Source organism: Granulicella sp. dw_53, from assembly GCF_018449545.1.
Taxonomy (GTDB): Bacteria; Acidobacteriota; Terriglobia; order Terriglobales; family Acidobacteriaceae; genus Edaphobacter.
The window spans coordinates 1-115343 of sequence record NZ_JAAVUR010000017.1 but is presented as its reverse complement, the minus strand read 5'-3'; the positions used below and the strand labels follow the sequence as shown (position 1 = coordinate 115343).

The window sequence follows — 115343 nt, the reverse complement described above, 5'->3', positions numbered from 1 at the left end:
CTACGAAGGCCGAGGACCAGCGTGTGGTTGTATTTCCATCGACCGCATTGAGCGCCCCAAGGCCGGCATTCTCGTTACCACTTGAAGTTGCCGGCTGATTCAGTGCAAGGTTGGTGCCCGTAGGCGCACTGGAGTTGACCGTCAACGTCGCATTGGCTGAGTTTGTAGTGCCGTTCTTATTCGTAACGGCGAGGATGAAGGAGCTGCCGCTGTCTGCTGATGTAACTGGAGGCGTGGTGTAGCTGGTCGTGGTGGCGTTCGGTATAGCGACACCATTTCGCTTCCACTGATATTGGAAGGAGCCATCTCCAGTAGCCACGGCATTGAACGTCGCAGTGCTGCCGCTATTCACCGCCTGACTGACTGGTTGTGTGACGATCGCCGGGACATTCGCGCCGTAGACCTGGAACTCGAAGAGCGAGTAGCCATACGCCGTAGCCCTGGTGATGCCCAACAGACGGATATAGCGATGGACAACGCTAGCGAAGGGAAGGGTCTCCACTCCTCCCTTGCCTGCGGTCTGCGAGGCAACCGTCGTCCAGGTCTGTTCATCATCAGAGACCTGGATCTGGTAGGACTTGCCGTACGCAGCTTGCCAGTAGATCACCACCTTGTTCATGATCATCGGAGAGCCGAGATCCACCTCGAGCCACTGGTTGTCTGTAAAGGCGGACGACCAACGCGAGGTAAGATCCCCGTCCACGGCATTGAACGGACCAACGCCGTCGTTCTCGTTGCCACTGGAGGTTACTGGCTTGCCCAACGCCAGGTTTGCGATACCGACCGTGGGATCAGGAGCAGGTTGCGTAACCGTCAGCAAAGCATTCGAAGAAGTCACCGAAGCCGAACTGTTGGCGAAGCTCACCATGACGCTGAACAAGCTGCCGCTATCCGCCACCGAGAGCACCGGCGTCGTATAGGTGGCACTCGTCGCGCCGGAGATATTAAATCCATTGCGAAGCCACTGGTAAGCGAACGGCCCAGTGCCACTAGCCACGACCGTGAACTGCGCGGTGGCGCCGGCAAGTACGCTCTGGTCGACAGGTTGAGTTACGATCGTCGGCGCAACCGGCCCGTACACCTCAAACTCCCAGAACGAATAACCGTACTGTGTCGAGCGTGTTTGACCCTGCATGCGCACATAACGTGCATTCACAGTCGGGAAGGTGAGGTTATCGACACCTCCCAGTCCATTAGTTTGCGTGGACGTCGTGGCCCACGCCTTTCCATCGTTGGAGGTCTGGATCAGGTAAGTACGTCCGTACGAGCTCTGCCACCGGATGAGGATCTGTCCGATGGATTGAACCGAGCCGAGATCCACCTGGAACCACTCGTCGTTCTCGAAGGCCGAGGACCAGCGTGTGTTGAGATCTCCATCCACACCACTCTTCGGCGGGAAGGAGAGGCTCTCGTCCAAGCTGGACGTCGCCGTCTTGCCAAGCGCCAGGTTAGGACCAGCCGGAGCCGGGCCGCTGCCATTGCCGGTACAAGCTGTGGCATTGCCGCAGGCAGGAGGAGGAGGATTCGTACCTCCGCCGCCCGTACCACCGCCACCGCCCGTGCCTCCACCTCCAGTGGGATTATTGGTCACGGTAAGGACAACAGGTCCGCCGGTGATATTACCGCTGGGATTCGAGATCAATACGCTGAAAGACGTACCGTCGTCGGTAGAAACAGTCGGCGGCGTAATGTAGGTATCTGCCGTCGCACCGTCGATTGGGGCTGTGCCCTTGAACCACTGATAGCTTGGCGCAGGCTTGCCGGTAGCAACCACACTGAATGTCGCTGCTTGTCCAACGTTCACCGTCGCGGGCTGTGGCGGCGTTTGGATGACAGGAGCCTGAGCCTCGGATGCGCCCGAAACGCACAGCGTCGCGCCGGGGAAGTTATTCGTTACGTTCCAGGACGTCGTGCCATCGAAGTTCACGATCGCAGTCTCGTTCGGATCGTTCGGATCGATGGTTGACGTCCATGTGCTCCAGGCTCCCGGGAAGGCACAGGTTGCATTGTTGTTTCCACTGATGCCAAGCGCCTCGACCTCAGTAGGAATTCGCATATTGAGGCTCTGGCAATATTTCACGGCATCCACCCCAGTGAACTGCGAACCTGGGGTCGTGTCAGTCGCGATGGTGTGAGTCCAGGCCAGGCCAAGCAGATTGTCAGCTACCAGCGTCGGATTGGACGGATCGAAGCTAAAGCGCTCCCCCGCACCGCCGCATTGCGGAATGTTGTAGACCTGGAACTCATAGATCGAATACCCATACTGAGTGCTACGCAGTGTGCCGAGCATCCGGACATAGCGGCCTTGAACGGTGTCAAAGTTGAGGGTCTCCGTACCGCCCGCGCCATTGTTCTTGGCGATCGCCAGCTTCCAGGTTGGGTTAGTCGCAGGATCATCGTTCGTGTACTGAATTTGATACTGCGCGGCAGATGCATTCTCCCAATTGATGACTACCGTATTGAAGGACTGCACCGAACCCAGATCCACCTGCAGCCACGAAGGATCGACACCTGCGACTGCGGGCGTAGGTGGCGCACCCGCCGTCTTCGATCCCCAACGAGTACCGCTGACGTTGCCATCAACAGCATTCTCCGGCCCAAGGCAGCCCGTACCCGTGAAAGGCGGGCTCGTAGTTCCATCGTTGCAATTGCTCTGGTTGCTGCTGGAAGTCGCGACCTTATCCAGAGCCAGATTCACCCCTGGAGGCGCAAGCGTCAGTTGTGCGGCAGCACTCGTGACGGGAGCTTGTGCAGCATTGTTGACCATCACCGTGTACGCGCCGACATTGGCAGCACTCATGGCCGGAATCGTGTAGGTGATGGTGTTGGAGGTCTGCGTGTTACTCACCAGGACAGTCGTAGAGCCGCCCGCCGGAGTAAATTGCCACTGGTAAGTGTAAGGCGAGGAACCGGCCACCACGGCGGTAAACTGCACGGGCTGGTTGACCGCAACGATCTCTCCCGCAGGCGGAGTGGTGATACTCACCGGCACAGGAGCATTGATAGTGAGCGTTGCCGTTGATGATTGCAGCGGACCAAGCGGATTGCTCACGATCACATAGAAAGTGGCAGTTCCAGAGGCCGTAAGAACCGGCGTGGTGTAGCTCGGCAGAGGGCCGGATGCCACCTGCGCGCCATTCTCAAACCACTGGTAGTTGAGTTGGGGCGAACCAGTTGCAGCCACCGTCAAGGTCGCCGTCTGTCCGACAACAACAGTCTGCGAGACAGGTTGCGCGGTGATGGCCACCTTGGCCGGCGCGTCCACGGTAAGCGTAACGGGCGTTGACGTCACTTCGCCAAATTCGCTCTTGACGGTAACTTTGACACTCTCGCCGCTCTCCGCAAGAGTAGTTGCCGGCGTCGTGAAGGTAGTGCCCGTCGCTCCATTGACTTCGCTTCCAGCCACACTCCATTGGTAGGTGAGCGTTCCCGATCCACTGGCCGCAACAGTAAACGTTGCAGGGAAACCAGCCGTTACCGCCGTGTCCACCGGTGGCACGATGATCGCTGGTGGCTGCGATTGAGGTGGAGCCGGAGGCACCACAGAAGTAAGCTGAACGCTTCCGCCTACAAGCCCCGGCGCCGTTGCAGTCACCGTCACAGTTCCGGGAATGAACGTACTGCGCAGGGCGATCTGGGTCAATCCACCCTCGAAGTTCAGCTCCGGATCCAGTGGTCCGTGGAAGAAGGCAAAGGGCACGCCTTGAATATCGGTGCTGTGTGCCTTGGAGAACGCATCCTCGTAGTAGTTCGTCCAGGAGGGGTCGGCCACCAGTTGCTCACTGCCGCCCACATAGCTGGCCGGGCCACTCACAGAGAAGGTAACGTTGTCCGCCGCAGTAGGCACGAGATTACCCTGCGCGTCCTGCACCTGAGCGATGACAAAAGCCGCGTCGGAGCCATTCGAAGTCCATTGGAAGCTGCTGCCATCCGGCTTCGTCAGCTCCGGAACGACGCTAAGAACGATCTTGTTCTCGGCCCCAGCCGTCGTCTTGCTATCGCTCACACCCGAAACCACATTGCCGTTGGTATCCAGACAAGCCGCAGTTACAGTCCCTGGAGCCCAGTTCACCATCCAGTGAACCTGGCCAGGGATAACCGTGCTGTTCTGGGTCAAATCCGTACTGGAGTTGACGTCCCATGGATTGGGGATCTGGTCCGCAAGCGCCGCTCCCGTAACCGGATCTTTGGCAACGCCATTGATCAACAGGCGAACCCCAGGACAGTTGCTGAAGGCATTCTCCTGAATCGGAGTGCCAGGGGTGTACTCGTAAGCACGATTCCAGTGATGTCCTAAGTGAACCACCGGCTGGACAGCATAGGGCAGCCAGTTCGCCTGATAGATGTAATAGATCAGCCTGGGGAACCGGTTCATATCCGCCAGCGAGTAACCCAGCGAGCGGACAAAGTTCACCATCGCAGGATTATTCTGATACTCCGAGTAGAGACTGACCTCACCCGGCGAATCGTCGGCATACCACTGCGCCATGCCAAAGGTGTTCGCCACTCTTCCCTTGCGCCAATCGTTCAAGTAAGGAGCCGCGAAAGCGAGTTCGTTGTCCCACGCCAACCCGCGTCCTGTTCCTACATTGTCCCAATACTCAGCTCCAAACGCCGGATTATTAGGATTTTGCTGCTTGTTTCCGACCTCGCAGCCAGCTCCATCGCATTCGTCGATGAAGGCAAACTCCGGCTTATACGCACGAGAGGCCTGCTTCCGCGGGTTGATATTATCCCACGAAGTTCCTATATTTGCGAGGTCCGTTGCGAGATTCAGATTGTTCCCGCCGTTATCCTCTTCCCAATAAACAATCGAAGGATGGCTGCGATCGCGGATAATCATGTCGCGATGCAGCTCCTCCTTCAACGTACTATCGTCCACCGAAGGATTGGTGAAGGAGCCCTCTCCGTCCCCACTTGGCTGGATGATCATGACGCCGTAGGCATCTCCCGCCTCGACAAGCTCTTCGCTACTCGTCGAGTGGCCTGGCCGCAGGACATTGCCACCCGCGGCGGCTAACTGAGCGATATCGCGCCACTGCGGTTCATCGGGAACAGCAGATCCCAGCCCCGGACGATCGTAGCGCTGCCCGGCGCCCCATAGATACGTTGCATGACCATTGAAGTAAGGAAAATTAGCATCCCAGGTAATCGTGCGGATCCCAAGCGGGGTCTGTGCCGAGTCCACCACCACGCCATCCACACTGACGATATGGTAGACCTTGTACATATACGGCTTCCCATAGATCGAGCCAGCCGGGTACCACAACGTCGGATTCGGAACTGTAATCTGTTGCTGGAACATCGGCGCCGGTGTTGAAGGAAAGGTGTCCGGCGTCATGGGCGGCACCGATTGAGTAATCGGTGGAGCAGTTACCACTACTTTTCCGCTCGCATCCACAATCTGCGTCGTCAAGGTAACTTGCTGTGCCGTCTTGGTCTCGTTGAGAACGTTGGTCTGCACCTCAACCACCGCCGAGGCCGCGGTCGCGGTCCCTTCAGCAGCGGCAACTTCCGATACTGTTCCGGCGTAAGTGCCCCAGGTCTTCTGGTTGGAGTACACGTTGACCGGGATATGAACCGGATTGGTTACATATAAAAAGACGTTGCGGAACAATCCAGCCATCGCCTGGCCGAAACGAAAGGCCCCGCCGAAGCCAGGCTGCTCGAACCACGAATCCCCTCTGGAGACATCAACCGCAATCACATTGTCCGTGACGCCGTCGGCATGCACATACGGCGTCAGGTCGAGAACCACGGGTACGAAACCCATCACATGGGTCGCCTGCTTATTCGCAGGAACGGCGCTGATGCCGACCAATAAATTGCCGTTGATAAAGACCTGAACGGCCGTGTGCGAACCTTCGAGATTGAGCAGGAACTTCTGCCCCGCATACTTCGAATCCACCTTGAAGTGCAGACGGTACCAGTTATTCTGTCCGTTCAAAGACCCCTGGCCACCACCGGAGGTCTGATTGATGAAGGTGCGCGACATGTTCGCTTCATAAGGAAGCCCGACCTGGTGCCACGCGGGATCGGAGCTCTCCGAGAAACCTTGGCTCGAATACGTGGGCGAGTTCTTCGTATTCTCGAACCACCATTGGCTCTGCGGCGCGTTGGAGTTTGAGGCCGCGTTGGCGACATACTCCGGAACGCCCGCCGCCAGATTGATCGTAAATCGTTGCGAGAGCGGCAGCGACGTCTCCACCTGCTGCGCTCGCACGCCGCTCGTGCAAAGCGCCGCAAACAGCAACAAGAGCATCGCGATACGCGTCTGCATCCTGCCACCCGTCAAGAGTCGTGCGGCTAAATCAATTGGGCCGAATCTTGATCGAAACTTACGAATAGCTTGAGCGAAACAGGAAGACAGCAGCGTGATGAGGAAAGTATCGAGAAAAAGTACCAGCGTTGCTGCCTTCGTGCGAGGGAATTTCATCAATTTCCTTTCAATTGACTCTGCAAAATAGATAAATAGTTCAAGGGGCTACTTCCACACTGATGCGCGAGTCGCCGGATTTATGACAGCATCCAGCGAACGGCATTCGTAGCAATGCGGCGACTACATGGTGAGGAAGAAAATGTAGTTCAGAAAGACTTGTTTGGTGTTCCGATCAATAGACACCGTGAGACACCGTGCTCTGTTGTTTATTCCGATCTTTTTTGCAGATCACATCCGCAAATCTCGGAGTCAGCGTCTGTCATTCAAACATATCTACTGAACGGTGGGTATGAATGTGGAGTCAAAGAGAGTCAAGATATCGAATCTTCCCAAAAAGGAAATCGTGACACTCACGCGCGTACTCGTCGGCCGATGCTGACGGTAGTGGATTATCTTTATCAATTTCTTACGTACTTAGGAACTACTGATGAATCCCACGGGAGAATGAGGTGGCGGGCAGGGAGCGTACTCGAACACAGTGGTAGCTTTGTCGCTAGGCGTGGTGCCTTCGATCTTCTATCGTTCTCTACATCGGCACGACTTCAATCTTCTTTAGTGCGGCGACGTATTTTTTCCGCCGCCGCCTTGGGAAAATCGTCTCGAGACAATCTACCCATAGCATGAACCATCGGCCCATAAGCCGTGGACAAAAACAATGCTGGGCTCTGCTGGATAGACATAAAGATGCTCCTTAGTTCTTGAAATAGGACAGGGGTTCGGATTTGTCCGGGGATCATTATTGCAAATTCGCATGTAGGCTTTTGCCCGTTTCGTTACCTGAGAGAAGGAATGCTGGCGGCAGCCGGAATATGTAACCCATAATGAAACGTATTAGAATAGGCAATCATGGGCGTCAGAAGATCTTTAAGCTAGCTTCTATCCCTTGTCATGAGTTCAGTTCCTACACCGACCGCGTCCGCAAGCATATAAGCTCGCCACATCTTCGCGGACAACCTGGCTATGGGAATCTGCATATTTTCATTGGCCTGAACGTTCTTATTAGGACAACGAGTCATCTTCCCGAACGAAAACAGAAAGAGCGAACCCTCTCTACATTCGTGGGCGACGATCAGCCAAACTCCAATCTGACCAAGCCCTTACATTCCCTACCCCTAAAATCTCCAGCAAAACACCTTGTCAAGGGCCAAATCAACCTAACCTTCTTCTACTCATCGAGATACAAGTGGCACTTTAGTTTTGGTCCACTCCGTAAAATAGAAGTAGAAGTAAGTTCATCGAGAGTCCGCTCAGTGCGGCAGCACCACAGGTCTTTTTAAATTTCATTCGTCCGGCATACAAGCGGAGGAAAAGACCAGCAAGGCAGGTCTCGCCAACTGAATCAAGCTGGCTTCACCGAACTCCCAAGCTAAGCCATCTCCAACCAAGAATTTGCCTCAATTTACCGGGGGGGGGGTCACTACGCCGTCTCTATATACAGACGGGCTACCGTCACCGCCCGGAGCCTAACTCCGCCACCATGGAACCAATCTCCACCACCGCCCCCGGATGAGCCAACGCCAACGCCCTCTGCCCCATCTCCATCCGCCTGGCATCGTCCCCCAGCAGATCCACCAGGGCAGCCAGCAACCGCTCCTCGTTCAACTCCGCCTCGACAATCATCTCCGCAGCACCAGCCGCCACAAACACATCCGCATTCTTCCTCTGGTGATCGTCCGCAGCCTGCGGAAACGGCACCAGCACCGCCGCCCTTCCCGCAGCCGCCAACTCCGCCATCGTGCTCGCACCGCTCCGGCAGAGGATCAGATCCGCCGCACCGAACTGCTCCGGCATATCGTCCAGATACGGCGTAACCCGTATCCTCTCCGAGACCACACCCAGCCGCTCATACGTCGCCCGAGTCGACTCCCCATGCCGCCCTCCCGTCTGGTGCACGATCTGAAGTCCTGGAAACCTCTCCAGCACCCGCTCCGCAATCCTCGGAATCAGTTCATTGAAGACCCGAGCCCCTTGGCTGGCCCCAAACACCAGCAGCCGCTTCGCCTCCCCCGCCCCCCGCGGAGCAATCGAAAAAAACTCCGCCCGCACAGGAGTCCCTGTCACCCGAGCCCCACGAAAGTACCGCCTCGTCTCATCGAAGTTCACCGCCGCGGCATCAACCCACCGCCCAACCAGCCGATTTGCCAGCCCAGGCACAGCATTCGGCTCAAACGCCAGCGTCGGAACCCGCAACAAAATCGCAGCCATCATCGCCGGCCCCGAAGCATACCCTCCCACTCCCACGACCACATCCGGCCGGAAGCCTCTGAGCAGCCCCACACACCGCCCCACCCCCAACGGCAGATCGAACAAGGTCCTGACCCGCGTCATCAAAGAAACATTCTTCAACTGCCCCACGCGGATCAACTCCAGCGGAAACCCCGCCTCCGGCACCAGCCGCGTCTCCAGCCCCCGAGCGGTCCCCACAAACCGCACCTCGGCCCCATACGCATCCCGCAACTCCCGCGCAATCGCCAGCGCCGGAATCACATGCCCACCAGTCCCGCCACCAGCAATCAAAACCCGCAACCCGAAACTCCCCCGCCCACTCTCTGGACCTTGGACCTTAATCGATCTCACGCGTCACATTCAACAACACACCCATTCCCGCTAGCGTAATAAACACGCTCGTCCCGCCGGAGGAGATCAACGGCAGCGGAATTCCCTTCGTCGGCAGCAGCGCCAAGACAACACTCATGTTGAAGAACGCCTGGACCAGAATCGCCGTAGTGAGACCGAATGCCAGAAACCGCGCAAACGGATCGGTCGAAAGCACCGCAGCCCGTAAGCCTCTGTAACCCAGCGCCACAAAGAGCGCCACAACGCATATCGCCCCGAGCAATCCCAACTCCTCGCACACATTCGCGAAGATGAAATCCGTGTGCGGCTCCGGCAGATAGAACAGCTTTTGCCTGCCTTCCATCAACCCCAGTCCTCGCAGTCCACCTGTTCCCACTGCAATCAGCGACTGTAGGATGTGGAATCCCGCTCCCCGCGGATCGGCCTCAGGGTTCAGGAACACACGTATCCTGGCCAATCGCCACGGGACCATCAGAAGCATATAAGCCAGCGCCGGCGTCGCTGCCATCAGTGGAATCGATAGATGCCACACCTTCGCCCCCGCCAGGTAAAGCATCAACACAGTAACCGCGACACATACGATCGCAGTTCCTAAATCCGGCTCAGCCGCGATCAGAACAGTCAGTACAGCCGGCAGCGCTACGGCCTTCAACACAGTACCTGTCAGATCGTCCATCAGATGAATTCTGCTCTGCAGGAAGTACGCGAGATACAAGATAAGGACTGGCTTAGCAATCTCCGACGGTTGAAAGGTGAACAGCCCCCCAAACCGGATCCACCGGTGCGTGTGATGCGAACCCGGCATTGCAAATACAGCTAGAAGCAGCAGAAGCTCAACCACCATGGCTGAAGAGACGAACTTCTGATTGTTGTATTTGCGATAGTCCACCTGCATCAAAATTGCCATCGCGATGAGTCCGAGCAACACCCACAATGCTTGCTTCGCGACATAACTATACGGAGAGCCAAGTGTCGCCTTCGCCATCACCGCCGAAGCCGAAAACACCATGACCAGCCCAAACAGCACCAGCAGTAACACGATGCCGAAGAGCCACTTGTCCACCCCGACTCTCTTCGCCATTCCTTACCTCATCCTTGTCTCTTTGCCATTCGTAGCTTACTTTTTGCCGTTCCTTAGCGTGCCTTTGTCATCCATAGCTTGCTTTGCCACTCCGTAGCGAAGCGAGGAATCAGCTTCACTTACAGAGCCGCAACGATCTCGCGGAACACACGTCCGCGATGCTCATAGTTCTCAAACTGGTCGAAGCTCGAACACGCTGGAGCCAACAGGACCACATCGCCTGGAACCGCAGACTCAGCCGCATCCTGCACAGCCACCTGCATCGTTCCCGCTGACTTCATCTTCACGACTCCCCGCAGTTGGTGCTCAATCTTTTCAGCCGCTGAACCAATGGTGTAAACAGCCTTGACTCGCTCCCGCAGCAGCTCTGCCATCTGCCCATAGTCCGAGTCCTTGTCCTTCCCACCCAGAATCAGGTGAATTCCCCCATCGAACGACGCCACAGCCTTCATCGTCGCGTCCACATTGGTCGCCTTCGAGTCGTTGTAGTAATCCACTCCCGCAACACTCGCTACAAACTCCAGCCGATGTTCCACTGCCTTGAACTGCGCCACAGCCTTCCGTATCACCTCGGCAGAAACTCCCGCGAGCCGCGCAACACACACCGCAGCCAGCACATTCTCCACATTGTGCGCGCCCTTCAGGGGAATCTCACTCACCGGCATAATCGGCTCCGCCTTCCCACCCTCCTTTGGCAGGAACAGCACGCTCTCCCCATGTACGAACGCCCCTTGCTTGATCGGTCTCCGCGCACTGAACCAGAACACCTGAGCGTTCGTCTTTCCCGCGACCATCTGCGTGGCCTTATCCTCCGCATTCAGCACCAGAAAGTCTCCCGACCCTTGCCGCTCCGTAATCCGCGCCTTCGCTGCCGCATAGTTCTCGAAGCTTCCATGCCGATCCAAATGATCCGGAGTAATGTTCAGCACTACCGATATCCATGGATGAAACTTCTCAACCGTCTCCAACTGGAAGCTCGAGACCTCCAATACGCTCACCGACTCATCCGAGCTCTTCTCCACCAGGTCGATCACCGGCAACCCGATGTTCCCACCCACCAGCGTCGGCAGACCTGCTGCCTTCAGAATCTCTCCCACCAGAGTCGTCGTGGTCGTCTTCCCATTCGACCCCGTAATCGCAACGATCTTGCCCTTCAGATACCGCGAGGCCAACTCCAACTCCCCAATCACTGGCAGCCCAAACGCGATCACCTGCTTCAACTCCGGCGTATCCATCGGCACACCAGGAGACACCACGATCAGATCCGACCGCCGAAACGTCAGCAGCCCATGTCCTCCCGTCTCCACCATGATGCCGGCCTCCAACAGCGCCGGAATCTCCCCTGCGAGCGCCACAGCATCCCGCGAATCGCTCACCGTCACCCGAGCCCCCTGCTCCCGCAAAAAATGCGCAGCCGAGATCCCACTCTTCCCCAACCCCACTACCAACACCCGCTTATTCTTCAAATCCATCGGCTACCTCGATCCGGTCATGATTGGTAAAGCGTCTTAACGCAGCTTCAAAGTAGTCAGCGCAAACAAGGCAAACACGAGCGCCAGAATCCAGAACCGCGCGATCACCTTGCTCTCGCTCCACCCCATCAATTCAAAATGGTGATGCAGCGGAGCCATCTTGAAGATCCTCTTCCCGTTCCGCAGCTTATAACTCCCCACCTGCAACATCACGCTCAACGCCTCAAGAATAAACACGCCACCGATAAACGGCAGCAGCAACTCCTGCTTGATCACGACCGCGACCGTCCCAATCGCACCTCCTAGCGCTAGCGACCCCACATCTCCCATAAACACTTCGGCCGGATGCGCGTTGTACCAAAGGAAGCCGATACTCGCCCCCACCATCGCCCCGCAGTACACCGTCAGTTCGCTCACCATCGGCATGCGCTGCAATTCAAGATAGTCGCTGAACACCACATGACCACTCACATACGTCAGTACCGTCAGCGCGCCGGCAGCAATAATCGTGCAGCCAATCGCCAGCCCATCCAGGCCGTCCGTAAGATTCACCGCATTGCTGGAACCCGCAATCACGATCATCACGAATACCACGAAGGGAAGGTACTCCAGCCAGTGCATGTGCGGAATATGCCCCATCCACTCCCACACCAAATCTGGCCGGAAGCGCTTTGCAAAAGGCACCATCAGCCGCGTCGAGTACCCACCCCGCACCTCCATCTTTAGCAGAGCCACCGCAACCCCGGCACTGGCAATGAACTGCAACGCAAGCTTCTGCCGGCCTGTAAGTCCCTTATTTCTCCGATGCACCACCTTGATATAGTCGTCTGCGAACCCGATCGCACCGAACGCCAGCGTCGACAACATCACCACCCACACAAACGGATTCGAAAGATCCGCCCACAACAACGTCGGAATCAGGATGGAGATGCAGATCAGCACCCCGCCCATGGTCGGCGTTCCGCTCTTCTTCTGATGGCTCTGCGGCCCTTCCTCGCGGATGTACTGGCCGATCTGGAACTCCCGCAGCTTATCGATCACATACGGCCCGATCAACAAACCGATCAGCAGCGCCGTCAGGCTCGCAAATACCGTGCGAAACGTCAGGTAGCGGAAGATACGAAAGAGGCGAAAGTAGGGGAACAGCTTCTGGTACAGCAACCAATAGAGCAAGACGTCTCCGCCCTCGACTTAGAGTCGATCACGTCATATGAGGGATAGGCCTGCGAACCGCTAACCCCCGGTCACAAGCTACCCGCTATCTTAACAGGGACGTCTGCCGTATCCACCCAACATTTTCCACCGCGAACCAAGCCGCATTCGCCTAAATGGGCAAGGCCGCCAGCGCCCGCTCCAAACGCACCCCACGCGAGGCCTTAAGCAGCACCGCATCGCCCTCCCGCAGATTCTCCACGAGCCACGCCCCGGCAGCCTCCGGCCCCTCCACAAATACCGCTGTAACCCCACCCTGCCTCGCCGCCTCCACCAACCGCTCCGCGGCTCCCCGCACCCCTACCACCACGGAGACCCCCCGTTCGGCCATCCGCCGCCCGCACTCCGCATGCAACTCCGCAGCAGCATCCCCCAGCTCCAACATCTCCCCGGCAACCACGACATGACGCTTCGCCGGCACCGCCATCAACGCATCCATCATCGCGTCCAACGCCCGCGGGTTCGAATTGTAACAATCGTTGATCAGTGTGGCCCCCCGCCACTCCAAAATCTCGCCCCGCTTGTCCCCTGCGTGCAACTCCCCAACCGCCGCTGCACACTCACTCAAGTCCATCCCACTCCGCACCCCCACTGCAATCGCCGCCAGAGCGTTGAGCACATTGTGACGCCCCAGCAGACGCAACTTCACAGGAGCCCGCTCCCCCTTCACCACGACATCAAACTCCATCCCGGCAACTCCCACCTCCATTACATTCTCCGCGCGCACCTCGGCTCCTGGCCCCGTCCCATACAGCACCGCACGGTCCCCCATGTCCCGCCCAAACCCCTTCACCCATTCATCATCGCCATTCAGTATGGCAATACCGTCGTTCGGCAGCGACGCGATCAACTCATACTTCGCAGCTGCAATCCCTTCCACTCCATTCGCAAAGAACTCCACATGCACCGGCGCCACGTTCGACACCACGCCCCAGTCCGGCTCCGCGATCTTCGCCAGCGCCGCGATTTCGCCCGCATGATTCATCCCCATCTCGATCACGGCGACCTCATGCTCCGCCTCCAAACGCAGCAGTTGCAGCGGCAACCCAAACCCATTGTTCAGGTTCCCCGCCGACTTCAACACCTTGAACCGCGCCCCCAGGACCTGCGCCACGGCATCCTTCGTGGTGGTCTTGCCTGCCGATCCCGTAACCCCAATCACTCTCTTCCCCCAGCTCCGACGGACCGCATGTGCCAACGTCTGCAACGCGCACAGGACACAATCCGGGCCCTCGGCGACCTTGAGCAGCTTGGTCTCATCCACCTCCGACGGAACCACCCATTGATTGCCTACCACCGCCGCTACCGCGCCATTCGCGAGCGCGGCTGCAACATACTCGTGACCATCCAGCCGCTCTCCCGTCACCGCGAAGAACAGCTCGCCAGCCCCGATCGTCCTCGAATCGATCGAATACCCGACTGCCTCGGCAGTCGTATCGAACTCCCCATCCGCGTGAATCCAATCCGCAACCAAACCCAATGTCAATTTCACCGAATCTCATCTCCAAAGAGCGCTCGCTCTTATCAGCCTTGAATCTCTTGAATCACCGCTACGCCGTGTCTTACCTTTCAAGCTCCGCCAAGACCCCAGCCGCCACCGCCACGTCATCGAACGGTACCGTCCCGCCCTTCAAGATCTGCACCTTCTCATGTCCCTTGCCTGCAATCAAAACGATATCCCCCGCCTTCGCCGCCCGAATCGCGGTCGCAATCGCGGTTGCCCGATCCTCCTCTACGATGCACTCCGTCCCGGTCTCCTTCACCCCGACCAAGGCTTCGTCGAGGATTGCAGCGGGCTCCTCGCTCCGCGGATTGTCGCTGGTCAGCACCACCAGATCGCTGCCCTCGCCTGCAGCCCGTCCCATCCGCGGCCTCTTCGTCCGGTCCCGGTCCCCGCCACACCCAAAGAGCGTGATCACCCTTCCACGCTGCTCCTTCACCAACTCCCGCGCCAGCGTAATCAGATTCCGCAACGCATCGTCGGTATGCGCATAGTCCACCACCACCGTCACACCGTTCCTCGATGGCACAACCTGAAACCGGCCAGGCACCTGCCTCAAACCCTCTGTTGCAGCCGCAACCTGCTCTAACGCCAATCCCCTGGCCAGCGCAGCACAAGAGGCGGCCAACAAGTTGTACACGTTCACCCGTCCCGTCAAAGGAGAATGTATCGCCAGATCTCCCTTGGGCGTCTTGAACAAAAACCTCGTCTCCCCGGCTGCCAGCACAACATCTTCTGCCCGATAGTCTCCACCGGCCAACCCGTACGTCATCACATTCGACCGCCCCGCGATTCGAATCACAGCCTCACCAACAGCGTCATCGGCATTCACCACCGCCACCCGAGGAGCCGGCGCTCCCTCCCCCTCAAACAACCTCAACTTCGCGGCAAGATAAGCCTCCATCGTCCCGTGATAGTCCAGATGATCCTGCGTGAGGTTCGTAAATATCGCAACATCCACCGGCAAACCCCACACCCTCTCCTGCTCCAGCGCGTGGCTGGACATCTCCATCACCGCCTCCGTCGCTCCTACTTTCACACCGTCCGCAAACACCCGCAACGTGTCCGAAGCCTCCGGAGTCGTATGCTCCGAGTCCCTCACCTCATCCCCCACATGCGTCTCGATCGTCCCAATCAGCACGCACTGCCGCCCGACGCTCCGCAACATCTGTTCCAACAGCAAAGCCGTCGTCGTCTTGCCATTCGTCCCCGTAACCGCACTCAGAGCCAGCTTCCTCTCCGGATGGCCCAGTATCGCTGCACTCACCTCCGCGAGCGCTCGCCTTCCCCGCTCCACCAGAGCCGCTCCCACCTCAGGATGCATCAGCCGCAGTACGTCATACGCCTCACGCGAATCCGTCACGATTGCAGCCGCACCCTGCGCAATCGCCGACTCTATATATCGATTCCCGTCCGCAACGCCACCCCTCATCGCGACAAATACATCGCCGCGCTTTACGCGCCTGGAGTCATACTCCACCCCACCAACCTCGACCAACCCCCCAGCCGAAGCGAACTCCGCCACCGACACCCGCGCCATTGCATCCATCCACCGCATAGCTCGATTCTAAGCCCCCAAAACTGCACTAGCCCGATGGACCTTGAGCCTGCTTATCGAGCGAACCGCACCACAACCTCGGTTCCCATGGGCACCATGGTCCCCGCCGCAGGAAACTGCTCCCGCGCCAACCCACTTCCCACAGGCTGGACCCGCAGTCCCGCTCCACCCGCCCGTTCCACAACTGTCCGCAGTGCTGCACCACCAAACACCGGCACTGCAACCTTCTGCGTAGCATCTACCATTACCGCGCCGGAGCCCTGCGCCTTCGAAGAAACCTTCGAGGCCGGAACCGAAGCCACCGTATCCTCCGGCATCCCCAACCCGCTCTCGCTCCTCGTCCTGAAGGCGGCCAGCACCTTAGCCGGAATCAGATTCGCCATCGTCGAACTCTTACTTCCACTGACCCTACTTACAGCGGGCGCGCTGGGAGGCGGCGCTACGCTCGTGACACTCTGCGTGGCTGCGGCAGCAGCGTTCGCCGGAGCCCGTAGCGGGTCGTCTGCCGGCAAGTTATTGATCTCGGAGAAGAGCGAGTCCAGATCCGCCACCTGCTCCGAAGGAGCTCCATCTACCGGTTCATTCTTCACCGAAGCCAGCAACTCCTTCTTTGTCTTCAACGGCTGATCATGTGGGACGCCCAGATATTCGAGAACCTGTTGCGCCACATCCGCGAAGACCGGTGCACTTACAGCGCCGCCATAGTGCGCCAAGTCGCCACCTGCGGTCGGAGTGTCGATCACAACCGCCACCGCAATCGCCGGATTACTGACCGGTGCAAATCCCGCAAAGCTCGCCACCAGCTTCGTGTGCGAGTATGTGTGCGTCGCTACATCGATCTTCTGCGCCGTCCCGGTCTTGCCGCCCGCGCTATATCCATTCAGCCGCGCCTTGGAACCAGTGCCCTCGTTGACGGTGCCCTGCATCATCATCCGCATCTTCGCTGAAGTCAGCTCCGAGATCACCCGGTGCGCCCCATCGGGCAGCGTCGCAGGCAACTGGTTCACCGGATGGAACGCCACTGGCTTCAACCGCGGATCGCCTTTTAACTGGTCCGTCGAACCCAGCAAAACATGCGGAGGCATATAGACTCCACCATTTGCAAGCGTGCTCACCATCGTTACCAGTTGCACCGGCGTAACGCCGATCTCTTGCCCGATCGCCAGTGACAGAATGCTGGTCGCCCCCCACTTCTTCGGATTCCGCAGCAGACCGCGTGTCTCGCTCGGCAGCTCGATTCCACTTCGATCACCGAAGCCGAAAGCTCTCATATAGTCGTAGAACTTTTGATTGCCGACCTTCAACGCCATCTTCGCCGCGCCGACGTCGCTTGAGTGCTCCAGCGCATACTGCACCGTTACCACACCGAAGTGGTCGCTCCGGTCGTCGTGCAAGGTGCGGCCATACATGGTCATCGCGCCACCCTGGCAGTCCACCATGTCTGTCGGCTGGACTCCGGCAGAATCCAGTGCCGCCGAATACGTCACCAGCTTGAAGGTCGACCCGGGCTCATAGATATCGCTCACCGCCAGGTTCTGCAGCACACTCGAATCCATGTGCCGCTGATCGTTCGGGTTGAAACGAGGCGAGACCGCCAGCGCCAGGATATGACCGGTATGTGGATCCTGTACCACCACCGTGCCATGCAGAGCCTTCACCTTCTCCATCTGCGCATCCAGCGCCCGCTCTGCCATGTACTGAATATTCGCGTCGATCGTCAGCACCAGGTTCTCACCCGGCATCGGCTGGCTCTCTTCACTGGTCAGCGCCTGACGCTTGGCGTCCACGCCAATCACCATGTGCCCGGCGACGCCATGCATGTCGTCGTCGAACTGCTGCTCCAGACCGCCCAATCCATTGTCGTCCGCGCCGACATAGCCTAGCACCTGCGCCGCCAGATCGTTGTTCGGATAGAACCGCTTGAACTCCTTCTGCAGATACACGCCCTTCAGATTCAACTCACGCACCCGGGTCGCCGTATCCGCGTCCAGCCGTCGCGCCACCCATGCAAAGTTGCGCGATGCAGTGAACCGCGCCAGCATCTGCTGCTTCGAGGTAAAGTTGTCCCGCGCATCCGAGTGCACGATCCCCGCCAGCAACTCCGCTGCATTTGCCCGATTCGCACCCAGCTCCGAAGGCACCGCATACACGCTGTCTACCGACACCGTCATCGCCAGCTCACGCAGATTGCGGTCATACAGCAGACCGCGCCGCGGAGCCACCTCGAAGGTCCTCTGCTGTTGCTTCGCCGCGGTCTCGACGTAGTGTCCATGACGAATGAGTTGCAGCCATCCCAGCCGCAACCCAATGATCATCGTCCAGCTAAAAAAGAAGAGCGCCACCCAGACGAATCGCATCCGCCGGATTGGAGCGGTCATCGTCTGCCGTGGCGGCTTATGCATATAGAAAGATCCTTACGACAAAATCGTTTGCTTTTGAAGGTTATTGCTTAGATCTCAAACCTCGGCTTTGCTGATGAGTCCTACTGAATAGCCAGCGTCGGAGTTACAGCCTGTGCCACCACAGGAGCGTTCGCATCGCCACCCTCAGGCCGTACAACCTGTCCCGGCTGTGGTGCTGCGAGTCCAAGATCCTTGGCCATCCGGTCGATCCGCTCAGGGTCCGTCAACTGAGCCTCGCTCAGCCGCAACTGCCGGTTCTGCTCGCGCATCTGCTCGACCTGCAGCTTCTGGGCCTCCACCTGATATCCAACCTCGATCGCCGTGAAGTGCTGCCACACATAGACCATCACCAGCAGAAACAGCAGACCCATCACCGAGGTGAACGAACGCATCTCGCGACGCCGTTCCGGATCATCCGCCTTTACGATGCGGCTGTTATCAATATGTTTTGCGAAGAAGACCTCAGGCGTCGGTCCGCGACGCGCCTTCTTCTGCGACTCGAACAACAAACGGTTCCGCTCGGCCAGAGACTCCCCACGACCCCGCGACCCAGTTCGCGAACCCATCATCTCCATCTGTTGTCCTGCCATCGCCGTCGTCGCCATCACTACACCTCAAGAAACTTACTTTGTGCTCTCCAAACTTACGAAACCGGACCAGGGTCGCTATGGAGGAAGGGACTGTTTGGAACGGTTGTCTTTCGCCTGAAAGAAGGTGGGACAACCCTGGCCCGATCACTTGTTTGCCTCTTCTTGCTCCCTGTACCGCTCAACTCTAAGGAGAGGCTGAAATCTAAACTTGGTTTCCTACTCCGAGCCCTTGGCCCTAACCCCTGCGCCCTGGCTTCTCCGCCGCTCGCATCTTCGCGCTTCGACTGCGCGGATTCCTCATCTGCTCTTGCTCTGCCGCAACCACCGGCTTCTTCGTCAAAACCTCTAAAACCTTGTTCCGTCCTGCTTCGCGGAACGCATCTTTTACCAGCCGGTCTTCCAGCGAGTGGAAGCTGATCAACACCAGCCTTCCGCCCGGCTTCAGTAGAGATACCGCGCTCTCCAGCAGCGATTGAATCTCTCCCAGCTCGTTATTCACTCGAATCCGAAGTGCTTGAAAGGTCCGCGTCGCCGGATGAATCTTCTCGCCTTTCATTGATGGGGCCTCGGCCGATATGATTCGAGCTAACTCCACTGTCGTCGATATCGGCCGGGCCCGCACAATGGCTCTGGCGATTCTCCGCGACCTCCTTTCCTCTCCGAATTCGTAAATCAGGTCGGCGAGCTCGTTTTCGTCCTCCTGATTTACCACTTGCTCGGCCGTCTCACCGCTGCGCGTATCCATCCGCATATCGAGCGGTCCATCGGTCCGAAAACTAAATCCTCTGTGCCCCTCGTCCAGTTGCAGGCTGCTGACTCCAAAGTCAGCGAGCAGGCCATCCAGGCTCCCCGGTTTAATCCGGCTCTTCGCCTCGGAGAACGCCATCGGCTCAAACACCACCGTTGGCATCTCCTTCCCTTCAGCCTCCAACTCGGCCTTCACTTCTTCCAGCCGAATCTTCGCCGCTGCCATCGCCTCCGGGTCGCGGTCAAAGCAGATCAGCTTGCCCTTGCCGCCCAGCCTCTTCGCAATCTCCGAAGAGTGCCCCGCCAGACCCAGCGTCGCATCTACGATCACGCCGCCCGGCCGCACATTCAAGTACTCCATTGCTTCTTCTAAAAGAACCGGCACATGTTGCGGTTTAGCCATCTCGTCCCGCCTTCTGTGCTCCCCCTGGGGGGCAAAATCAAAATCCGTCTTACAAACTCTTCGGCATCGTCTTCTCGGCAAACGCCGCCAGATCGCTCGCCGTCAACTCGATCGTGCTGCCTGCGCCCATTACCTCGGCCTTGAACAGCTCTGCGTTCACGACCTCCAGGTGATCCTGCGAACCCAGTACATTTACTTCGCCCTTCACCGTCGCCGAATCCCGAATCAACTGCGGAATCAACAACCGGCCCTGCCCATCCATCTCCGCCATCTGTCCGTAGTAGTTCGTTACGTCCAGGAACTTCTTCCTCACCGGGTCCATCGGGGAGAGCTTCTGCAGCGAGGACTCGATCGCCTCCCATGCCTTCAGCGGATAGAGCTTCGCCCGCTTCCCATCCAGACTCGTGATGTAGAACTGCGCCCCGTAGATCTCATCCACCTCACGTTTGAAGTCCGCCGGCAACTTCAGTCGGCCCTTCTCGTCCACGCGCGTTGGGTGATTTCCCCGGAACATTAACAACCTCAATCCCTAACAACACTCAAAAGCCCTTCATCTTGACGTCCAGCAGTACAATTCTTTCAAGATGTACCAAGTTTGGTCCCAAATGATCCATTTTTGACCACTTGACTCCACTATCCTGACCCGACGCTTCCCCCCTGTAAAGTCCTAAATTCCGCAATTCTCTGCATAACTGGGAGCTAAATGTGGAAAACTCCGCCCCTTGTACTAGATAGGGTCGACCACACTACCTGAAGTGTTGTACTGTTTGGTTCGCGTCATACCTGATACTTGCGGCCCCACCCGGGCATCTGATAGGCGAATCAAAAGCGAAAGTCCACCCTTTAGATTAAATCCAACCCACCCAAAGAACGCGCACCGACAAAAAGCTGCGCTATAACAAAGTTTCAAATAAGGACATTAACGCAGAGTTCACGCTTCAGCTCTTATCAACACTTATCCCTTAGATCACCGTTACGCCTTACCTCTAACTACCCGCTGCTTCTTCCTCTGCAGCAGCCACACCAGGTAAGCCAACACCAACAGATTGATCACCAGCAGACCCAGCCGGAACCAATTAGGCCGTCGCGCCAGTTCATAGAGCTCCCAGGGCAAGAACGAGATCGTCAGCACCAGCGTCAGATACTCCGCCCACACCTTCTCCATCAGCAGCCCTACACCCTCCGTCAGGGCCAGCGCCGAGTAGGCAAATGTGGCAAAGCCAATCTCCCGCAACCGGTGTGCATCGATCAGATCGACCTTCTCCAACAGGATCGATACGATCCGGCTCTCCGGATCGAACCGCAGCGCTGTCGCCAACTTCAACAACTCGTCGCCCAGATCTTTGTGCAGCAGATGAAGCGCACCCACTCCGATGCAGAAGAACAGCAGCGCCTTGCCCAGCTTGAAGAGCCCGATCAGCAACAGCCCACGATCACGCGTGCCGCTTGAGCCCTTCTCTCCTCGCGCGTCCGCAGGCTTGTCCTGCGGACGGGAAGTACGTCCGGGCGCCTCTGCGATCTCGATACTGGACGGTTGTTTAGCCATGACCCTATGACCTTCAGTTGACGGGGAGCCGCACGAAATGTCAACGCCCCTTCGGTTGCAGTCTATCCAAGCTTCCTTGCATCATGCGCCGAAGGCTCTTACAACGTCTATCGTCGGAAGGTGAAAGCTGGCCGCCCGACTAAAGCTCGACACCTGCCTCCGATCCATCCCAAAAATCGCTCCTGTACTCTGATACCAGGCTGACCGGCCCCGAGACCTGACTCCTGCCCTATGCCCCACATCTTTCACTCCGAGCAGTGGCTTCCCTACCCCGTTGAGCTCGTCTTCGCCTTTTTTGCCAACCCTGAGAATCTTCCCCGCCTCATGCCCCCATGGCAGAGAGCCCGCATCGAAGAAGCAGCCTTCGCGCCCCCGCCTCCCCGTCCCCTCGCGCCAGACCCAGCTCTCCGCCTCAAAACCATCGCCGCCGGGGCCGGCACCCGCATGACCATCAGCTTCCGCCCCTTTCCCTACTCTCCTATACGCGTCCCCTGGGAGGCTGAGATCTCCGAGTTCGTCTGGAACGATCACTTCTGCGACCTACAGCTCCGCGGCCCCTTCGCATATTGGCACCACTGCCATCGCCTCCTGCCCAAGGCTCACACCAATGCCTCCGGCGTCACCGTGCAAGGCACTCTGGTCCGGGACGAGATCGAGTATGCCCTCCCCTTCGGCCCTCTAGGTGTCCTGGCGCAGCGTCTCTTCATCGTGCGGCAACTCCACAGCACCTTCAGCTACCGTCACCACCGCACCGCGGAACTCCTGCCCCTCATGTTTCCCCGTTAAAGAGAAAAGGGCCACCGAAGCGGCCCTAATATCAAAACCCACCAAATTCTACCGAATCGCCATCCGCCGGCTCTCCATCGCCACCAGGAAAGACCGCGCCTTCTCCAGCGCGCCCTCTGCAGTCAACCCATACTTCTCCCGCAGAGCCTCCACCTTACCGTGCTCGATGAACGAATCAGGCCATCCCACCCGCACCGTCGGAACCTGCAGCTCCAGGGCATTCATCGTCTCCAGCACCGCCGATCCGAATCCTCCCGCCAGGACGTGGTCCTCCATCGTAATCACCAACTCGCTGCGGCTCCCATACTCCGCGACGCATTGCCGGTCGATTGGCTTTGTAAATCTCGGGTTGATCACCGCCGCCCCAAATCCCTCTGCCTTCAACATCTCCGCCAGCCGCATCGCCTCGGGCAGCATCGCGCCCAGCCCGAAGATCGCGACGTCCACCTCGCCTTGCGGCTCGTAAATCACCTCGGCCTTGCCAATCTCGATGGCAACCGGCTTCGCCTTTACAGGCGTACCCGGTCCCGTACCCCGTGGATATCGAATGGCGCTCGGTCCCTCGTGCAGCAGAGCCGTATACATCATGTCCGCCAGCTCGTCCTCATCCTTCGGGACCATGTGGACGATGTTCGGAATCCCGCGCAGATAGCTGATGTCGAAGAGCCCATGGTGCGTCGGCCCGTCATCTCCGCTCAAGCCGCCGCGATCCATGCAGAAGACCACCGGCAGATTTTGCAGGCACACGTCATGCACGATCTGGTCGAACGCCCTCTGCAAAAACGTAGAGTAGATCGCACAGAAAGGCCGATACCCCTTCGTCGCCATGCCCGCGGCGAAGATCACCGCATGCTCCTCTGCGATCCCCACATCAAAGTACCGCTTCGGATGATATGGCCGGAAGAGATCCAGCGCCGTGCCGTTGGGCATCGCCGCCGTAATCGCCACGACCTTGTCGTTCGCGGTCGCCAGCCCCGTCAGAGCCTCGGCAAAGATCTCCGAATAGGTCTTCTGCCCCGTCGGCTTCGTCTCGCCCGTCTCTGCGTCGTACGGCCCCAGACCATGGAACTTCTTCTGCTTTTCAATCGCTGGCTGGAACCCGCGTCCCTTCTGGGTAATCGCATGCAGCACCACTGGCTTGTTCTGCTGCTTAAGGAACCGGAAGGTGTCGATCAGCAACGGCAGATTATGTCCGTCAATCGGTCCGAAGTAGCTCAGCCCGAACTCCTCGAACAACATTCCGGGCCCAATCAAGCCCTTCGCGGCCTCTTCGGCCTTCCGGGCCACATGCCGCACCGTCTTGCCGCCGAACCGCTCCAGCAATCCCGCCGCCCGGTCATGCAGGCTCGAGACCGTCGGATTTGTCACAATCTTATGGAAGTACTCCGCAATCGCGCCGACATTCTTATCGATCGACCACGCATTGTCGTTCAGCACCACAATCAGCCGCTTGGTCTGCGCTGCGATGTTGTTGAGTGCCTCAAACGAGATGCCGTTGGTAAACGCCGCATCTCCGGCCAGGGCGACCACATGCTCGTCCCCACCCGACATATCTCTCGCCACCGCCATCCCCAACGCCGCAGAGAGTGCCGTACCGGCATGGCCCGCGCCGAAGCTGTCGTGCTCGCTCTCCGTCCGCAGCATAAAGCCGTTCAAGCCGCCCGGCTGGCGAATCGTGTGAAACAGCTTCTCCCGTCCCGTAAGCAGCTTGTGGACATAAGCCTGATGGCTCACATCGAACACAAAGTGATCTTTCGGGGTATCGAAGACATAGTGCATCGCAATCGTCAGTTCCACAACCCCAAGGTTGGGTCCGATGTGTCCACCTGTCTTCGCTACCCCGACGATCAGACGTTCACGTATCTCCTCCGCCAGCAACTCCAGCTGCGTTATCGATAATTGTTTTACGTCTGCAGGGGAAGTAATCTGCTCGAGAATCGAACTCATCCGGAATCCTGTTTCTGCCGCCCGGAGCACAGAAGCCCCGGCGCCGCACGCCGCTCGTCAACCGAGCCGGCGCAGTGCCACAGCCAACTAGTATATCAATCTCTTGCGCTCTTTACCGCACGTTTTCTAAGGCAACCCCGGCGAATCGTCTTTCAATCTAAGCCTCAATGATTAGGTCGATCTGGATCGTGGCGGCAATCATCTGCGGAATTAGCGTCCTCGCAATTTGCATCGCCCCTTTGGTCGATCTACCCGCAACCAGCCTTCGCACAGACTATCTCGCCTACCTGGCGATCCTCTTAGAAGGCTGCTTCCTCATGGCCATATCCGCTAGAAACGCCAACCTGCGCAAGGCCGCCACCTCCTTTTATCCGGAACCCACTCTCTTTCACGAACGGCGGACAGCTTATCTTCCTGCTCCGCTGGACGTCAATAACGTTCTTCGTCGCTAACTTCTTCCCCTGCTCCTTCGTCCTGAGACATTAACTACAATTACGCGAGAGCGTTCAGGGAGAGCAATGAAGTCTTCGGAAGTTATGCAGGCCTGGAAGTCCATTCTTACGGGAAGGCGTCCTTCCCTGTCCATCGAAATTACGCGCGAGTGCCCATTGCGCTGCCCAGGATGCTACGCCTACGATCCGGCTCACCTGGGAGGCGATGGCAACGTAACCCTCCGGCAACTATCCGACTACAAGAACGACGAGCTCGTCAGAAACGTCCTTCATCTCGTCGATATCCATCAACCGCTCCATGTCTCGATCGTCGGCGGCGACCCTTTGGTCCGCTTCCGCGAGCTCGAAGCCATCCTCCCCGAGCTCGACCGCCGCGGCATCTACGTCCAGATCGTCACCAGCGCCTTCCGCCCCATCCCTGCTCATTGGGCAGACTTCAAGCGCCTGAGCGTCGTCGTCTCCATCGACGGTCTACAACCCGAGCACGACGTCCGCCGCGCCCCTGCCACCTACGAGCGCATCCTCAAGAACCTCGCCCAGGCCAAAGTCACCGTCCACTGCACCATCACCGGCCAGATCGCCAGCCGCCCCGGCTACCTCGAAGAGTTTCTTCGTTTTTGGACGGAGAGGCCCGAAGTCAATAAAGTCTGGATGAGCCTCTTCACCCCGCAGATAGGCGCCGAAGGCCCCGAGCTGCTGACGCCCGCCGTGCGCGCCGCCGTCATCGAGGAGCTTCTCCGCCTCCGTCCCCTCTATCCCATCCTCGACATGCACGAGCTGGCCATCCGCGAGTACATGGACCCGCCTAAATCCCCCGCCGACTGCATCTTCGCCCGCACCACCCACAGCGTCTCAGCCGATCTCAAAACCGTCATCACACCCTGCCAATTTGGCGGTCAGCCGGACTGCTCCCAATGCGGCTGCTTCGCCTCCATGGGCCTCGCCGCTGTCGGACACTACAAGGTAGCGGGCGGTCTCACTGCCGGTCATTTATTTAAAGCCTCCGATATCGTTGGACAAAACGTCAGCAGACTCCTACATTCCAAAAAGCAGAGGTCTTTACATTGATAACTTCCTATCTGACTCATCAGACAATTCAAATTGAAAGCGAAGATCTCGCATCGCCCCTCTGCCCAGAGGAAACAGACCTTCGTCGACAGCTCGTCCACTTCGGTAGATGGGTTCACCGTCTCGGCTATACGCCGGGCACCGCCGGCAATCTTTCGGTCCGGCTTGATTCAAAGCTCATCCTCGCTACCCCAACAGGTTGTAGTAAAGCGCTCCTGTGCTCCGACGACATGGTCATCCTCGACAACGAAGGCCATAAGCTCTCCGGCGCGCGCAACGTCACCAGTGAGATCGGGATGCACCTCGCCGTCTACCGCCTTCGTCCGGACGTTCAGGCTATCGTCCACACCCACCCACCCATCGCAACGGCCTTCGCGGCCTGTCGCAAGGCCCTCGACCAACCCATCTGTTCAGAGATCCTGATGACCACCGGCCTGGTTCCCCTGGCCTCCTACGCGACCACCGGGACCGAAGAGGTCAGCGCCAGCCTCGAACCCTTCATCCCCCACCACGACGCAATTCTCCTGGCCAACCACGGCCTGCTAACCTACGGCACATCCTTGCCCGACGCCTTCATGAAGACCGAGACGGTAGAGCACTTCGCCCAGGTCAGCCTGGCGGCCCACCAACTCGGCGGAGGCACATCCCTCCAGGAACGCGACATCGAGAAGCTAAAACAGGCACGGGCGCGTTATAAGCAAAACGCTGCCCAAAACCCACCCTGTAACTAGCATCTCCGAAGACGCTGAAACGCCATGCTCTGAGCGATATGAGCAATCCGCAAAACTGCGTGTACTAAACCCGCTCTAAAACCACCGCAAAGAAACCATCGCACGGATGCACCCCTGGCATCGTCCGCAGTACTCCGTCCCGCATCGCCGACCCCAGCTCCACCCCATCCTTTAGAATCCCAACCGCAGCAAGCCGCCCCACAAGACCCTCCACCGGCACCCGCCGCAGCCCCGCCTCTTCGACGACAGCCTCCACCACCCGTTCACACTCCTCCGGCTCCAGCGAGCACGTCGAGTACACCAGCCGCCCCCCTGGAGCCAGCCGGTCCAAAGCCCCCCGCAAGATCCTCTCCTGCCGAGCCGCCTGCCGAGCCAGCTCCTCCACCTTCAGAATGTGTCGAATCTCAGGATTTCCAGCCAGCGTCCCAGTCCCGCTGCAAGGCACATCGCAGAGAACCAGGTCGAACTCCCCCTTCAGCCTCTTCGCCTCAGCGGCATCCGCCACCCCACACTTCACCCGCTCGGCGTACGCAAACCGCCGGAGCCGAGCCGCCGTCTGCGCCAGCCGCTTGGCACTCACATCGGTCGCCAGCAACTCCGCCTCCCCCAGCCTCATCGCCAAAATCAGCGTCTTCCCACCCGGAGCCGCACAGCAATCCCAAACCCGCGCCGGATGATCCAGCCCCGACGGCATAGCCGCAGCCGCAATCTCCGCCACCAGCCGCGACCCATCGTCCATCGTAGGCAGAGTCGCAGAGGGCGACTCGCCTTCAGCCAACTCAGCCTCCGCAAACATCCCACCCTCGCCATGCTCGTGCTGATCCGCCTCGCAGATCGCCAGAGCCGCATCTCTCCCGTACGCCGCCACCCAGCGCTCCACCATCCACAGCGGATGCCCCAACCGCTCCGCAAACGCCGCCGCCGATTCGAAGATCCTCGTCCCCGGCCTCTGTGCGGACGCGACCTTCCGCAGCACCGCATTCACCATCCCCGTTGCATGCGGCTCCCCTGCGGCTCTACACAACTCCACGCTCTCGCTCAAAGCCGCATGCGCCGGAATCCGGTCCATATGCAGCAACTGAAAGACCCCCATCCGCAGTGCGATCGCCACCGGCTCCGCCAGCCTCTGATCCGGCCTCTGCAACAGACCCCGCACCCGGGCATCCAACGCAATCTGCCAGCGCAGCACCCCCATCACCAGCGCGGTCGCAAGATTTCGATCCTCCGGAGACAGACCGTCCGTCCGCTCCGAGTGCAGCAGCTCATCGCTGTGTCCCTTGCCCTGCCCCACCAGCAGCAGTATCTCGAACGCAGCCAAACGTGCTGGAGACACCTTGGCCCGCGCCTCCCCCGCCGACAGCGTCGGTCCAGCAGCCGCCGGACGCTTCCTCACCCTCGCACCCTTACCTTGAGTCGAACCTTGCCCTGCGCTCACAGCCCCAACCGTTCGCCACTCCGGACCTGATACCCCCGAAGAAACTCCGCTGCACTCATCTTCTTCTTGCCTTCCATCTGCACCTCGATCAACTCCAGCACCGTACCCTCTCCACACCCCACCCGCATCGCATCGCCCTCCACTACCAACACTCCAGCCTCACCGCCGGACTCATGCGGTACCAGCTTCATCCGCTGCACGATCAGCTTCTTCCCCCGCAGAATCGTATGCGCTCCCGGCCACGGCTGAAACCCTCGCCAACGGTCATAGATCTGCTTCGCCGTGCACGAGAAGTCCATCCACCCATCCTCCCGCGTCAAAATCGGAGCCAGCGTAGCCAGTGAGTGATCCTGCGCCTGCGCATACAGTCTTCCCGCCTCAAGTCCCGCGAGCGTCTCCACCATCAACTCCGCTCCTACCGCCGCCAGCGTCTCATACACCTGCACCGCCGTCTCCTCCACTCCAACCGGCACCGCCCGGGCCAGCAGCATATCCCCTGTATCCAGACCCGCATCGATCCGCATGGTCGTCACGCCCGTCGTCGTCTCGCCGTTCGCCACCGCCCACTGGATCGGAGCCGCCCCCCGATACTTCGGCAACAGACTTCCATGCAGGTTGATATTCCCCAGCCGCGGCAGATCCAGCATCCACTGCGGAATGATTCGCCCGTACGCCACCACCAGAATCGCATCCGGGGCAATCCCATCCAACCGCTCCCGGAACTCGAAGTTGTTCTTGATCTTCTCCGGCTGCGCCACCGAGATCCTATGCGCGAGCGCGGCCCGCTTCACCGGCGGAACCTGTATCTCCATCCCTCGCCCCGCCGCTCGGTCCGGCTGCGTCACCGCCAGCGCAACCTCATGTCCGGCTGCAATCACTGCCTCCAGCGTTGGCACAGCGAACTCCGGTGTTCCACAAAAAACCAGCTTCACAACTCACCTCAGTCCCTCTGGAACCTCTACCGCACGAAGCAGAGCCACCTCTACGAATCCAGCCTCAAGCAGCACGAAGCGCTCCAATACGGCACGAAGTGCCTACCACTCGCCGTTCTTGATCAGCTTCTTCATCTTCCGAATCACCAGGTCCCGCTTCAACCGGCTCAACCGGTCGATAAACAAGACCCCGTCCAGGTGATCGATCTCATGCTGAATCGCCCGCGCCAGTAGCTCCTCGCCCTCCATCTCGAACCACTCGCCGTTCTCATCCTGCGCCCGCACCTTCACCCACTCCGCGCGCGTCACCTTCTCCCGAATCTCCGGCAGGCTCAGGCATCCCTCCTCCTCCACCTGCCTTCCCCTGCTCTCGATAATCTCTGGATTGATCAGTATGATCTTCTCCTTCGGATTCTTCTTGAAGCTCACATCGATCACGCACAGCCGCTGCGACAACGAGATCTGCGGAGCCGCCAGCCCAATCCCCTGCGCCGCGTACATGCTGTCGAACATCTCCTCCACCAGTTGCTTCAGCTTGTCGTCGAACACCGTCACCGGCGCTCCAACCTTCGCCAACACTGGCTCCGGCCACTTCACGACCTCGTGGATCTTACCCGTCTTCTTTGTCGCCGTCGCCATCAATAAGCCTTTATCTGCTCGCAGTATCCCTTGAAGTTCCGCTCCATCTCGCGTAACGAATCCCCGCCAAACTTCTCGATCACCAGCCGGGCAACCGTCAAAGCAACCATCGCCTCCGCTGCCACGCCCGCCGCTGGAACCACACACACATCGCTGCGTTCGTACGCAGCCTTCACCGGCTCCCGGGTCTCGAAGCTTACCGAAGCCAACGGCCGCCGCAGGGTCGAAATCGGCTTCAGATACCCTCGCACCACCACATCCTCGCCGTTCGAGATCCCGCCCTCAATCCCCCCGGCATTATTCTTCTCCCGCGAGAACTTCGTGAACGCCTCATCAGCGCCCTCGTATCCAATCGCGTCATGCACGGTCGAGCCCAGGGACTCCGCCGCCGTCACTCCGCGCCCAATCTCCACCGCCTTCACCGCCTGCAGACTCATCACCGCCTGCGCCAGCAGCCCATCCAGACGCTCATCCCAATTCGCATGCGTCCCCACACCCGGAGGCAGACCATGCACCACCACCTCAAACACCCCGCCAATCGTGTCGCCGGTCCTCAACACGGCGTCGACTTCGGCCTTCATCGCCGCCTCGCTCTCCGGATCGACGCAGTTCAGCAGCACCGTCTCCTTCGACGCCAAGGCCGCAATCTCCTCCCAGGACGCGGGTCGCTGCAGCTCTGCCTTCCCTACCCGGATCACATGGCTCGCCACCTCAATCCCCAGGGCCCGCAGCAGCATCTTCGCCAAAGCACCCGCGGCCACCCGAGCCGCACTCTCCCGCGCACTCGCCCGCTCCAGAACATATCGTGCATCCGGGAAGTCGTACTTCAACGCGCCCGCCAGATCCGCATGCCCCGGCCGCGGCGAAGCGACCGCCTTATGCTTACTCGGATCGCCCGTCTCCACCGGCAGAATCTCTCCCCAGTTCTTCCAGTCGTTGTTCGCCAGCGTCATCGCAATCGGCGCACCGATCGTCTTCCCGTGCCGCACGCCGCTCAGGATATGCGCCGTATCCCGTTCAATCCGCATACGGCCGCCGCGGCCATAGCCCTGCTGCCGCCGCCAAAGCTCACGGTCCAGAAACTCCTGCTCCACGGAGACACCCGCGGGCATCCCGCTCACCATCGCCACCAGGCTCTCGCCGTGACTCTCTCCCGCTGTCGAAAAACGCAACATTTCTCTCTCGTAGACCCGGCGCAGCCAGCTCAGTTCAAACCTAGATTGTAACAACTTCACTCTCATCCACCGAAACCCGCTATGGGATCAACTTCGACCGTGCATCGCGCCCCATCCAGCATTCATCCAAATAAGGTCGGGCTAATCACCCACAGGAGAATCGCCATCGCAACCCAAAGCACCAAAGGCAATGCACTCGTCGTCGGCTCCACCGGAATCACTGGGGGCAATCTCGCGACCCACCTCGTTAAAAACGGCTGGCGCGTCTTCGGCCTCGCCCGCAATCCCAGGAACACCCCCGGCATAGAACCCGTAGCGGCTGACCTCCTCGACCCAACCGGCCTCCGCACCGCCCTCGCCGGACTCGGCATCACCCACACCTTCATCAGCGCCTGGCTCCGTCAGGACACCGAGAAAGAAAACATCCGCGTCAACGGCGCGATGGTTGAAAACCTCTTCGCCGCCCTCGAATCCCACCCCCTCAAGCACGCCGCCCTCGTCACCGGCACAAAACACTACCTCGGGCCCTTCGAGGCTTACGGCAAAATCCACGTCGAAACCCCCTTCCGCGAAGACACCCCCCGCCTCCCCGTTGAAAACTTCTACTACAACCAGGAAGACATCCTCTTCGCCGCCGCCCAGCGCAAAAACTTTACCTGGAGCGTCCACCGCTCGCACACCGAAATTGGCTTCGCCGTCGGCAACGCCATGAACATGGGCGTCACCCTAGCCGTCTACGCCACCATCTGCCGCGAGACCGGTCAGCCCTTCATCTACCCCGGCTCCCACTTCCAATGGAACTCCCTCACCGACGTCACCGACGCGCGTCTCCTCGCCCAGCAACTCGAGTGGGCAGCCCTCACCCCTGCCGCACACAACCAGGCCTTCAACACCGTCAACGGAGACGTCTTCCGCTGGCGCTGGCTCTGGCCCCAGCTCGCCGCCTACTTCGGCATAGAGTCCGCGCCGCCTCCCGAGCCCGTAGCACCGCTGGAACCAAGGATGAAAGACGCCGCTGCGATCTGGGAGAAGATCGCAGCCAAATACAACCTCGCCGAACCCAACGTCAACCGCCTCGCCTCCTGGTGGCACTCTGACGGAGATCTAAGCGTCCCCCTGGAAGCCATCAACGACATGACCAAGAGCCGGCTCCTCGGCTTCAACAACTACCAACCCACCCCCAACTCCTTCTTCGACCTCTTCAACCAACTCCGCGAACTCCGCCTCATCCCCTAGCACAAACGAAGCAGCACAATCCGGGTGCCCCATCTTCGCGACAGTTTCATCGTCGCTAAGGTGGGCATCGGGCAAAGCCCGACCGTCTTCCTTCCACAAACACAACAGCCGGGGTGCCCCATCCTGAGGGCGCCTGATCGCCCGATGGTTGGGGAACCCAAACCTTCTACCAACCATAACCGCTCGCATCCACCACAACCCTCTTTTCCAGACCATTTACCGCTACGATAAACAAAGCAAACATGGCCGACGCAAAGACCCTCTCCCCCGAAATCCTCCTTCACATCGCGAAATCCCTCAACATCTCCCTGCAGTCGCTCCTGGCCGTCATCGGCCTGTTCGACGAGGGCGGCACAGTCCCCTTCATCGCCCGCTACCGCAAGGAAGCCACCGGTAACCTCGACGAGGTGCAGATCCGCGACATCGAGGAAAAGCTCGCCTACTTCCGCGACCTTGTCAGCCGCCGCGAGACCATCCTCGCCTCCATCCTCGAGCAGGGCAAGCTCACCGACGACCTCAAGGCCCGCATCGAAGCTACCTTCGACCGCTCCGAGCTCGAAGACCTCTACCTCCCCTACCGCCCCAAGCGCCGCACCAAGGCCACCATCGCCCGCGACCGCGGCCTCGAGCCCCTCGCCGACTATCTCTGGGCCCAGCTCCCCACCGCCCAGCCCCTGGCCGAGTTCGCCGCCACCTTCGTCGACGCGGAAAAAGAGGTCCCCACCGTCGAAGACGCCCTCGAAGGCGCCCGCCACATCGTGGCCGAGACCATCAGCGAAAACGCCGACCTCCGCAAAGCCACTCGCGCCCTCACGTACGACGAAGGCATTATCTCCTGCAAGAAGTCGATGGACGCAGTCGACGAGCAGGAAAAGTTCAAGATGTACTACGACTACCGCGAGCCGGTGAAGACCATCCCCTCCCACCGCATGCTCGCCATGCGCCGCGGCGAGACCGACTCCGTCCTCTACTTCCTCATCGAGCTCGAACCCCTCCGCGCCACCTCCCTGCTGCGCTCTCGCATCCTCCGCGCCACCGGCGACTGGACCCCGCACCTCGAGCTCGCCATCGACGACTCCTGGAAGCGCCTCCTCAACCCCTCCATCCAGGGCGAGCTTCGCCTTGAGCTCAAGAAGCGCTCCGACACCGACGCCATCCAGGTCTTCCGCGACAACCTCCACAACCTCCTTCTCGCCGCACCCGCCGGGCCCATCTCGGTCCTCGGCATCGACCCCGGACTCCGCACCGGCTGCAAGGTCGCCGTCGTCGACGAGACCGGCAAGTTCCTCGCCCACGACGTCCTCTACCTCCACACCTCCAAGAACGCCGCCTCCGGCGCAGCCGACACCCTCGCCGCGCTCATCGCGAAACACAACGTCCGCGCCATCGCCATCGGCAACGGCACCGCCTCCCGCGAGACCGACGCCTTCGTCCGCGACTTCCTCCGCGACCGCCACCTCACCAGCCTCTTCTCCGTCACCGTCTCCGAGGCCGGAGCCAGCATCTACTCCGCCTCCGACGTGGCCCGCCAGGAGTTCCCCGACCTCGACCTCACCGTTCGCGGAGCCATCTCCATCGCCCGCCGCCTCCAGGACCCCCTCTCCGAGCTCGTCAAGGTCGATCCCAAGTCCATCGGCGTCGGCCAGTACCAGCACGACGTCGACCAGCGCCAGCTCCAGCAGTCCCTAGAAACCGTCATTGAGTCCTGCGTCAACCGCGTTGGCGTCGACCTCAACACCTCCTCCTGGACCCTCCTCCGCTACGTCGCCGGAGTCACCGAGCGCACCGCCCTCAACATCGTCGCCTACCGCGACGAGCACGGAAAATTCCGCTCCCGCACCCAGCTCAACAAGGTCCCCGGCATCGGCGCCAAGACCTTCGAGCAGGCCGCCGGCTTCCTCCGCATCCGCGACGGCGAGAACCCCCTCGACTGCACCGCCGTCCATCCCGAGTCCTACCCCGTCGTCGAGCAGATTGCCCAGTCCCTCAACACCCCCATCGCCGACCTCATCCAAAGCCCCCAGCTCCTCACCAGGGTCGACGCCAAGCAGCTCTCCGCCGGCTCCTTCACCGTCTCCGACATCCTCGAAGAGCTCCGCAAACCCGGACGCGACCCCCGCGATAAGTTCATCGCCCCCAGCTTCTCCGAGTCCGTCCGCGAGTTCGCCGACGTCCAGCCCGATATGATCCTCGAAGGCGTCGTAACCAACGTCACCAAGTTCGGAGCCTTCGTCGACATCGGCGTCCACCAGGACGGCCTCGTCCACATCAGCGAGCTCTCCAACCGCTTCATCAAAGAGCCCTCCGAAGCCGTCAAAGCCGGTCAGATCGTCAAGGTCAAAGTCCTCAGCGCCGACCTCAAGACCAAACGCATCGCCCTTTCCATGAAAGCCCTCATGGGACCCGCCCAAAACACCCCACGCACCAAACCGCAAGCCCCCAAACCACCCGCACCACCTACTATGAACGAAAAGCTGGCCCTCCTCTCCACCAAGTGGAAGGTCTCCTAACCGCCACAAAAGCGGGTGCCCCACCCTATTTGCGGTCTCATCGCAAATAGGGTGGGGTATCGTGCGTAAGCACGACCGCCTTCCTCCCCCAGTTCAGCAACTCCGAGCTGAACCCCAATCCTACCCAAGCCCAAACTCCGTTGCATGTCTTCAACCCCACCACAACCGCCCGGGCGCCCCATCCTTCGCGCCTTTGTCTCTAGCGAAGGGTGGGAGACACAAATCACCCCCCGGTCTCTCCCGAATCCTCCGTCCTCTTCTGAACGATCAACTCCCCAATCGTCAGCCTATCAATCGTAAGTTCCTCCAACCGGCCCTCCACCAATCGCAACCTCCGTATCGCCAAAGCCCCAATAGCCAGCGCACCAATAGCGGCACTCCCTATCGCCAGAGCTCCAAGCGCGGTTGCCCCGATCGCCATCGAACCGACCGCCGACGCACCGACCGCCGACGCACGACGTTGCGTCAGACCAAGTCCGGCCAGCTTCCGCATCAAAAAAAATCCCATAAAGCCCCCTCTCCAAACTGCAAAAATGACTACCCATAATCTAGCCCCCTTCAACCATCTCTGCAGAATATGGACGCCCTGTTCCGCCCATAGACCGAGCGGAACAGGGCGAGCCGATAGTCTACGACTGCCGCAGTACGAAACCCTACTGCACCTCGATCCCGCTAAGCTCCGGTTGATCCACCGCACCTCGCGTCAGGCTGAGCACAATCTGTCCTGAGCTGTTGGCAGTAGTGTTGAACTGCTGAACATTCGCAGTATAGCGAGCGCCCGCAGTGGCGATGATGTCGAAGTTACTCAACACCGGAACGCCATTAATCGCCACATTGAAGACCCGCTGTCCCGCCGTGCTGAAGTAAATCTCCGCGAAGTGCAGACGCACCGTATGCGTGCTGCCCGCCGTGAAGCCGGGAATCGTATAAGTGATCACACCCGCACGATTGCTCTGGTACACCGCCTGCGGAGCAGGATTGGTAACGCCGCTGGTTACGATTGCATGGGTCGTAGAAGCACTACCCCCACCCGTGAAGTATTGATCGGCTATAAAAGGCGGTACCGCTGCGCCGCCGACATTGATATCCACGTTGGTGGTACTCGTCGAACATGCACCGTTGCCCACATAAGAGCCAAGATTATTAGCCGACGCACCAGCAGGAGTCGGCCCGCCAGTGCCGTTGATGATGTTGTTGATGCCGCCCGAACCATTCAACTTAACCGTGACCATATCGGTCATGTTGATGCCCGTTGTATTCGGCACATGGATCGCGTTGTCCTGGAAGATCGCCACCCCTTGATTGAAGAAGGAGTAGACCCCCAGGCCATAAGCAGTATGGGCACAGACCGCAGACGTAACTTCGTAAGACGGATAGCCATTCATAGCACCGTCCATCCAGGATCCCTGGCTGGGCACATCGTAAGGATCTTCGCTCTGGTAGAAGATCGTCTCGCCGCCATTACCGTTCCACTGCACCTGGCTCTGTTGATAGTGTTCCACTGCCAGGCCAAGCGCAGTGACATTATCGCCATTGACGACCAAGCCGTGCGCCGCGGTATTGTTGGCCCATCCGACACCGGCGCCGTGGTCCGCGCGCCAGGCCCAGATGTTATCCAGGATCACGTTGTTGCTGTCGATCTGCAGGCTGGTGGTCGCGCTGCCTGCGGTCGCGCCGCCGATGCGAAAAAACACATCGCTAAGCGAAGTAGGGTTGGCCGCATGGGTAACACGCGCCGCACCTGAAACTCCGACCTGCAACAGGACAGAAGAATTAGTGATACCAGCATCGATCAGAAGACCCGCCAGTTGCACTCCATCGACATCCGCGACCGTCATAGCCGGCGTGCCGCTCTGCGGTACCAGCGTCGGATAGCCAAGCCCGAGGACAACTGTATTGGGATGGGTAATCGCAATCGGCGCGGTCAGGCTATAGATGCCTGGCGTCAAAATCAAATTCTTGCCCGTGGCAAGGGCCGAATTAATCTGCGCCGCAGTATTGGCCGGAGTAGCGATGAAGAAGGTGCTAATGGCAAGCGAGGAGCCAGTACCCAGTCCACCACCCGCCCAGCTCGTGCCGCTTGAGCTCGTCTTCAACGCAGGAACGAAGACGTTATAGTTCCCCGCGCTATCAACGTAAAGATAAGGCTTCTCGCGAACCACCGGAGTGGTCGCAAGGGTCGTAACGTTCGGAAAGTTCTGTGCAGGCGCGCCCGTCACACCGGAGAAGACAAAGTTCCAGACGAATCCGGCAAAGCTCCCAATGGTGCTGTTGCGCGTGTACCACTGCTGCTGAGAGCACTCATTCAGTTGTCCATCGATCGTGCTATCCGCGATAAAACCACCGCTCGCAAACCCGCAGCTTGCATTGGTCAACTCCAGATTACCCGCGACGTGCATGCGCCGAAAAGCCGCCCCCTGCGCGACTGCCCAGCGATCCGTCCCGCCTGTAGGCACGTTGATCCGAAGATTTTCGAGCGACCTCCAGAAGTTCGTAGTGACGTTGCCACTGCCATCAGTCACGTCGAGATAAAGCCCGCCCCCATTCAGAACCGTGGCGTCAGGCGTAGTGCCCAGGCCCGCGACCGAGAGATAGAAGCCGACCTGATGGCTAACGCCAGAGTAAGTACCAGGCTTGAAGAGAACAGCATAACGATTCGTACTGAACTGCGCACTGGCAACGGAAGCATTCGAGATCACATCGAGCTGCGAGTTGATCGTCGCTCCAGCCACACTCGGATCGAAGACATAGACGTTCGGCCCGAAGATGGTGGAGTTGAACTGTGCGAAGGAAGGAACGGCTGCGGAGAGCAGCAGCGCGAGGGCCGCCCCGAAGAAGCGGAAGCTCCTTAGGGATGAAACACATTGACTCAAAATGGACATGGTTTCCTCATGACATGGATCGTTCTTGGAACGGTGAGCGATGCGTTTGGGTTCAGGGAGGAGAAACCAGAGATTCAGTCGTATACAACCGTCGTTCATTCAATCTCAACGTCGCGGATCTTGGATCCTCTCATCAGTTCGCAGGCGTGCGTAGATGAGTCTTGCCCAAGCTGGGAACCTTGTGAGATGGAGAGCCGCGCGAATTAAGCGTCAGAAGGAGTGCACCGCACTACAAACATGCGGCGCGTTACAAAATCCCTATCTGCGTCCATCACGGCTGGCCATAAGGACAAGATTGGTTCGGCAACACTTAGAAAAAAAGATGACAGGGAGGAGATGGAGATCGTTCTCGTCGGGAATCGCAGAATTCAAGCTCAGCCACAAAGGTTTCTGTAGACTGAACCGGCGAAGGAAAGACATACAGGAGTGGGCTCAAGGTAGAACTCCATGGAGCGAATTATTGGAGACGAGTTAGATCTCTGGATCCAACTCGCGACGAAGCCTACCCTCGCCGGAAGGAGTCTGTCAACCTCAGGATGCGTCGGGGAGGATTAGTTTGAACTTCCAGTTTCACTCCCTTGCCGACGTTCCTCAATCCCCAATCGAACGAATGACCCTCGCCGGATTTCCTCCGGCAAGAGTATTCGGGGGAACGTCCTTGGTGACGACCGAACCTGCCGCAACGACCGAATTCTCTCCGACTGTTACGCCCCCTAGGATGGTCGCGCCTGCTGCAATCCACACGTTTCTGTCAATCACGATGGGCTCTCCGATTGTGGCCTTGCGTCGCTGCGAGGGCGCAAGCGGATGACCAGTCGTGATGAGGCTCACGTTCGGCCCAATCATCACATCGTCGCCGATATCAAGACCGCCAAGATCATAGAAAGTGCAGTTCTGATTTACGAAGACATTACGCCCAATGCGGATCTCGTCCCCACCCGCGGTAAAAAAGGGAGGAATCAGTAAAAAGCTCTCGTCAACTTTTTTACCGATGAGTTCGCTGAACAAAGCCCGAACTTCGTCCGCATCATCGAACGTCAAACGATTAAGTCTGGCGGTGATCGCCATCGCTCGTCTGACGTTTACCAGCATGGCCGCTGACTCCGGCGTCCTGTTGTAAATGATCTTGGTCCGATCGTCGTTCGGCATTCGTTATCTTCCTCGGCTTGGGGCTAAGCGTACGTTCGGCGCACGAAAGCCGCGCCAAGCTTCGCTGAGTATAACCACAAGGCGGAAGGCTCAAAAACCCGGCCAGAGCGGCAAATTTTAAATAACCCACTACCATGCGTCGCAGCAGAGACACCCGCACTTAAGAAAGATAGGCTTCCATCCCTCAATTACTTTGCGAGAGCACTGCGCACCGGAGAAACCTCAAGGGGCGGATTCAACTCGCCATCTCCTCTACGCACAGGAAGCCGAAGCGCCGCAAGCACACCCAACGCATGGATCGCACAAAGCACCGTGAAGGTAGCTGCAAAGGCATGCGGCGTCTCCGCCGCCCCACCCCGCATCCTGCTATGCAGAAAGATAGCCAGCAACATAGTCGCAACCGGCCCACCCAGTCTCTGCAAAATATTGATGGCGGTCGTCGCAACAGGAATCATCTGCTTCGGGATCGAAGCATAAGCAGCCGCGATAGAAGGAATGTTGATCGCCCCCATCCCCAGCCCCCGTACAAAAAGAGCGACGCAGATAACCGGCAGCGGAATCGTCCGCACCCCGAAAAAAGCAAACGGAAGCGTACCCAGCAGCGCCAGCGTAGCTCCGCTGGCCGAGACCGCTCGCGGTCCAAACCTCTCCGTCAGCGTCCCCATCATCGGATACGAAAAGAGCGCCCCAAACCCCGCCGGCGCAAGCACCCAACCCACAGCGCTGGGCGTAATCCCCCGCACCGTCAACAGGTACAGCGGCAACATCATCTGGCCACCAAAGATCGCTGCATTCGATAGAAACTGCGTAGCCGCAGCCGCCGAAAAACTTCGCCGCCGAAATAGATAAACATCGATCAGCGCCGAGCTGCCACGCTCAAGCCCATGCCGAACAAAAGCAGCCAAAAGACAAAGCGCGGCCAGCAGCTCCACCACACTAAATCGCATCGTAGCTGGATTCGAACTAAGCCGCTCCGTACTATGCAGCAGAAACACCAACCCAGGCGACAGCAGCAGAAACCCCTTCAGATCGAACGTTCTCCGCTGAGTCTCATGAGCATCCGTAGGCAGAATCCACCACGCCAACCAGGTAGCCAGCACCCCAATCGGTAGATTGATAAAGAAGATCCATCGCCAGCTCGCATGTTGCAGAATCGCACCCGCCACCACCGGACCAAGAATCGGTCCGATCAAGATAGGCATGACCATAAATCCCATCACCCGCGCCACATGCCGCCCCGCAGTACGCGCAATCATCATCTGCGCCATCGGAGCGATCAAGCCACCCGTCATCCCCTGCAACACCCGAAACCCGATCAGCCCCGTCGCAGAGGTAGCCACGCCACACAGCAACGAAGAGATCGTGAAAGCCACGAAGCAGCCAAGATAAACCCGCTTCACTCCAATGCGATCCACCAGCCAGCCGCTCAACGGAAGCATCAACGCAAGCGCCAGCAGATATCCGCTCGTCACCCATTGAATCGTCGTAAGCGAGGCATGAAGCTCGCTGCCCAGCGTGGACAGCGAGACATTCACGACCGTCGAATCGAGGCTGGTCATCAAAGGCCCCAGCAGCACGACTCCCGCGATCTTCCACACCATCGGATCCAGACGTTCTCCAACATCCGGACCGTTGGCCTCACGCCTCATTACGACAGCGCTTCCAACACATCGCTCACCTTGCGAACCCGCCCCATGCGCGGAAAGATACTCTGCACCACGAAGCCGTGCGCCTCCGCGCTGATACTCGTCATCGCGTCTTCAACGAAAACCAGCTCATAGCCCCGGTCGAACGCCGCCCGCGCCGTGGACTCCACCCCCATATTCGTCGCAATGCCACCCAACACAATGGTGCGAACCCCTCGTCGGCGAAGCAACTGATCGAGCTGCGTTCCATAGAAGGCTCCCCACTGCCGCTTCACAATCAGCAGATCCTCCGACTGATATCCACTCTCCGGCACGAGCTGCGATGCAGCCGGCGGAGGTGGCGGAGCATTCGGATCACGCGACGGCGCATCCACCGGCAGATTGAGAAGCTCAGCCAACTCCACCCGAACATAAACTACCGTGCCGCCCGCCTGCCGAAACGCCGCAGCCAGCTTCGCGCCCTGTGCGGCGACATCCTTACCCGAGTACGGAGAGAGTTGCGCCCCCACAATGCCATGTTGCAGATCGATCAGTACAAGCGCGCTCGTCTTCGGATCCAGATTCAAATTTGCCATGAAAAATATCTCCCAATATGAGGATTCCCTCACATTTACTTCTCCTATAATATGAGGATGCCCTCAGATCTGTCAAAGCCTCCGCGTCGTATCCCGCAGCAGCAGAGAGGAGAACGTCGCGTCGTCGATCTACTCGAAGCCTCTTCGGCAGTCATCGCCGAAGTCGGCTACGACGCCGCCACCATGACCCAGATCGCCGAGCGCGCCGGCGCATCCATCGGAGCCCTGTACCAGTACTTCCCCAATAAAGAAGCCATCGTCATCGCTCTCCGCACCCAGTACGGAGACGAGATGGAGACCCACCTAACTCCCTTGACTCAGCAAGCCCACACCCTCAGCATCCCCCAATGGGTCGACCGCATCTTCGAAGTCCTGGTCGCCTTCATGGACAGCCGCCCAGCCTACATGGCTCTGCTTAGCGTCCCCACAAAGTTCAAGCGCGACCCCGTCGCAAGAAACCGCCTCCGCGAACACTTCTCCACCCACTACCGCAAGAAGCAGCCAAAACTAACCCCCGAAGACGCATTCCGCATCGCCAACGTAACGCTGCAGATCGTCAAAGGAATGAACCCCCTCTACGCCGAAGCCAAACCAAAAGAACGCCAAAAACTAGTCCAGGAGTTCAAGCAAGCCCTAACCGCCTACCTGGAATCAAGACTAGCCTAAGCCAACCCGCAGTCCCGCCTACTCCCCCTTCAAATAAGCCCGCGAATCCAGCACCGGCCGCTCCAGACTCCTCACCCAATCCGTCATCTCTCCCGGTCCTTTGCCATTCGCCTCAGCCTTGGCGAACTCGTTTCGCATCGCCTGCATCTTGGCCTCAAGATCGTCCAGCACATTCAGCAACAGCGCCTCCGGAGTCATCGGCAGCTTCGGCGATCCAAACTCATACTTCCCATGGTGGCTCAGAATCATATGCTCCACCAGCACCCGCAACCTCTGCGGAAACGGCTGCAGCTCCCGCACCTTCTCCACCAGCATCCCCTGCGCGATGCTGATGTGCCCAATCATCTGCCCCTCCAACGTGTACGAGAAGGAGTTCTTCCAGCTCAGCTCCCTCACCTTCCCGATGTCATGAAGAATCGCCCCCGTCACCAGCAGATCCGCATCCACCTCCGGATAAAACGGAGCCGTCGCCCTGCACACCCGCACTAGCGTTAACACATGCTCCAGCAGTCCCCCCAGCCACGCATGATGCAGCACCTTCGCCGCCGGAGCCTCTCGATACGCGGCCCCCAGCTCCGGATCATCCAGAAACGAAAACACGAGCCGCTTCAAATCCTCATTGGCAAACTCGCTGACATACCCGCGTAGCTCCGCCCACATTTCGTTCACATCAAACTTCGTCGCCGGCATATAGTCTGCCGGATCGATCTCGCTCTCCGCCGCATTCCTCATCTTCGTCAGCGTGATCTGGAACTTCCCCTGGTACTTCGAGATCTGTCCTTGCACCTTCACATAGCAGCCCTCCGCGCAGTTCGCGACCGCCTCCGCGATGTCGTCCCACATCCGCGCCTCGATCGCCCCCGTCTTATCCGTCAAGGTCAGCGCCAGAAACTGCCCACCCTGCTTCTTCTCCCGCACCTGGAGCCCCGACAACGCAAAGTACGTCGTCACCACCGCGTTATCGAACCGCGCCGCATCCGCTATAAAAAAGTCTTTCATCGCATCCAGAATACCCCCACACCTCTCCCCGCCAAAGCCGCCGCCACCCGGCACGGTTCTGGACCACGCACACAAGCCGCTTTGCTAAAGGAACCAAGAGATGGAGAATTCTCCGCCTCGCGAGACCACTCAGTCGCGAAAGATTAAAAAGAAGCACCCCTTCAGTACATTTCGGAAGCGCATCAGCAGGGATTCGAATTTTAGTTTGATCTTTTGCAAAGTCTGGAAAGGCTAAGGGTAGAAACACCCAAAAGAAACTTATATTTCCTCTTACTTTGTGAAAAGAAAATCGGTAGTCCGGAAATAAGAAGATAGTTTCAGTGTTTCTCCAGAAGAAAGTTCCATCACCGATCCTGGCGTCTTCTGCTGTGTGCTTCGCGAAGGCCGTGATAACAACTTACGTTTCTATAGTGAGGGTTGAATGTCCTTTAAGAAGGTGGTTGTCCTGGGTGCCGGTCCGCTTGGACTCATGGCGGCGATCGACGCACGGCAGCACTTTGTACGCAACGTCACTTTGGTCGAAAAACGAGGTGCCTATACACGGCCCAACGTCCCTGTTCTCGATAAGAGCACAATCACGCATCTCCAGAGCATCAAGGCAACCCCATCGAGTTGGCGCTCTGGAAAGGCGGGCGACCCGATTGCCTTCTCCAAAATTGAAGACGCTCTTCTCACGCGGGCGAAGGCACTAGGGATCAAGCTGGAACGAGGCTGGATCGCCGAAAGGATCAGTGGTCGGGATAAGAATGACCATGGCCGCTATAAATCGATGACGCTGACTCTTCGCGCGTGTGATGAAAAGGGCCGCAAGATGACTATAGGAGGCGCGCTCAAAGTAATCGAAGCGGACTTTCTCGTCGTCTCCGTTGGAGGAGGTGCTGCTGCCGATCCTCTCATTACGAATATATTAGGTTTCGCTTTCCAGAAGCTTGCACCGAAAGACTATGGAGCCTATGGCATCTTCAATCCAGAAAAGGCATCCCTTACCTCTGATGCTAATCAGCTTCAGAGAAAAAATGAGGCCCAGAAGCTAGCGAACGGGGTCATCGGGAAAAAAACACCCATTCCAACAGAAGATCACAACTATCTGCTCGCTACCTTGCGAAACTGCTCCGCCGCTGACTTCCAGAGGCTACAGGCGGCTCCGGCCGACCTGAGAAAAATTCTTCTAACCGTAGGTCAAACTACAAGTATTTTGAGCTCTCTCAAACAGGTTGAGAAAAACGTGGCTGTCTTCGAGATCTCGGTCCAGCGTGCAACCCAGTTCTACAGCCAGCAGTACCCGGCTGTTCTCCTCGGCGACGCCGCGGTGACTCCTCATCCTGAGCAAGGCAGTGGCGTTGCCGCCGGTTATGTAGGTTTAGAAAAACTGCGGCAACTCTTTCAGGAACTCAAAAAGCTCGACCGCTCCGATGATACTGAATCATCTTTCAGCAACTTCAATTCGCAGATGGATATCGTCACGTCAAAGAAGGCCTTGGAAGGGACCTTGGCGATTCTAACCAACAATATCCAAAATTTAAGGAATTACATCGCTCGCGTCAGACAGCAACAAAACACACTCTCATATCCTCAGGCAAAGCGGTATCTTGGCGAGTTCGCCGAGCGCCTTCAGACGCTCCAAAGCAATATGGAGAGCCATAAAGTAGAAACCGAAAAACTGCTGGGTTCATTCAATGAACCTGATCTCTCCAAAATAGGAGCAGCATTAGGAAAATTGTGGAGCAGCATCAAGAACTCGCACGATGAAATCCAAGGCCTGATTGGGCAAACCGATCTGATGTCCGAGAATATTGAAAATATACGAAGGAGCAGATTCGGAACGTAGCGTAATGGCGGGAAGTTTCTTTCCCATCCGGTGTTCTATCGGAGGACAAAGAAGCAGCGCGCGTACGGCGTCCACCGGTCTTCTCCGTCGAAGACTATCTAGAAAAGCAGAGTTTCACAGGCCTTCCACGTCGAAGGCTACCTAGGAGTTCTTAGTGAAAATTGCTTTTGTCTCCGTTCCAGTCCCTGGGCATCTAAATCCGACCTCCACTCTCGCACGGCGACTAAAAGCTCGGGGAAACGACGTTGTATTGATCAGCGCTCCCTCGACCGAGCCCTTTGCTCACGCAGCCCAACTGTCCTTTGTTCCATATGGCGAGAGCGTGTCAACGTCCTCCACCGTTCAGGAATTCCGCCAGCAAATAGGCAGCTTACACGGGCTGGAGGCTCTTGCACTCGTCTGGAAAATCCTCGCCTGGACGCACAAAGGTCTGGCCGACGACCTCTTCCGCGTACTTCGAGAGGAGCGGATCGATGCTGTAGTCCTCGATGAGGGGCAGGCTGGGTTGGCTCTTGTACCCATGTACCTGGGCATGCCATACGCCACCATCTCAAACTCCTTTCACCTGGACTTCACCGGAGGCACGCCCCTATGCATCTTCGATTGGCCGCATGATTCCTCTCCCCAATCGCTGGCCAGAAATCGTGAGGGGCTACGCAAGACCAACCACATCTTCGAGCCCAGCAGGATCGCCGCGCGCTCCTACGCCGAAGGAATCGGCCTGGATCAACGCATCGATTGGAACGATCCCTTTGCCCTGATCTCGAAACTTGCCTGGATCACGCAATCGCTAAAAGAGTTCGACTTTGCAGGGACGGAATGGCCCTCCCAGTTTCACCATACCGGCCCGTTCCACGATGGCGCCGGTCGGATCGACGTGGACTTTCCCTGGGATCGACTCACCGGCGAACCTTTAATCTATGCATCCATGGGAACAGGCCACAACGGAATCCAGGAAATCTTCAATACCATCGCAAAGGCAGCGGGCACACAGCCGGGCACACAGCTTGTCCTCTCCATTGGCCAAACTGTGGATCCGAAGATGATCCAATCCTTGCCGCCCAACTCCATTGTCGTGCGCAGTGCGCCGCAACAGGAGCTTCTCGCGCGATCGTCACTTTGCATTACGCACGCTGGCCTGAACACAACGCTCGAATCCTTGATGCACGGAGTGCCCATGGTCGCAATCCCCGTCACCAACGATCAACCCGGAAACGCCGCAAAGATCGCCCACACGAAGACCGGAGCCTTTGTTCCCATCGAAGAGCTATCGGTCCCACGGCTCTCCTCTCTCATCGATCAGGTCATGGGGAATCCGAAGTACAGACAGAATGCCATGCGAATGAAAGAGACCATCGCCGAGACCAATGGCTTGGAACGGGCCGTCGACCTCCTCGAAGAGGCCTTTCATCTCTCCTCTCAAAGAACTCCAGTTCCGTCCCATGGCTCCGAACATCAGGCCCCATCTACCCGAGCCTCCAACGGCTAAAACGGAACCCCTCCGCGTCGCTCGTCCTGGGAGAGTTCCCTTCGGTTCGTAACCCGCAACCATCTCCTCTGTTCGTGCTCCTATAGTTTGTTTTCGCAAATTCCTCAGCAAAATCGCATGTCAAGCCCCAAAACCACCCAAACGGTTGATTCCAAAAGAAATAAAAGTGACACGTTAGTTTTGGCCGATCCCATAAAATAGAACTAGAGATCAAAAAAAAGCCCCCAATCCATCGGGGGCTTTTCCAGTTTTGTAGGAAGAGAGGAGAAAAATCGCCGTAACTCAAGCTGGCCGTCGTATTTGCGCACAACCCATTTAGAATGAGCCGCTTACAAGCAGTAGTGTCCCGTAAGCCGCAGAAAAGAAAGCGCTTATACCCAAATACCCCCAGGGGGGTACCCCCACCCTCTGAGGCAAAGAAACGGGAGCAGCCGAAGCCACTCCCGTTCGTAGAACCATGAAGCATGGAACCTGCGGCTAGTTTGGAGGAGGCGTTGGAATCGGCGCACCCGGAGTAGCGGGAGTGGTATTCCCTTGCGGAGGGGCGCCCGGAGCAGACGAATTGGCCGGAGGAAGCGTCGTACCGTCCGACGCGGGCGCCGTCTTCGTGGCAGGCGTCGTGATACCCGGATTAATCGGGTTCCGGTACGGAGTCGCCTCGGGAGCAGGTGCCGACGGATCCTTCGGCTTCTGCTGCAGCCTCTCCTTCGGAGCGCCCTTCTCCCGCTTCTTCTTCTTCTTCTTCACGGTGTCGCCGTTCAGGCCCAGCGGAGCAGCCTGGGTCTTCTGCGTCGCCAGCTCCTGAGTATCGGCTGGAGCAGGAGTCGCGACGGCCTTCTCCTTGGCTTTGGAAACCTTCACCGCCTTCTTGGTCGCTGCAACCTCCTTCGCCCGGGCACTATAGCGAACCTTGCCCGTCACCGGAGCCTTCGGCGCCAGTGGATCGGGATCGGACGTGGACGAGAACTGAGATACGGTCTCCGCCGGAGCGATCGCCGCACCTGGAGCCGCTGAACCACCCGGCCCGGTTGCAGCATCGTCCCGGTCTGGCCGGCCCAACCCGGCGTCGCTAGCTAGATCCTGCGGTGCAGGCGGCAGCGAGTTCCGGGGAGCCTGTCCGAACCGGACCTTCTCCTTCTTGATCTTCTTCTGCTTGCCCGGCGCAGGAGCCTTACTATTGCTGGCAGTAGTCGTCGGAGTGGTCGGAGTTGCAGCAGCGGCAGCGGGAGTTCCAGCAGCCGTCGTGGCGGTCGAAGCAGCACTAGCTCCTTCAGCCCCAGGTGCCGGAAGCGCAGGCACAGCCGTAGCTGGACCAGCCGCGGCAGCGGCCTTCTCTGCCGGAGTCTCTCTGTTCGCCGTGGAGAACCTTCCGCCTCGGTCGAACCGCTGCTTCTCCTGCGTCTTCTTCTTCTTCACCACGGGAGGCGTGTAGGCCGTAAACACCGGCTTGGTCTGCTTGGAACTTGCCCCAGCGTCGACAAAGCCTGGCTTGATGTCGATGTAAGCCTCTTCCCGCAGTTTGGTCAGATAGGCACGCAGCGCGGGCTGCATCTGTTGCATGTACAGCGCCTCTTGAATCTGAGGTTCGACGTCTTTCATGGGCGGAATGCCGCTGGCCTGGTGTTCCGTCACCTTCAGAATCACGAATCCCTGACGGGTTCGGATCGGAGCGGTCGCGTCGCCTGCCTTAAGTACAAAGGTCTGATCTTCAAGGACTTTAGCCAGCGCGCCGCGCTTGAACAGTCCCAGATCGCCGCCCTGGGAGGCCGTTGGGCCGCCGGAATAGCTCTTCGCCAGATCCTCGAACTTGCCGCCCGCCTTGACCTTGGCGGAGATATCCTCCGCCTTGGCCTTCGCTTGGGCAACAGCATCGTCCTTGGCGTCCGGGGAAGTCGGAATCAGGATCTCGCTCAGCCGAACCTGCTCCGGCTGCTCGAACTCCTGCTTATGAGCCTCGTAGAACGCCTGCTCTTGTCCCTGCGTCGGCTGCAGCCGGCGCCCGACCTCGTCCCGCACCACCTGCTGCGTCAGGATGCCGTTCTTGATGTTGCTCTTGAAGTCCTCATACGAGACGCCCTGCGAACGGGCCGCCTTCTCGAGGTCTTCCATGGTGTCCAGCTTGTTCTGCTTGCGGATCTCGTCCAGCCTGCGGGTCATCTCCGCATCGGCATTGAGCCCGAGCTCCTTCGCCCGCGAGAGCAGCAATTGCTGGTCGATCATGTCGCGCAACAGCGTCTTCTGACGATCGGCGGCGTCCGCAGAACTGACGTTGCTGCCCTGCTGCTGGATCTCCTGGTTTAACTGCTGCTGGCTTCGCTCCAGGTCGCTTCGGCTGATGATCTGGTCGTTAACCCGGACGACGACGTCCTCCACCACCGTGCCATTCGGCGTGATCGCCGCCGGAGCCGGCAACGGAGCTGTGGGCTGTTGTGGAGCACTCGCAGGCGTGCTGTAGGGGCTTTGGTACCGTGGTGCCTGCGCTGACACCACTCTCGGCAAAGTCAGCAGGACCAGCCCGCACACCGCTGCAAACTGCGAAATTCTCAAGGTCATCGTCACTCGTATTCTTCAGATCGGCATCAGGCCACATCTGTCTCGCAGCCAAATCCCTGCGAGTCTCAGCCCCTGCCGTTGGACGCCACATACAACCCGACGGTATCCACCTGTATTCTAACCGCCAGAACACCATCCTGCGAATCCCACCTCCGTATCCAGTCTTTCCCTCCTCTTCGCTTACCTCCCGGTGCTATACTCCGTCCAAAGTAGGACTGTATTCGCACGGGCTGCTCCGCCCTCTACCGCACCACGACTGCCGTCACACGAGGTCATAATCCCGCCCATGGCACCCCGCTCCCGTCGCGCACTTTTTTCCGTAACTCTCTTCCTCGGTACTTGCGCCGTCTTTGGCACGCTCGTCAACCAGAAGGTCGCGGCTCAATCCGCCACCGATGAGTCCACTCTCCGAGATAGTCTTCGCTCCTTCACCAGCGTCTACTCCCTCGTCGAGCAGAACTACGCGGATAAACTGGACTCCGATAAGACCGATAAAGCCATCTACGATGGCGCGATTCCGGGAATGCTTCACACCCTCGATCCTCACTCCAACTTCTACGATCCCAAGGCCTTCGCCCAGATGCGCGAGGACCAGCACGGGAAGTATTACGGAGTAGGAATGCAGATCCGCCCGCAGCCGGATAAGAACGGTACAACCAAGATCGTCGTTCTCAACCCCTTCGAGGACACACCCTCTTATAAGGCTGGCATTCGTCCCGGCGATGTCATCGTCTCCATCGACGGCAAATCCACCACAGGCATGGATTCCACCGCTGTCGCTTCCCTCCTCAAAGGACCCAAGGGAACGCATGTCTCGGTCACCATGGAACGCGAAGGCGCTCCCAAACCCCTCGTCTTCGACCTCGTCCGCGACGAGATTCCCCGCTACTCCGTAGATCTGGCCTTCCAGCTCAAGCCTGGCGTCGGATACATCCACGTAACCAACTTCATGGAGACCACCAGCCGGGAAGTCGGCGATGCCCTCGATAAGTTCCAAGCGGCTGGCGAACTCAAGGGCCTCGTCCTTGACCTTCGCGGCAATCCTGGCGGACTTCTCAACGAAGCCGTAAATATGTCCGACAAGTTCCTACAGAAGGGCCAAATCGTAGTCTCGCAACGCGGCCGCGCCTTCCCGGACCAGGTCTACCGAGCCGCCCACGGCGAACAGGGCTCGAATAAATACCCCATCGTCGTCCTCGTCAACCGCAACACCGCCTCAGCCGCTGAGATCGTCTCCGGAGCTCTTCAGGACCACGACCGCGCCCTCATCGTAGGTGAGACCACCTTTGGGAAGGGCCTCGTCCAGACGGTATTTCAGATTACTGAGAACACCGGTCTCGCCCTTACCACCTACCACTACTACACCCCCTCCGGACGCCTGATCCAACGCAACTACGACCATGTCTCGCTCTACGACTACTACTACGTCCGCGACGCAGGCAAGGAGCCGAAGGACAAATCCAATCTCGAAGTCAAACTCACTGACGCTGGACGCACCGTCTATGGTGGAGGGGGAATCAGTCCCGACGAGAAGATCGATAACGTGAAGTCGAATCAATTCCAGGATTCACTTCTCCAGCACTACGCCTTCTTCGACTTCAGCAAACACTACCTCGCCACTCACACCGTCCAGAAGGACTTCGCGGTTGACGACACAGTTTTACAGGAGTTCAAGGCCTTCCTCAAAAACAACAACATCACCTACACCGATAACGACATCGCCGGCGTAAGTGATTGGGTCAAAGAGAGCATCAAGAGCGATATCTTCACCTCGCAGTTCGGACAGCTCGAAGGCCTCAAAGTTCGAGCCCAGTGGGATCCTCAAATCGCCAAGGCAATCACCTTCCTGCCCCAGGCGGAGGCCTTGGAAGAACACCTGAAACTGGCACAGAAGACCACCACGACCGCCAGCCGCTAGACCCGTTGTTCGCTGCTCATTGCACAATGCCGCCATCTCGCGGCATTGTGCATTTAACGCAGACACCGTCACTTTTCCGGGTCGAAATCACCGACATCTCATTGAACCGGACTGAAAGTAGCTTATCTGCACCGCCACCGCTCAGGAATGAACATCATTGAAGAACCTCGTTTGGGCGTCGTATCATAGATCCAAATGGCTTTTCCCATCAAAGTTTGCGTCAACTGCTCGGAAGAGTTTCAACTGAAGCCCGATAAACCTGGCTTCGCCAACCGTTGCCCCGAGTGTAGCGCTCCAGAATCAGCCGATCCTACGACGAAGCACCGCATGGACGCCGATGAGCGTAAGACTGTCACCGAAGCAAATGAAGCTCGGAGACAAGCGATGCGGGAACTTCTCTACCGCAAAGACAGCTAATGCCCTCCAAGGGACATCCTTGGCTGGAACTCAAGCCTAAGGTCCATAGAAATTCAGCTATTGCTAGAGGGATGTAAGGTGGGTTCAAAATCTGGAGCGGGAGACGGGGATCGAACCCGCAACCAACGGCTTGGGAAGCCGCTACTCTACCATTGAGCTACTCCCGCTTCGGAGCTAATTATACTCTGGCGTACCAGGAGGATGCGACCGTCCCTTTTGCTCGTGGCATCCGCAAAAGGCGCTGCCGGCTCTCTCCGAAGACGGTGTAATCCGCCCATGCCTTTCCTGAAACGCTCCTCATCGTTCGTAGGCGACACTCGCAGACCTCGTCTACCGTAGTTGTGCCCACTGCACACGAAAGCCTCACGAATTCGGTTATTCTTTCTTCGACTCCTTCTAGTGCTTCAAGATGCAGACCGGAACTCATGGCTACCCGAAAACAGCCCATCAAGAGCGTTACATTGGCAGACGTCGCGCGCGCCGCTGGCGTCGCCCCTATGACGGTCTCACGCTTTCTCAACCAGCACCCCAATATTTCGGAGAAGACAGCACGCAAGGTCAGCGCGGCTATCGAACGTCTCGGCTACTCGCCCAACGTGGCCGCCCGCATGCTGATGGGCCAGCCCTCTAATGCGATTGGTCTGATTGTTCCCAATCTTGGCGATCCTTTCTTTGCAGAAGTAGCGCATAACATTCAGGAGATCGCTCGCGAGCATGGTCTGCTGGTTTGGGTCGCCGCTTCAAACTCGAATCAAGAGACCGAGTTCGCTATTCTTCGCCAGATGAGGCAGCATTGCGTGGACGGCATGCTGCTGATTGCCACCCCAGGAAAACTCAAGTTTGAGCACGGCAATGGTACCCCCATCGTCTTGCTCGACCGCCCGGTCGAGAACAGTGGCTGCGATGTCGTGCTGGTCGAGAATCGACGCGGTTCCATGGAAGCCGTCACACATCTTCTCTCTCACGGATACAAGCGCATTCTCTGTATCAGCTCGGACTGCGAAAAGATCTACACAACTCAGGAGCGCATCGCAGGCTACGAAGACGCCATGCGCAGCCATGGGCTAAAGTTCGAGGCTATCCTCCAGGCCGAGACGGCCGAATCCATCCGTATCTATCTCGAACAGGCCCTCGCAGGTGCCGCACCGCCAGAGGCGATCTTCACCACCAACAACGTCACCACGAGTCATGTAATGGAAGCTATCCAGGAGCTCAATCTCTCCATCCCGGACGATATGGCTCTAATAGGCTTTGACGACTTCGAATTGGCCTCTCTCCTCCGTCCCAGTCTGACCGTCGTTCGCCAACCTGCGGCGGACCTTGGCAGACAAGCAGCGCGTCTCCTCTTCAAACGAATCTGCTCGGATGAGACGTTGACGTCCATCTCTCTCTTGCTGCCGGCCACGCTAATCCTCCGCGCCTCCTGTGGCTGCCCGGATTCTAGGTTTTTATCATCCTCTGTACAAAAAACTCGCATACGAGGGATCGCTACAACGATTCCACTGCCTGCACTGCGCTAGACATACTGCTCCTCCGTAGGTGAGCGCGTAAACCCCGAGCTTGCAGGGATCTCAGAAGCGTCCTCTCCACTCCTCAATGGAAGACCGATGATATAGCTGATGGGCAGCATCCCTCCACGCTCCTCGCCAACCTTCCACAGATAGTGCTCTTTTGGGGACGCTCCCTTCAATTCCGCGACCATCTCTTCCAGCTCCTCGGGTGCATAGGCGCGAAGACAGGAGATCAGCCCATCGAATCCGATTGCCAACGGAATTACAGGGACAACGTAGGTCCAGAACAGACGCGACCAACAAAAGGGCCGAATACGCGGAGTCAACCACAACACCATGAGCGGTGTCATGCAGACCAATAGTACGGTCTTCACGTTGCGTCCCGGTACCTCGAAGATCCCAATACCCCGGCCGTCTTCCATCGCATCGTGGAGCACGCGCCGCGCGTTCGCTGGGCCGAAGTGGTGGAACGAAGAAAACATAGTCCTGAAGCCCGACAGTGTCGCGGGCACATGTAATGCATCGACGGGTTGCGAGATTGAACCGATCTTCGAGTTTGATCGGAGACGAGCCCGCTTGAACGCCTCAAGATTCGGATACCTGTCACTTAACCTTACGCGGACGGGCAACCGGAATGCCTGTTCCAACTTTTCGGCCAGACGCTGCCAGGGTCCACCACCACCGGAGCAAAGATCCAGCACCTCCACCGTTCCGGCGCTCGCCAAAGCATCGTGGAGCAGAGACGTGATTGGACCATAGGAGTTGCCGAGCTCCCACAGCGCCTGTAGTGCATCCGTGAACAGATTACGTAAGTGATCAGGAAAGCGAGGATGGTCATGGATCTCAATCAACTCAATACGCCGCAAGGTATCTCCCAATCGTTGTATCTATGTCAGCACTTACCGTTTACAGCCATAGCTCCGTGAAACCTGTGAGTTAGACGTGTGCGAGAAGGCTTGCTGTAGCCTCTCACATCCGAGAATTGATTAGGAGAACAATTTCTTCAGGGGGACACAAACGTCGCTAATTGTAAGCAGGAATGAAGCAACCGGGCAAGAAGGGGAAAGACTGGTTATCGAGGTAATCCAGGCACCGACCAGGGATACAGAGCCAGACAGCGCCTCACTCAAGTACTCACCGGAACAACAATCCTTGAATCCAAGAATTAGGCGAAATCAATTTTTGAATGGCTCTCTCCTGCCTGGGTTGAAGTTTCCCATCCATGGTTCTCGTAGATTCCAGTAAGGCAGCATCAAACCTTCATGCATCGCATTGGCACTGCCGGCTGGTCCATTCCCCCAAGCGAAGAGCAAGAAAGAACTCGCCTCTATCGCTACTCGCGCACTCTTTCCTGCGTTGAGATTAATTCATCTTTTTATCGTCCACATCGTACCGCTACATGGGCTAAGTGGGCCAAAGAGACTCCGTCGAACTTTCGCTTCTCCATAAAAGCTCCTAAGACAGTGACTCACGAAGAAAAACTACACAATACAGCTCCTTTGCTCAAAACATTCTTCGAACAGATTGAACCCATGCGCGAGAAGATGGGTCCCATTCTTTTTCAGCTTCCCCCATCGCTCTCCTTCGATTTCGCACTTGCTGAAGACTTCTTTTCTTTGGTGCGGGAACTCTATCAAGGGGAGGTCGTCCTTGAGCCACGCAATACAAACTGGTTTACCACCGCGGCGAATACACTTTTCAAAAGATTTGCGATCGCCAGAGTGGCCGCCGATCCTCCCAAAGGCGATCCAATAGCTGCTACACCCGGCGGGGACACTAAGCTCGCTTATTACCGCCTTCACGGTTCGCCACGTACTTACTATTCAAATTACGAGGACAAGTTTCTGACTGCGTTGGCTGCCGAAGTCAAATCTCACGATAACGTCTGGATTGTCTTCGATAACACCGCACTCTCACACGCGTATGCAAATGCCCTCAGACTTCAGACGTTGATTGAGATCTGATGTCTCTCTTCTGGATCTCGATGGATCTATATGGTGGTGCCCATAGAACTATTGCAGTAAAGAGCACCCTGCCCTTACTTCTTCGCCATCCCCCTGTTCCACAAGCGCAGGTCTGCCGCACGAAGTTATCAAACGTGCGCTTCTTGTGCTGCTCTTGATCCATCATCGATAAAAGAGGTCAGCATTTACGGGACGTTTATGTTCGCAGCAGATACTGGCAATAAAATTGCCGCTCAGTTACAAACCAAGGAGGAACTACCATCGTGAAAAGTTCATCGAGTTTGCTTCTCCGGGCCCTCATACTCATTACCGTGGCTTCAGCCGATCGAGCCGAGTCGCAGGTAAACCTGCTTGCAAAAGGTACACTGACCGCCAGCAGCGCCGGAAGCTATGCTGACCTTTCGGGTCTGACAGGAACACTGGAGAATGGAGTTTCCGCCAATCTGCTAGGGGGACTCGGCTCAGGGATTGCCTATGTCTCTTCCGATCGTTTCCTCGCCGTGCCAGACCGCGGGCCTAACGCCGTCTCCTACAACGCGGCAATCGACGATACAGCCAGCTATATTGACCGCTTCCAAACCATCAAGATGAACCTGCAGCCCAATACAACGGGCTCTGGTCTCCCCTTTACCATCGCGCCTACGCTTGAAAAAACGACTCTGCTCTCGAATCCAAGTGCCCTGGTATACGGTTCGGGGGCCGGGTTGGGAGTGGGTTCGGGCGCGCCTTCGGTTAACTATGTGGGCCAATACTTCTTCACTGGACGGTCGGATAACTTCGATCCGAATCAGAACTCGGGCGATCCAACCGATGCTCGTCTGGATCCGGAGAGCATCCGCCTTGCAAACGATGGGATGAGCGTCTTCATCTCTGACGAATACGGTCCATATGTCTATCAATTCGACCGGTTCAAGGGAACCCGAATAAGAACCTTTGCACTGCCGAGCAAGTATTACGTCAGCAACCTTAGCCCTGTTGGAGCGACTGAGATCGCCAACAACACCAGCGGACGGACCGCAAACAAGGGCCTTGAAGGTCTGGCTATCACCCCGGATGGAAAGACTCTGGCGACGATCATTCAGGCTCCCTACATTCAGGACGCGAATCAGGGCGGCGCAGCGGCAAATCTACTGCGCATTCTCACCATCGATATCACCTCTGGAGTCATGCACGAGTACGCCTACAGTCTCACAACCGGATCTGGCGTTAGTGAGTTACTAGCCCTGAACAACCATGAGTTCATCGTGGATGAGCGCGATGGCAAAGGTCTGGGCGATGGCTCCAAGGCAAAGATCAAGCAACTCTTCAAGATCGATCTCACAGGGGCTACCGACGTCAGCAACATGGATGGACTCACGGCAGCCAATCACGAGGTGTCCAAGACGCTGTTCCTCGACATCGTCAACGTCCTGACGGCCAGCGGATTCACGACCGGTACCATTCCTGCAAAGATCGAAGGCATGGCCTTCGGTCCTGACGTTACCGTAGGCGGTGTCACAACCCATACGATATGGGTTGCGAATGACAACGACTTTCTGCAGGACTACGGTGGAGTGACCAACTCTAATCCGAACCAGTTCTTTGTGTTCGGCTTTAAGGACTCCGATCTGGGCGGTTCGGTGTTCGTACCACAAGCTCGAAATGGGTATCTAAATTAGCCCAAGTAGTTCTCGGCTGATGTGGAGTCCGTTTGCGGACTCCACATCAGTAGCCATCCGCAGACGACAATAAGGCCTTGTATCGCCGGTTTATCGCTTGTGCCCCGACGACCGAGCTTATGAGTGAAACATGATCATCCATCCAGCCATTACAAAGCGATCTCCGGCCATCCTGAGAAGCCAGCCTGAAAGCTGATTCAGACGTTCAAACGCCGGCGTATCTGGGTAGCAGCAGCAGCCAAGATGCCGGAGCCGAGCAAGAACAGACTGGAGGGCTCGGGAGCAACCGCAGAAGTGTTTGTCAGGGTGAAGGTGACTGGCGCGTCCTCGAAGTCCCCGTCGGAGCCCAGGCTGATGGCTTCGTATCCGGCTACCGTAGAGAAGATATTGACCGAATACGTGACTCCAGCTAGAACCTGAGTAAAAGCAAAGCCATTGACATCCAACAATCTCGAAGCGGTGGGAAAGAGCAGATTATCGTTTCCGAAAAAACCATCGGCCGCGATAAGGCCAGTTATACCGCTTCCACTCATTGCGTTGATGGTATAAGAACCATCTCCATTGTTCGATGCTGTGAGCACGCCAGATCCACTGAATCCACCACCAGAGCCGATAGCGTTGAAGTTGAAGGTATCAGCCTGCGCAGCAGCAGGCAGTAGAAGGAGACCGGACAATGCAAGGGACAAGAATGAAAGACGCAAGAGACCTCCAGATGATGACTCACCGAGAGTACCGTCCCGAATAAGAATGAAATGTTAAACGCAAGATAATTCTAATTCTGAGGGTATCGCCCCTTACGGGTTTCAATATCGGGATCAAGCCGTCCTGGTTGGCGGACCAGTCTTCCATATCTCGGCGCAATATTCCCGTATCGTACGGTCGGAGGAGAACTTCCCGGAGCGAGCTGAGTTGAGCATCGACATGCGTGTCCATCGATCGTGATCCTGGTAAGCCTCGCTAACGCGTTGCTGTGTGTCCACGTAGGACTGGTAATCGGCAAGAAGCATGTAGGCATCCTGCTCCAATAAAGACTGAACCAAGGGCCGAAAGACGTCGGCGTCGCCTTTAGAGAATCTGCCTGAGGAAAGGCCGTCCAACACCTCTCGCAAGAGATCGTTCTGTTGATAGAGATCGTAGGGTCGATAGCCGTTCTGCTGCTCCCGCGTAGCCTCTTCCGAGGTCAACCCGAATAGAAAGAAGTTTTCTTCCCCAACCTCATTTCGGATCTCGATGTTGGCACCATCTAGTGTCCCAATAGTGACTGCCCCGTTCATTGCAAATTTCATGCATCCTGTCCCAGAGGCCTCCTTCCCTGCTGTAGAGATCTGTTCGGCCAGGTCAGCCGCCGGGTAGATGCGCTGACCGAGGGTGACATTGAAGTTCGGGAGAAATACGACCTTTAGTCTGCCTCTTACGTCAGGGTCATTGTTGACCAAATCTGCGACCGAGTTGATCAGCTTGATGATGAGTTTCGCCATCACATAGCCGGGCGCCGACTTGCCACCAAAAAGAAATACTCGAGGAGCCATCTCAACGTCTTTATTCCGCTTGATCTGCAGATAGAGCGTCAGGATATGGAGTACGTTAAGATGCTGCCGTTTGTACTCGTGTATCCGTTTTACCTGAACACTGAAGATCGCATGAGGGTCAGTGACGATTCCGGTCGTCTGTTGAATGTAGCCAGCGAGATCTGCTTTGGTATCGCGCTGCATATCGCGCCAGCCCTTCACAAAGGATGCATCTTCGACAAACGGCTCGAGCTTCCGAAGTTGGTCCAGATCGGTGATCCACCCATCTCCAATGGCCTGCGTGACCAAAGCAGCCATGCGCGGGTTGCAGAGCGCAATCCAACGCCGCGGCGTTACCCCATTCGTTTGGTTACTAAACCGTTTGGGATAGAGCCGATAGAAACTATGGAGCAGATCTTCTTCGAGCAATCTCGTATGCAGTTCCGCTACGCCATTTATCGAATGGCTCCCCACCGTAGCAAGGTTTGCCATGCGCACCGAACGATCCCCGGATTCCTCGATCAGAGAGACATCTCTGATCAGATCGAGATCGCCAGGATAATCATGTTCCACCTCCTCTAAGAATCGGCGATTGATCTCGTACACGATCTCCATGTGACGCGGCAAGAGATGGCTGAAGAGCGGGATCGGCCAGCGTTCGAGCGCCTCAGGCAATAACGTATGGTTCGTATAGCCAAAGGTCTGCTGCGTCGTATTCCAAGCGCTATCCCAGTCCAGATCGTGCTCATCTATCAACAGCCGCATCAACTCGGCGATACCGATCGAAGGATGCGTGTCATTCAATTGCACTGCCCACTTCTGATGAAACTCTTTCAGGTCTCGGCCCTGCTGCAGATGTATGCGGATCATGTCCTGCAGCGAGCATGAAGTAAAGAAGAACTGCTGCATCAATCTCAGCTCTTTGCCTGCAATCTTCTCATCGTTTGGGTAGAGCACCTCGGAGATTGTCTCCGACATCATCTTCTGTTGCACTGCTCCCAGATAATCCCCAGTGTTGAAGCGTTCGAAGTCAAAGGATTCTGTCGCCTGAGCCTCCCACAACCGCAAGCGATTGGCGACACCATTGCGATAACCAGTCATAGCGGTATCGAATGGCACCCCCATGACCGCGTGCTCGGGCACCCAACGAACCCGGTATTTCCCCTGCTCGTCCACCCAAGCTTCCGTATAGCCACCAAACTTCACCTCAACGATCGAGTTGCTGTCACGGATGTCCCACGGATTACCGAACTGAAGCCACTTGTCCGTTAGCTCCTTCTGCCAGCCGTCTTCAATCGTTTGTTTAAACATGCCGTACTCGTATCGGATACCGTAGCCGATTGCAGGAACGGACAGTGTCGCGAGCGAGTCCATGAAGCAAGCAGCGAGCCTTCCAAGACCGCCATTTCCCAGGCCAGGCTCAGGTTCCTCTGCGATCAAGTCGTCCAGATTAATGTCGAGATCGACTAGCGCCGACCGCAATTCTTCGGTGATGCCAAGATTCAACAGGTTGTTGCCGAGTTGAGGACCTAGCAGAAACTCCGCCGAAAGATAGCCAACCACCCGAACATCCTTAGCGATATAAAGTTCAGAGGTATCTGTCCAAGCCTTCATCATCCGATCGCGCACTACTGCCGCAGCAGCCAGATACCTGTCCCGAACAGACGATCTCTCCAACAACCTGCCGACCGTGCAATTCAGATGGTGGATAAAAGCTTGCTTGAGATCGGCATTGGAACTCATATCGTGACTTTCGATATTTTCAGACTTCGAAGATCCACCCACCATGTTCGCTCCCATTTTGATCGAGATAGTTCATTCTCTTACTTATGCTATCTATATAGTCCGCCATCTAAATGAACAGCATTTGAATGCTTTTGAGATGCAAAGTCCAGCAATGTGCGTTCGCCCCTATTGCCCGGGAACCACGGCAGCCTCACCGCAATGATCGCACGAAGCCATTCTCCCAAAGCACGAACCATTCCTGCCTAACAACGGCTAGTGTCGAGGAAAGACTGTCAGTAAGATTGTCTATCAAGACAAGACTCGGCAAATCGCCATTCGCCTACTTTCAGAATTTAGGTGTGGAGCACGCGCAATTCTCTTCTACACGGTAACAACCTCAAAGCGAACAAAGCCGAAGTCAGTTACACGACGCAGCGTACGAACACTCTTGCGTGAACGATTGGGACGGAGAGTGCGTGAGCTTCGCGCAGACCTGCGCCGTTGACTCGTTTACTAGAGATAAAGTCTGCTACACATTTAGTTTAATGCGACGATTCGTTAGTTCCGCGCTTCGTCAACCCTGCCCCAAAACACGTTCATTGCGGCTTTGAATACTAGCTTTCGTCTTCGCGGTCGCTCCAGGTCCAGGCTCAAAGCGCACCTCACGAAATGACAGTGAGCGACCTCCTTTAGCACGTAGTTGAACAGGTTCGATCGGCTTCCCGTAGAATTTTCGACTATCAGAATCGGAACTTTCCCGTTGGGCGCGAGCCATCGATCTCCCCATTGCATGAGGGAAAGCATCACTGGCGTCAGCTCCTCTCCTTTTTGGGTCAATCGATATCCATCCGTGTTTGCCCGGTCCTCTAACGGAAACCGCTGGATGGCGACGAACGACGAACGATCTCATCATCACCGTTCGAGTTTAACAGAGAGGTCAAAAATCTTCTTGTCGATGGCATTCGAAAGTACCCTTCCTGCAGGATAAGCGACTAGCGGATTTGTCAGCCCGGAATGCTCAGGGCGAACGTCATTGGCGCTCTTGTTTCTGGTTCAGACCACACGAGCCGGCAAAGTTGTGCATGGATAACGTTTTCAATACCTCTGATCCTCTATCTTTGCTGTTTGATCGCCGTGATCTTTGCAAGATGATACTCGTCGTGCTCCGCGATGAAATAAACGAGATCGATTACTCGCATTTGCCGGTTGAGGCGTGGATGAAATGCTGTCCGTTCGACTAGCGAATCATCAAGAGCGTCGAAGCGTTCTACAAGTCTCGACCTCGCGTCGCGAAATCTAGCCAATAACTCTCGAATGGATTTGGCGTTGTGATCTGCTTGCCAGGTGGCTCTGTTGGTCTCTTCCCATGCCCTGAGTTGCAAAAGGCCGTTTGTAAAGTCATCCAATCGCCCTGACATGAGGGGCTCAATGTCTAACAAGTGTCCGATATTTTCCTGAATAGACCAAGAGGTCCCCAGCCGTTTGGCCAGCAGGGAGACAGGCACATCCCTTACGGCCTCTTCCGCTCGTGCCGGCCCTCCACGGATTCTTTCAACGAGATTTGGGTACATCCATCTCGGGCAATCGAAGTTAAAGCTTCGTTCAATCCAGGGGAAAACCGCTAGCATTGGCAACGCTCCTCTTCCACATTTTATCGGCCGTAACATTCACGGACAGGGTCATAGGCTCCCGACAGCCGTTGCCGACTCAAGGCTGCACCTCGAAACGTCAATTTTACGATGCCTTATAGACTGCTATCTCCCTTCTGCGTCAGTTGGGAACATGCACTCCACGCGCAGTTCCTGCGCGGTGATGCACTGGGGCATCCCGACTGTTGTGATCAGAGAAAAGTAGGAGAAACGCTGATTGTCTCGTCGAAACGTGATGGGCAGTACAGGACTTTGGTATGTGAGCAACGGCTTCAACCCTGCAACCCCGGGATATTGCTTCAACCGCTTCAGCAGTTCTAGGAGTTCCGAATCGAGCACCTGTCCTACCGCTTCCCGCCGCACCCTTTGCAGCAGGCCGGCCGCGACCCTTTCCCACTCTTCGATAAAGGGCCGCATCCCCCCAGGGTCGAACATCAGGTCAAGGAGATTCCGCGGCTTTGGTCTATTGTCCAGATCGACGAATGAACCGAAGAAGCGCGGTGCAGCCTCATTAGTTCGCACCACGTTCCAATGGCGATCCAGCACGAGCGCAGGATGCGGCTCATGTTGCTGCAGCATCCGATCGATTGCCCGGATCACGATCGCCATTTGCTCGCCATCCATGCTCGGCTCGCTGTACTGTGCGGCGTATCCCGACGCAAGCAGTAGAACATTTTGTTCGCGTAGAGGAATGTTCAAAGCTTCGCCAACGGTCGAAAGGAACTCCCGACTGGGAGCACTCCGCCCTCTTTCCACAAAGCTCAAATGACGCTGCGAGATGCCGGTATCCATAGAGAGATCGAGCTGACTCTTGCCACGCTCCTGTCTCCAATAGCGCAGCAAGTCGCCGAGCTGAGGAATTGCGTGGCTAGAATGCGTTCCCATTACGATCTCCTCTTGTCAAAGTTAACCGGACGACGGGGTCGACCAATAGCTGACTTGTGGCGATTTCATCTATACCTTTTAAGCTCGCCAAGTATACTGCTGAAAGGGGGCATCCAGTGGCGGATTGGCGATAGTTGCAAAGTAGTTTGTGATCGTCGAAGCTGCCACGATAGCGATAACCTCCAGAATCTGTTCCTTCGTGAAGCCGGCAGCAATGAACGTATCGAGTTCCGAGTCGCTCAAGTGCCCACGTTTCTCAATGAGCCCCTTTGCCAGAGTGGAAAGTGCAGCAAACCGCTTGTCCGTGGGCATGCCCCGCTCTCGAATCTCATCAGTCTCTTCCAAGCTCACTCCCTGCTGGTGCGCCAGCGCCGTATGAAACGCTACGGCATAGGCACAAGAGTTCGCCACTGCATCTGTAAGAAGAACAATTTGAATCTCCTGCTCAGTGAGGCTGCTGCTGTGGACCTGCTGAAATACGCCAACGAGAGAGTTGATGAGTTTCGGCGAATTTGCAATGGCGGCCGCGATATTTGGTATAGCACCAAACTTCTGCTGAAGAAGTTCAAGCCCATACTTCGAGTTCTCGGGCGCCGAAGCAAGCGTGTGAGTCGGATAGTTTGGCATGTAATTCTCCTCTGTGATCTGTAGCGTCGCAGAAGATTCTGTACGACTACTGACTTAGTATCGAAGAGAAGCAGAGGCACAGCAATTACCTCTTAGGTAATATTTTGCGAAGCACTTGTATGGACACATCGGCACCACATGCTGACTCGACAATCACTTCTTGCTCTTATCAAGAACCGGGTTACACAGGATGAAGAATCATATGGACGTTCGGAAGACACAATGCAGTCGAAAAACTCACGACCTTTTGGGGAGAGGCTATTTCGATCCCTACCGTTTTTAGCAGGGCGTTACAAGACGTGTTGAGTATTCTTTTCGGCGCACCCTGTCCGATCTGTACGCTCAACGGCGAAAAGGCCAACATCTCTGCTAATAAAGTCATTTCTTCAGATGGCGTGCCACCACGTTTCTTTGGGGAGGGCCTCTAACCGCTCATTGTGGGTCTTCGCCTTTACTGAAGCAACGGATAACATAGCTTCCACTTCCGTCTGTTCTCGCGCATTTCCGAAGGTCGCCAACGCTTTCTCGAAGTTCGCTCTACACTGATCGTGTCTTCAAAATATTGGTTTATCCGATTTGGATCGCGTCAGTCATATGCCCATCCCTGAAATCTGCATATAAACGCCATTCGTTGGGCTCGTGAAGACGTCCTATCTAGAAAATCAGAAGCTTAAGTGCTTAGATCGATTGCTGCCTTCGTCCCACCACGACACGCTAGCAGTGGACTTGCCCGATCGATCAGGTTCGGAGAACCAAGTAACACTTATGGCTGGCCTCCGCCCCCACCTGCACCATAGATGTTGCCGGTGGTGTAGCTGGCGTCGTTCGCGGCGAGTTGGACGTATATGCTTGCGAGCTCAGCTGGCTGCCCTGCCCGGCGCAACGGATAGGTTTCGCCGAAGTGAATCAAGTGGTCCTGGGTAGCTCCGCCTGAGACTTGCAGTGGCGTCCATATCGGACCGGGCGCAACGCCATTGACACGAATGCCCTTAGGACCGAATTGCTTCGAAAGGGACTTCACGTAGTTCATAGTCGCAGCCTTCGTCTGAGCATAGTCATAGAGGTTTCCCGCGGGATCATAGGCCTGTTCGGAGGTGGTGGCAATGATGCATGAGCCTGGGCGCAGATGCGGAAGTGCAGCCTTGATGATCCAAAACGGAGCATAGATATTGGTCTTCATCGTCGCGTCGAAAGCCTCCGTAGTGAGTTGGAGGAGGTCTTCACATTGCTGCTGACGCCCAGCGTTGGACACGATGATATCCAGCCCTCCCAGTGCCGCCAACGCCTTCGCGACAAGATCCTTACAGTAGCTCTCCTCGCGTAGGTCGCCGGGGATGGGGATAGCTTTGCGACCTTCGGCTCTGATTAACTGAATGACTTCGGTTGCATCGGGCTCCTCGGTGGGGTAATAGCTGATGACAACATCGGCACCTTCCCGTGCATAGGCGATGGCAGCTGCACGTCCCATGCCGGAATCGCCACCCGTGATGAGCGCTTTGCGACCAGTGAGGCGCCCCGAGCCCTTGTAACTAGTTTCGCCGTGATCGGGGCGAGGATTCATCTTACTGGCGAGTCCGGGCCACGGCTGCGATTGTCCCGGATACGGCGGTTTTGGATACTTTGCCGTCGGGTCGGCAAATGGTGCAGCCGTAGCGCCGCTAGCCGTCTGGGCGTGCGCTGAAGGAGCCGCAGCCGTAAGCGCCGCGCCAGCGATGCCTACTCCCAGATGGGTGACAAGATCACGGCGCGAAATCGGGTTCTCGGAACTCATTCTGTTATCTCCTATTGGTGAAGGTTGCGCCCCATTGCATATAGACGCGTGTCCTATCGCATCGCAGTCGTTGGGTTCGTCTTGCTATTCCTACAGACGTACTGACATAGACGCACAAATCCCCGGTCGCGTGGTCTGACCCTAAACCGGCCGAGTCCAGTCACATCGCTCCCCCCGTGCCACGTCCAGAAGAGATAAAAGACAATCTGAGGCCAAACCTAGGAACTGCCACAAACCGTCCAGGTTTAGCTCATTCTGTGTTTTGTGAGCGCGTATCAGAACACGGGACGTGAGGCGCGATGGAGTCAACTGCGTGAAGTGGAACTTGCGTCACGGATCAGTGACGCTGAGCTGTATATGCTGCGGATGCTGCCGCTCTTGCCGACGGGCGTTTGCGCCACGGTGACGTCACCTTTTATTCGTTGGATTGGCTGGTGCAACGACGCAAACATAGGGACCGTCCAGCTTCAACGTGAGATCTTTTCCAGCGCAAGATCGCGTGTGCGTGGCCCCATAAGCCCGATCACCGCCATCACGATCAGCATTGCCGCCGCAATGAATAGAAACACACCGGTGGTCCCGAATTCTTTTAAAATGCCCGCAATGAAAAACGATGTGAAAATGGCAGAGAAGCGGCTCCATGAGTAAACGAAGCCCACCGCACTCGTTCGAATGCTTGTAGGAAAAAGCTCGCTCTGATAGGCATGAAAGCTATAGGACATGATGTTGCTCGCGAGTGTAAGTCCCACGCCCAAGGCGATAAGTACCAATCCAACCGAAATCTGGCTAAACAACAGGCCGCACACTACGATGGCTGCGGCAGTCACCACAATCACCGTCTTGCGTTCGAACTTATCACCGATAAACAGTCCGATCATCGGCCCGACGGGTGCAGAGATAGCGATGATCGATGAATACAGCAAGCTACTTGTGACCGTGATGCCCTGCTTGATAAGCAGCGTTGGCACCCAGTTGGCGAATCCATAGAAACCGATCGTCTGGAAGATGTTAAAGATGCTCATCATTAGGGCGCGCTTCCTGTAGGGTGTCACCCACATGTCGCGAAAGGTGCGGTCCAGGACCACGAGTTCGGGCGCCGCTGGAGCTGGAAGCGGACCTCCATACTCTTTTGCTATGACGAATTCCAGCTTGGACACCAGCTGATCCGCTTCCAAGAGCCGACCCTGCTGCGCGAGCCAACGTGGGCTTTCGGGCAAAGCGCGCCGAATGAACCAGACAAAGATTGCACCGTGCGCACCGATGATGACAACCCAGCGCCATCCGTCCAGGCCGAACGGCTTGTGGGGCACAAGTAGATACGACAGAAAAGCCACGACCGGCAAGGACATAAACCCCACTGCCTGCTCGCAGGCAAAAGCCCGTCCACGAATCTGCTTGGGGACAAGTTCGGAGATATAAGTTCCGATCGTCACGAGTTCTACGCCAATGCCGATACCTGCCACAAAGCGCCAGAAGTTCAGACCATTAGCCGTGGTCTGGAACGCCATGATCAAGTTTGCGCCCGTATATAGAAGCAACGAATACGTAAAGATCGCGCGACGGCCAAAGCGGTCCGCAAGGGATCCGCAGCCAAGCGTGCCGATGAAAAGTCCAGAAAACATGGAGGCAATAAAAGCCGCCACACCCTTCAAGCCAAACAAGCCAACCGTGGTGGGCGTCAGGATACCGCTCCTAATGAGTCCCGGCGCAACATAGCCGGAATACAGCAAGTCATAAAGCTCGAAGAAAAATCCGCAGCTGAGCAAGATGACAAACTTCCACATCGTCCGCGTGGCGGGCAGCCGATCTAGGCGCGCGGAAATCATGCCGGCGGACAGCGAAAGCGCTTCAGTAGGAACGTATGTGGACTTCGATATTGCCATAGATCTTGACTCCTCAGTAAGGATTGTCGATGCCCACGCACGAATCTGTCTACTACCGCATTGGAAGAAGATTGTTTTGTAAAACACCACGGATTGCTCGTGCGCAGAAGAAACTTCGGCTGTTGCGCATAACCTGCTGAACTCTTGAGGCTGCGCGCTATGGTACAAGTGGACGTTCATACGAAGGAAACATACCCCGTTCGCTTTAGGCTATTCGCGCTGGCAACACTTCGCGTCGCTAAAATGGACTAGAAGTATTTCGATATGGCCAATCCTCGTCATCTTCAACGCGCGATTGATCGATCCTCAACGGAGATTTTTTTCTGGAAGGCCAAGAATCGAGAACGCTGTCTGATAGAGCCTCATGTGCAGCGCCGCCACAACGGAAGCCAGCTACGTTTACTTCCCTCGGCCTCCAAAGCGCAGTCCGCCGCAGAAGTCATCGCATTGAGGGTTGATCGGACAATTATTCGCGCAGACTTAGAGCACCATGCTTCCATCTTGGGAGCAAATCGCCCGCCTCAGGACAGCGCGTGGTTTCTCTCCTCTGCGAGCGCAGAGGAGAGAAACAGCCCAGGTTGTCGTTCGAGTATTCTCGACTTAGGCCTGGAATGTCACCGTAAGAGTTGCTTTTCCCAGCGTATGCTTGCCCATTAGGAAACCCACCATCGCCCCACTGGACTCGGCGTCAACACCTAGCTTGTCGATGCTGAGAGCGTGCACAGTGAATATGTACCGGTGTGGAGCGCCAGGCGGTGGCGCTGCTCCTCCGTATCCAGCAATTCCGAAATCCGTTCGCGTCTGTAAAGCACCTCTCGGGACAGAGCCGTTTCCGGAGCCTGCGCCAGCAGCTAATTCATGAACTTCATTTGGAATGTCGACGACAATCCAGTGCCACCAGCCCGAACCAGTCGGAGCATCCGGATCATAAACCGTGACCACGAAGCTCTTCGTGCCAGAAGGTTCGCCCTCCCAAGCAAGATGGGGGGAAATATTCTTACCGTTGAACCCGAATTGGTTAAGAACATGGGCGTCAGCTAAGATCCCGCCGTCCCGCAAATCGTTACTAAATATACGAAAGCTCATACATCTCCAGGCGCCATCAGCGCATTGTATTTTTAGTTAAAATGGGCCGTTTGAACCTCGGATCATTCGGCTTGTCATATCGTATGATCGGCGCTAGATTCCGTATTGGATTGCGCTTGCGTCATTAGGGCTTCTAATAGCGGTTTATAGGGGCGAAACGATCGCTTGTCTATTTCTCAACATTGAAAGCGCCGATAGCTGTACGTGCGGAAATCGCGATAGGTGATAAATGAGCACTCGATCCTTCTGAAGCAACTGCTCGCATTGCTAGGGTAGGTGCAAACAGTGGATGGAGTTCGATCAAAACGGCCATAGAGTCTCTCAAAGACGCCAAACCTTCTCGAGAATCTGAATGATCAGCCGCACCCAGAAACGCACCGTCAGTTCTGGTGCGTCAGGACGGAACCTAGTTGTTTGGAAGGTCTAGTTACAAAACCAGTTGCCGCCATCAATGATCGTCATCTTGGCCAGGATAATTCGCCTGGCCTTGAACATTGGCGCGTTCGGACTACTTAATGGCCAGATCTATTGGTTCGCATTCGAGAATGCCGGGATGAGACTAATTCGCCAAGTTTCACTTTGATCGGCGAGATGAACGCCGCCTGTAGTTCCTCATTGAAAGACCACTCCTTAATCCACTGTCATTCAAGCATGTGGCTGAGATGTGCAAGAGATTCCCGTCAAAATGAAATAAAATTGTAAGATGGCAATGATTAGCAGCGTCCTGCATGCCGAGGTGGAGAAATCGAAAGAGGAAGTTACGTTTTGGAATTTCGATTCCCCTGGAGTATGGAATACTGAGCAGCATTCTCACACAAAGGGACAACTTTTCTCGCTCCAATCCGGACTGACTATCGTTGAAACTGTGATGGGTAATTGGATGCTGCCGCCGCATCGTTGTTGTTGGATACCGCCGTCCAACCGTCATTCGATGCGCTCTTGCGGCGACATCGCAGGGTGGTCGATTTATCTAACTTCCGATCTTTGTGATCTTCTCCCCAGTCGTCCGGTCGTGCTGGCACTATCCCCTCTGCTCGATCAAATTGTGCGTCGCATCGGCGACTGGAAGCAAAACGCGCCCACATCGTCCTTTAGGCGCCATCTTCTCGCTGTACTCTGCGAGGAGATACGAAGTGCGAAGATACAGCCCTTGGCTTTGCCAATGCCAAGCGACCCTCGGCTAAAACATTTCGTGAAAAACATGGCACATCGGCCGGAGAATGAGCGCACGCTCGATTCCTGGGCAAAAGTAACGGGTATGTCGAAGCGATCTTTACTTCGGAATTTTCGGATGGAGACTGGAATCACGATCGGTCAATGGCGACAGCATCTGCGCGTCCTGACCGCCGCTGAGAAGTTGTCCAGCGGCAGCTCCGTTACTCAGACATCCCTCGCGGTCGGTTACCTTAGCGTCAGTGCCTTCATCAAAACATTCAAACGTGTCATGGGCATTACTCCTCTTGCTTACAGCCGCGTCAAAGATAAGCCTCCTAGCAATAGTGCCACCTTAAGGGCAGGTAGGAGCTGATCCACGAATCTGGTGATATCTATTCGCAGCGTTCCTCTCGGGCACTAGTCATCACGCGGTCGGCGAGCGGGCGTGTCAATGACATTTGGCGTGAGGGTCCGTACGCTCGAACCAGGGCAATTCGGATCAATTGGGCATAACGTGCAGAGCTCGACATGCCGGACTGTTGCCCGAATATGAGGCATCTCTTGGACCGTTATTCGGTCTTCGGAAACAGACGATCGGACACGAGGAGAGCGACCCTAAGAAGATCGCGCAGGCGATTCTCAAGCTTGTTAGCAGTGGCAAGGAATCGCGTCGGTTAGCGTTCGGCACAGATGCTGCGGGCCAGCTGAAATAGTGGATGAAACGCAGGCGCAGTAAGCCGAAGAATGGCAGCAGCTGACGGAATCAACCGTCAGGGACTAAACCGCAATTTGTTTCCAAAGCAGAACCAAAGAGGAGCTATGAAAGCAATCGTGATTCATGAAGTCGGCGGACCCGAAGTTCTCCAGTTGCGGGAGACACCCGTACCGAACCCCCTAGCCAACGAAGTCTTAGTCCGTGTTGAAGCCACCGGGGTCAACTTTATTGACCAGTATGTCCGCGAAGGGCGTTATAGCAATCGGCCGCCGTTTATTCCTGGCCAGGAAGCTGCTGGAACCATCGTTTCACTCGGCAGCGAAGTTACAGGACTGAGTGAAGGGGAGCGAGTCGCTTGGTGCAGTATCGTAGGCACGTACGCTGAATATGCAGTGGCCCCCGCGGACCGTATTGTGCCGATTCCTTCGGGAGTAACTTCTATGCAGGCCGCCGCAGTCCTGCTTCAAGGCATGACTGCACACTATCTTTCGCATTCTTCGTATCCAATTCAGATTGGAGATGAGATTTTGGTGCATGCTGGGGCAGGCGGAACTGGGCTTTTGCTCACACAGATGGCGAAGGCTCGCGGGGCGCGTGTTCTAACAACGGTCTCTGGTGGAGAGAAAGCGGACCTATCTCGTAAGGCGGGCGCCGATGAAACCATTCTTTATAACCAGTTGGATTTCGCTGAAGAAGTGAAGAGGCTTACCGACGGACGCGGATTGGCAGTCTTCTATGACTCAATTGGAATGAGCACTTTCGACCAATCACTAGCCTGCCTCAAAGCCCGGGGGACACTTGTGCTCTATGGATCGGCAGGCGGAGACGTGCCACCGCTCGAACTGATGAGACTCGCCTCTCTCGGATCGCTCTACGTCACTCGTCCGGTTTTGAGGGACTACACGCGCACACATGAAGAGCTGATGACGCGGGCCGCCGAAGTTTTCGCAGCTGTCGCTTCCGGCACCTTAAGACTTCGAATCGAGAAGACGCTTCCGCTCAAAGATGCAGCTCGTGCCCACATCGAACTCGCCAGTCGTTCGACCACAGGGAAAGTGCTTCTCATTCCGTAATCTTCTATCACCAGGGCGAGGATGCTTGTTACTCATCCGGATGTAAGAACCCATTTCGAGGAATCTCGAAAACGTTTTTTGTAAATTCGCAGCCACAGTCTTGTTGGCACTTTACCAGCTGCACTGTATTTACTTCCAACCACGAAGCTCCTCAGCGATGTAGCTCGGTTTTAAGGCTCAAACGGAGGCTTACGGATCACGATACTAGACGCCAAAGACTTGGCCGCTCTTGGAACTCTCACTGATGACGTTTCCCGCCCTTTCAGCGATACCCGCTGCTCCCAAGCCATCGGTATGTGTAAGAGAGGGGATCTAGGTTCCGCTTTGCTAACGTCTATAAGGTCTGAACCCTGGCCATTGCCTCTCTATCCAGTCATTGAACAATGAAGGCCATACATCTTCATCGGGGATACCGACGGAGAGGCCGGAGCCGTGTTCCCCGTGACGGAAGAGATGAACTTCGGCGGTGACATGTTCTCGGCGGAGTGCATCCGCGAATAAGATACTGTTTTGTGGGCTGATTTTTTGATCGTCCATGCTCTCGAAAAGAAATACCGGCGGAATAATCGGCGTGACGTTCTCTTCTCCAGACAGGTAGTGCTGCAACTCTTTCAGTTTATTGCCATGAAAACCCATCAAGAGATGCTTGTACGAGCCCGAAGGTGGCACCGCCTCGGGATTCATCGAGATGACAGGATATCCAAGGCCTAAGAGATTCACTTGGGCGGAGCCCGTGTCGATCGCATCTGTTGCCGTCGCGCCAAAGGATGCGGACGGATGGAGTGCAAGCGTACTCGCCAGATGGCCACCGGCAGAGAAGCCCAACAGCGCGATGTGCGAAGGATCGATACCCAGGTCGTGGGACCGAGCACGCAACAAGCGAACTGCACGTTGACCATCCCATAGCGGGATTGGATAACGGTAAGTACCATCTGATTGCACGAGTCGATACCGCAAAACGAAAGCAGTGACATGCAATTGGGTTACGAAGTATTCCGCCACCGAGGCCTGCTCTCGCTTATCTGCCAAATTGTCGTATCCCCCTCCGGGAATCACCAGGATTGCAGGATGGACCTTGCGGGAGGGGTCTACGGGCTGGAAAACTTGGACGTAGGGCACATCGCGACAAGAGTCATCCCCGACGGCTCCGGGCGCTGGCGATTGCCATAAACGGATCTCAGTAGCATCACTGGCATCGAAGCAAGGATTGGTCTTTGGCTTGGAAATGCTTTCCCGTTCACGGCGGTGCCGCTGTGCCTGCATCGAGAGTTGTGCGCATGAGAACAGAAATAGAATGAGGACGAATCGAAGTCTATACATGGAGGAGGCTCCTTATCGGGAATCGTTTTAGCCACTAATGCCATCGCGCATCACTATAGACGCGAATTTAGATGACGTTTCATGGAGATAGTCCCTAACCGAGAACGAGTGGAGTCCTCACGGGCCGAGCATCTAGTCCTGTGAAGCTCGACGGGGCCTCCCGGTCCGTTCCGGTTGAGGCGGTAGCCATAGAAATCTGTTCAACAGATTTCAAATGAGTCTTCATATCCCCGGACCTAACGGACAAATATCGTTCAAATGGTCAGTCCTATCATGTGAATTCGCCCGCTGTCCCGCCTTGCCAAAACGCCAGAGGCTCGTCGCGTATGACGGGTAGGAGATATACCCCGCCGCGCCGCCTTGGTAGTAGGTATCACGGTCGCCTTCTGCGATGGGAACATTCCTTGAAAAACGCTCAGGCAGATCCGGATTGGCGATGAAGTGTTTTGCGAAGGACACCAGATCAGCATTACCACTTCGCACGACCTCATTCGCCGATTCCAATTCAAAGCCGGAGTTCGCGATGAGCGTTCTTTGGAAAATTGGCCGGTAGCGTTTGTACGTACCTTCTTGCAGCACGGCAACTACAGAACGACTGACATCATTAATGGGACGCATCAGATGCAGGTAACCTAATGCAAATTGATCCAACTGTTGAATCAGATAATCGTAGGTGGGAAGCGTGTCGTCGTTTGCAACTAAAACGCCTACTCCGTTCTGTCCGGGACTCAACTTGATGCCGACCTGACTTCTCAGCCAATGACCGGCAATGGCACCTAGAATTTCGATAATCAGACGCGCTCGCCGCTCAGGCGATCCACCATACTCGTCATCTCGAAGATTAGTCGCAGAATTGAGAAACTGCGGAAGCAGATAGATATTCGCGGAATGCAATTCAACGCCGTCAAAACCTGCGACCTTTGCATTCTTCGCTGCCTTACCGAAGTCATCCACGATGGATTGGATATCATCAACACTAAGGCTTCGCGGAGTCACCGTATCCTTGAATCCGGAATGCGTAAACACTTTGTGTTGGGGATTGATAGCTGAAGGTGCCACAGGAACCTCCCCAGCGAGCAAGTCGGGATGAGAAATTGATCCTGAATGCGCGAGTTGAACAAAGATTCTTCCATCACGCGCATGTACGGCGCCAGTAAGCCTTTTCCATGCTTCAACCTGTGAATCGCTATAGATGCCGGGAACTCGGATCCCACCAACGGCTTGAGGACTAACATATGTCCCACCCGTGATGATAAGACCAGCAGATGCACGCTGGGTGTAATATTCGGCTTCCACATCCCCAGGAGCACGATCGGATGAATCTGTTCTTCCGCGTGTCATTGGCGACATCACAATCCTGTTCGGCAGTACAAGCGAACCGAAGGTGTAAGGCCCGAGAAGCGGCTGAGCTTCTACGATTTCACTGGCACGTTTGGCGCTTGTCTCATTTTCAAGGTTCACTTTCTCTCTCCTTTTCAGTGCGCGAATTCCCGTGTGTTTTGGATGTGAGAAATATCGCGACGATACTTTAAAGTATCGTTTAAATACTATCGTGTATCATAGCGGTATGGAGAGAACCAAATCGCCGAGGGACCGGATTCTTGAAGCGGCAGCCAAACTGTTCCACAGAGAGGCGACCCATACCGTCACTTTAGATCGAATTGTGGCAAAGGCCGGCACGACTAAAATGGCCTTTTATCGGCATTTCGAAGGTCGAGAAGCTTTGGTCGCAGAGTGGCTCACCGCGATTTCGACACAGAGTGAAGCACGTTGGGAATGGTTGGCTGCTGAGCATCCATACGATCCGATCGCCCAGATCGTTGGCTGGGCTCGATTTATTTCGAGCCGATTGCCATCAGAAAACCATCGAGGCTGCCCGTTCATGAATACGGCTGCAGAGCTTTCAGACCCAAACCATCCGGCATGGGGTGTTATTCGGGAGCATCGCGACCGAGTGAGGCAACATCTGGAATCGCTTTGCAGAAAAGCCCATCTTTCTAACCCGGAGCGACTGTCGCGAGGGATTCTCTATGTAGTCGACGGCGCACAAAGCAATGCCTCGAATCTCGGTGCAGATCTCGTGGGAGAAGACATGGTGGAGATGGTTAGTTCCCTCATCGGCCAACGGACGTCCTTGAGAAGTACATATGGTCGGGCGGTTCTGCCTGCTAAGCGGCCTCGAAAAGATAGCATTCGAACAGTTGGCTAGCCACTTGAGGCAAGCACACATTGATCCCTTGAACGTTGGTGACTCCTTCAGTGACTCATCCTTGCGAGCCCAGCTATCAGTGTCCACCGCCTGTCGAGCCTGATTGCCTTCTCGAGCCAAGAGCGGTGCCATACTCGGGCGCATGTGGATCGTGGTCACCGAAGCTTAGATTAGCAATTGCCATCTTATCCGGCCTCTGAGCAAGCACTGGTTGAGCGACAGGGCTTTGTAGAGGGACGCTTATCAAGGAAGATCATGTCCTCCGGCTTGGTGCATGGTCGCCATTGCGGCAGAGTTCTGTGCTCGATTCGGAAAGCATGAGTTCGCGGACACTCCTTGGGATAAGGGATCTAGAAGATAGCCAAGCGACGAATAGACCCTCCGCCGTTTCACTCTGGCGCTTTCAAGCAAATCTTTGTCCAGATTGATGAAGAGTGGCCAGTAGCCAACTGCTACCTTATGAGCTGGATCGGACAACTGCGTTACTGATTCGGTTTTAAAGAAAAGGAGTTCTTGTCATGAGTGATGTTTTGCAGACCATCCCGGCCGTCGAAGGCGTTCGTAAAGTTAGTCGAGGAGAAGGTGAAAAATTCGATATCGCGGGTGCTCATCTCACCTGGAAAGTAAAAGCGGAAGACAGTGCATACTCATTCTCTGTCAACGAAATGACACTTGCCCCGGGTGAAGGTGTTCCAGTGCACAGTCATACCTCGGCGGAATCGTTCTACGTACTGTCAGGCATCGCCGACTTTTTCCGCGTGAGTGGCGGAAAAGAGGACTGGGTTCGCTGTGAGGCCGGTGACATCGTGATCCTTCCTCCAAACTCGCTGCACGGCTTCTATAACCATGGGTCTTCCGATTGTCGTGTGCTTGGGATATCGACAGCGGTTCATCAGACTTTCTTTGATGCCGTCGCCGACGCAGACCGAACCTCTAGCTTCGCGTCCATCCCTCCAGCGGAGGCTATGGGCAAGATTGCTCAGATCGCACGCGAGAACCACATGTATTTCGCCCCAATCGATGTCGGGTCAAGCTAAACGAAAGATACAGCTCGTAAGTCCACCACAGGAGGAAAGGCATGGGGGGTAAGTTAGATGACAAGGTAGCGCTAGTTACAGACGGGAGCTCAGGCATTGGCTTCGCTACGGCCAAACAATTCGTCAAGGAAGGCGCTTTCGTTTACGTCACGGGTCGGCGACAGGCGGAACTCGATGTCGCAGCGAAGTTTTTGGGAAACCACGCGAAGGCTGTGCACGCCGAGGTCTCCAACCTTGCCGATCTGGATGCGCTCTACGCCCAGATTGGGCGAGAGCAGGGTCGATTAGATGTGCTAATCGCCGATGCGGGTGAGGCCTTGTACGCCCCTCTCGGGCAGATAACAGAACAGAGTTTTGACCACATCTTCAACACCACGGTGAAAAGCGTTCTGTTCACAGTGCAGAAAGCGCTTCCCCTCATTCCAAACGGGGGAGCAATCGTACTGAAGGCCTCGACGATTTCAATTAAGCCCGTTCCCGCTTTCGGCATATATTCGGCGGTCAAGGCAGCCGTACGTTCTTTTGTTCGCGGTTGGACAAAAGATCTGAAGGACCGCAAGATTCGGGTGAATGCCGTCAGCCCCGACCTAACCAATACTGAGGGACTGAAAGATCTTGCTGAGACGTGCGATAAAAGATACCGCTTCGAAAACCCGGCGGCCATTTTTCCACTTGGCCGGTTGGGATTACCTGAAGAGATTGCGAAGGCAGTTGTATTTTTGGCCTCCAATGACGCAAGCTACATCACCGGCGTCGAACTTTTCGTCGGCAGCGGGAGAATCTGGATCTAGTTTCCACTGATAGGCGTTCACGCGAGATAACCTCTATTTGCCTAAGAAATCCATCATGCTTCATCGCAAGTTGTCAGCGGTGACCGCCGGACTGTCACTTTCAGGATTATTTGGCGTAGTCGAGGTCCTAGTCATACCTTGATTACTAGAAACGCGAAGAGCGTCTCTAAGAGGATTGGCGCGTCATCATGTTTTCACACCTCTCGTACCGCAGTGTAATGGCGCCATAGAAATCTGCTCATAATTAAGTCGGATTGCACCTATTACGAACTGCCTAACTTGTTTACCGAACTTCGGTACCGGTGCCCTCCGCGCAGGGCGCTACATAAAGGATTTGGCCTGCCATGATACTTGCTAATTCATTGCCTGGATTTCGTATTGAGATTAATCCACCTAAGGTTGATCTTGCGGATCTAAACAGTCTTTTCGAGATTGTGGGAATGGGGACGCGGTCGGTGGATGCAATGAGAGAGGCGATCAAATCTTCTACAGAGATCGTCGTTGTGTATAACGATCGAGATATTCTCGTAGGATTCGGTCGATTGATTAGCGATGGAGCGTACTATGGCACGTTGTGGGATATCGCGGTCCATCCAAACTTTCAAAAACTCGGAATCGGCAAAATGATTGTTGCGCGTCTCTTGGCCAAGTGCAGATGCCTTCAGTTAAGGATGGTAGGGCTTTTCACAGCGTTACACAATCGGCGGTTCTACGAGAGTTTAGGTTTTACGATGCTTGATTATATTCACGCTATGACACTGGATTTAGACCAATTTGAACATTGAAAGAGGAATAGTATGGACCCAAATTTGATTGGAATCGTAGTCGCGGAATTTAGTCCGGATATTAGCGAGGCAATGCTAATGGCAGCTCGGGATGAGACAACGATTCTAGGTGTAGAGATAGCGATAGTTTCACATGTGCATGGTGCTTATGAAATCCCTTTGATAGCTGACGCTCTTTTGAGGAAAGAGCATGTTACATCCGTGGTCGTTCTTGGGTTTATCGAAAAAGGAGAGACCCAGCATGGTGAAGTGATGGCGCATACGGTCAGTACCTTACTGCTAAATTCTTCTCTCCAACACGAAAAAGCTATTGGTTATGGAATTATTGGTCCAGACGCTTCATGGGATCAGGCTAATACCCGGAAGGAGCTTTACGCGCGAGCAGCCGTTCGTGCCGCTATTGCATCCACCAGCGTCCTTCGGGATATTCGAGAAAAGAAGAGACGGAGATATCTCCGTCTCTTCTCAGTGCGTAATGAATAAGACTATTCAGATATGTCATAAGGCAAGGATTAAAGATGAGTAGATCTTGGTATTACCAGTGCATCAAGTAGTCCTTCTCCAGACAGCAACTCGAAAATACCGGAGGGACCGTCTGCAATTGCGTGCTCCCATTAAGCATCTATTGGGGTGAAGCGTAGGACTCTGCTCTCCTACTCACCTACACAGCCAATCCAAGAGCGATCACAAAAGTGAGAAGCGATCTTCTGCATTGAGTTACCGAGAGTCCCGTATCTAGGGAAGGACAAAACTTTACTGCGCAAAGATGAGTTTTTCGGTGCGAAATTGGAATCATTTGAGTGTTTTTAGCCTGTCCATCGCATGCCGAGCCGAGATGGTTGCCGATGCGGCATTTGCGACGGCCGGGTGGAGAAGACGAGCAAGTGGGTCGTCGAGCCGAACGTGAATCGACTCTCCTTCGACTACGGCTGCGATCCGCAGTAGCTCTCTTTCGGTGAACCCGGTAATTCTGTCGTAGCGGCTAAGATCGAGCCGCCTTTTAAGGTAACGTAAGCGACAGCCGGTTACGGATGCTGAAATGGTCTGGCACTTCATCGTCAATGTGTCCTAAACGCATACGGCTATCGACAGCTCGTTTTGGATTGGCTCCACGATCAGTCTCATCTCGCCTTGCTGGGATCCGTAAGGGCGACGATTGGGTTCCTGTGGAAGGCAGCCAAGGTTCGCGCTAAAGAAAAACGATTGTTGGCAGAAAGTTCGGCAAGAACCGCCCGGATGTGACGGCCTATTTCACTCTCTCCGATGACGGAGGTACTGTTTGTACGCTGGCCAACGTCGGAACGGGAACGGGCCATATCAGTTAAGTTCCGTCTTCATACGCCAGGCGACTATGTGATTTTTCTACGAACATGTTGCTCTCCTTCACCGGCAGGGGTCGTAGTTGGCGGCAGAAAAGGTAGAGTTCTGCTGTCTCACCGCAAGCCAAGCCGCGGATTGCAGATTGGCGGCAGCGTCTGGCGAGATGCCTAGACTTGCAGCAGCCAATTCAGAGTGCCCCAACGTTCTTGCATCCGTGCCAGTAATGCGTTGGAACAAGACAAGCGCATTCAGATAGGCACCATAGATGCTTGGGTGATGAAAGCCCGGATCCGTCGGCACGTCCCGCGTCACGGGTGAGCTGCCCTTCTGGTAGTTGAATGTTAGCGAGAAGCCCGTTGCAGACCCACCATACGGGTCAGGATTGGCCATTCCCTGCGACCAAGCCAATGCCCACGCATCGCCGGTAGGAGCGATCCCGGCGATGTTCTTGTTCCGCGTTGCTGCGCTGAGATAGGCATCGTGGTACGCAGAAGTAAGGGTTCCAAGCGCGGAAAGGTATGCAGCATCAGAGAAGGCCGACTGCTCGGTGCTGAGGCTATAGGCCATATCAGCCGGCGCACCCGTTTCGTAGAGGAACACCTTGGCGGCGGGAGCTGCCGCGTGAACCCCTGCCTCGATGGTGTCGATCGCTTTGCAGAACGCAGTAGGATCACTGTGGCTGTCCAGCGAGAGGTTCGATGGAATAGGCTGGAACGTCGCTTCCTGTAGAACCACTGCGGTCCAGCTTGGTCGCGTGATGACGTCGCTTGCGGCGGAGTAGTTGTCTGCCAACGAAGTCTCTGAGATCGCCTCGATGTGTACATCGTAGGGAAGCCCAGCTTCGCTCGCGAATTCCGCAAAAATCCCCGGGATGCCGCCCCACGGCCCCGTCTCGCCAGCGCTTGACTCCTGCCTTGCTGTCACCACGGTGCCAAAGTTCTCGTCCACTACGTTCGTAGAGGCAACGGTGGAACCGATGCCACCCGTTCCCGGAGTATTGTTGTACGTCCGTACCGGCAGGTAGCGTCCGTGAGTGAAGCTGTCACCGACGAAAACAATATGCTGCAGAGCGGGAGGTTCCTTCGTCTGGGTAGGAGGAGTGTTCGTCACCGTCGAGCAGCCAGCGAGAGAGAACAACAGTGCTGCAGATGAAGCGAGCAAGGCCGAGTTGAATCGTGTAGTCATGTGTTTCCTTAACCCGGATGTGAGGCCGGAGTTGTTTGCTTGGCGATGATGTAAGTGGACATGGTGAGGCTTTGAACTACCCCAAGTAAGCCCTGTATAAAAAGAGGCACAAGGTCTTTCCAGACCTGGTACCGAACTTCGGAGAGCGAATCTCCACATCATCGGCAAACAGGTCGAGAATCGTCGGATCGCCAGCGTCTCCCTTCAAGAAGTATTCCTTGATGAGGCGGATTTGGTCGGCCGCCTGGGTTGAGGTGTCCACTGTTTCTCCTTTAGTTTTGGTCGCTAGCTGCAGCGTACGCCAGCGTTGCTGCTTACTTGCTGTACTCGTCGTCGCTGACCTTGTCCATCCAGGTGATCGCGCTCTCGTCCAGCTCTCTTGAATGGCGATATGGGTCATGGCGGTGGTGGGCGCGGCGCCGTGCCAATGTTTCTCGCCGGGTTCGAACCACAATATCTCCGGATCGAATCTCTTCGATTGGGCCGGATTCGGTCTGTGCCCAGCCAGAGCCAGCAGTGACAATCAATAGCTGGCCAACAGGATGCATATGCCAGGCAGTGCGAGCTCCTGGCTCAAACGTCACCTGAACACTGTGGAGACGCGAGGGAGTTGATGCTTCGTAGAGCGGATCGACACGCACGGCCCCGGTTAGATAGCTGGAAGGCGGCACTGTCGATGCTTGAGTTCCTACACGTTTGATCTCCACGAAGACACCTCTCTCTTGTTGCTGCCGATTGCGTAGCAGCTGATACATAAAAGATTGCAACCAACGCTCTCTGGATGCATCTTTTCTTATGAGTCACTACAGAAAAGGTAGCGGCTCACAGGTACAGCAGCGTGAGAGCGATCGCATTCCGCAAATACGGGGGGCCGGAGGTACTGGAGATTACTCAGTTGGCCGACCCTGTTGCCGCTCCAGGGGAAGTCGTTGTCGATGTTCATGCGGCCAGCATTAATGGAGTAGACGCCAAGACACGCAGCGGGACAGGAGCTTACAAAGCATCCTTCCCACACGTACTCGGCAGGGACTTCTCTGGGGTGGTCAGCTCAGTCGGGCCGGGAGTATCTGATCTCGCGTGTGGAGAGTCGGTGTTTGGCGTCCTCGATCAAGGAAGAGACGGTACCTACGCTGAGCAGCTTGCGCTGCCTGCCCATCTGGTGGTCAGGAAACCGCATTGGCTCTCGCACGCTGAGGCATCGGCAGTAGCCTTGACGGGCATTACAGCTGTTTGGGCCTTAGAAGATACCGCTCAAGTGCAACCCGCCGACACCGTTCTAATCCATGGTGCGGCCGGTGGCGTCGGATCGTTTGCTGTTCCACTGGCGCTTTACTTGGGTGCCCAAGTCATCGCGACCGCCAGCGCGTCCAATCGCAAATTTGTGCAACGCCTGGGAGTCGAACGTGTCATCGACTATGCAACGGAAGACTTCCGTATCGCTTCCCCTCCGTGCGATGTGGTCTTCGACACCGTGGGCGGACAGACACAGGTGCAGTCCTACGAGGTTCTCAAACCTTCCGGACGGCTCATCTGGATTGCTCCTGCGTCCCAGAATTTTGTGTCGCCTAGAAAAGATGTGCGCGCGGTGCGACCAGATGTTCGGAGAGATCGTCGCCACCTCGAACGCGTGCTGGAACTGCTGGAACTAGGAGCAGTCCGTACTCCCCCTATTCAGACTTTCGCGTTGGAGGATGCTGCCGAAGCACATAGGGTCGCAGAGAAGCGACACGTCGCAGGCAAGCTGGTTCTTACTCGCTTCGATAACAACACGTTAAACGTTTGAGACGAACGTTGCCCAGCGATCTCTCACCGCACCTGAAAGGAATTTGCATGAGCACAGAACAGAATGTCGATGGGACAGAGGCTACCCTAGCTTCTTACACACTCGGGTCGTTGAAACTGAAGAATCGCATCGCCATGGCACCATGACCCGAGGAAGGACGAAATCACCGGAGAGCGCGCCAGGAACTCTCGAAGCTGAGTACTACGCTCAAAGAGCCTCGGCAGGTTTGATCATCACAGGTGGAGCGTATATCAGCAAGCAGGCCATCGACAGCATTCGCGTTCCAAGTATTTACAACAATCAGCGGGTGGAAGCATGGGCGCGGGTTACGTCCGTCGTTCACAACAATGGCGGAAAGGTCTACGTTCAAATCGCGCATTCGGGCTCTGTGTCGCACCTCCCCGGGCGATTTTCTAGAAACACCCCCTTCGCTGAAGGCAATATGGCTACCTACTATCAGGGTGGCCCAGACGGGTGCACAACCTATCCGTCCCTTGAGGAACAGGAGTCGTCTACGGCGTCACTCTAAAAGAAGGGCCACGCGAGAGAAGAAAGGTGCAGAGATGGGACGAACGCGCGAATTTGATGTAGACACGGCGATTGAAGTTGCGGCGAAGCTTTTCTGGGAAAAGGGGTACGAAGGAACATCCCTTGCAGATCTCACGGGAGGCATGGGGATCAACCCGCCCAGCTTTTACATCGCCTTCAAAAGCAAGGCCGCTCTTTTTCGTCTGGTTCTGCAACGCTATCGGGAGCAGTACCTTGGATTTGCAGCTCAGGCACTCGAAGAAAAGACCGCCCGCGCGGTCGCAGAGCGACTCTTGTTTGGCTATGCAGACCTCCTGTCGTCGCCAGATCACCCTCCGGGGTGTCTGGCAATGAACAGTGCATGGATAGCTGATGGGGACGGTATACGCGAAGAGCTGAAAGAACATCGTGAATTCCGAAAGAAGGCTCTGCGCAAACGTTTCCAAAAGGCGATTGCTGAAGACGATCTCCCTGTAGGTACCAGCGCAGAGGCTCTCGCAAACTACGTCATGGTGGTTGCTTGGGGTATGGCTCTTGAGGGGCAGGGTGGCGCAGGGAGAAGAGAACTGAGAGCGCTTGCGCGATCGGCGATGAACGCTTGGCCATCCCATAGTGACTCTCTCGCGGCCCCTTATACAAAGCGGAGCCGCGGCGCCAAACATGCCTCTGTGGCTTCGGTTGGGTAATTACCGGATCCAACAACGTCTCGCGGCGTGTCTGTCGTGCGAGACGACAACACAAACCAGCATGCATGTGCACAAACCAAGGGGATGAGAATGGACGAGTTGCTTCACAGGATTCCTTCAGTGGAAGGAGTTCGCAAGATCGGTGTAGATGAGGGTGAGAAGTTCGATGTTGCAGGCGCGCACTTTGTCTGGAAGGTAAAGGCCGAAGACAGTGCCATGTCCTTCTCGGTCAATGGGCTGACCTTGGCCCCCGGCGAGAGCGTACCGGTTCACAGCCATACGTCGGCAGAGTACTTCTCTGTCCTTACCGGTGAGGCTCACTTCTTTCGCTTCAAAGACGGAAAGGAAGAATGGGTCCGTGGTCCATGCAATCGGATAATCAGCATTACTTACTGCGCTGTGGAAGGTATCTTGACCCGCTTTGAGAGTAAAGTACTCGTGGTCGTTCCAGGCTAGACCTTCGACGGGAATGGCCTCCCCGTTCACCGTGATCGATCCGGCTGCCTTTAATCGAGGAATCGAGTAGTACTCGAAGAACTCAGAGCCCTGCCCATCCGAACCGTCCAGTTCAAACAAACCTTTGTCGCCGTGCAGAACAGGGGGAACCTGAGGTTGCAAGAACAGGTTTACTCCGAAATCGTCCTGCCGTGCCTTGAGCTGAAATACTCCCAGCGCCGAAAGCGGCTGCTTTAGCTGCCAAGGCCCCAGCTGAATGGACCATGGCTTCTCAGTGATGCTTGCGAGCGGGCTTTTCTCAGGAGCGAGAGACTTGTGGAAGAAGAACTGCTGCCCGTTGATGTCGCTGACGGCAAGATCGGCAAAGATCACCGGCTGGACTTGGGGTTCGCCAGCTGGCGCGCCAGTTGGCTGATTGGTGCGGAAAAACGTGAGCTCAAAGCCGTATTCCTTATTATTCCGTGAATGAAGATTTCCCGTGAAGTACCACCACTCCGTCTGGAAAGTGGGGTGATCGTACAAATCCTGAGGAAACTTGATGACGGGCGGTTTCCGATTTGCTTTCGCGACTACATCCGTCGATGATGTCGCTTGCAATGACTGTGCCTCCGAGTTGGCTATAAAGCTGGTCAAAAAGAGGATGGACACGGCGATGCCGACAGCTTTCATGATGTTGCTCCTTAGATACGGTAGTAATTTGAATTGAGCAGAAACTTACATAAGAACAGGAGCGGTCGTTTCATTCGAATTCTGCTCTATGGAACTTTCCTTAACGGCCTTGTTTGCGCAAACGATCAGTGGGCATGTATGCGGTGGGAAGAAGGAGACTGCTTTGGATCTGCGATCACGGTCGCACGTAATCTCTGAGTTCCTTGTCGCTTATCAGCGCCCCACACTCACAAGTTGATTGTTGAAGTCTTCCCCGTTGCCGCCTCCTATCTTTGTGCCCTCCGACTCCACATTGCTTACCTTCTCCACGTCCAACCGGTAATTCCTGACCACTGCCCGGCCCGTAAACAACAAATCCCCTGCCTGCAGCATCCTCACCATCACCTCAGTCTCCTTCCAGCTTTTCCGGTGAGCCAGCCACGCCGCTCCTTCGGTAACTCCGACCACACCCACAGAGAAGACCAGCATGACGGAGGAGTGATTGACGATAGCTCCTGGGAGGATCTATTCCTCGTAACATCGGCAGCGGGCATGGAGGAATCGTTCAGTTGAATTCCAATCCATGAGCCGAACGGGAGTTGGGCGCTTCCCATGGCTAGATCGGTGCGGCTGGTCCACCATGCCGCTGACTCGACTCGTTGTCGCTGGACAAGGCTCGCTTCGTCGGTGGTGGAGTGAGCCCAGATGTGGGAGCGGTCAGCCAACTGTGGCTGCGGGCCATCCACCAAGCGTTGGGCATGACTTGGAATGGATAAGATTGCTACGATAGCGACCGCTACTGCCCAACCCGCCCGGATCAAAGCAAACTCCCGATCCGTTTGAGTTTAGTCACGGTGTATCCATTCGATTCTGGGTTAATGTCTATGCTTTCCCCGAGCATCATTTCTGCTCTGATCGCGACCTTGCGCGGCTCTAAGGGTGCGATTTTGGGCCGAGGTGCACTAGCAGATGGAATCATGACGGGGGTCGTGCAGCTGCCGGCTCTCCATGGCCGCAGTGAATAAATTACATATTGCCTTTTGGCGTCTCCGGGTACGAATTCTTCGCTTCCGAAGGAACGGAATCATTAGGTTTCGCTTAGCGAATGGCTGGTTATCAACTGGCATTCATCGCGCTTTAGACTGCATGTTCTAGCTTGATAAGCTCTGCGGCGCGTTCACCTATGACGACGCATGGGGCCATCGTGTTGCCGGATGTTACACGCGGCATAATTGATCCATCAGCGATACGAAGATTGCTCACGCCGTAAACCTTAAGTCTGCCATCTACAACCGACATAGAATCGCGCCCCATCTTCGCTGTAGATGTCTGATGACAATATGTAACGGCTCTTTGTCGAATGAAGTTTTCGAGCTCAACACCCTTTAGATTTCCCGCCATTAATTCGCGCTTATTGAACGGTCGAAGTGCATCTGAGTCCGCCACATCACGGCATAGTTCAACGGAGGCGATGGCCGCCTCAAGGTCTTCCGGATGCGACAGCATATTTGCTTCAATTTGAATTGGATCGCGCGGGCCTCGGCCTGTCAGACGGAGGGACCCTCGACTTTGCGGTCTTACGCCCCCCGGGGCAAGCGACCACCAAGAATTCGCTGGCAGGCCCAGTTCGTTCATTTCGCTCCGAATGGTCCCTCCATCGCTCTGGGCGATTTGGATATTCGGCGTATCTAGACGAGGATGGCTTTTCCAGGAGAGAACCGCCCGGGCGGCGTTCGGAATCACCGTCGGTTGTCGATATTCCCAAATACATCCAAAGATCACGAAGTGGTCTTGAAAAGACTGCCCTACTCCTGGCAGGTGCTGGACGAGAGGAATCCCGAACCTCTTGAGTTCGACTTCATCTCCGATTCCAGACTGCATTAGGATCTTTGGAGTATTGATCGCACCGGACGACAGGACAACCTCGAGGCCCGCGCTGATGCGGCGAATATCGCCTCCATAGTCTATCTCCCCCCCCGTGGTCCGATTAGGCGGTGAGTGCTTCGGAGTGTCCAGCTTCTAGCTGCTCGATGAGGCTCTGCACATTGGCGCTAATGATCTGCTGTGCGGTCTGTCTCTGGTTGGTGGTTTGCTGTTGTGAGTATGCAGGCTTCCGGTTTTTTCTACCGGAAGGTGGGTTGCCAGCGTTACTGCTGGCTGCGTCATTGCTGTCGGAGTATGCGCTGTTGTTGATGTTGCTTTGATATTCCATTGTTTTTGCCTCTGTCTGCCCGATGGGCGTTTCTCGTTTCTCACAGCGCAGCGGGACAAAAAACGATCCATCGGGAGACAGAGCAGAGCGAGGAAGCAAGGGTGGGGAGACCGGAGTGGTGGCGTGGCAAGTGCCAAACACGCACCTTCGTTTGGCACGCCACCAGCGCTTATCCGAACGGACTCCGCAAGGCCCGTTCTATGGGCCGCCCACCCTTGCGAACCGAAGTGGGGCCAAGCCGCGCGACAGCGCTACCCGGGGGTTGCTTCGGCTTGTTCTCCAGGGGATCCGCAATGGAGTTGCGAGCAAAACATGTGGAATAAGAAGATCCACAGAGTTGACTGGCGAAGAGCGTAGACACAAAGGAACTTGCTGCCTCTGTACCTACCGGCCTCCAAAGCCCATTCGGGTCGTTGGGCAACTTATGTCTGGCCGTTCCGAAAACTACCTAATCGCTGTATGCTTCGTGCAACTCTATACAAGGGCGACCAGGACCTATGAAATTTTCGGAAATAGCATCTCGCCTCAATAGCGTCGGGGTTCCATTCTTTACCGTGGGCTGGATACCCAAGAAAGCAGACGTGGCTATCGCGAAGAAAGTGATACGTTTTCTTGAAGACCGGCGGATGTTGTTCAATGCCTGCGCCTGTGAAGATCCTGGGCATTGCGCCCTTTCGGCAATTGAGATCCGAAAATTTATGACCGATGAATTGTCTGAAGTCACGGAGGGTTCCGATCTCTACAAACATTTGGCCGCGATCCGTTCGGCCTGCCGTAGCTTTTTGGACAATACTCCAGCCTCCGGGCAAGATCTCGATTTTCAAGATCGCTATTCTATGCAGACACTCCAGTTCTTTATGTCGCTTGGAGAACTTCGCGCGACCGTTGGACATCATGTCGCTCTGATGGCTGTGAAATGGGAGATCGATGTTGAGAAGGATTTAGCGCAGGTGCTACCCAAGGCATGAACTATCCTGTTCTCATCTCTGGCTTGGCGCTTTGGGACGGCTTGGCTATCATGGAAACGGAAGATCAACGATTGCCATCCAAGTCTAAATCGATCGTTTTAAGGGCAACGAGGAAAGACGAAGCGACCTTCGCCGAGGTCGTCCGACTCATTTCTGCGTCTCGCGAAAAGGCTCTGCAAGCGGTTAACACCGCTTTGATCGATCTCTACTGGGAAGTGGGAGCGACGATCAGCCGTAAGATCGAAGCGGCGGAATGGGGCGATGGTGTCGTCGACCAGCTCGCTGCATATATAGCCCGAACTCAACCAGGGCCACGAGGCTTCACTAGAGCCAACCTGTTCCGGATGAGGCAGTTCTACGAGACTTACCAAGGGGATAAGAAAGTCGCACCGCTGGTACGACAATTGCCGTGGTCGCATCACCTCATTATCCTCGGGCAGAGCAAACGCCAGGAGGAAGGCGAATTTTATATGCGCGTGGCCATTCGGGAGCGGTGGAGCAAACGAGAGCTGGAACGTCAGTTTTAATGCCGCCCTGTTTGCGCGGGTTGTGCTTAGACCACCAAAAGTCTCGCCAGCGGTGCGACAAATACATCCGGAAGCCCTCAGTGTCTTCAAGGCTGCCTACAGCCTGGAACTTCTGGGCCTCTCACCGATTCATGCTGAGGCAGACCTGCACCGCGCTCTACTGGACAAACTAAAGAACTTTCTCATCGAGTTGGGGCGCGATTTCTGTTTTATCGGCTCCGAATTTCCCCTTCAGGTCGGTGGACGCGATTTTGCGCTCGAGCTGCTCTTCTTCCATCGAGGCCTTAATTGTCTTGTCGCGATTGAACTGAAGGTCGGAGAGTTCGAACCGGAATATCTTGGGAAGCTTAACTTTTATCTGGAAGCGCTGGACCGCGATATACGCAAACAGCATGAGCAACCAGCCTTAGGCCTCCTGCTTTGCGCCGGCAAGAATGATGAAGTTGTGGAGTATGCACTCAGTCGCAGCCTGTCACCGGCCTTGATTGCCGAATACCAGACGCAACTCCCTGACAAAAAGCTTCTCCAGGTCAAACTTCACGAGTTTTACCTTCTGAACGCATTGCCTGAGGATCGCTCTCCTGTTGCAGTTAAGAGACGAGTTCGTGGCAAGCGCGTCTAGATCTTCCGTAAGCGACGGAGCTATAAGAGGGAAATGTGATTGAATGGAAGCCCGGTGATTTCGGTGACTAGGAACCTCATAGTTCAGCGTATCCGACGGGAATGGATGACAAGTGGCCGGTTTGTCCAGCGGGGATGGATCTCTTGCGCCAGTTTGAAGAGGCCCGTCCGAACGATTTATGCCTTTCTCCAAGCGCAAGATTTAGCCGATCTTCCTTCATAGCTCTGGTTTCTATGGCATCCCGGAGTGGGACACCTTTACTGCGCATTGCGAGACATGCGAAGACCGCAAAGTGTAATGTGTAGCAGTTGTAGAATCTGACACCGAAGACGTAGTGGAGCATGACAGTTCGGTTCCCGTCCGCAAAGTCGTTCTCGTACATATAGACGCGTTGTACGCCTTGGTCGAGGGAGACCCCCCATTGCTACGCGGTAACCCGGGCCGTCATCGTTCGGGGTGGCAATGGTTCGGTGGTCTGTGCCACTTCGTATGAAGTCCGATTCTATAGTGTCCGATCTGCAATGTTGGCCGTACGACCCAAGCGCTTCTATCCAGAGGCGATCTTCATTCCGTCTAATTTTCCTGGGTCCAAAGCGGATTCTCCCGCTGCACCACATAGCGCATCCAGGACAAAAAACAAAGCTTTCACAATATTAGAATCTGGAGATATTTGTAGTAATGCCGCTGTCTGCAATTTCCTCTTCTTGCCAATTCTGGAACGTAAGGGCAAACTGGCTACAAAGACCACAGGAGAGAATGACCTGTCGCAACTCCGATGTTGAGCTCTTAGAGGAGAAGCCTTCGCTGTGTATCGAAAGGTTCCGCGGGCTGAGATCATTCTTGTTCATCTGCGCGATCTCCATCGGCAGATCAGGCCGTCGAATGACCGTGAGCGCTATGCCTTCGAACGGCGCGAACTGGTAACCAAAAACCTTATTTCGAACCTGCATCGAACGGGAGTCCATCCCACATTGAGCATGCTGCTCGAGATCGCGGATATGTTCTCGTTGACGATCGAAGCGGCCCACCGGCTGTTTGGATACGATCTGGGTGGGATTCGAGAGTACGATTCGCTCTTGAATGGAAGACGGACCCATATTAAAGGTTTGCATCAGCGTCTGCGCCCCGGAAAAGTCCATCGTTCCCTGGGCGTGCGCAACGCCAGCTAATGACAGTGCGACAAGGGCCGGCGCAACAGGGCGCAATCCGCGAGCCAACTGTCGCGGTGAAAGTGACGCCACTCTTCCGCTACGAAGACAGGCCTTACATAAAAAGATGGATGAACTTCTAAGAGACATTGAAACCTCCATCGACTGAGAACAGTCGTGACATGTGGAGATCATGAGACCTACTCTCCGTTCCGTCCAATACTTGTTATCAATCGGGTGATCGATTCCATTGATTGGCTCTCTTAAAAAACCTTGTCGGTCAGTAGCGTAAGTTGGGCAGATTCCTGTTTTGCTTGTCTTGAAGGCGAGCCGGTCTTCGTCGCAGTTTGCTTTTCGTCTTTTTTTAGCTGCCGTTTGAACTTGCGAACCAGGATGGGAAGCGTCTTAGGATGACATTCTCGGTGGTAGATCACGACAGTGTCTACCGTCCAGTCCACACCGGCGATGGGACGCGTCGTCAACTCGTTCTCAAGTGTCGTTCCCTGCCGAATAAGAGCTAAGCCATAGCCATCTTTCACGAGTGTTTGCATTTCGCTGGGATGCGACGCTCGAGAATACTCTTCTAGCTCGATACCCGCATCCCCAAGCAACTCCAAGAGCCTCGCATGAGCATTGGGGTGGCGTTGGGGGTGGTATAGGATCGTGAGGTTTTTCTGCAGATCCATTGGCTGTAAGGCCGCCTTCGAAGCCAACGGATCATCTTTGCGCAGACACACAACAATGCGGTCACGGTGGATCTCCTCGATCCGTAACAATGCATGCTTGATGGGATGGGTAACAATCGCGGCGTCTAGGACACCGGCAACTACGTTCTCTACGAGCTGCAGGGTGTCGTCTCGTTCTGGACGAATCGCCCAACTCGGGATGAGTTCTCTGTGCATCTGGCAGAAGCTTTGAAATAGAGCTCGATCCACCAATGGAGAGCAACCAAACCTCACGGAGGCAATTTCCCCACGCTCGATGGCGGCCAGAGCCTCGAAGGCCTCGTCTCGCGCCTCCAGAACAGACTTAGCGATGAACTGGAACGCCACCCCCGTCTCGGTAGGCCTGATGCGCCCATCCTTTGACTTCTCATAGAGACGGAGAGAGGCATATTCCTGAAACTGCTTCGCCTGAATGCTTAGGTTGGGTTGCCCTGTGTTAAGTTGTTCTGCGGCGGCGCGGAATCCTTGCAGTTCCAGAATCGCCAGCAGGTACTTAAAATGTCTAAACTCGGCCCAATCATACATAGCGCACCCGTCTCAAACGAATGGCAATCTTGCGCTAATCTACAAACCTAAAGAGAAACAACGTTTCCAATTCCCTGTGGAAATTCTGGCAAGAGAACGCACCGCCATCAACAGAAATAGTGCATTTGGCCAAACTTACTCCAACGGTCTCCCAAAAAACGCGTCGCGTAAGCCACGCCCATCAATGAAATCAATCACCCGATCAATAAGAAATATTGGACACTTCGTCTGTTCCAGAACAGGCTAGGGGCATCTGGCATCAATTGATACCAGCAACTCAATGTAGAGACCGAATGGAGGTCGTCTTGTCTTCATCATCCAACAGCATTTCATCGCGTGATACTGCTTCTAACGAGATCTTCCTAACCTCTAAGGAGGCTGCGCGAATTGCCAGGCTGCATCCGGTCACGCTCTTGCGTTGGGCAAGACAGGGTAAAGTTCCCCATCGCCGCTTGAGCGCGCGCAAGATCGTCTTCCCGCTGGCGCAACTGAAAGCATGGCTTGAATCGGGTTACACTGACAGCACCGTTCGTGCCGCCTAACCCGAAAGGATCAGGTGACATGATGCACAAAAGAAGCCGCTATCAGGCCGGATGTTTGACAACCGAAAACAGAAGCAACGGAGTCGATGTTTATATCTTTCGCTGGCGGGAGCCCGTCAGAAACGGTAAGAGCATGCAGCGGAAGGTCGTTCTCGGCACCGTCAAAGAATTAACCAAGACGCAAGCGCAAAAGAAGGCAGACGAACATCGGCAACGGGCCAACGCACCTGAGCCCGTTGCACCCGTTATCGCCATGACCCTCACCGAGCTCGTAGATCATTACCAGGAACGCGAGTTGGGCGAAGCCTGCGGAAAAGCGATCAAGGTCGTCAAAGCATACAAATATATTTTGACGAACTATATCGTCCCAAAGTGGGGTTCACTCAACCTTCAGTCAATCAAGGCAGTCACGGTCGAAGATTGGCTCCGCTCGTTGGCAAAGCCAACGGCACAAAAGCCAAGATTCGGGAGGTGTTCGGAGCTGCCTTCCGGCACGCCATGCGTTATGAATTGTACCCAAACAACCCCATCGCCAATGTGAGGCAGGTGCGGAAGAGGACGATCGAACCGTCGATTCTGGAGCCCGCCGAGATCGCGGCTATCCTGCGCGAACTCGGGGGCGTCGAGCCGGTGAGGACGGCCTTTCTTCTTGCAGCAGTGATGGGAATGAGGCGAAGCGAGATCTTCGGTCTCAAGTGGGCTGACTTGGACTTCGAGCGTGCGATCCTGCATGTCCGACGTTCCTACGTGGATGGCATCATAGGGGGGACCAAAACGGACTCCTCACGACGCCCCCTCCCGATTCCGGAACAGGCACTCAAAGCGCTCCACGATTGGAAGCGGAAGTCCGACTTCACCGCCTCCGATGACTGGGTCTTTGCCTCTGAGTTCCACTTCGGAAAGCAGCCACTCTGGCCCGGTACTCTTTGGCAGAGGAATGTGGCTCCAGCTATCAAACAGGCAGGAATCACCAAACCAAAGCTGGGCTGGCACACGCTGCGCAGGAGCTTCGCTTCCCTGCTGCTGTCTGAGGGAGCAAGCCTTCATGTGAGTATGGAGCTCATGCGTCACTCGACTCCGAGATGACGCTGGGGACCTATGCGCAGACGGTGGGCGAGGAAAAAAGGGAGGCGTCCAGCAAGGTTGCCCTGCGGGTGTTCCCTAAGGCAAAAGTCGCCTAGCTGGGGCTAATGTTCCTTTATTGTTCCTTCGCCGATCCGGGACCACTTATTGTTCCCGGATTTTCAACCTAAGGGATTGATTCTATGGTGGAGCTGAGCGGGATCGAACCGCTGACCTCCTCGTTGCGAACGAGGCGCTCTCCCAGCTGAGCTACAGCCCCTAGTCCCCCTTGCTCAAGGTGAAACGCACTGCGTTCACACCCGAACAACATCACCGAGTGTATCAGCACCTGGCCCATCCCTCCAACCCCGTTAAGCCAATCCCCCGACGCGACCCGTCACCTCGGTCCCGGCGGCCAGTGGCTTCTCCACTACGTGCCAGACCTCGCCGTCCTCATCCACGGTCACGCTCAACACTGGAACCACCAGCCGCGTCCCGCTCCGCGCCACCGCCTCAAGCACACCGATATCCCCCACTCCAAAGGCACTTCCGCTCACCGTCATCTGCCATCGTGCGATCCCCTCCACCCGCGATTCCAGCCGAATGTCGGTCACCACACCGGCAAATTCTTTCGCCGTCGCTGCTGCACTCACTTCCCCACCGCCGCGGCCAAGGCCTCCATCTCGCGTCTGCTGCCGACGCAGAACGGCGTCCGCTGATGAATCCCTTCCGGCTTGATATCCAGAATCCGCCCCGTCCCGCTCGTCGCCATCCCACCCGCCTGCTCCGCGATAAATGCCAACGGATTCGCCTCGTATAGCAACCGCAACTTGCCCTTCGGCTGTTTCGTCGTCGGCGGATACAGAAACACTCCACCCTTGAGCAGCGTCCGATGGAAGTCAGCAACCAGGCTCCCGATATACCGCGAGCTGTACTCCTTCCCCAGCGCCCCCATTCGCAACCCTTCGACATACTTGCGATACGCCTCCGGCCACCCAGCCGCATTCGCCTCATTCACGCTGTAATAGCTGCCCTGCTCCGGCATCTTCATCTGCTCGTTGCTTAGCACGAACGCGCCAATTGTAGGGTCTAGCGTAAATCCATGCACTCCATTACCCGTCGTATAAACCAACACTGTAGAAGGTCCATACACCACATACCCCGCCGCCACCTGCCGGAATCCCGGCTGCAAAATCGACTCCTCCAGCGTCCCCAACTCCGCCGGCAACCGCCGCAACACACTGAAGATCGTCCCCACATTTACGTTCACATCGATGTTGCTCGATCCATCCAGCGGATCGAAAACGATAATGTACTTACCAGTCTCCGCATCCCGGTTAAACGTCACCGGCTCCTCGTCCTCTTCGCTCACCAGAGCCGCGACGCTGTCCCGCAGTCCGAGGCAATGCAGCAAGGCCTGGTTCGCATACACATCCAGCTTCTGCTGCTGCTCGCCTTGCACATTCTCCGCGCCAAATGCCCCGTAGACATCGCTCAGCCCAGCCGACCGAATCCGAGCCTCAACCATCTTCGCCGCCAGCGTAATTCCGCTCAGCAGCCAGCTGAACGTCCCCGACGCCTCACGTCCCGTCGCCTTCAAGGCCGCCTGTTGCTGCTGCAGGATATGCTGTTGCACCGTCGTAATCATCGCCATCGTGGACAGTCTCCGCTCTTTGAAAAAACCCGCGCCAACACAAGCCGCAGAAGTCAGCCTAGCATCGCCAAACAATCGCAGCCAACCCAAATCGTGCGAATTTCGGCTCGCTAAGCCGATTATCGAAGCATCACACCGCTATAGAAAATTCCCCGTCCCAATGCGCACGAACAACCCAGTTACAATGACCCATGCCCTCACGTAGACGTTTCCTCCATGCCGCAGCCGCGGTAGCCGCTGCTCCCGCTCTTCTTCTGCCTCGCGATCTCGAAGCCCAGCGCCCGGCCTCCGCGCCCGTCACTCCCGAGAGCCTGCCCCCCGCCATAGCCGCTCTTCCGAATCGCCGTACCGAGGCCACTCCCATCACCCTCGCCGAACGCGATCAACGCCTCGAACGAGCCCGCACCCTCCTTCACCAGAACAAACTTGGCGCCCTCGTCATCGCCACCGGCACCTCCCTCACCTACTTCACCGGACTTCGTTGGGGACAGTCCGAACGCTTCTTCGCCTGGGTACTTCCCGCTACCGGCGCTCCCTTCGTCGTCTGCCCCGTCTTTGAAGAAGGCCGTGTCCGCGAGCGCATGGAAGCCAAGCCGGCAACTCTGCCCAGCGCATCCACCACGAAGGTCTACACCTGGAATGAAGACGAAAGCCCCTACGCTCTTCTCGCCAAGGCTCTCAAAGAAGCTGGCCTCACCACCGGCAAGATCGGCGTAGAAGAACGTACCCAGTTCGTCTTCGCGGATGGCATCGCCCACGCCAGCCCCGCTCTTACTGCAGTCAGCGCCATCCCTGTCACCATGGGCTGCCGCGCCATAAAGACCCCCGCCGAGCTCGCCCTCATGCAGCTCGCCAATAACATCACCCTCGCCGTATACGAGGCCGCCTTCAAGTCCGCCCAACCCGGCATGACCACGCGCCAGTTCACCGGCCTCGTCGACGCTGCATACGGCCGCTCCGGCGTCCAGGGGGTAGTCTCCTGCCAGGTAGGTGAGTTCTCTGCCCTCCCCCACGGCTCGCTCCAGCCGCAGGTCATCCGCGAGAATGAGATCATTCTCATCGACGATGGCTGCACCGTCGAAGGCTACCAATCCGACATCTCCCGCACCTTCGTCCTCGGCAAAGCATCCGACAAGCAGAAGAAGGTCTTCGACATCGTGCATAAAGCCCAGGCTGCAGCCATCGCCGCAGCTCGTCCGGGGCTTCCCTGCCACGCCATCGACGACGCGGCCCGTAGCATCATCACCGCTGCCGGCTTCGGTCCCGACTACAAGACCTTCACCCACCGCCTCGGCCATGGCATCGGAATGGACGGCCACGAATGGCCCTACCTCGTCCGCGGCAACCCTACTCCTCTCGTCGCAGGCATGACGTTCTCCGACGAACCCGGCATCTACCTCCCCGGCGAGTTCGGCGTACGCCTCGAAGACGACTGGTACGTCACCGAAACTGGCGGCAAACTCTTCACCCCCCAGAGCCCCAGCCTCGAAGATCCCTTCGCCAAGGCTTGATTCATTGCGCCAAAGAAAAACGGCAGGAGAGCAATCCTCTCCTGCCGTTTCATTTGCATTCCAACAGAACTACGGCTGCGGCAGCACCAGCACTTCCACCCCACTAGCGGCACCGGCACTCCGATAGACACTCTCTGTAGCCTTCTTGAAGTCCTCTGGCTTGGCATTCGGAATATCCACAAACGTCTGCGGATTCCGGTCCACCAGCGGGAACCACGAGCTCTGCACCTGCACCATGATCCTGTGCCCTGTGCGGAAGGTGTGGTTCACATCCGGCATCTCGCTGTTCACATTCACCATCTTTCCCGGCACCAGCGGAGTCGGCTTCTCCCAACTATCCCGGAACTTCGCCCGCATCGGCTCGCCCCGCACTAGCTGTTGATATCCACCCATCACAATCGGGGCCCCGCCAATCACCCTCTTGTTCCCCGCCTCTACCCCAACGGCATTCGGATAGTCATACGGATACACATCGATCAGCTTCACCACAAAGTCCGAGTCCGTTCCCGTCGAAGCGATCTTCAGCTTCGGCCGCACTGGACCTGTAATGGTTACATTCTCCGTCAGTGGCTCCGACTCATACACCAGCACATCGGAGCGCCGCGAGGCGAACCGCTGATCGTCGTCCATATACCGCTGCGGAACCGTCGCCGTCGTGTACTCAACAAACGGTACCGGGTGCGCCGGATCGCTCACATACTCATCCACACCGCTCTTCTCGGTAGGAGCTTCAAAGCTCAACCGGCCGCCCTCACGAAAGTACAGCATCTTCGCCGTAGCGGGCTTCGGTGGCCACGCGTCATAGGTCTTCCACACATTGCTGCCAGTCTCAAAGACATAGGCCTTGGGCAGCGGCCCACCGTTCCGGCCCTTCAAATAAAACTCGAAAAATGGAAACTCGATCTTCGCTCGATAAAACGCCGCGGTCTTCGAGTTGAACGTCACATCCCCCAGGCGGTCGCCGTCCGTCCGCGACCAGCCGCCATGCGTCCATGGCCCAATCACCAGCGTATTCACTGCCCCAGGATTGAACTCGTCGATCGCATGAAACGTCTTGAACGGCCCCGAAAGATCCTCCGCATCGAACCATCCGCCCACCGTCATCACAGCCGTGTGGACACCCTTCATATGACGCGAAATATCCCGCTTCTTCCAGTAGTCGTCATAGGTGGTGTGCGTGACCTGATCATGAAATAACCAGTTCTCGCCATTCAAATAATCCTTCCCTTTATCCAGGTTCCCCGTTGCCCCCGCGGCCAGCAGCGTCGTATACGTATCGGGGTTCTCCTTACTCGAAGCAGCCGCTCCACCACCCGCCCCGCCTGCGGGAATCAGCGGATTCTTCTGCGGCTTGAACCCGCGGTAGAATCCATAGTTCGCTCCCAGCATGAAAGCTCCGCCATGGTACCCATCATCGTTGAAAAACAGATCCGTCATCGGCGCCTGCGGACTAGCCGCCTTAATCGCCGGATGCGAATCGATGATGCTCGCCGACGTGTAGAATCCCGGGTAGCTGATCCCCGTAATCCCCACCTTCCCGTTGTTGTTCTCCACATGCTTCAGCAGGAACTCCACCGTGTCATACATATCGCTGGACTCATCCACATCCTTGGGCGACTTCTTCTCATCGATGTGCACGTTCATCTCTTGAAACACACCCTCGCTCACCGTCCGTCCCCGTGCATCCTCGCACACAAAGATGTACCCCGACTCCATCAGCTCCGTGCTCGGCCCAAGCCTCGCCGCAAATTTATCCTCGCCATACGGAGCGCAGCTATAAGGCGTCTTCGTCATCAGAATCGGATAAGGCCCTGCATCTTTGAACGCGCCCGCCACCGGAACATACGCGTAAGCAAACAGCTTCACCCCATCCCGCATCGGAATACGGTACTCATACTTCGCATAGTGCGTCCGCACAAAATCATCCGCCACAACCGCTGGAGCCTGCGCCTGCGCTCCTATCGCTATTACAGCCAACCCACATACTGCCGCTACACGAAGCTTCGTCTTCATTGGTGTCCTTCAGAAAAGTGGAATATCCAGAGTCTACGCAGGACAGGTCAAAATCAAAAGACTTTCTTGCAAATGCCTTCTCATTACACATCGCTAATTCCCAATCTAGATCTCCCGTCAACTGCGAAGGGTCTCGCCCTACCGCCCCACAGGCACCCCATCCAACCCCATCAACCGCCCCACCGGATAGACCCCTACTCGATTCGCCGCAAACCAGGGCGTCCGCTCATAGAAAAATGCCAACCGCGCGGCGGCGCTCCCGGCAAACATCGGATCGCTCGCGACCTTCCGCTCAAACTCTGCCTTCAGCTTCGCATCCTTCGCCATCATCTCCCGCGCCAGCTTCTCCAGAACATAAGCCTCGCCATACTCTTTCTGCTCGAAGATCGTATCGAAGAACCCCCACTGCAGCGCCGAATCCGGACCCGCCGGCTCCAGCCACTCGACCGCAACTTTAGAGAGCCGCTGATTCAGCCTCACGACCACAGACCCCGCCGAATACGTAACCGCTTCTCTTACAATCACGCAGCTCCCATACTTCCCCGCATCATGCGTCGCCTCACCATTAAACGTCGGATGCCTCCCCTCAAACGGAGGCCCTTGCCACACCATCCCCCCGCATTGATACCGCTGCACTTCCCCCGTCCACGCCGTCGTCGTCCGCTCCATCGCCACCTGGTGCGCCGCCAGCACATCGATCACTTTCACCCACGCCGCCGGAATAATATAAGCCGCTGGCAGCGTAGTCTCTGCCGTCACCTTGAAGCCCGTCTGGAACGGCAACGACACATTCCACGGCTCCCGTGTATACCGCACCGACATCGTCCCCGACACCTCGCTCAACACCCGCTCGTACTTGTACCCGCGAAACAGAAACGGCGTCGTCTGCCCACCCCATCCCAGCGCCAGCGGATACTTCACATTGTTCAGCGGATGCGCTCCCATCCCACTAGCCTCTGCGTCAGCCGCAGCATTCAATGCGATCACCTTATCCGCATCCCGATTCATCAACTCCATCAGCCCCGCCAGAATCTCGTAGTTCCCCGTCACCCGCGTCTTGTAGTCCTTCAACATATGCAGCTCGACCAGCATCCCCGGCCGCCCTTCAAGGACCGTGTACCCCGTCGAAAAACGCGGCGGATCGTCATTGAACCCGAGACCCTCTGCCGGATCGTTGTCGTTCACCAGATTGATATAGGTAGGCGCCGCCAGATGTCCATGCGCATTCACATACCGCTCCAACGTCGGAGCTGCCACATCATCCACCCACTTCACCGTAGCGCTCGGAAGATTCGGTCCATCGTCGATCGTGAAGGTCACGTCGTACTGATAGTCCGCCCCATCCGTCACATGGTCGTCGACAAAAAAGTCCGGCAGCCACCGATGAAACATCGCCAGAAACGCCCGCGTCTCCGGAGCATCCGCCTTCAAATAATCCCGGTTCAAGTTCAGATTCGTCCCGTTCCCCCGCCATCCCATCTGCGCCGGCCCATCCTGATTGATGCGGTTATACGCACCCCTCCGCTCATGTCCATCGGCGTTATACATCGGGATAAACACGAACACCGCCCGCTCCAGCAGGGCCGCCTTCGTCTTCGAGATCACCATATCCCGCAGCAGCGCAAGACACGCATCCTTCCCATCCATCTCCCCTGCATGCACCGAGTTCTGCACCAGCACGATCGGCCGTTTCGCCGCATGCAGCGCAGTCGGCTCGAAGGCCCCATCCTTCGAGACCACCACCACGTCCAACTCCCGCCCCTCACCCGTCTTCCCAAACGCCTCGATCCTTACCTGCCCCGCCGCCGCACCTTGCACTCGCCGCAGATACGCCATCGTCTCCTCATAGTCCGGAGTAGTCGCGTAGCAACTCTTTTCCGCCGGAGTAGCCCACTCCCCCATCGTCACAACACAGTCTTTCGCTACCGTCGAACGCGGCTGCAGACTTGCATCCCCAACCGTCTGCGCCCAAGCTGAACTACCAACCGCTACCATACCCATCAGCAAAATAAAATCAGCTCGCATAACCGCTCCTTACCGTTCACTAACAAAAAGGGCGCGATTCAAATCGCGCCCTTTCTTCCAAACAAAACCCTCTACAACTACTCTACCGAGACCTCACGCCACGAATCGATCCCGCCTTCTTTCGCATACTGATCGATCTCCTTCAACTCCTCTGGAGAAAAGTCCAACCGCTTCAGCGCATCCAGCGAATCATCCAACTGCTTCACATTCCGTGCGCCGATCAAGGCCGTAGTTACCCTCGGATCACGCAGCACCCAAGCAATCGCCATCTGCGCCAGGCTTTGTCCCCGCCTCGTGGCAATCTCGTTCAACGCCCTTACCCGATCCAGGTTCTCCTTCGTCAAGTAACCCTTCTCGAAGCTCCCCTCAGCCGCCGCCCGCGAGTTCTCAGGCACACCATTCAGGTACTTATCCGTCAACAATCCCTGCCCCAACGCCGAAAAGGCAATACAACCCACACCCAGTACATCCAGCGTCCCCAGCAACTCATCCTCAATCCAGCGGTTCAGCATCGAGTAGGAAGGCTGATGGATCAGCAGCTTCACCCCCTCCGCCTTCAGAATCTCAGCCGCCCGCCGCGTCCCCTCCGGCCCATACGAAGAGATCCCCACATACAGAGCCTTCCCCTGCCGCACGATCTGCGCCAGCGCCGCCATCGTCTCCTCGATCGGCGCATCCTTCCATGGACGATGCGAATAAAAGATATCGACGTAATCCAGCCCCATCCGCTTCAAGCTCTGATCCAGCGAAGCGACGAGGTACTTCCGCGATCCGCCAATCCCATAAGGCCCCGGCCACATATCCCAGCCCGCCTTCGTAGAGATGATCAACTCATCCCGCAGATCTCCGAAGTCCTTCTTCAAAATCTGCCCGAAGTTCTCCTCCGCCGACCCATAAGGCGGCCCATAGTTATTGGCCAGATCGAAGTGCGTCACTCCACGGTCAAACGCCCGCCGAACCACCGCACGCCCCGTCTCGAAGACATCAGCTCCGCCGAAGTTTTGCCACAGCCCCAGCGAGATAGGTGGCAACGCAATCCCCGAATGTCCGCAGCGACGAAACGTCGCCTGCTCGTAACGCTTTGGATCAGGTACGTAAGTCATGAATCGAGCTCCAGGAAAGAATTTGCAGCACGCATAAGACTAAGCCAAACCATCCTGTAGAAAACTCGGTTCAGGCTTAAGCCGGATAACTATAGGCCGCAACCAACCCCGACAACCTCTTCCGCACATCCGCAAACTTCGGATCGTCCGCCAGATTCGTCAGCTCCATCGGATCGGCATGCACGTCGAACAACAACGCCCCATTCGCCGCATCCTTGCCATACTCCGCATACCGCCACTGCTCGGTGCGCACCGCTGTCCCATGCACCGTCGTCCCATCCTCGCTCCAGATGCTGTACGCAGGCTCCTCCCACGCAGCACGCGGATCGTTCAGCAGCGGCACCAGGCTCTTACCCTCCACTCCATTCGGAACCTCCAGCCCACACAACTCCGCCATCGTCCGGTAGATATCCAGCGACTGCACGATCCGCGTCGAAGACCGCCCATTCCCCTTAGCGCCCGGCATATGGATAATCAGCGGAACCCTCGTCCCCCCCTCAAACAGCGAACCCGCCTTCGACCACTTGCCCTTCTCTCCCAACTGGTACCCGTGGTCCGCAACAAACACCACCGCCGTATTCTCTCGCAGACCCAACCGGTCCAGCTCCGCCAGCACCCGCCCCAGATTCCAATCCGCCCACGAGATCGACGCCAGATAAGCGCGAATGACCTCCTTCGCCTCCGACTCCGAAGCCCCGCGCCCAATAAACAGATCCGCGTTCCGCATCCGTATCGAAGCCTTCGGAAACCCCGCTGGAACCGTAGGCCAAGCCGCAAAGTCCCGCGGCAGATCGATCTTTCCCACGTCGTACATATCGAAGAATCGCTGCGGAGCCGTCGGCGGACTATGCGGCTTCGAGAACCCGCACCCGATAAAGAACGGCTTATCCTTGCAAGCTCGCAGATTCTCAATCGCCAGATCCGCGACCATGTAGTCCGAAGCCCCCTCGCCATTCCCCTTCAGCACCAGAATCTCATCCGAGTGCGCCGCCCGCGCATTATCTTGCGGCAGCACCGGCAACACGCCATCCGCCATCGGAATCTGCACACGAGGGATATCCATCTTCACCCCCTCCTGCGTCGGATGCAGCGACTCGACCTCGCCCTCAAACACCGTCCATCCCAGGTGATCGTCCATCCCCGCGTGAAAGAGCTTCCCACTTCGCAGCGTCGTATACCCATGCTCGCGGAACAACCTCGGCAGTGTCACCATCTCCGGATGCAGCTTCGTCACACTCGTCGAATTCCCCAGCACATTCGTCAGCTTCGGTGGATGTCCCGTAAACAGCGACGACCGCGAAGGATTGCACAGCGGAAACTGGCAGTAGTTCCTATCGAACCGCACTCCCTGCGACGCCAGCTTATCGATGTTCGGACTATGAGAGTGAAACCGGCTCCCATAGCAAGCCAGCTCTGGCCTCATGTCATCCGACATAAAGAACAGCATATTCAGCGGACGCTTCCTGCCCTTCGCCACTGGAGCCTTCACCTCCACATCTGCACTCTGCGCTCCAGCCGGAATCGCCGTCGCCAGTGCAGCCCCTGCCGCCTTCGTCAAAAAGTTTCGCCGCGAAGTCTTACCCGCCTCATTGTCCTGCTCACTCATCAATCGATCTCCTCAGCTATCCTGCTACTCGCACACAACGAAATCCAATATTCGAAGCCGAACTATCCGGCGTATTCGACGTCCGCGCCGCCACACGATACCGGTTGCAATACGAGGCATGGCAAAGAAAAGACCCACCCTTCATCACCTTCGCCTCACCCGAATCCGGCCCCACAGGATCGCTCCGCTCCTCGCCCGTAAACCCTCGCGTAAACCAGTCCGCACACCACTCCCAAACATTCCCCGTCACCGAGTACAACCCATACCCATTCGGCGGAAAGCTCTCCACCGGGCAAGCTTCCGCCCAACCATCCTCCGCCGTATCCACCTGCGGAAACTCCCCCTGCCAGATATTGCACATATGCCGCCCACCCGGCGTCAGCTCATCGCCCCACGGATAAAGCTTCTGCTCCAACCCGCCCCGCGCAGCAAACTCCCACTGCGCCTCCGTCGGCAGCGCCTTACCCGCCCACTGTGCATACGCCGCCGCATCGTTCCACGACACATGCACCACCGGATAATCCCCCCGCGCCGCAACATCGGACCCCGGCCCTTCCGGCTCCCGCCACCACGCCCCCGGAACCTTGCACCACCACGGAGCCGCCGCCACCGTATCCTCTACCAGCTCATCCAGCCGGTCCAACGGCAGATGCATCCAGAATACGAACGACCACTCAAAGCTCTCCGCCTCTGTCCGATATCCCGTCGCCGCAACAAACTCGGCAAAATCCTTATTTGTAACCGGATAGGTATCTATATCGAACCCGGACAACCTCACCCGCCGCACCGGCCCCTCCCCATCGGCGGAAAAAGCATCCCGGTAGTCCGTCCCCATTAAAAAATCCCCAGCCAACGCCACCATCGGCCGCCCATCCCCACCACCCACGCCGGGCGTCTGCTGCTCTATACCAGCCCCCCGCCGAGCCGCAGGAGAGCAGCAAGACCCCGCTCCACTTCCATCCAAAATCTTCGCCCCGCTATCAAGCCCCATACAGCCCTCTACCACCAGACGTCGCCCAACCGCAGCAGGACTCAAATCCTTCGCCCAGAACCCTAAGCCAGACGCCCTAAGTCAGATCATCCGTATTGAAGGGAGTCAGCTTCCGCCCCAAAGCCGAAGTATCCCTCCCATTTCCTACCAGACTCTCCACCACCGCATCCATGTCATCCTCTGCCGTCGCCGTCATCCGCGCCAGCCCATCCTCCTCCGCAATCGACTCCAGCAACACCGTCGCATACGCCACAGCGACACCATCCTGGTTCAAGCCCTCCGGAGTCTTCGCCTTGATCCCGACATCGCTCGCCTTCACCCCCAGCAACGTCGCCACGCTCTCCCGCATCTCTCCGGCAATCGGCACGATCTTAGGCCGCATCATCACCAGCACTGTATCGATATTGACGATCCGATACCCCGCCGTAGCAATCTCCTCCAGCGCGGTCCGCAGAAAAATATCTGACGCCGCCCCCTTCCACCGCGGATCGCTAGGCGGAAAAAACGTCCCAATATCCCCCGCCGACACCGCCCCCAACAGCGCATCCGTTATCGCATGCAACAGCACATCCCCATCCGAGTGCCCGGCCAGACCTTCGCTATGCTCAATCTTCAGCCCGCCGATCACCAACGGCACCCCCGCCTTAAAAGCATGCGAGTCAAACCCGAAACCAATCCTCATACCCATACGCTATCCTCGCACTCCTTCGGAGCGCAGCAAAACGGACGACAGTCTTTTCTTTCTGTCGTTCTTCATCTCAAGCCGTCGAAACTTGGCAGTCGATCCAAAATTCATCACAAGACCAACTTCAATCTCCGACGCCCGGAGATAGTGCAGTAACTGAGCCTCATGTCCTTTGCTGATCAGTTCAGCAGTCTTCAATTCCAAAATCACCTTATCTTCAACCAGCAGATCTGCCCGAAATATCCCAACCAGACTACCTCGAAAACTTACCGGAATCGGTGCTTCAGAGGTCACCATAAGCCCCGCCTGCTGAAGAGCAATTCTCATTGCCTCTCGATAAACCGACTCAAGAAATCCGAACCCCAATTCGTTATAAACCTCGTAGAAAATGCCGATGATCTTCTCCGTCGTCAGATCGTTCGCCCCCGCAAACACCTCGTTGGAACCTTCCCTCTCACGATGATCGATCAATCGCATCTTCCTCTAACAAGCCTCAACCAACATCTGTCAACGGCAAGCAACCCCATTCCACACCTCAGCTCTTATCAGCTTTTTATCCCTTTCATCACCGTTACGCCTTCTCCCGACCCAGGTAAAACTCCGCCAATTCAATATCCCCCGGCTGCGTAATCTTAAAATTCCGTGCCGACCCAGGCACCACCCACACCTCTACTCCCGCCCTCTCCAGCACACTGGCCTCATCCGTCCCCGAGAACCCGTCCGTCTCCGCCTCCGCAAACGCCCTTCGCAGCAGCCCAAACAGAGCCCCCTGCGGCGTCTGCGCATGAATCACCCTCTCCCGCGGAATCGTACTCGTCACAATCGCCCCATCCGCCGTCCTCTCCACCTGCTTGATCGTATCCACCGCCGGCATCCCGACAATCGCCGCTCCATGCCGCGTCACCGCATCGATCGTCCGTTCGATCGTCCCCGGATCGATCAGAGGCCGCACCGCATCATGCACCAGCACGACATCGTCGTCCTCGCACTCCAACGCTGCCAGAGCATTCCCCACCGACTCCTGCCGGTTATCCCCACCCTCCACCAGATGCACCCGAGGCCCAAGCTTGAACTCCTCCACCTGCGCCAGCACCCGTTCGCGGTCGATTCCCCGTACCGCAACACAAACCGCATCCACCCGCGGCACCGCCAGAAAAGCCTGCACCGAGCGGATCAACACCGGCACTCCACCGATCTCAAGAAACTGCTTCGGAGCCGCCGCCGACCCCGGCATACCGGTGGCCATCCGTGTCCCAATACCCGCTGCTGGAAGAATGACAAATACTCGCATAACCAACGGAGTATACAAGATGCGCCCGCCACACTCGACAACCGCCGCCCACTCCAGCCACCCCTGAAGCGGGCATCTGACCCAAGGACCTCTACTTCGCCGCCACCGTCAGCGTCTTCAACCGCTCCTTATTGATCTTCAGCACAATCCCCGCATTGCGATCCGCCGCCTCGCTCACCTTGTACTCCGCCGCACTGCCCAGCACCTCCGCCACCTCCGAAGGCGTCAGCTTGTAGTCCTCCGTAAGCCACCGCACCATATTTGAGGTAGCAGACCGAAACGCCTCATCCAGCGATCCGTCCAATCCCATCGAAATGATGTGCGTGGGAGACTCCACCCGCCGCCCTGAGATCCTCTTGCCCGGAATCACATCCACCGTAAACTCGACATCCATCGAGGTCTCCAGCGCATCGCCCGTCGTCTCGCCATCGCCCTGCGCCGCATGCCCATCGCCAAGGTATAAAAGCGCCCCCGGATTCTGCACCGGCAGATAGATCGTCGCTCCCTCCACCAACTCGTTGAAGTCCATATTGCCGCCCCATCCACCTGAGTCCCCCGTACCCGGAGCAGCCTGCGCGGGACCCGGAGCCACCGCCACACATCCCAGCATCGGTCGCATCGGCACCGTGTAATGCGCCATATGCTCTCCTGGCTTGGCCGGAGAAGCCGTTCCATTCGCCAAATCCAGACTCCATCGAACGGACTGGCCAACATCCTTCATCTTCACCGCCACATCGCCATCCATGCCTCGGCTCACAATGCCGTCCGTACTGATCGCCCAGTCCCGGTTCAGACGCAGCCGCGTCAGATGAACTACCAGCGTATCCCCAGGCAGCGCCGTCTCGATATAGAAAGGCCCGGTCTGCGGATTCCCTCCCATCACCCGCCGCTCCCCCTTCGCGTCGGTCCCTCCCGCATCCACCGTATTGGTATGGACCGTATCGCCCGGCGCAATCCGAAGCACCGGCTTATTCAGAGCCGAGAACTGCCGGTAGAAGACCGTTGGAGTAAACTCATGTCGCTTTGCCTCCCCGCTAGGCCGTGCAGGAGCCAACTTCGCGGTAAACGAAGCCTTAGACGGAGTATCTTGATTATCCGCATCCTTGAACACCACCGTACCCGTGAGAACCCCGTCTTTAACGGTCCCATTCACCTCATCCGTGCCACCACGCTCATCCTTACCCACAAAATGAACCGCTCCCCCACGGAGCGAACCCTCGAGCTTATCCCCGCTAAACTTCCCACCCAACTTCTCTCCCTCTTGCTCCAGGTCGAGACGGAAATAAATCGGAGTTCCGTAATAGTCCGCCGTCACCACCCAACGCCCGGTAAGCGGACCCTTCGCATCACTTGCCTGATACCCCTGCATCGGCGCAGAGATCGCAAAGAGCCCCAGCAGGCCCCCAAACAACACCTCGTGTCTCATGGAAGCTCCTCTTTACAAAGAATCGAGATATAGAAATATCGACAGACCATCAAAGCACAGAATCCAGTCGCCCAACCATTGATATACGAAGGCCTCCGTAGGAGTCAACGAAAACATTCGTACATCCACTGCATCCTGCACCGATCGACGCTTATCCCTGCGGCGCTTCCCCGCCATTCAATCTCAAGATCATCTCGTTCGTAGGCTCAAACCCGTTCCGCGCATACAGCGGCTTCCCAAACTTCGAAGCATGCAGCGACACCACCTTGATCCCCCGCCGCCTCGCCTCGTCCACGGCCGTCGTCAGCAGCTCATAAGCCAGTCCTTCTCCGCGAAACGCCGGATCGACATAGAAGTTCAGCAGGTAAGCCCGCACCGGCTCTGGATCCATCCAGTGCGGCGGAAAGTCAATCAGCCACATCCCCGCCCCGGCCACTACCTGCTCGCCCTCCTGCACCAGCCACCCAACATAGCTGCCATCGGTCAGCCTCGTCCGAACCCAGGGCACGAAGTTCGCCACCATAAGCCGCATCTGCCCCTCGTCCGATTGCCCGGAGTCCACAAACATCCTGCAACGCTGCTCTGCAATCAGCTCAGCGTCTTCGGCCACAGCCAGTCTTGTATCGAACATCGCTGCAGTATAAGGCCCATCCCACCCAGAGCAGCCGTTAAGATGAAAGACGATGCCGCCTCCCACCCTGGCCCTCTCCCGAGAACACATCCGCCCCGGCGATCGCCTCTGCGTCGCCATCTCAGGCGGAGCCGACTCCGTAGCCCTGCTCCTCGCCCTCCATGCCGCCAACCAGACCAAGCACTCCGCCCTTGGCGTCGGCATCTCCGCCGTCCACGTCAATCACGGTCTCCGCGACTCCGAGTCCGACGCCGACCAACACTTTGTCCAAGCCCTATGCACCCGCCTCGACATCCCCCTCCACCTCCATTCCGTCAGCATCCCTGCCCGCCTCGCCGAAACCCGAGCCGCCGGAAGCCCAGAAACCATCGAAGAAGCCGCCCGCACCGTCCGCTACGACCTCTTCACCTCTCTCCTCAGCTCCGGCGAAGCGGATAAAGTCCTAACCGCCCACACCCTCGACGACCAGGCCGAGACCGTCCTAATGAAACTCCTCCGCGGAGCCTGGACCGAAGGCCTCGGCGGCATTCATCCCGTCATCACCCTTCCCAAGGGCAAAATCCTCCGTCCCCTCCTCCAAACCCCCCGCGCCGAGATCGAGACCTACCTCCAGGCCCTCGACCAGCCCTGGCGCGAAGACTCCTCCAACACCGACTCCGCCTACACCCGTAACCGCCTTCGCCACACCATTCTCCCCCTCCTCCGCGCCGAAAACCCCTCCCTCGATCACACCCTCTCCAACCTCTCCGAGCTGGCTCGCGAAGAGGAGGCCCGCTGGCAGACCGAGCTCTCCCGCCTCCTCCCCCAGCTCCTGCTCCCCGGCAAACCCGTCCGCGGCGGGGGCCGAGCCGTCAGCACCGCCCCTGGAGCCTCCTCCGTCGCCCTGGAGCTCGAACGCCTCCGCACCTTGGACCCTGCCCTTCGCCGCCGCGTCCTCCGCGCCGCCGCCCGTCAACTGGGCGTTCGCCTCAGCTTCGATGAGACCGCCCGCCTCCTCGCCCTCTGCGGCTTTCTCACCCTCGCCACCGTCTCCGCCAAGCCCGGAGCCACCCTCCAGCTCTCCAACCAGCTCCTCGCCGAGCGCTCCCCCCGCGAGCTCCGCCTCTCCCGCCAGCCCCGTTAGACATTAATTGCTGGAACATCACCTCTATCAAACCCTGAATTCGCCCGCTGAGAGTAGAATTCAGGGTAGGTGTCGGCGCGGGAAGTTACTTGGGGGTAGAGCATCTCTATTCCATTTTTGGAACCTTCCCTTCCCGATGTCGTCTAATGGTGATAGGCACAGCGAAATATTTGCTTGTGCCGGGTCCGACACCATCACTGTGCATCACATAAGCAGTATCGGGACCGGAAAATGAGGAAATAGGCTTTGAACTCTACCGTCAAACAAATTCTGATCTGGGTCTTCATGATTGCGTGCCTGGTCTTCCTTTGGCAGTTTGTCGTCAAGGGCACCGGTGCAGGCCAGGACAAGACCATTAGCCTCACCCAGCTCCTCAACGACGCAGACCAAGGCAAGATCTCTGAGGTCAACGTAAACGGAGCCGAGGTGATCGCGAAGTATCGTGGTGACGAGAAAACACAGTTCCACACCACGATCCCGGGGAACTATCCCGACATGTACAAGACGCTTCGCGAGCACGGCGTCAACATCACCATCAAGGATCAGAACTCGAACGCCTGGCTGGGCTTCCTCATCCAGCTCGCGCCCTTCGCTCTGCTTCTTGGCCTCTGGTTCTTCCTTCTCCGCCAGATGCAGTCCGGCGGAAACAAGGCCATGAGCTTCGGCAAGTCACGCGCCCGCCTGCTCTCCATGCAGCAGAAGAAGATCACCTTCAAGGACGTCGCTGGCGTAGACGAAGCCAAGGAAGAGCTCAAGGAGATTATCGAGTTCCTCCGCGAGTCCCAAAAGTTCCAGCGCCTCGGCGGCCGAATCCCCAAGGGCGTCCTCCTCGTCGGACCTCCGGGCACCGGTAAGACCCTCCTCGCCCGCGCAGTCGCTGGCGAAGCCAACGTTCCCTTCTTCTCTATCTCCGGTTCGGACTTCGTTGAAATGTTCGTAGGCGTCGGCGCCTCGCGCGTCCGCGACCTCTTCGAGCAGGGCAAGAAGAACGCTCCTTGCATCATCTTCATCGACGAAATCGACGCAGTCGGACGTCACCGTGGCGCAGGCCTCGGCGGCGGACACGACGAGCGCGAGCAGACCCTCAACCAGCTTCTGGTCGAGATGGACGGCTTCGAAGCCAACGACGGTGTCATCCTCGTCGCGGCCACCAACCGTCCTGACGTGCTCGATCCAGCCCTCCTCCGTCCCGGTCGTTTCGATCGCCGCGTCATGGTCGATCGTCCCGACATCCGTGGCCGCGAGGAAGTCCTCAAGGTTCACTCCAAGAAGGTCCCCATGGCCGAAGACGTTGACCTCAACGTCCTCGCTCGCGGCACACCGGGCTTCTCCGGAGCCGACCTCGCCAACATGGTCAACGAGGCCGCCCTCACCGCCGCCCGCTTCAATCGCAAGTCGGTCCACATGTATGACTTTGAAGTAGCCAAGGACAAGGTCATGATGGGCGCGGAGCGCAAGTCCATGCTCCTCTCCGACGACGACAAAAAGGACACCGCCTACCACGAAGCCGGCCACGTCCTCGTCGCCGCCCTCCGCGAGCACTCCGACCCCCTCCACAAGGTCACCATCATCCCCCGCGGCATGGCCCTCGGAGTCACGATGCACTTGCCCGAAGAGGACAAGCACACCGTCACCAAGGACTATCTCGACACCCAGCTCGCCGTCCTCATGGGCGGACGCTGCGCCGAAGAGATCTTCATGGGCCGCAAGACCACCGGTGCCGGCAACGACATCGTCCGCGCTACTGAACTCGCTCGCCGCATGGTCTGCGAGTTCGGAATGTCCGATATGGGACCCCTCACCTACGGCAAGAAGGAGCAGGAGGTTTTCCTCGGCCGCGACCTGGCACAGGCCCGCGACTACTCAGAGGACACCGCCCGCAAGATCGACGCCGAGGTCCGCAACTTCGTCGACACAGCCTACAACTCGGCCTACAGCATCCTCAACAATAACAAGGACATCATGCACCGCATGGCCACCGCCCTGCTCGAGCGTGAGACCTTGGATGCCGCCGAAATCAAGCTCATCATCGAAGGCAAGGACCTCCCCGCCCTCAAATCCCCCCTCGCCCAGGCCGGTCCCCCGTCCGACGGCGACACCCAGAAGGTCCTCAAGCCGGAAAACCCGCCCCGCAAGCCTGGCTTCAACGAAGGCCAGCCTTCGCCCGCATAAGAAACAACGCCCTATCCACTAAAAGAGGCAGCCAAATGGCTGCCTCTTTTTATTTCACCCGAAGCACCACCGCCCCCCGGTGCCCCATCCTTCGCGCCCTTGTCTCTCGCGAAGGGTGGGATGTAACTCTTCCCCAGCGACAAATCCCACCATTCCGCGTCTGAGTAGTCGTCGCCCGAATCGATCTATCACCCTCACCACCCCGATACCCACACGAAATCCACCTAAATCCCCTCCCTCACCAATGCGACAATAAAAACAAGACGAATGCGCCTCCGCCTCTTACTTCTGCCGCTCCTCCTCAGCCCTCTGGTCGGCTGCGGCTACCATCAGCTCGGCGCGGCCACGCACCTGCCCCCCGACATCCAGACCCTCGCCGTCCCCATCTTCACCACCAAGGTCCAGGCGTACCACACCGAAGTAGCCTTCACCCAGGCCCTCGTCCGCGAGCTCAACACCCGCACCAAGTACCACATCCTCAACTCCGACACCCCCTCCGCCGACGCCACCCTCCACGGCACCATCCTCACCCAGACCGTCGCCCCCCTCACCTACGACTCCTCCTCCGGCGAGACCTCCAGCTACCTCATCACCATCACCGCCAAGATCCTTCTCACCGCCCACGACGGCCGTGTCCTCTACGAGAACGACAACCTCCTCTACCACGAGCAGTACCAGTCCACCCTCGACCTCAGCGGCTTCCTCCAGGAGAACACCCCCGCCGTCTCCCGCATCTCCCGCACCTTCGCCACCGCAATCGTCAGCGATCTGCTGGAGTCCTTCTAATGGCCTCGCTCAAATCCTTCGCACCCACCGACCGCTTCGTAGCAGAAATCGCCACCCCCGCCATCCGTCCTGGCTACGTCCTCCTCGGCGACGAGATCTTCCTCTACGACCGCTGCCGCAAAGCCGTCCTCGAGACCCTGGCGCCCATCTCCACCCGCGACTTCTGCCTCCACGACCTCGACCTCGCCGAGACCTCCATCTTCGAGATCCTCGACCAGGCCCAGACCCCGTCCCTGATGGCGCCCTTTCAGGTCTTCTTCATCCGCAACCTCAAGACTCTCTACGGCCGCGGCTCCAAAAAAGACGAGTTCGCCGCCATCGATGCCTACTTCCGCTCCCCCAACCCCGCCGCCCTCCTGATCTTCGTCGCCGACCACCTCCGCATCCCCACCGACCTCCGCAAAATGGACTACCAGGACAAGGAACGCTACGAAAAGATCCGCGAGTCCCTAGGCGACTGGTGCAGCCTCGTCGAACTCGCACGCGTCGAAGAGAACGACGCCATCAAATGGGTCACCACCGCCGCTGAAGCCCAGAACATCAAGTTCGACCCCGACGCAGCCCGCGAGCTCGTAGACGCCCTCGGAGCCGACATGATGCTCATCTCCAGCGAGTTCGAAAAGCTCCTCCTCTACGTCTCCGCCCCCATCGCTCCTACCCAGGAAGCGCCCGATCCCTCCAACACAGAGAAAAGTGCCCTCCCGAGCGAGCCCAGCGAGTCGAAAAATCTACCATCCACCCTAGCCCGCAACCGAGTAACCCTCGGCGACGTCGAGACCATGGTCCTCGCCGCCAAACAGCGCTCCCTCTACGAGCTCACCGACGCCATCAGCCTCCGCGACCGTCCCCGCGCCCTTCTCCTCCTGCACGGCCTCCTCAACGCCTCAGACGGAGGCGAAGACGCAGCCATCGGCCACCTCTACATGCTAGCCCGCACCTTCCGCCAGATGCTCATCATCTCCGAGAAGAACGTCCGCGACTCCCGCGCCATCTGGCAGGTCCTCTGGCAAGGCTTCCGCATGCCTCCCTTCGCCGCCGAAGACCTAATCAAGCAAGCCCGACGCTACAAATCCCGCCGCGACCTCACCCGCGCCATCCGCCTCGTAGCCCGCGCCGACCTCGAGCTCCGCAGCTCCCCCGCCAACAAACTCCTGGTCCTCGAGCGCCTCATCCTCGACCTCGCCACCGAGCCCAAACCCAACCTCTACGACCCCACCCTCCAATTCGCCATGGAGCTATAAACTCCGCAGTGAGACGCCTTCGACTCCCGTTCCCACAAACGGGCTCATTGGCACGCCACCCTCCTTCTTGAGAAAATCTCTTAGGATCTTTTTCGCTCAAGCCTTCAAAAGCAGCATCTTATCTCTCAAGGTCGCGAAGAAGAAGGGTCGTTCGCGAGATCCGTCCTCCTTTGAATCAATGAACTTCACTACTCTCCCTAACGCCAGAGTGAGCAGAACACCGACCCATACGATCCTCCTATGGGCACAATTCGGCGAAGCACTGCGACACCCTGGTCGAACAGGAAGGTTGGATACTGAATGCAGATCGCGGAATCGAACGTCGGCAAGACATCGAAAAAACGAACCGGCTATCTTCCAACACTGGATGGATGGAGAGCCCTCGCCATTTTGGGTGTTATCTTCACCCACGAAAGCTTGCATACCTTTGGCCCCTTCAATACTCGCTGGCTGTACGAATACGGTGATAGAGGCGTAGATACATTTTTTGCGATTAGCGGTATCTTGATCTGCTCGAGGCTGTTGGAAGAGGAAAGCCAAAACGGCTCTATCTCTCTTCGGGGCTTCTACATTCGACGTTTTTTTCGAATATTGCCCGCTGCATTTCTCTATCTCTTCACAGTGGTGATACTCGGCCTTCTCGGATACCTCGTCGTGCATCGCACAGAGATCTTTGCAGCTATCTTCTTCTACAGAAACTACACTCGCCTTCTTGGCCGAGCAGCATTACCTAATGTTGCAGTCTTCACGGGACATTTCTGGTCGCTCGCTGTAGAAGAACACTTCTATTTCATCCTCCCTGCACTGCTCGTCTTCACCAAGAAACGTTTCCGTGTACCAGCCTTACTTTTTCTGACCGCACTGGTCTTAGCCAACCGAGCCTACCAACTCCGTACTCGTCCGTGGCTCACAATCCGGTGGCACACAGACATTCGTCTCGATGCATTGTTGATTCCGGCGATAATTGCCATCCTAGTCTATGGAGTGCGAGACAAAAAGCCTCTCTTGAGAGCTGCGAAGTGGTGGCCATTGGTACTGCTAGTGGTGATCTCTCTCATACCAGTCAAGCCATCGAACTGGCAGATCGCCGCCATGTCTGTTCTCTTGCCCATAATGATCATGGGATCGATTCTTCATCCTCACAACATTCTTGGAAAGATTCTCGAACATCCGGTCCTCCGCTATATCGGTCGCGTCTCATACAGCCTCTATCTGTGGCAGCAACTGTTTGTGATATCGCATTTCTTCACGACCAAGCCTCTCGGAATCCTCCAACAGTGGCCACTCAATTTAGGATTCTCCTTCCTCTGCGCCCTCGCCAGCTTCTACCTGGTAGAGAAGCCCATGATGCGCCTCGGCCACAAACTCGCTCCCCCAGCCACGCCCGGCCGTGAAGATCTATCGGCGGCCGATACGGCCCCATCAAGCGCCGACGGCAAAACACCCGTCCTAACCTAAACACCCGGTTGGCCACCCTTCTTGCAGCTTCATCGCAAATAGGGTGGGGCAACATGCGCAAGCACGACCGCCGAATCCCTCTTCCCAAATCCACCCACAAAAGGCATAGTGGTACGACCACCATGACCCCCACACGCGCCTCCCTCATCCTCCTCGCCCTCGCCGCCCCACTCCTCGCGCAAGACACCCGCACCGTCATCGAACCCACCCTTCCCCCCATCTGCACCACCCTCACCGCGCAACTAACATCCCCCATCTCTCCCGAGAACGAGGCAAAACTCGACACCGCCCGCATCCAGAAAGCTCTCGACAACTGCACCAGAGGCCACGCCGTAGCCCTCCGCGCCGACGCCACTCACAACGCCTTCCTCTCCGGCCCCCTCGAACTCCGAGCCAACGTCACCCTCCTCGTCGAAAAAGACGCCATCCTCTTCGCCTCCCGCGACCCCAAACTCTACGAGACCGCCCCCGGAAGCTGCGGCCTCGTCAACCAAGAACGCAACGGCTGCAAGCCCCTCCTCTCCGCCAAACACATCTCCCGAGCCGCTGTCATGGGCGAAGGCGCCATCGACGGACGCGGCGGCGCAACCCTCCTCAACAGATCCGTCACCTGGTGGGATCTCGCCGAACAAGCCCGCCCCTCCGGACGTCAACAGGTCCCCCGCATCCTTGTCGCCGACTACGCCGACGACTTCACCCTCTACCGCATCACCCTTAAAAACTCCCCCAACTTCCACGTCGTCTACAACCATGGCGACGGCTTCACCGTCTGGGGCCTCCGCATCGACACGCCCAAGCGCGGAGCCCGCAACACCGACGGTGTCGACCCCGGCAGCTCCAAAAACATCACCATCACCCACAGCTTCATCCGCACCGGCGACGACAACGTCGCCATCAAAGGTGGTGACCCCATCTCCCACATGACCGTCGCCCACAACCACTTCTACTACGGACACGGCATGTCCATCGGCAGCGAGACCAACGGCGGCGTCAACAACATCCTCGTCACCGACCTCTCCCTCGACGGCCCGGACAACGGCCTCCGCATCAAATCCAACGGCTCCCGCGGCGGTCTCGTCCGCGACGTCACCTACGACGACGTCTGCATCCGTAACTCCCCCAACCCCATCACCCTCGACTCCAGCTACACCGCCAACGGCCCGCTCCAAGGCAGCTCGCCCCCTACCTTCCGCGACATCACCCTCCGCAACGTCCGCGTCTCCGGAGGCGGCAAGATCACCTTCAACGGCTACGACCACACCCACCGCGTCGCCGCCACCCTCAACAACGTCCTCACCACCGACTCTACCCCCTACACCTACCTCCTCCAGCACGCCGACGTCACCCTCAACTCCTCGAACCTCACCCCTCCCACCGGCACCGACTCCACCACCCAGGGAACCCCAACCCCAGGCACCCCCGCCTCCTGCTCCGAAAAGTTCGTTCCCTTCCCCGAAAAATAATCTCTGCCCTTATCTGCTTTATCCTCACCAATACCGCCCCACTTCTGCATCAAACCTGCAACACCCAAAGGAGCCCACCGAATGCCAGAGAGCCACGCAGAAGAGTCAGTCTGGCAACGAGCCGCACTCTTCCTCCTCACGCTTGGCATCCTCGTCGTCGGCGCCCTGGTCCTCTACCCCTTCTTCTCCGCGCTCGTCGGAGCCGTCGTCCTGGCCGTCGTCACCCAGCGCCCTTACGACTGGCTCGCCATCAAAATCCGCAACCCCTCCGCCTGCGCCCTCGTCGCGCTCCTGCTGGTCATCCTTAGCGTCATCATCCCCAGCTTCTTCCTCGCCCAGGACCTCACCCAGCAAGCCTTCCATCTCGTCTCTGCCCTGCGCGACGACGCCAACCAACAGAAGATCACCAACTTCATCGCCAACCACCCCGCCCTCGCCTCCCGCCTCCAGAACTTCACCGACTCCATCGATATCAATAACGCCGCCCGCGCCACCGCCGCCTACCTCGGAACCCACATGGGCCGCGTCCTCGGCAGCTCCTTCCGCGTCATCACCCAGCTCGTCGTCATGCTCTTCATCCTCTTCTTCCTCTTCCGCGACCGGCTCCTCGCCCTCCGCTTCCTCCGCTCCTTCCTTCCCCTCCGCGACGACGAGAGCACTGAGCTCCTCTCCCGCCTCGACGACACCATCTACGCCACCGCCCTCGGACGCCTCGTCATCGCCGGCATTCAGGGCATCCTAGCCGGCCTGGGCTTCTGGCTCCTCGGAGTACCCGCACCCTTCCTCTGGGCCTTCACCACCGCCGTCATGGCCATGATTCCCGCCTTCGGAGCCGTCCTCGTCTGGGCTCCCATCGCCCTCTTCCTGGGCTTCAACGGACACTGGGGCAAAGCCGCCATCCTAGCCGTCTGGGGCGGAGTCATCGTCAGCACCATCGACAACATCCTCTACCCCATCCTCGTCGGAACCCGCCTCCGCGCCCACCCCGTCACCATCCTCATCTCCATCCTCGGCGGCATCTCCCTCTTCGGAGTCACCGGCATCATCCTCGGCCCCGTCACCTTCAGCATCGCCGCCACCCTCCTCGACTTTTGGCGCGCCCGAACAAACCAGCCAGCCCACTCATGAAGTTGTCGCTGCCTTCATGAGTGCTGTTGTTTCTTCCTTCCTCTCCCCTACAAATAAAAATTGTCATTCTGAGCGAAGGTACTCACAGTCTCACCACGAGTTACGCAGTCGAAGGATCTGCGGTTGCACTTGTTCTTGTCTTCGCCGTTGTTGTTGCCGTTGTTAGTTCTTTCTCACCCTAACAAC

At 57.1% G+C, this 115343-nt stretch carries 95 protein-coding genes and 2 tRNA genes (1 of these 97 running past the window's edge); 38 read left to right on the top strand and 59 right to left on the bottom strand.

All coding sequences use genetic code 11. The features are described 5' to 3' along the window. The 13 genes from HB393_RS21480 to HB393_RS21420 all read right to left on the bottom strand — a co-directional run. Positions 1-6280, bottom strand: the 5' portion of a protein-coding gene (locus tag HB393_RS21480; protein WP_213807255.1) for a beta-1,3-glucanase family protein. 1712 nt of this gene lie to the left of the window's left edge; the window shows 6280 of its 7992 coding nt (coding positions 1-6280); it begins with the start codon at positions 6278-6280; its stop codon lies off the left edge, out of view. A gap of 701 nt (positions 6281-6981) precedes the next feature. After that, positions 6982-7119 (bottom strand): hypothetical protein, encoded by a 138-nt coding sequence (locus HB393_RS21475; RefSeq protein WP_213807254.1) that lies wholly within the window; start codon positions 7117-7119, stop codon positions 6982-6984. 769 nt (positions 7120-7888) lie between these two features. After that, positions 7889-8965 carry an undecaprenyldiphospho-muramoylpentapeptide beta-N-acetylglucosaminyltransferase gene (murG, locus tag HB393_RS21470; RefSeq protein WP_213807253.1) on the bottom strand — a complete coding sequence of 359 codons (1077 nt, stop codon included), beginning with the start codon at positions 8963-8965 and terminating at the stop codon, positions 7889-7891. Positions 8966-9002: 37 nt separating this feature from the next. Next, complete coding sequence (gene ftsW / locus HB393_RS21465) at positions 9003-10097, bottom strand: putative lipid II flippase FtsW (RefSeq protein WP_213807252.1); 1095 nt, start codon at positions 10095-10097, stop codon at positions 9003-9005. Between the two features lie 119 nt (positions 10098-10216). Then, positions 10217-11569, bottom strand: a complete 1353-nt coding sequence (gene murD / locus HB393_RS21460; protein ID WP_213807251.1) for a UDP-N-acetylmuramoyl-L-alanine--D-glutamate ligase — start codon at positions 11567-11569, stop codon at positions 10217-10219. Positions 11570-11605: 36 nt separating this feature from the next. Beyond that, positions 11606-12742 (bottom strand): phospho-N-acetylmuramoyl-pentapeptide-transferase, encoded by a 1137-nt coding sequence (gene mraY, locus HB393_RS21455; protein WP_213807250.1) that lies wholly within the window; start codon positions 12740-12742, stop codon positions 11606-11608. Between the two features lie 151 nt (positions 12743-12893). Continuing rightward, the gene (murF, locus tag HB393_RS21450; protein WP_213807249.1) at positions 12894-14273 is read right to left on the bottom strand and encodes a UDP-N-acetylmuramoyl-tripeptide--D-alanyl-D-alanine ligase; all 1380 of its coding nucleotides are present in this window, start codon (positions 14271-14273) and stop codon (positions 12894-12896) included. A 70-nt stretch (positions 14274-14343) separates the two neighbouring features. Further along, positions 14344-15840, bottom strand: a complete 1497-nt coding sequence (locus HB393_RS21445; RefSeq protein WP_213807248.1) for a UDP-N-acetylmuramoyl-L-alanyl-D-glutamate--2,6-diaminopimelate ligase — start codon at positions 15838-15840, stop codon at positions 14344-14346. Positions 15841-15893: 53 nt separating this feature from the next. After that, on the bottom strand, positions 15894-18242 hold the full coding sequence (locus tag HB393_RS21440) for a penicillin-binding transpeptidase domain-containing protein (protein ID WP_213807247.1): 2349 nt from the start codon (positions 18240-18242) through the stop codon (positions 15894-15896). 80 nt (positions 18243-18322) lie between these two features. Further along, positions 18323-18847 (bottom strand): septum formation initiator family protein, encoded by a 525-nt coding sequence (locus HB393_RS21435; protein WP_213807246.1) that lies wholly within the window; start codon positions 18845-18847, stop codon positions 18323-18325. A 220-nt stretch (positions 18848-19067) separates the two neighbouring features. Beyond that, entirely contained in the window at positions 19068-19982 is a 915-nt protein-coding gene (gene rsmH, locus HB393_RS21430) for a 16S rRNA (cytosine(1402)-N(4))-methyltransferase RsmH (RefSeq protein WP_213807245.1), read from the bottom strand. A 49-nt stretch (positions 19983-20031) separates the two neighbouring features. Continuing rightward, a complete protein-coding gene (locus tag HB393_RS21425) occupies positions 20032-20496 on the bottom strand; it encodes a division/cell wall cluster transcriptional repressor MraZ (protein ID WP_213807244.1) in 465 nt (154 codons plus the stop codon). A 459-nt stretch (positions 20497-20955) separates the two neighbouring features. Then, positions 20956-21528 carry a DUF2127 domain-containing protein gene (locus HB393_RS21420; RefSeq protein ID WP_213807243.1) on the bottom strand — a complete coding sequence of 191 codons (573 nt, stop codon included), beginning with the start codon at positions 21526-21528 and terminating at the stop codon, positions 20956-20958. A 231-nt stretch (positions 21529-21759) separates the two neighbouring features. Here HB393_RS21420 and HB393_RS21415 point away from each other — a divergent pair, with 231 nt between their 5' ends. Beyond that, a complete protein-coding gene (locus tag HB393_RS21415) occupies positions 21760-22314 on the top strand; it encodes an SRPBCC family protein (protein WP_213807242.1) in 555 nt (184 codons plus the stop codon). Between the two features lie 48 nt (positions 22315-22362). Here HB393_RS21415 and dxs read toward each other — a convergent pair whose 3' ends face one another. Beyond that, complete coding sequence (gene dxs, locus HB393_RS21410) at positions 22363-24261, bottom strand: 1-deoxy-D-xylulose-5-phosphate synthase (RefSeq protein WP_213807241.1); 1899 nt, start codon at positions 24259-24261, stop codon at positions 22363-22365. A gap of 167 nt (positions 24262-24428) precedes the next feature. Here dxs and HB393_RS21405 point away from each other — a divergent pair, with 167 nt between their 5' ends. From HB393_RS21405 to HB393_RS21395, 3 genes are all read left to right on the top strand, one after another. Further along, the gene (locus tag HB393_RS21405) at positions 24429-24713 is read left to right on the top strand and encodes a hypothetical protein (protein ID WP_213807240.1); all 285 of its coding nucleotides are present in this window, start codon (positions 24429-24431) and stop codon (positions 24711-24713) included. Between the two features lie 66 nt (positions 24714-24779). Then, the gene (locus HB393_RS21400; protein ID WP_213807239.1) at positions 24780-25781 is read left to right on the top strand and encodes a radical SAM protein; all 1002 of its coding nucleotides are present in this window, start codon (positions 24780-24782) and stop codon (positions 25779-25781) included. Beyond that, positions 25778-26512: a class II aldolase/adducin family protein gene (locus HB393_RS21395; RefSeq protein WP_255551466.1), complete on the top strand. Its 735-nt coding sequence runs from the start codon at positions 25778-25780 to the stop codon at positions 26510-26512. Before HB393_RS21400 ends, HB393_RS21395 begins: the two co-directional genes overlap by 4 nt. A gap of 64 nt (positions 26513-26576) precedes the next feature. On the opposite strand, the gene HB393_RS21390 is transcribed toward HB393_RS21395, so the two are convergent. The 4 genes from HB393_RS21390 to aroC form a co-directional block, all read right to left on the bottom strand. Further along, positions 26577-27947, bottom strand: coding sequence for a transcription antitermination factor NusB (locus HB393_RS21390; protein WP_213807238.1), 1371 nt, complete (start codon positions 27945-27947; stop codon positions 26577-26579). Continuing rightward, entirely contained in the window at positions 27944-28879 is a 936-nt protein-coding gene (gene fmt / locus HB393_RS21385) for a methionyl-tRNA formyltransferase (protein WP_213807237.1), read from the bottom strand. The genes HB393_RS21390 and fmt overlap by 4 nt, the downstream gene beginning before the upstream one ends. A gap of 102 nt (positions 28880-28981) precedes the next feature. Continuing rightward, positions 28982-29518, bottom strand: coding sequence for a peptide deformylase (gene def, locus HB393_RS21380; protein WP_213807236.1), 537 nt, complete (start codon positions 29516-29518; stop codon positions 28982-28984). Next, positions 29518-30693 (bottom strand): chorismate synthase, encoded by a 1176-nt coding sequence (aroC, locus tag HB393_RS21375; protein ID WP_213807235.1) that lies wholly within the window; start codon positions 30691-30693, stop codon positions 29518-29520. The genes def and aroC overlap by 1 nt, the downstream gene beginning before the upstream one ends. A gap of 81 nt (positions 30694-30774) precedes the next feature. On the opposite strand from aroC, the gene HB393_RS21370 reads away from it, so the two are divergent. Together HB393_RS21370 and HB393_RS21365 are read left to right on the top strand one after the other, a co-directional pair. Beyond that, positions 30775-31929 (top strand): SDR family oxidoreductase, encoded by a 1155-nt coding sequence (locus HB393_RS21370; protein ID WP_213807234.1) that lies wholly within the window; start codon positions 30775-30777, stop codon positions 31927-31929. Between the two features lie 242 nt (positions 31930-32171). Further along, positions 32172-34439 (top strand): Tex family protein, encoded by a 2268-nt coding sequence (locus HB393_RS21365; RefSeq protein ID WP_213807233.1) that lies wholly within the window; start codon positions 32172-32174, stop codon positions 34437-34439. Positions 34440-34662: 223 nt separating this feature from the next. On the opposite strand, the gene HB393_RS21360 is transcribed toward HB393_RS21365, so the two are convergent. From HB393_RS21360 to HB393_RS21340, 5 genes are all read right to left on the bottom strand, one after another. Beyond that, the gene (locus HB393_RS21360) at positions 34663-34947 is read right to left on the bottom strand and encodes a hypothetical protein (RefSeq protein ID WP_255551465.1); all 285 of its coding nucleotides are present in this window, start codon (positions 34945-34947) and stop codon (positions 34663-34665) included. 145 nt (positions 34948-35092) lie between these two features. Further along, positions 35093-37321 (bottom strand): malectin domain-containing carbohydrate-binding protein, encoded by a 2229-nt coding sequence (locus HB393_RS21355; RefSeq protein WP_213807232.1) that lies wholly within the window; start codon positions 37319-37321, stop codon positions 35093-35095. 591 nt (positions 37322-37912) lie between these two features. Then, positions 37913-38470, bottom strand: a complete 558-nt coding sequence (locus HB393_RS21350; protein ID WP_213807231.1) for a sugar O-acetyltransferase — start codon at positions 38468-38470, stop codon at positions 37913-37915. Positions 38471-38658: 188 nt separating this feature from the next. Further along, the gene (locus tag HB393_RS21345; RefSeq protein WP_213807230.1) at positions 38659-40119 is read right to left on the bottom strand and encodes an MDR family MFS transporter; all 1461 of its coding nucleotides are present in this window, start codon (positions 40117-40119) and stop codon (positions 38659-38661) included. Beyond that, the gene (locus HB393_RS21340; RefSeq protein WP_213807229.1) at positions 40119-40691 is read right to left on the bottom strand and encodes a hydrolase; all 573 of its coding nucleotides are present in this window, start codon (positions 40689-40691) and stop codon (positions 40119-40121) included. The genes HB393_RS21345 and HB393_RS21340 overlap by 1 nt, the downstream gene beginning before the upstream one ends. 57 nt (positions 40692-40748) lie before the next feature. Here HB393_RS21340 and HB393_RS21335 point away from each other — a divergent pair, with 57 nt between their 5' ends. Beyond that, a complete protein-coding gene (locus HB393_RS21335; RefSeq protein WP_213807228.1) occupies positions 40749-41357 on the top strand; it encodes a TetR/AcrR family transcriptional regulator in 609 nt (202 codons plus the stop codon). An 18-nt stretch (positions 41358-41375) separates the two neighbouring features. On the opposite strand, the gene HB393_RS21330 is transcribed toward HB393_RS21335, so the two are convergent. Beyond that, a complete protein-coding gene (locus HB393_RS21330) occupies positions 41376-42356 on the bottom strand; it encodes an HD domain-containing protein (RefSeq protein ID WP_213807227.1) in 981 nt (326 codons plus the stop codon). A gap of 421 nt (positions 42357-42777) precedes the next feature. Here HB393_RS21330 and HB393_RS21325 point away from each other — a divergent pair, with 421 nt between their 5' ends. Together HB393_RS21325 and HB393_RS21320 are read left to right on the top strand one after the other, a co-directional pair. Beyond that, a complete protein-coding gene (locus tag HB393_RS21325) occupies positions 42778-44184 on the top strand; it encodes a hypothetical protein (protein WP_213807226.1) in 1407 nt (468 codons plus the stop codon). Between the two features lie 322 nt (positions 44185-44506). After that, positions 44507-45673 (top strand): nucleotide disphospho-sugar-binding domain-containing protein, encoded by a 1167-nt coding sequence (locus HB393_RS21320; protein WP_345945361.1) that lies wholly within the window; start codon positions 44507-44509, stop codon positions 45671-45673. Positions 45674-46150: 477 nt separating this feature from the next. Here the strand turns inward: HB393_RS21320 and HB393_RS21315 are convergent, their stop codons facing one another. Then, positions 46151-48226 (bottom strand): peptidylprolyl isomerase, encoded by a 2076-nt coding sequence (locus HB393_RS21315; protein WP_213807224.1) that lies wholly within the window; start codon positions 48224-48226, stop codon positions 46151-46153. 286 nt (positions 48227-48512) lie between these two features. Here HB393_RS21315 and HB393_RS21310 point away from each other — a divergent pair, with 286 nt between their 5' ends. After that, positions 48513-50144, top strand: coding sequence for a S41 family peptidase (locus tag HB393_RS21310; protein WP_213807223.1), 1632 nt, complete (start codon positions 48513-48515; stop codon positions 50142-50144). Between the two features lie 195 nt (positions 50145-50339). Continuing rightward, positions 50340-50561: a hypothetical protein gene (locus tag HB393_RS21305; protein ID WP_213807222.1), complete on the top strand. Its 222-nt coding sequence runs from the start codon at positions 50340-50342 to the stop codon at positions 50559-50561. 92 nt (positions 50562-50653) lie between these two features. Here the strand turns inward: HB393_RS21305 and HB393_RS21300 are convergent. Further along, positions 50654-50728, bottom strand: a tRNA-Gly gene (locus HB393_RS21300). Positions 50729-50986: 258 nt separating this feature from the next. On the opposite strand from HB393_RS21300, the gene HB393_RS21295 reads away from it, so the two are divergent. Further along, positions 50987-52081 (top strand): LacI family DNA-binding transcriptional regulator, encoded by a 1095-nt coding sequence (locus tag HB393_RS21295; RefSeq protein WP_213807221.1) that lies wholly within the window; start codon positions 50987-50989, stop codon positions 52079-52081. Here the strand turns inward: HB393_RS21295 and HB393_RS21290 are convergent. Next, positions 52078-52938, bottom strand: a complete 861-nt coding sequence (locus HB393_RS21290) for a hypothetical protein (protein WP_213807220.1) — start codon at positions 52936-52938, stop codon at positions 52078-52080. The two genes, HB393_RS21295 and HB393_RS21290, sit on opposite strands and share 4 nt — an antisense overlap. A 396-nt stretch (positions 52939-53334) precedes the next feature. On the opposite strand from HB393_RS21290, the gene HB393_RS21285 reads away from it, so the two are divergent. Continuing rightward, positions 53335-54036 carry a DUF72 domain-containing protein gene (locus HB393_RS21285; RefSeq protein ID WP_213807219.1) on the top strand — a complete coding sequence of 234 codons (702 nt, stop codon included), beginning with the start codon at positions 53335-53337 and terminating at the stop codon, positions 54034-54036. 263 nt (positions 54037-54299) lie between these two features. Next, entirely contained in the window at positions 54300-55694 is a 1395-nt protein-coding gene (locus HB393_RS21280) for an esterase-like activity of phytase family protein (protein ID WP_213807218.1), read from the top strand. Between the two features lie 197 nt (positions 55695-55891). Here HB393_RS21280 and HB393_RS21275 read toward each other — a convergent pair whose 3' ends face one another. The 8 genes from HB393_RS21275 to HB393_RS21235 all read right to left on the bottom strand — a co-directional run bounded on the left by HB393_RS21275 (position 55892) and on the right by HB393_RS21235 (position 66828). Beyond that, the gene (locus HB393_RS21275; RefSeq protein ID WP_213807217.1) at positions 55892-56395 is read right to left on the bottom strand and encodes a PEP-CTERM sorting domain-containing protein; all 504 of its coding nucleotides are present in this window, start codon (positions 56393-56395) and stop codon (positions 55892-55894) included. A 114-nt stretch (positions 56396-56509) separates the two neighbouring features. Beyond that, positions 56510-58945 carry a glycogen/starch/alpha-glucan phosphorylase gene (locus HB393_RS21270; RefSeq protein WP_255551464.1) on the bottom strand — a complete coding sequence of 812 codons (2436 nt, stop codon included), beginning with the start codon at positions 58943-58945 and terminating at the stop codon, positions 56510-56512. 1094 nt (positions 58946-60039) lie between these two features. Beyond that, positions 60040-60555, bottom strand: coding sequence for a DinB family protein (locus HB393_RS21260; protein ID WP_213807216.1), 516 nt, complete (start codon positions 60553-60555; stop codon positions 60040-60042). A gap of 126 nt (positions 60556-60681) precedes the next feature. Next, entirely contained in the window at positions 60682-61461 is a 780-nt protein-coding gene (locus tag HB393_RS21255) for a helix-turn-helix transcriptional regulator (RefSeq protein WP_213807215.1), read from the bottom strand. 78 nt (positions 61462-61539) lie between these two features. Further along, complete coding sequence (locus HB393_RS21250; protein WP_213807214.1) at positions 61540-62088, bottom strand: carboxymuconolactone decarboxylase family protein; 549 nt, start codon at positions 62086-62088, stop codon at positions 61540-61542. Positions 62089-62851: 763 nt separating this feature from the next. After that, positions 62852-63859, bottom strand: a complete 1008-nt coding sequence (locus HB393_RS21245) for an SDR family oxidoreductase (protein WP_213807213.1) — start codon at positions 63857-63859, stop codon at positions 62852-62854. A gap of 467 nt (positions 63860-64326) precedes the next feature. Further along, on the bottom strand, positions 64327-65742 hold the full coding sequence (locus HB393_RS21240; protein ID WP_213807212.1) for an MFS transporter: 1416 nt from the start codon (positions 65740-65742) through the stop codon (positions 64327-64329). A 600-nt stretch (positions 65743-66342) separates the two neighbouring features. Beyond that, positions 66343-66828, bottom strand: coding sequence for a kinase inhibitor (locus HB393_RS21235; protein WP_213807211.1), 486 nt, complete (start codon positions 66826-66828; stop codon positions 66343-66345). A 703-nt stretch (positions 66829-67531) separates the two neighbouring features. Here HB393_RS21235 and HB393_RS21230 point away from each other — a divergent pair. Further along, on the top strand, positions 67532-68356 hold the full coding sequence (locus tag HB393_RS21230) for a helix-turn-helix transcriptional regulator (protein ID WP_213807210.1): 825 nt from the start codon (positions 67532-67534) through the stop codon (positions 68354-68356). Between the two features lie 446 nt (positions 68357-68802). After that, positions 68803-69771, top strand: a complete 969-nt coding sequence (locus HB393_RS21225) for a quinone oxidoreductase (protein WP_213807209.1) — start codon at positions 68803-68805, stop codon at positions 69769-69771. A gap of 327 nt (positions 69772-70098) precedes the next feature. On the opposite strand, the gene HB393_RS21220 is transcribed toward HB393_RS21225, so the two are convergent. Together HB393_RS21220 and HB393_RS21215 are read right to left on the bottom strand one after the other, a co-directional pair. Then, complete coding sequence (locus HB393_RS21220; RefSeq protein ID WP_213807208.1) at positions 70099-71091, bottom strand: alpha/beta hydrolase; 993 nt, start codon at positions 71089-71091, stop codon at positions 70099-70101. A 222-nt stretch (positions 71092-71313) separates the two neighbouring features. After that, on the bottom strand, positions 71314-72552 hold the full coding sequence (locus HB393_RS21215) for an alkene reductase (RefSeq protein ID WP_213807207.1): 1239 nt from the start codon (positions 72550-72552) through the stop codon (positions 71314-71316). Between HB393_RS21215 and HB393_RS21210 the strand changes: the two genes are divergently transcribed. The 5 genes from HB393_RS21210 to HB393_RS21190 all read left to right on the top strand — a co-directional run bounded on the left by HB393_RS21210 (position 72524) and on the right by HB393_RS21190 (position 76396). Further along, positions 72524-73300 carry a TetR/AcrR family transcriptional regulator gene (locus HB393_RS21210; protein WP_213807206.1) on the top strand — a complete coding sequence of 259 codons (777 nt, stop codon included), beginning with the start codon at positions 72524-72526 and terminating at the stop codon, positions 73298-73300. The genes HB393_RS21215 and HB393_RS21210 overlap by 29 nt on opposite strands. Before the next feature lie 518 nt (positions 73301-73818). Continuing rightward, positions 73819-74337 carry a cupin domain-containing protein gene (locus HB393_RS21205; RefSeq protein WP_213807205.1) on the top strand — a complete coding sequence of 173 codons (519 nt, stop codon included), beginning with the start codon at positions 73819-73821 and terminating at the stop codon, positions 74335-74337. Positions 74338-74378: 41 nt separating this feature from the next. Then, positions 74379-75128: an SDR family oxidoreductase gene (locus HB393_RS21200; RefSeq protein ID WP_213807204.1), complete on the top strand. Its 750-nt coding sequence runs from the start codon at positions 74379-74381 to the stop codon at positions 75126-75128. 344 nt (positions 75129-75472) lie between these two features. After that, on the top strand, positions 75473-75913 hold the full coding sequence (locus tag HB393_RS21195; protein WP_213807203.1) for a GNAT family N-acetyltransferase: 441 nt from the start codon (positions 75473-75475) through the stop codon (positions 75911-75913). A gap of 12 nt (positions 75914-75925) precedes the next feature. Further along, the gene (locus HB393_RS21190; RefSeq protein ID WP_213807202.1) at positions 75926-76396 is read left to right on the top strand and encodes a 6,7-dimethyl-8-ribityllumazine synthase; all 471 of its coding nucleotides are present in this window, start codon (positions 75926-75928) and stop codon (positions 76394-76396) included. A 900-nt stretch (positions 76397-77296) separates the two neighbouring features. Here HB393_RS21190 and HB393_RS21185 read toward each other — a convergent pair. The 3 genes from HB393_RS21185 to HB393_RS21175 form a co-directional block, all read right to left on the bottom strand. Next, positions 77297-78418: a hypothetical protein gene (locus HB393_RS21185; RefSeq protein ID WP_213807201.1), complete on the bottom strand. Its 1122-nt coding sequence runs from the start codon at positions 78416-78418 to the stop codon at positions 77297-77299. Between the two features lie 76 nt (positions 78419-78494). Beyond that, on the bottom strand, positions 78495-78680 hold the full coding sequence (locus HB393_RS21180) for a hypothetical protein (protein WP_213807200.1): 186 nt from the start codon (positions 78678-78680) through the stop codon (positions 78495-78497). 52 nt (positions 78681-78732) lie between these two features. After that, positions 78733-79125, bottom strand: a complete 393-nt coding sequence (locus HB393_RS21175; RefSeq protein ID WP_345945359.1) for a cupin domain-containing protein — start codon at positions 79123-79125, stop codon at positions 78733-78735. A 131-nt stretch (positions 79126-79256) separates the two neighbouring features. Between HB393_RS21175 and HB393_RS21170 the strand changes: the two genes are divergently transcribed. The 3 genes from HB393_RS21170 (at position 79257) to HB393_RS21160 (ending at position 81415) form a co-directional block, all read left to right on the top strand. Beyond that, the gene (locus tag HB393_RS21170) at positions 79257-80201 is read left to right on the top strand and encodes an NADP-dependent oxidoreductase (RefSeq protein ID WP_213807199.1); all 945 of its coding nucleotides are present in this window, start codon (positions 79257-79259) and stop codon (positions 80199-80201) included. Between the two features lie 142 nt (positions 80202-80343). Continuing rightward, complete coding sequence (locus tag HB393_RS21165) at positions 80344-80730, top strand: hypothetical protein (protein ID WP_213807198.1); 387 nt, start codon at positions 80344-80346, stop codon at positions 80728-80730. A gap of 34 nt (positions 80731-80764) precedes the next feature. Beyond that, positions 80765-81415 carry a TetR/AcrR family transcriptional regulator gene (locus HB393_RS21160; RefSeq protein ID WP_213807197.1) on the top strand — a complete coding sequence of 217 codons (651 nt, stop codon included), beginning with the start codon at positions 80765-80767 and terminating at the stop codon, positions 81413-81415. Positions 81416-81532: 117 nt separating this feature from the next. On the opposite strand, the gene HB393_RS21155 is transcribed toward HB393_RS21160, so the two are convergent. The 4 genes from HB393_RS21155 to HB393_RS25385 all read right to left on the bottom strand — a co-directional run bounded on the left by HB393_RS21155 (position 81533) and on the right by HB393_RS25385 (position 84731). Further along, on the bottom strand, positions 81533-82540 hold the full coding sequence (locus HB393_RS21155; protein WP_213807196.1) for a carotenoid 1,2-hydratase: 1008 nt from the start codon (positions 82538-82540) through the stop codon (positions 81533-81535). Between the two features lie 213 nt (positions 82541-82753). Continuing rightward, on the bottom strand, positions 82754-83008 hold the full coding sequence (locus HB393_RS21150; RefSeq protein WP_213807195.1) for a hypothetical protein: 255 nt from the start codon (positions 83006-83008) through the stop codon (positions 82754-82756). Between the two features lie 648 nt (positions 83009-83656). Further along, positions 83657-84460, bottom strand: coding sequence for a GMC oxidoreductase (locus tag HB393_RS21145; protein WP_345945365.1), 804 nt, complete (start codon positions 84458-84460; stop codon positions 83657-83659). Positions 84461-84506: 46 nt separating this feature from the next. Further along, positions 84507-84731 (bottom strand): hypothetical protein, encoded by a 225-nt coding sequence (locus HB393_RS25385; protein ID WP_213807271.1) that lies wholly within the window; start codon positions 84729-84731, stop codon positions 84507-84509. 497 nt (positions 84732-85228) lie between these two features. Here HB393_RS25385 and HB393_RS21135 point away from each other — a divergent pair, with 497 nt between their 5' ends. Genes HB393_RS21135 through HB393_RS21125 form a run of 3 tightly spaced genes read left to right on the top strand, consistent with a single transcriptional unit; the run spans position 85229 to position 86848 of the window. Further along, positions 85229-85699, top strand: coding sequence for a DUF6650 family protein (locus HB393_RS21135; protein ID WP_213807194.1), 471 nt, complete (start codon positions 85229-85231; stop codon positions 85697-85699). Then, positions 85696-86226, top strand: a complete 531-nt coding sequence (locus HB393_RS21130; RefSeq protein ID WP_213807193.1) for a DUF1016 N-terminal domain-containing protein — start codon at positions 85696-85698, stop codon at positions 86224-86226. The genes HB393_RS21135 and HB393_RS21130 overlap by 4 nt, the downstream gene beginning before the upstream one ends. A 52-nt stretch (positions 86227-86278) precedes the next feature. Continuing rightward, positions 86279-86848: a PDDEXK nuclease domain-containing protein gene (locus tag HB393_RS21125; protein ID WP_213807192.1), complete on the top strand. Its 570-nt coding sequence runs from the start codon at positions 86279-86281 to the stop codon at positions 86846-86848. A 653-nt stretch (positions 86849-87501) separates the two neighbouring features. Here HB393_RS21125 and HB393_RS21120 read toward each other — a convergent pair. Next, complete coding sequence (locus HB393_RS21120) at positions 87502-88089, bottom strand: hypothetical protein (protein ID WP_213807270.1); 588 nt, start codon at positions 88087-88089, stop codon at positions 87502-87504. A gap of 170 nt (positions 88090-88259) precedes the next feature. After that, the gene (locus tag HB393_RS21115; RefSeq protein ID WP_213807191.1) at positions 88260-89246 is read right to left on the bottom strand and encodes a LysR family transcriptional regulator; all 987 of its coding nucleotides are present in this window, start codon (positions 89244-89246) and stop codon (positions 88260-88262) included. Positions 89247-89539: 293 nt separating this feature from the next. On the opposite strand from HB393_RS21115, the gene HB393_RS21110 reads away from it, so the two are divergent. From HB393_RS21110 to HB393_RS21100, 3 genes are read left to right on the top strand one after another with little or no spacing between them, the layout of a single operon-like run. Next, positions 89540-89788, top strand: a complete 249-nt coding sequence (locus HB393_RS21110) for a helix-turn-helix domain-containing protein (protein WP_213807190.1) — start codon at positions 89540-89542, stop codon at positions 89786-89788. Positions 89789-89807: 19 nt separating this feature from the next. Continuing rightward, entirely contained in the window at positions 89808-90329 is a 522-nt protein-coding gene (locus tag HB393_RS21105; protein WP_213807189.1) for a hypothetical protein, read from the top strand. Continuing rightward, positions 90287-90874, top strand: a complete 588-nt coding sequence (locus HB393_RS21100) for a site-specific integrase (RefSeq protein ID WP_213807188.1) — start codon at positions 90287-90289, stop codon at positions 90872-90874. Before HB393_RS21105 ends, HB393_RS21100 begins: the two co-directional genes overlap by 43 nt. A gap of 180 nt (positions 90875-91054) precedes the next feature. Here HB393_RS21100 and HB393_RS21095 read toward each other — a convergent pair. The 3 genes from HB393_RS21095 to fbp all read right to left on the bottom strand — a co-directional run bounded on the left by HB393_RS21095 (position 91055) and on the right by fbp (position 92504). Next, positions 91055-91130: transfer RNA gene (locus HB393_RS21095), tRNA-Ala, on the bottom strand. A gap of 91 nt (positions 91131-91221) precedes the next feature. After that, positions 91222-91503: a hypothetical protein gene (locus tag HB393_RS21090; protein WP_213807187.1), complete on the bottom strand. Its 282-nt coding sequence runs from the start codon at positions 91501-91503 to the stop codon at positions 91222-91224. Continuing rightward, a complete protein-coding gene (fbp, locus tag HB393_RS21085; RefSeq protein WP_213807186.1) occupies positions 91500-92504 on the bottom strand; it encodes a class 1 fructose-bisphosphatase in 1005 nt (334 codons plus the stop codon). Before fbp ends, HB393_RS21090 begins: the two co-directional genes overlap by 4 nt. Positions 92505-92695: 191 nt before the next feature. On the opposite strand from fbp, the gene HB393_RS21080 reads away from it, so the two are divergent. Then, positions 92696-94015 carry a Xaa-Pro peptidase family protein gene (locus HB393_RS21080; RefSeq protein WP_213807185.1) on the top strand — a complete coding sequence of 440 codons (1320 nt, stop codon included), beginning with the start codon at positions 92696-92698 and terminating at the stop codon, positions 94013-94015. A 69-nt stretch (positions 94016-94084) separates the two neighbouring features. Here the strand turns inward: HB393_RS21080 and HB393_RS21075 are convergent, their stop codons facing one another. The 10 genes from HB393_RS21075 to HB393_RS21030 form a co-directional block, all read right to left on the bottom strand. Beyond that, entirely contained in the window at positions 94085-96028 is a 1944-nt protein-coding gene (locus tag HB393_RS21075; RefSeq protein ID WP_213807184.1) for a CocE/NonD family hydrolase, read from the bottom strand. Between the two features lie 138 nt (positions 96029-96166). Beyond that, the gene (locus HB393_RS21070; RefSeq protein ID WP_255551458.1) at positions 96167-98053 is read right to left on the bottom strand and encodes a M14 family metallopeptidase; all 1887 of its coding nucleotides are present in this window, start codon (positions 98051-98053) and stop codon (positions 96167-96169) included. Positions 98054-98130: 77 nt separating this feature from the next. Further along, a complete protein-coding gene (gene mgrA / locus HB393_RS21065) occupies positions 98131-99156 on the bottom strand; it encodes an L-glyceraldehyde 3-phosphate reductase (protein WP_213807183.1) in 1026 nt (341 codons plus the stop codon). Between the two features lie 76 nt (positions 99157-99232). Further along, positions 99233-100762, bottom strand: a complete 1530-nt coding sequence (locus HB393_RS21060) for a sulfatase (protein ID WP_213807182.1) — start codon at positions 100760-100762, stop codon at positions 99233-99235. Between the two features lie 16 nt (positions 100763-100778). Then, the gene (locus tag HB393_RS21055; protein ID WP_255551457.1) at positions 100779-101753 is read right to left on the bottom strand and encodes a formylglycine-generating enzyme family protein; all 975 of its coding nucleotides are present in this window, start codon (positions 101751-101753) and stop codon (positions 100779-100781) included. Between the two features lie 76 nt (positions 101754-101829). Further along, positions 101830-102441 carry a 2-C-methyl-D-erythritol 2,4-cyclodiphosphate synthase gene (gene ispF, locus HB393_RS21050; RefSeq protein ID WP_213807181.1) on the bottom strand — a complete coding sequence of 204 codons (612 nt, stop codon included), beginning with the start codon at positions 102439-102441 and terminating at the stop codon, positions 101830-101832. 3 nt (positions 102442-102444) lie between these two features. After that, complete coding sequence (locus tag HB393_RS21045; protein ID WP_213807180.1) at positions 102445-102915, bottom strand: GxxExxY protein; 471 nt, start codon at positions 102913-102915, stop codon at positions 102445-102447. A 94-nt stretch (positions 102916-103009) separates the two neighbouring features. Beyond that, positions 103010-103729 carry a 2-C-methyl-D-erythritol 4-phosphate cytidylyltransferase gene (gene ispD, locus HB393_RS21040; RefSeq protein ID WP_213807179.1) on the bottom strand — a complete coding sequence of 240 codons (720 nt, stop codon included), beginning with the start codon at positions 103727-103729 and terminating at the stop codon, positions 103010-103012. A gap of 91 nt (positions 103730-103820) precedes the next feature. Then, a complete protein-coding gene (locus tag HB393_RS21035; protein WP_213807178.1) occupies positions 103821-105155 on the bottom strand; it encodes an acetamidase/formamidase family protein in 1335 nt (444 codons plus the stop codon). Between the two features lie 151 nt (positions 105156-105306). Further along, positions 105307-105852, bottom strand: coding sequence for a GNAT family N-acetyltransferase (locus HB393_RS21030; RefSeq protein ID WP_345945356.1), 546 nt, complete (start codon positions 105850-105852; stop codon positions 105307-105309). On the opposite strand from HB393_RS21030, the gene tilS reads away from it, so the two are divergent. From tilS to HB393_RS20995, 7 genes are all read left to right on the top strand, one after another. Then, positions 105839-106909 (top strand): tRNA lysidine(34) synthetase TilS, encoded by a 1071-nt coding sequence (tilS, locus tag HB393_RS21025; protein ID WP_213807177.1) that lies wholly within the window; start codon positions 105839-105841, stop codon positions 106907-106909. The genes HB393_RS21030 and tilS overlap by 14 nt on opposite strands. Positions 106910-107155: 246 nt before the next feature. Continuing rightward, positions 107156-109081 (top strand): ATP-dependent zinc metalloprotease FtsH, encoded by a 1926-nt coding sequence (gene ftsH / locus HB393_RS21020; RefSeq protein ID WP_213807176.1) that lies wholly within the window; start codon positions 107156-107158, stop codon positions 109079-109081. Positions 109082-109348: 267 nt separating this feature from the next. Beyond that, entirely contained in the window at positions 109349-109867 is a 519-nt protein-coding gene (locus HB393_RS21015; RefSeq protein WP_213807175.1) for an LptE family protein, read from the top strand. Continuing rightward, a complete protein-coding gene (gene holA / locus HB393_RS21010) occupies positions 109867-111108 on the top strand; it encodes a DNA polymerase III subunit delta (protein WP_213807174.1) in 1242 nt (413 codons plus the stop codon). The genes HB393_RS21015 and holA overlap by 1 nt, the downstream gene beginning before the upstream one ends. Positions 111109-111408: 300 nt before the next feature. Continuing rightward, positions 111409-112566, top strand: coding sequence for an acyltransferase (locus HB393_RS21005; protein WP_213807173.1), 1158 nt, complete (start codon positions 111409-111411; stop codon positions 112564-112566). 53 nt (positions 112567-112619) lie between these two features. Further along, positions 112620-114029, top strand: a complete 1410-nt coding sequence (locus tag HB393_RS21000; RefSeq protein WP_255551455.1) for a glycosyl hydrolase family 28 protein — start codon at positions 112620-112622, stop codon at positions 114027-114029. An 81-nt stretch (positions 114030-114110) separates the two neighbouring features. Further along, on the top strand, positions 114111-115157 hold the full coding sequence (locus HB393_RS20995; protein WP_213807172.1) for an AI-2E family transporter: 1047 nt from the start codon (positions 114111-114113) through the stop codon (positions 115155-115157). Positions 115158-115343: the final 186 nt, after the last annotated feature.

What these genes read in the sequence shown, in the direction of transcription:
- HB393_RS21355 (WP_213807232.1), bottom strand. Translation starts at nt 37,321, where the DNA reads ATGTCCATTTTGAGTCAATGTGTTTCATCCCTAAGGAGCTTCCGCTTC.
- HB393_RS21440 (WP_213807247.1), bottom strand. Translation starts at nt 18,242, where the DNA reads ATGCATAAGCCGCCACGGCAGACGATGACCGCTCCAATCCGGCGGATG.
- HB393_RS21350 (WP_213807231.1), bottom strand. Translation starts at nt 38,470, where the DNA reads ATGCCGAACGACGATCGGACCAAGATCATTTACAACAGGACGCCGGAG.
- HB393_RS21195 (WP_213807203.1), top strand. Translation starts at nt 75,473, where the DNA reads ATGATACTTGCTAATTCATTGCCTGGATTTCGTATTGAGATTAATCCA.
- HB393_RS21295 (WP_213807221.1), top strand. Translation starts at nt 50,987, where the DNA reads ATGGCTACCCGAAAACAGCCCATCAAGAGCGTTACATTGGCAGACGTC.
- HB393_RS21360 (WP_255551465.1), bottom strand. Translation starts at nt 34,947, where the DNA reads ATGGGATTTTTTTTGATGCGGAAGCTGGCCGGACTTGGTCTGACGCAA.
- HB393_RS21075 (WP_213807184.1), bottom strand. Translation starts at nt 96,028, where the DNA reads ATGAAGACGAAGCTTCGTGTAGCGGCAGTATGTGGGTTGGCTGTAATA.
- rsmH (WP_213807245.1), bottom strand. Translation starts at nt 19,982, where the DNA reads ATGGCTAAACCGCAACATGTGCCGGTTCTTTTAGAAGAAGCAATGGAG.
- HB393_RS21370 (WP_213807234.1), top strand. Translation starts at nt 30,775, where the DNA reads ATGGGATCAACTTCGACCGTGCATCGCGCCCCATCCAGCATTCATCCA.
- HB393_RS21335 (WP_213807228.1), top strand. Translation starts at nt 40,749, where the DNA reads ATGCCCTCAGATCTGTCAAAGCCTCCGCGTCGTATCCCGCAGCAGCAG.
- HB393_RS21100 (WP_213807188.1), top strand. Translation starts at nt 90,287, where the DNA reads ATGCGTTATGAATTGTACCCAAACAACCCCATCGCCAATGTGAGGCAG.
- HB393_RS21155 (WP_213807196.1), bottom strand. Translation starts at nt 82,540, where the DNA reads ATGAAAGCTGTCGGCATCGCCGTGTCCATCCTCTTTTTGACCAGCTTT.
- HB393_RS21200 (WP_213807204.1), top strand. Translation starts at nt 74,379, where the DNA reads ATGGGGGGTAAGTTAGATGACAAGGTAGCGCTAGTTACAGACGGGAGC.
- HB393_RS21060 (WP_213807182.1), bottom strand. Translation starts at nt 100,762, where the DNA reads ATGAGTGAGCAGGACAATGAGGCGGGTAAGACTTCGCGGCGAAACTTT.
- HB393_RS21005 (WP_213807173.1), top strand. Translation starts at nt 111,409, where the DNA reads ATGCAGATCGCGGAATCGAACGTCGGCAAGACATCGAAAAAACGAACC.
- HB393_RS21310 (WP_213807223.1), top strand. Translation starts at nt 48,513, where the DNA reads ATGGCACCCCGCTCCCGTCGCGCACTTTTTTCCGTAACTCTCTTCCTC.
- HB393_RS21110 (WP_213807190.1), top strand. Translation starts at nt 89,540, where the DNA reads ATGGAGGTCGTCTTGTCTTCATCATCCAACAGCATTTCATCGCGTGAT.
- HB393_RS21315 (WP_213807224.1), bottom strand. Translation starts at nt 48,226, where the DNA reads ATGACCTTGAGAATTTCGCAGTTTGCAGCGGTGTGCGGGCTGGTCCTG.
- HB393_RS21435 (WP_213807246.1), bottom strand. Translation starts at nt 18,847, where the DNA reads ATGGCGACGACGGCGATGGCAGGACAACAGATGGAGATGATGGGTTCG.
- HB393_RS21475 (WP_213807254.1), bottom strand. Translation starts at nt 7,119, where the DNA reads ATGTCTATCCAGCAGAGCCCAGCATTGTTTTTGTCCACGGCTTATGGG.
- HB393_RS21130 (WP_213807193.1), top strand. Translation starts at nt 85,696, where the DNA reads ATGAACTATCCTGTTCTCATCTCTGGCTTGGCGCTTTGGGACGGCTTG.
- HB393_RS21250 (WP_213807214.1), bottom strand. Translation starts at nt 62,088, where the DNA reads ATGCCAAACTATCCGACTCACACGCTTGCTTCGGCGCCCGAGAACTCG.
- HB393_RS21445 (WP_213807248.1), bottom strand. Translation starts at nt 15,840, where the DNA reads ATGCGGTGGATGGATGCAATGGCGCGGGTGTCGGTGGCGGAGTTCGCT.
- HB393_RS21035 (WP_213807178.1), bottom strand. Translation starts at nt 105,155, where the DNA reads ATGAGACACGAGGTGTTGTTTGGGGGCCTGCTGGGGCTCTTTGCGATC.
- HB393_RS21345 (WP_213807230.1), bottom strand. Translation starts at nt 40,119, where the DNA reads ATGAGGCGTGAGGCCAACGGTCCGGATGTTGGAGAACGTCTGGATCCG.
- HB393_RS21425 (WP_213807244.1), bottom strand. Translation starts at nt 20,496, where the DNA reads ATGTTCCGGGGAAATCACCCAACGCGCGTGGACGAGAAGGGCCGACTG.
- def (WP_213807236.1), bottom strand. Translation starts at nt 29,518, where the DNA reads ATGGCGACGGCGACAAAGAAGACGGGTAAGATCCACGAGGTCGTGAAG.
- HB393_RS21165 (WP_213807198.1), top strand. Translation starts at nt 80,344, where the DNA reads ATGACCCGAGGAAGGACGAAATCACCGGAGAGCGCGCCAGGAACTCTC.
- HB393_RS21185 (WP_213807201.1), bottom strand. Translation starts at nt 78,418, where the DNA reads ATGACTACACGATTCAACTCGGCCTTGCTCGCTTCATCTGCAGCACTG.
- HB393_RS21000 (WP_255551455.1), top strand. Translation starts at nt 112,620, where the DNA reads ATGCGCAAGCACGACCGCCGAATCCCTCTTCCCAAATCCACCCACAAA.
- HB393_RS21190 (WP_213807202.1), top strand. Translation starts at nt 75,926, where the DNA reads ATGGACCCAAATTTGATTGGAATCGTAGTCGCGGAATTTAGTCCGGAT.
- dxs (WP_213807241.1), bottom strand. Translation starts at nt 24,261, where the DNA reads ATGAGTTCGATTCTCGAGCAGATTACTTCCCCTGCAGACGTAAAACAA.
- HB393_RS21255 (WP_213807215.1), bottom strand. Translation starts at nt 61,461, where the DNA reads ATGGGAACGCATTCTAGCCACGCAATTCCTCAGCTCGGCGACTTGCTG.
- HB393_RS25385 (WP_213807271.1), bottom strand. Translation starts at nt 84,731, where the DNA reads ATGGAATATCAAAGCAACATCAACAACAGCGCATACTCCGACAGCAAT.
- HB393_RS21260 (WP_213807216.1), bottom strand. Translation starts at nt 60,555, where the DNA reads ATGCTAGCGGTTTTCCCCTGGATTGAACGAAGCTTTAACTTCGATTGC.
- HB393_RS21405 (WP_213807240.1), top strand. Translation starts at nt 24,429, where the DNA reads ATGATTAGGTCGATCTGGATCGTGGCGGCAATCATCTGCGGAATTAGC.
- ispF (WP_213807181.1), bottom strand. Translation starts at nt 102,441, where the DNA reads ATGGGTATGAGGATTGGTTTCGGGTTTGACTCGCATGCTTTTAAGGCG.
- HB393_RS21055 (WP_255551457.1), bottom strand. Translation starts at nt 101,753, where the DNA reads ATGGGGCTTGATAGCGGGGCGAAGATTTTGGATGGAAGTGGAGCGGGG.
- ftsW (WP_213807252.1), bottom strand. Translation starts at nt 10,097, where the DNA reads ATGGCGAAGAGAGTCGGGGTGGACAAGTGGCTCTTCGGCATCGTGTTA.
- HB393_RS21015 (WP_213807175.1), top strand. Translation starts at nt 109,349, where the DNA reads ATGCGCCTCCGCCTCTTACTTCTGCCGCTCCTCCTCAGCCCTCTGGTC.
- HB393_RS21080 (WP_213807185.1), top strand. Translation starts at nt 92,696, where the DNA reads ATGCCCTCACGTAGACGTTTCCTCCATGCCGCAGCCGCGGTAGCCGCT.
- HB393_RS21240 (WP_213807212.1), bottom strand. Translation starts at nt 65,742, where the DNA reads ATGGCAATATCGAAGTCCACATACGTTCCTACTGAAGCGCTTTCGCTG.
- holA (WP_213807174.1), top strand. Translation starts at nt 109,867, where the DNA reads ATGGCCTCGCTCAAATCCTTCGCACCCACCGACCGCTTCGTAGCAGAA.
- HB393_RS21340 (WP_213807229.1), bottom strand. Translation starts at nt 40,691, where the DNA reads ATGGCAAATTTGAATCTGGATCCGAAGACGAGCGCGCTTGTACTGATC.
- HB393_RS21365 (WP_213807233.1), top strand. Translation starts at nt 32,172, where the DNA reads ATGGCCGACGCAAAGACCCTCTCCCCCGAAATCCTCCTTCACATCGCG.
- HB393_RS21045 (WP_213807180.1), bottom strand. Translation starts at nt 102,915, where the DNA reads ATGCGATTGATCGATCATCGTGAGAGGGAAGGTTCCAACGAGGTGTTT.
- HB393_RS21220 (WP_213807208.1), bottom strand. Translation starts at nt 71,091, where the DNA reads ATGTATAGACTTCGATTCGTCCTCATTCTATTTCTGTTCTCATGCGCA.
- HB393_RS21230 (WP_213807210.1), top strand. Translation starts at nt 67,532, where the DNA reads ATGGCAATGATTAGCAGCGTCCTGCATGCCGAGGTGGAGAAATCGAAA.
- HB393_RS21245 (WP_213807213.1), bottom strand. Translation starts at nt 63,859, where the DNA reads ATGAGTTCCGAGAACCCGATTTCGCGCCGTGATCTTGTCACCCATCTG.
- aroC (WP_213807235.1), bottom strand. Translation starts at nt 30,693, where the DNA reads ATGTTGCGTTTTTCGACAGCGGGAGAGAGTCACGGCGAGAGCCTGGTG.
- HB393_RS21205 (WP_213807205.1), top strand. Translation starts at nt 73,819, where the DNA reads ATGAGTGATGTTTTGCAGACCATCCCGGCCGTCGAAGGCGTTCGTAAA.
- fbp (WP_213807186.1), bottom strand. Translation starts at nt 92,504, where the DNA reads ATGGCGATGATTACGACGGTGCAACAGCATATCCTGCAGCAGCAACAG.
- HB393_RS21325 (WP_213807226.1), top strand. Translation starts at nt 42,778, where the DNA reads ATGTCCTTTAAGAAGGTGGTTGTCCTGGGTGCCGGTCCGCTTGGACTC.
- HB393_RS21420 (WP_213807243.1), bottom strand. Translation starts at nt 21,528, where the DNA reads ATGGCTAAACAACCGTCCAGTATCGAGATCGCAGAGGCGCCCGGACGT.
- HB393_RS21160 (WP_213807197.1), top strand. Translation starts at nt 80,765, where the DNA reads ATGGGACGAACGCGCGAATTTGATGTAGACACGGCGATTGAAGTTGCG.
- HB393_RS21330 (WP_213807227.1), bottom strand. Translation starts at nt 42,356, where the DNA reads ATGAAAGACTTTTTTATAGCGGATGCGGCGCGGTTCGATAACGCGGTG.
- HB393_RS20995 (WP_213807172.1), top strand. Translation starts at nt 114,111, where the DNA reads ATGCCAGAGAGCCACGCAGAAGAGTCAGTCTGGCAACGAGCCGCACTC.
- HB393_RS21400 (WP_213807239.1), top strand. Translation starts at nt 24,780, where the DNA reads ATGAAGTCTTCGGAAGTTATGCAGGCCTGGAAGTCCATTCTTACGGGA.
- HB393_RS21225 (WP_213807209.1), top strand. Translation starts at nt 68,803, where the DNA reads ATGAAAGCAATCGTGATTCATGAAGTCGGCGGACCCGAAGTTCTCCAG.
- HB393_RS21415 (WP_213807242.1), top strand. Translation starts at nt 21,760, where the DNA reads ATGCCCCACATCTTTCACTCCGAGCAGTGGCTTCCCTACCCCGTTGAG.
- HB393_RS21305 (WP_213807222.1), top strand. Translation starts at nt 50,340, where the DNA reads ATGGCTTTTCCCATCAAAGTTTGCGTCAACTGCTCGGAAGAGTTTCAA.
- HB393_RS21270 (WP_255551464.1), bottom strand. Translation starts at nt 58,945, where the DNA reads ATGAGTTCCAATGCCGATCTCAAGCAAGCTTTTATCCACCATCTGAAT.
- HB393_RS21070 (WP_255551458.1), bottom strand. Translation starts at nt 98,053, where the DNA reads ATGCGAGCTGATTTTATTTTGCTGATGGGTATGGTAGCGGTTGGTAGT.
- HB393_RS21285 (WP_213807219.1), top strand. Translation starts at nt 53,335, where the DNA reads ATGCATCGCATTGGCACTGCCGGCTGGTCCATTCCCCCAAGCGAAGAG.
- HB393_RS21115 (WP_213807191.1), bottom strand. Translation starts at nt 89,246, where the DNA reads ATGTATGATTGGGCCGAGTTTAGACATTTTAAGTACCTGCTGGCGATT.
- tilS (WP_213807177.1), top strand. Translation starts at nt 105,839, where the DNA reads ATGCCGCCTCCCACCCTGGCCCTCTCCCGAGAACACATCCGCCCCGGC.
- ispD (WP_213807179.1), bottom strand. Translation starts at nt 103,729, where the DNA reads ATGCGAGTATTTGTCATTCTTCCAGCAGCGGGTATTGGGACACGGATG.
- HB393_RS21235 (WP_213807211.1), bottom strand. Translation starts at nt 66,828, where the DNA reads ATGAGCTTTCGTATATTTAGTAACGATTTGCGGGACGGCGGGATCTTA.
- HB393_RS21105 (WP_213807189.1), top strand. Translation starts at nt 89,808, where the DNA reads ATGATGCACAAAAGAAGCCGCTATCAGGCCGGATGTTTGACAACCGAA.
- murD (WP_213807251.1), bottom strand. Translation starts at nt 11,569, where the DNA reads ATGGATTTGAAGAATAAGCGGGTGTTGGTAGTGGGGTTGGGGAAGAGT.
- HB393_RS21135 (WP_213807194.1), top strand. Translation starts at nt 85,229, where the DNA reads ATGAAATTTTCGGAAATAGCATCTCGCCTCAATAGCGTCGGGGTTCCA.
- mgrA (WP_213807183.1), bottom strand. Translation starts at nt 99,156, where the DNA reads ATGACTTACGTACCTGATCCAAAGCGTTACGAGCAGGCGACGTTTCGT.
- HB393_RS21150 (WP_213807195.1), bottom strand. Translation starts at nt 83,008, where the DNA reads ATGCTGGTCTTCTCTGTGGGTGTGGTCGGAGTTACCGAAGGAGCGGCG.